This window comes from Sphaerisporangium sp. NPDC049457, assembly GCF_055586705.1.
Window position 1 is genome coordinate 553,292 of the sequence record NZ_JBVJHR010000001.1, and the last position, 115,343, is coordinate 668,634.

Genomic DNA, 115,343 nt, shown 5'->3' on the forward strand with positions numbered 1-115,343 from the left:
GTTGTCGGAACCGATGACGGAGGCGCCGTCCTTGAAGGCCACTTCCCCCTGGGGGGTGAGCGTGCCGGAGACCGGGCTGACCGTGGCGGTGTAGGTGACCGACTGCCCTGTCCTGGTGGGGTTGGCCGAGGTGGACAGGGCCGTGGTGGTCGGCGGGTCGTCCGGGACGGTGACGCGGGTCCTCGGCGTGTCGGTCGGGCCCACCAGGACGACCGTGCCGCCGAGCGAGAACACCCGGCCGAACACGGCGGCCTGGCTGCCGACCTGCGCGGTGCTCACCGCGATGAGGTTGCCGCGGAAGGTGGACAGCGTGCCGAGCGACGCTCCTCCGGTGATCTGCCAGAAGACGTTGTCGGCCTGGGCGCCGTTGATCAGGGCGACGTTGCTGACGTTGGCGGTGTTGAGCGCGCCGGCGCGCAGGATGAAGGTGGCGTCCGGGTCGTCCTGGGCGTCGAGGGTGAGGGTGCCGGTGAGCTGGAAGGAGCCGCCGGTGGGGGTGTAGACCCCCGGGGTCTTGGTCGTGCCGCCGAGTTCGGCGGCCACCGTGACGGCCGGGGTGCGGGCGTCGGCGGCGTTGTAGGCGGCGACCAGGTCGACCTTGGCCGCGGCGGCCGCGGCGTCGGCGGTGTGTATCGTCCCGCTGACGGTGCCGGGCGGGAAGCCGGTCACCGTGCTTCCGGGGCTGACCCCGAGGTCTCCGGTGACGGCGGTGAGGTTGGTGCTGGTCACGGCGCTGCCGGCCAGCACGCCGAACGGGGCGGCGGCGCCCAGGCTGATCGGCGGCTGCGTCGCGGCGGCGGCGGGCGGGGCGTGGACGGCGGCGGCGACCGCCACGGCGAGGGACATCGCCGCGGCGAGACAGGCGCGCAGGACGCGGGAGCGCGCGGACGGGCGTCCGCCGGAGCGCCGGCTGCGGCCGGCATGGGGACGGCGCGCACCGCCGTCCAGAGGGAGGTGGGGATGGCTGCTGCTACGGGGGGATCTTGACATGCGACTCAACTTCTCGACGGTCTCGGCGCCCCGGAGGGCGACCGGTGGTGACGCGTTGAGGCCCGACCTTGACGATCGTCCGCTGGAGGGAGCCCGGATCGTCGTGACGGAGCGGAGAGGGTGGGGGGCTCGCCGCTATTGGGGAATTCGCACGACTTGTGCTGACACTCGCACCTTTATCGGTGCCGGATCCGGGAGAGGGGGGTGATGGAGATCGTGGGGGCCTTGGTAACGCTCTGTGGTGCCGACTTTACGACTCTGAGTCCTTATTGGCAATAGTTCTCCGGTCATTATTCGGCGCGGACGAATTGTCTATATGACGATATAAGTGTATTTATCGTGCTATGCAGAGGGTGATGATGAAAGCGCGCCGGATCTCACCCGGACGGGCGCCGCGAAGGCGCCGCCAATGGCGCGGAGCGGAGCGCACGCCGGGACGGCCGGGGGGACGGCCGCGCGGACGTGAGCGGGAGGAGGGCGACGGCGGGGCCGTCGCTCAGCTTTGTACCTGCTGGATCAGCACGGGCGAGACGCTGGGTGCGAAGTGGACCCACTCCTCGTTCACCGCGGTGCCGTCGCCGACGTAGACGGCGGTGATCTGCCGCGGGCCCGCGGGGAGCGCCGAGGTGGTGAAGGTCGCGACCGCCGAGGTGTTCAGCCTGGCGGAGCCGATGATGACCTGCCCGTCCCTGAACAGCACCGTGCCGGTGGGACGGAACCCCTGGTCGCTTCCCTGCACCGTGGCGGTGAAGGTGACCGGCCGGCCCACCTGAGAGGGGTTCGGCGAGGAGGTCAGCGTCGTGCTGGTGGGCGGGTTGTCCGGCACCATGACGCGGGTGGCGGGTCCCGCCGTCGTGCCGTTGGTCTGCACGACCTGGTTGAGCGCCAGGGTCCGGCCGTACACGACCGCCCCGGTGCTCACCGTGACGGAGTTGCGCGCCAGCACGTTGCCGCGGAAGGTGGACAGGTTGCCCAGGGAGGCCGAGTCGCCCACCTGCCAGATGACGTTGTCGGTGCGCGCCCCGTTGAGCAGGTCGATGTTGCTCACCCGTGCCGTCACCAGCGTCGTCGCCTGGAAGATGAAGACCGCGTCCGGGTCGCCCTGGGCGTCGAGCTTCAGCGTCCCGTTCAGGGTGAACACGCCGCTCGGGGTGTCGTAGACCCCGGCGGTCATCACGGTGTTGTCGCCGAGGACGGGCGGCACGGTCGCGGTCGGCTGCCGGCCGGCGGCGTTGTTGTAGGCCGCGACGGCGGCGGCCTTCTCCCGCCTGGCCTCGCCGTTGTCCCGGTCGATGGTGCCCCTGACCATCCCGGGCGGGAACCCGGTCACGTTGGCGCCGGGGGTCACGTTGACGTCCCCGACGATCAGCGTCCTGTCCGTGCTGGTCACGGCCATCCCCGCCAGCACGGCGCAGTCCGCCGCGTCGCCGAGCAGCACCGGTGGTACGACGACGCGCGGCGTCCGGTGCGTGAACGCGTCCCCGGCGTGCGAGGGCGTGGACGCGGCCCCGGCCGGCGAGGGCGCGGGCAGGAGCAGCGCGGGGAGGGCCGCCAGGGCGGCGGCCACCGGGACGGCGCGCCGAGGCAGCCCCAGAAAGCGGGAAAATTGGGAAATGGGCGAGAAAGAGATATTCGGCATAATATCGTCCACACTTCGGTATCAATACCGCTTGAATCGGTGTCTCGGCTCACTATCGCCGGTCCCTCCGCGACCCGCCGGGCGACACGCCCGCCCCGCCGCCGGATCGGCGTTATAACAAGGACGGCCTTTTACAGTCGTCCCTATGGTTTCCGAAAAGCCGGGGGTCCTGTATGCGTGAGAAACTGGTCGTCATCGGGCAGGGTTATGTGGGCCTGCCACTGGCCATGCGGGCCGTGGAGGCCGGGTTCGACGTCGTGGGCATCGACGTGGACGAATGGCGCGTCAAGCGCCTGAACGCCTTCGAGTCCTACGTCGAGGACATCAGCGGCGATGAGCTGGAGGCCGCGCACCGTTCGGGCCGCTACCTGGCCAGCGCCGACTACGCCGACGCCGCGGGGTTCGACGTCTGTGTGATCACCGTGCCGACGCCGCTGCGGGACGGCGTGCCCGACCTGCGCCACATCGGGTCGGCGGGCGTGGCCATCGCCCCGCTCGTCCGGCCGGGCACCACGGTGATCCTGGAGTCCACCACCTATCCCGGCACCACCGAGGAGCATCTGCGGCCACTGCTGGAGGACGGGTCAGGCCTGCGCACCCCGGAGGACTTCCACCTCGGCTACAGCCCCGAGCGCATCGACCCGGGCAACGAGCTGTGGCGCCTCTCGAACACTCCCAAGGTGGTCTCGGGCATCGACGAGGCGTCCCTGGAGCGCATCCGCGCCTTCTACGGCCGCATCGTCCAGGAGGTCGTGCCGGTGTCCTCCCTGCAGGTCGCCGAGCTGTGCAAACTGCTGGAGAACACCTTCAGGCACGTCAACATCGCGCTGGTCAACGAGCTGTCCATCTTCGCCCAGCAGCTGCGCATCGACGTCTGGGAGGCCATCGACGCCGCCTCGACCAAGCCGTTCGGCTACATGCGGTTCACCCCCGGGCCCGGCGTGGGCGGGCACTGCCTGCCGATCGACCCGTCGTACCTGTCCTGGCGGGTCAAGCGCAGCCTGGGGCACAACTTCCGGTTCGTCGAGCTGGCGAACGACATCAACGACCACATGCCCGACCACGTCGTCCAACGGCTGACCCTCGCGCTGAACCAGCGGTCCAAGCCGATCAAGGGCAGCCGCATCCTCGTGCTGGGGCTGGCCTACAAGAAGAACGCCGGAGACTGCCGCGAGTCGCCCGCCATCGAGGTGACCAAGTCGCTGTGCAAGCTGGGCGCGCGGGTGCGGGTCGCCGACCCGCACGTCGACGCCGTGCTGATGCCGGCGGAGTTCGACATGGTGCGGCTGACCGAGGCCGAGCTGTCGCGGGCGGACGCCGTCGTGGTGCTCACCGACCACGACTGCTTCGACTACGAGATGGTGCGGCGGGCCAGCGCCTTCGTCTTCGACGCGCGCAACCGCTGCCGGGGGGACAACGTCGAGCGGCTGTGATCCCCGGCCAGGGCGGCTCCGGACACCGGGCGGCTCGGGAAACACCGGGCGGCTCCGGGACACCGGGCCGCCCGTACGCCGCCCGTACGCCGCCCGTACGCCGCCCGTACGCCGCCGGGGCCCGGCGGCGTACGCGGCCGGGCGCGTCAGCGGCCCACGCGGCGGGAGAACGCGCCGACCAGGCCGCGCGGGACGTAACGCGCCACCGCGGCGATCACCTTGTATCGCGGGTCGGGCACGCTGACCGGGACGCCGCGGGCGAAGTCGCGCATCGCGGCGTCCACCAGGCGGTCGGCCGACAGCCACAGGTAGCGCGGGATGGCGGAGGTGTCGATCGACGCCCGCTCGTGGAACTCGGTGCGCACGAACCCCGGGCACAGGGCCATCACGCGCACCCGCGGCTCGCGGATCTGCGCGGCCAGCGACTCGCTGAAGTTCACCACCCACGCCTTGGACGCGCTGTAGGTGCCATGGGCGAAGAACGCCGCGACCGAGGCGACGTTGATGACGCCGCCGCGTCCCCGCGCCCGGATGCCGGGCAGGGCGGCCATGGTGAGCCGCAGCACCGCCTCGCAGTGCACGCGCAGCATGACCAGCTCGTCGGCGACCGGAACGTCCTTGGCCGGGCCGGGGTGGGCGAAGCCGGCGTTGTTCACCAGCAGGTCGACGCCCTCCCGCAGCCGCGCCTCGACCGCCGCGATGCCTTCGTCGGTGGCGAGGTCGGCGGCCAGCGTCCGGCAGGACACCCCGTAGCGGCGGTGCAGCTCGGCCGCCGTCGCGGCCAGGCGCTCGTCGTCGCGGGCGACCAGGACCAGGGAGAAGCCGTCGGCGGCGAGCCTGCGGCAGAAGGCGGCGCCGATGCCGGCGGTCGCGCCCGTGATCAGTGCGGTGGGCATGCACGAAGACTAGCGACCGGCGGGCGCGGCGGGTTGGTCACCCGGCGGCAGGAACGCTTCCGCGTCCTGCCGCCGGGGGTCGCGGGGAGGGGGACCCGTCCGCGCGCGGTCAGGGTGAGCCCTACAGCCCGCCCTCGGACATCCCGTGCACGGCCGGGATCGTGCCCAGCCGTCCCTTCTGGAAGTCCTCGAACGCCTGCTGCAGTTCCGCGCGGGTGTTCATGACGAACGGGCCGTAGTGGGCCATGGGCTCACGGATCGGCTGCCCGCCGAGGAGGACGACCTCCAGGTGCGGCGTGTGGGAGTCCTGCTTCTCGTCCGCGCGGACCGTGAGCGAGGAACCGGCGCCGAAGACGGCGGTCTGGCCGAGGTGGACCGGCCGGCGCTCGGCGCCGGCCGCCCCGCGGCCCGCGAGGACGTAGGCGAGGCCGTTGAAGTCCTCACGCCACGGCAGGGTGAGCTCGGCGCCCGGCGCCAGCGTCGCGTGGACCATCGTGATCGGCGTGTGCGTGATGCCGGGACCCTCGTGACCGTCCAGCTCGCCGGCGATGACGCGCAGCAGCGCGCCGCCGTCGGGGGAGGCGAGCAGCTTGACGTTGCCGCCCCGGATGTCCTGGTAGCGGGGCGCCATCATCTTGTCCTTGGCCGGAAGGTTCACCCACAGCTGCAGGCCGTGGAACAGCCCCCCGGACACGACCAGGTGCTCCGGCGGCGCCTCGATGTGCAGCAGGCCGGCTCCGGCCGTCATCCACTGGGTGTCGCCGTTGGTGATGGTGCCGCCGCCGCCGTTGGAGTCCTGGTGGTCGAAGATGCCGTCGAGGATGTAGGTGACGGTCTCGAAGCCGCGGTGCGGATGCCACGGGGTGCCCTTGGCCTCCCCGGGCTGATAGTCCACCTCGCCCATCTGATCCATCATGATGAACGGGTCCAGGTGTCGGTAGTTGATCCCCGCGAACGCCCGGCGGACGGGGAAGCCCTCGCCCTCGAAGCCACTCGGCGCGGTGGTCACGGCCAGCACAGGGCGGGCCACGGCGTCCGCCGGCGCGGCCACACGCGGCAGGGTCAAAGGGTCAGCGGTTACGGCAGGCATGGGAGCCCTTCTTTCTGCGAGCGGCAGGGGAGCCGCCCGGTGCAACGATACTACGCACAACAGATATTGATATTTCAACTATTCCCGAGGGGCTCCGGTGAGAGGTGCGTCACCTCGCATCCTCCCGTGAGCGCCGGCGCGCTTCGCCCACCGTGCGGGCATGTAACAAGTTGAGCTAACTTGCGGCGCGATTTGGTCAAGATTTCCCCAGCCGCTGTAGGGGAGGAGCCTTCAAAAACGGGCACAGTTACCGTGTTGGCCCGCAAAGCGGAGGTATGGCCCCTGTGTACAGAACGCGGGTGGGGTCACGGCTGACCGTGACGGCGGCGATCGCCGTCCTGGTCGGCGCGGCGGCCGGCTGTGGCGGCGCCGATTTCACCTATGTGATGGGCGGCGACGGGCAGAGCTACTTCAAGGTGCCCGGCTCCTGGCGCAAGGTAGACCAGAAGGCCCTCGACGAGAAGGTCTTCGGCGACCTGACCTCCGGGCTCGCGCAGGCCCGCAAGAAACTGTCCTGGACGGTCGCCTACGACGGGTTCACTACTCCGTCGGCCGACCACCTGCTCGCCCCGGCCGCCGTGCCCGACGAGCCCTTCGTCTTCGCCATGGTCTCCAACCTCACCGAGAAGCAGAGGGACGCCGTGTCCCTGGACGTCCTGCGCAACGCGGGAATGCTGCCGGTCGCGATCACCGAGGAGCTGCGCGAGCAGATGGAGGAGGCGCCCGCCTATCCCTTCAAAGGCTTCGAACTCCTCAAAGACGAGGTGCTGCCGACGGCGGACGGTGTGCGTGGCGTGCACGTGGTCTACAACTACAAGGTCCTCGGAGGTCCCGTGCAGACCTTCGACCAGACCGCGTACCTCGCCGCCGACGGCACGCGCGTATCGGTCCTCCTCATCCGCTGCTCGGCCGCGTGCTACCAGGAGCGCGCCGGGGAGCTCGGAAAGATCGCGCAGTCCTTCAAGGTCAAGCGAATGCCCGGGTGACCGGGTGAGGAGCCCCGATGACACACCCCTCCGCCCCTGAGCGACCCACGGGGCTTCGAGCCCCCGACTCGGGCCCCGCCGTCCCGGGCAGGCGCACCATGCCCTTCTGGGACCGGATCAAGTTCCTGCTCGGACTGACACTGGCGTTCTTCGTGCTGGTGTGGCACAACATGGCCGAGTTCGAGGGCATCATGCCGTTCGCCGACGCCGCGCGCGTCACGGTGAACAGCCGCACCGGCTCCATCATCCTCGCCCTCATCGGCGCGGAGGTCCTGCGGCAGGCCCACTTCGTGGTGAGCGAGCGGTCCGCCCGCTACCACCGCTTCTGGACGGTGAAGGTCTTCGGCGGCTTCGAACGGTGGAGCCGCCGCCGGTTCAGCGACTGGAATCGCTACCGCATCGCCCGGGCGCTGAAGTGGCTGTTCTGGGTGGCGATCCTCGCACTGGTGCTCGGCCAGATCCTGGACGTCTCCCCGGCCCTCGCGCTGTTCCAGGCCCCCGCCCTGCTCTGGCAGGTGCTCCCGTACGGGCTGCAGCTCGCCTTCGGGTTCTTCTTCGTCATCGTGCAGTTCATCGGGCTCTTCTGGTTCATGTCCAGGGGCGGCGTCGAGACCTACTTCCCCGACGACATCAAGACGCGCTTCTCCGACGTGTGGGGGCAGGACCACGTCGTCGAGCGCGTCAAGGAGAACATCGTCTTCCTGGAGAAGCCCGACGAGATCGAGGCCAAGGGCGGCTACGTGCCGAGCGGCCTGCTGCTGTGGGGGCCGCCCGGCACCGGCAAGACGCTCATGGCCGAGGCCGTCGCCGGCGAGACCGGCCGGCCGTACGTGTTCGTGGACCCCGGCGCCTTCATCAACATGTTCATGGGCATCGGCATCCTGAAGGTCAAGTCGCTGTTCCGCAAGCTGCGCAAGCTGTCCCTGCGGTACGGCGGCGTGATCGTCTTCTTCGACGAGGCGGACTCCCTCGGACGGCGCGGCGCGCTCGCCCAGCAGGGGCCGCCCGGCTCGACCGGCTTCTCACCCGGGGCGCCGTTCCAGGCCGGCGACTGCCACGGGTTCACCTACCTGTCGGAGCACACCCGCGCCGAGCTGACCCGGCAGGCGCTCGGCCCGTCCCGCGCCGAGGCGCCCGAGCCCGGCCGCGACCGCGTCGTGATGGGCGGCATGGGCATGGGCGGGTCCGGCGACCAGGGCACCCTGCAGGCGCTGCTCACCGAGCTGTCGGGGCTGAAGAAGCCGCGCGGCTTCCTCAACCGCTACGTGCGACGGCTGTTCGGCATGCGGCCCAAGCCGCCGCCCAAATACCGCATCCTCGTCATGATGGCCACCAACATGCCGAACTCGCTCGACGAGGCGCTGCTGCGGCCCGGCCGCATCGACCGCATCTACAAGGTGGGCTACCCCTCCAAGGCCGGCCGCGTGCGCACCTACCAGGGCTACTTCGACAAGGTCCGGCACGAGCTCACCGCCGAGCAGCTCGACAAGCTCGCCACGATCACCCCGTACGCCACGGGCGCCACCATCAAGGACCTGGTCAACGAGTCGCTTATCACCGCGATCCGCCACGGGCGGGAGATCATCACCTGGGCGGACGTCATGACCGCCAAGCGGCTCAAGCAGCTCGGCCCGCCCGAGGACGTCGAGTACATTGAGCGCGAACGCCACGCCGTCGCCGTGCACGAGGCATGCCACGCCGTGACCGCCTACCGCACCCGCCAGCACCTCGAGATCGACCTCGCCACCATCGAGAAGGGCTCGGACTACCTCGGCATGGTGTCCAGCATCAAGCCCGAGGACCAGTTCACCCGCTGGCGCAGCGAGTACGAGGCCGACATCATGGTCTCGCTCGCCTCGCTGGCCGGTGAGCGCATGTTCTTCGGAGAGGACAACTCCTCCGGCGTCTCCGGAGACCTCGAGAGCGCCACCATGGTCACCGGGCTCATGGAGGCGTACTGGGGCATGGGCGTCGGAGTCGCCTCCCTCCCCGCGCTGCAACAGCTCGGCATCCGCGACGGCAAGGCGGCGCAGCGGCCCGGCGGCGGAGGCGGCATCGGCTACACCCAGGAGCCCGGCGGGCGACGTGACCATCTCACCCCCGACATGCTGGCCGAGCGCATCGAGTTCAACCTGGCCAGGCTGCTGAAGAAGACCGAGGACCTGCTCAGGGCCAACCGCCGCGAGATCCTGTGCGTCGCCCACGCGCTGGAACAGCACAAGACCCTCAACGGCGACGACGTGGTCGCCGTCATCGAGGGCACCCGGGGCCCGCTGGTCGACGGCTCGCTGTACGACTCCGGCGAGTTCTACGAGGAGATCGAGGCCTACCACGAGGTGGCCGCCGACGCCCACCGCACGCACAGCCACGTCACCACGCCGCTGCCCCGGCCGCGCGCGGCCGAGCTGCCCGTTCCGGTCATCGCGGGCCAGGTGCTCCCGTACGCCGGCGTGCCGGCGCCCACCCTGGTGCCCCCGCCCTTCGGCTCGGTGACGGGCGGGCCGCTGGAGACGGGCAACGGGTCGGTGCCGGGCGGCGCGCTGGAGACGGGCAACGGGTCGGTCTCGGGAGGTGCGGTGGAGACCGGCAACGGGTCCGCCGCCGGCAACGGAACGGGCGTGTCCGGATCGCCGGACTTCATCCCATGGAAGCCCGACCGTCCTGATCCCGGCCGTTCGCATCCCGGCCGTTCTCGTCTCGTCCCGGAGCCGGCACACCTGCCGGGTTCGCTGCCGCCCCTGCCGACCGGGACGGTGCCGCTCGCCCCCAAGGGCCGGTCCTGGCGTCCCGCGATGATCGCGCTGACCGCCGCCGTGGCGCTGGTGGTCTTCGTGCTCGCCGGGCTGGCGCTGTTCGGCGGCACGTCGGCGATCGGCGTGCAGGCCACGGTCATGCCGTCCGCCAACCTGCTGGCCGGGCTGATCATCCTGGTCGGCGTCCTGCTCATCTGCGGAGGGCTCGCCCTGGTGACGCTCAGGGCGCAGCAGGCGAGACGGGCCAAGGCGGAGGAGGCCAGAGACCGGGCCATCGAACGGGCGCAGCTGCTGGCGGCCGCCATGGAACCCGAGACGGCCATGCGCCTGCTCGGCTACGAAGGGCGCGGCGGCCAGAACGCACCATGACCCGACGGCCACGACGCACCACGACCCGACGGCCACGACGTGCCATGACCCGACGGCCACGGCCCGGGGCCGGTGCGGCTTCCGCCGCCTCCCGCGCCTCGGGCCGCCGGGCTCATGCGCCGCGCGGAGGCCGAGCCCGGCGTCCGCCGATCGGAGCCGCGCTCCGTCACAGGAGGAACTCCAGGTCGGGGATGATCTCGGCGACGTCCATCTGCGCCTTCTGCAGGCGTCCGGAATAGTCCCAGTTCATCGCCTGCCAGCGGGTGAACTGGTCGAGCACCCACTGTCCCGACTGCCGGCTGCCGTTGCCCGACCTGCCGTTGCCGCCGAACGGCAGATGCGCCTCGGCGCCGGAGGTGGAGTTGTTGACGCTGACCATGCCCGCGCCGATGCCCGCCCGGAAGCGGAACGCCGCCGTCGGGTCGGTGGTGTAGATCGACGACGAGAGCCCGTAGCCGGGCCGGTTGGCCAGCTCGATCGCCTCGTCCAGGCTGCCGAACGGGGTGACGCCCACGATCGGCCCGAACGTCTCCTCCATGAACAGGCGGTCGCCCGGGCGCACTCCGTCCACCACCACCGGGTGGTAGTACAGGCCGCCCTTGCCGTCGAAGCCGCCCCGGGGATTGTCCGGGGTGATGCGCCCGGCCGGGCCGGTGACCACCGTGTGGTGCGGCTCGATCCAGCCCAGGTAGTCCTCGTAGCGCTCGGCGAAGCGGCGGTCGAGCATCGGGCCGTACAGCACGTCGCCCGCCGGGTCGCCGACCGTCGCCTTCGCCACGGCCCTCGCGTACCGGCCGACGAACTTCTCGTGCACCGACCGGTGCACCAGCGCCGTCCCCAGAGACGTGCAGCGCTGCCCGGCCGTGCCGAACCCGGAGAACAGCGCCCCCTCCACGGCCAGGTCGAGATCGGCGTCGGGCATGATCACCATGGGGTTCTTGCCGCCCAGCTCCAGGCAGGGCGACTGCAGGTGGCGCCCGCACAGCTCACCGATCTTGCGGCCCACGGCCGTCGACCCGGTGAAGCCGACCTTCTGCACGCTGCCCTCCGCGAGCGCCTGGTCGAGCCCCGCGAAGGTCGCGGCCCCGTCGGCGAACACCAGGTTGAGCACCCCGTCGGGCAGCCCCGCCGCGGCGAACAGGCGGTACAGGGCGTGCGCGGAGGCCGAGGCGTACTCGGCGGGCTTCCACACGACGCTGTTCCCGCACAGCAGCGCCGGGACCAGGTACCAGCTCGGCACCGCCACCGGGAAGTTGCCCGCGGTGATCACCACGGCCGTCCCGACCGGCGTGCGGAAGGTGAACAGGCTCTTGTCCGGCATCTCGGACGGCACCGTCTGGCCGTACAGCCGGCGGCCCTCGCCGAGGAAGAAGTCGCAGGTGTCGACGATCTCGCGGACCTCGCCCAGGGCCTCGGCGTACGGCTTGCCGATCTCGTCGGTGACCAGCCTGGCCAGCGCCTCGGCGTTGGCCTCGACCAGCCGGCCGATGGAGGCGATCACCCGTCCCCTGACCGGCGCGGGCACCCGCGCCCACTCGCGTTGCGCAGCGGAGGCCACGCTGCACGCCCAGGCGAAGGTCGCGGCGTCGGCGAGCCGGACCGTGGCCACGGTCTCGGCCGTCCTCGCCGGGTTGATCGAGTCGTAGGCCGAGGCGTCGGCGTTCTCGGCGGCCTTGCCACCGACGACGGAGACGATCTGCTGGGTCACCGTTGACCTCCTCGCATGGGCGCTTACGTGTCATTCTTCCGCCTGACATGTCATTACCCAACTCGCCCGCCCCGCTCGGAATCGGCGGCAACCTGCTGATCCGATCCGGCGCCTCGATCCGCCGCTTATGTGCGCCGGGTCAGGGCGCGGGCGGGTCACAAGGCCGTGAAGTCGGCGAAGTCGAAGCCGGGAGACACCACGCAGCTCACCAGGACCTCCTCCCGGCCCGCGGGGCGGGCGGCCTGCCACGCGCCGGCCGGCACGAGGGCCTGCGGCACCTGTCCCTTCTCCACGTCGGGGCCGAGCGTCACCTCGTGTTCCGCGCCCGGCCGGTCGCCCGTGCCGCCGAGCACGAGCGTCAGCGGGCCGCCCCTGTGCCAGAACCACACCTCGTCAGAACGGACGGCATGCCAGACGGACTCCTCGCCCGGCTGGAGCAGGAAGTAGATGCCCGTCGCGCTCTGCCGCACCCCGCCGTGACCGGCCGGCTCCACGTCCACGGACGTACGCCACGTCTCGCGGAACCACCCGCCCTCGGGGTGGGGGAGCAGGTCCAGCGCCTCGGCGACCGGCGGGCGCCGCTGCACCGCGACGAACCTCCCAGCGACGTCCCGCCGCAGGAAACGCAGGCGCCCGTCGTCGTCCACGGCCACGACCTGCTCGGGCCCGGCGAGCCTGTCGTTGGCGACGCGTAGGGCCTCGGTGTCGTCGGCCACGGGGAGGGAGGGGCCGTCGGGGTACGCGCCGAGCGTCATGAGCAGCACGCGGCAGATCTTATGCGAACGCCGAGAGCCCGTCCCGTCCCCTCCCGGGTGAGCTCACCGTCGTCCCGAGTGCTCCGCCGTCATGCCTTCGTGGACGCGGGAGACCTCACCGTCGCGCCGGCTTCCCGGCAGGCGAGGCCGCCTCGGTTCTCCCGGCCCCGGCGGCGGCCGCGGGTAGATCCCGCACGCCTGGTACGGCGAGGACGGCGCAGCCGGCGACGGCCTGCCAGATCGCGCCGAAGCCCAGCACGGCGGAGACCCCGACGGCGGAGGCCGCAGGCCCGGCGGCGGCCAGCCCGACGGGGCCGAGGACGAACGCTCCGACGGTGGTGAGGGAGGTGATCCGCGCGAGCACTCCCGCCGGCAGGCGCTCCTGGTTCGTCGTCGCGTACAGCGTGCCGCATACCGCGGAGCCCACGCCCGCGACCAGCGCGGCGCCCGCCACCACCAGCGCCGGCGCTCCGGCGGCGACGGCGCCCGACGGCAGGGCCCAGCCGAAGGTGGCCACCGTCGCCACCAGCAGAGGGCGGCGGACCACGCGGCCGCCCATCATGGCGAGACCGCCCGCGACGGCGCCGCAGCCGTAACACGCCATGATCAGCCCCCATGCCCCCGCGCCGCCCAGCCGCTCATGCGCGACGACCGGCCCGAGCACCAGGAACGGCGCCCACACGAGCATGTTGAACAGCGTGAACTGCAAGGTGGTCACCCACAGCCAGGTGCGGGAACGGAAATGCTCCCATCCTTCCCGCAGGCCCCGTGAACCCGGTCCTCCGCCGGCGACCGCGGGGACGGCTCCGCGGGCGACCGCGCGGGCGGGGATGCGGCCGGGCAGGCGCAGCGACGCGAGCGCGACGGCGCTCACCGCGTAGGTGCCCGCGTCCACCGCGACCACCGCGCCCGGACCCACCAGCGCGACGACGGCCCCGGCGAGCGCGGGCCCGCCGACCGACGCCATCGACTGCGCCAGACCGGCGAGCGCGTTCGCGTCCCGCAGTTTCCCCTCGTACGAGGCGCCGCCGGCCGCGACCTGCGGAACGAGCGCTCCGCGCGCCGGCATGTAGAACGCCTCCCCGGCCCCCCACACCGCGACCAGCACGACGAACGCCCAGAGAGACGGATGCCCCGCGAGCAGCAGAACGGCCAGGACCGCCTGGGTGGCGCAGCGCAGGATGTCGGCGCCCAGCATCACGCGCCGGGCCCCCAGCCGGTCGCCGATCACCCCCGCGAACGGCAGGAGCGCCACCATGGGGACGATGCGGGCGGCCATGACGTACCCGAGATCGGACTGCGTGCCACCGCCGCCGAGCACCGCGAAGGCGAGTGCCAGCGAAGCCATTGACGAACCGAACAGCGAGGTGGCCTCGCCGATGAAGAACAGCCGTAGGTCCCGATGAGCCGGCGCGGCCGGCAGCCGTGGCATTTTCCTCGCGCTCATGGCCCTCACCTTGGGCGTTCGGCATATCGCCTTGCAACGGGTCCACTGAGGAAACCTGAGTCCCTTTACTGCATCAACCATCCGGCCAGGTCTCCGTCGTCGACCATCCGGGTGACCTGGCCCTCAGGCTCACTAGACTCGACGGCGATCGCCCCACCGCCTAGTTTTTTACTGCGATATCGAGAAAGATCCGAAGTGACGACGACCGATGCGCGCAGTGCGGAACTCCGCCCCGCCGCGACCGAGCTCCAGCGCTGCGGAGCGCCCCAGGCCCGAGGTCACCGGCGGCCCCGCGTCCCTGCGCCCGACCAGCGACATGTCCGAGCCGGGATCCGGCGCGGCCGTGCCGGTCAGCGGCGGCCGGCGGCGCCGCTCGGTCGGTTCTTCGGCCGGGCCGCCCGGGTGGCTCTCCGGCCGTGCCGGACGCCGGCCGGCACGGTGACGCCGAGCACGCTGCGGGAAGGGTGATCTGACCGTGCATGCCCCCGACATCGACGCGGCGGTGTCCCCGGAGCCCGTCGAGTACGCGGTGGCGATCGACCACTATCTGGCCACGTTACGGCTCGGAGACGCCTCGCGGCGCGTCTATCGCATCGCGCTGGCCACCTGGGCGTGGCCGCTCGTCGGGAAGACCCCGCCACAGGGCAGAGCGCGGCGCGGCGCGACGCCTCCCATCGTGCCGCTGGCCCTGCTCGACGCGCCCGGCACCGCGCACCGCCTGCGGTCCGCGCTGGACGAGCGCGCCGCGACCGCCGACCCGCGCACCGTGAGCCGCGAGCTTTCGATACTGCGCGGCGCGCTCGCCTGGTGGCGCACGCGCGGCTGGATCCACGGCGATCCGCTACGGGTGGCGGGCGCGCGTCTCCGGCCTCCGGCCATACCGGTCACGCCGCCCTCGGTGCTGACGCCCGCACAGGTGGCGGAGATCTTCGCATTGCAGGCCGACCTGCGCGAGCAGACCTGCTGGCGCCTGCTGTACGAGACCGCCGCCCCCGTCGAGCGCATCCTCGCCCTCAACGTCGACGACCTCGACCTGGGGCGGCGGCGTGCCAGGGGCGTCCCATCGCTGCGCTGGGGTCCGGGCGCGGCCAGGCTCCTGCCGCTGCTCCTGCTCGGCCGCACCAGCGGCCCTCTTCTGCTGACCCGGCGCCGCGCGGCGCCCGGCACGCCCGCCCGCGACCAGTGCCCGGTGACGGGGCGCGGCCGGTTGTCCTACCGCCGGGCGGCCGAGCTGTTCACCGCCGCCACAGGCACGCTCGACCCTTCCGGCCACGGCTGGACGCTCCGCCACCTCCGCTCGGCGGGACTCTCCCACCGGCGCCCGGCCCACTGATCCGCTCCCACCGGCGACGCGCCCACTGATCCCCACCGGCGCCGGGCCGACCGACCCGCCGTCACGTCGCGCGCGGTGCCAGCACGCAGAACTCGTTGCCCTCGGGGTCGGCGAGCACCACCCACGACTGGGCGCCCTGGCCCACGTCGGCCCGCCGGGCGCCCATCGCCAGCAGCCGGTCCACCTCGGCCTGCTGGTCGACCGGCCGGAAGTCCAGGTGCAGCCGGTTCTTACCCTTCTTCTCCTCCGGCACGGGGACGAAGAGGAGGCTCGGCAGGACGTCCGGAGCCAGCCTGATCTCGTACTCGTCATCCGCGTCGTTGACGACGACCCAGCCGAGCGCCTTGGTCCACCACTCAGCGAGCGCGGCCGGGCCGGCCGCGTCGATCACTACTTGCTCCCAGATGAGGCTCATGGTGCTCCCGTACCCGTGAATCGGCGAGTATTCCGGGCCCTGTTCGCGGGCCGGTTTTTTGTCAGAGGCCGTCGCTAGTGTGCCAGTCGTGATCGAACGTTGGAGCCGTGAACAAGTGCTCGCGCTCGCCCCCGACGCCTCTTCCCAGAAGGGCGCGCAGAGCGTCAGCACTCCGGCGAAGTGGTCGGCGGCGGGGGTGATGCCCGACGTGCTCTGGGGTGAGTGCAAGGGCAGCGGCGCCACGCCGTACCGCGCGTGCGTCGACCTCGCTGAACCCGCTTACCGGTGCAGCTGCCCCAGCCGCAAGTTCCCGTGCAAGCACTCGCTCGGCCTGCTCCTTCTGTGGTCCGCCGACGGCGTCCCGTCGGCCGATGCCTCTCCCGACTGGGTCGCCGAGTGGGTGGAGCAGCGCCGCGCCCGCGCCGCCAAGGCCGCGGCCTCTCGCGGTGACGCCTCCCTGTCCGACCCGGCCGGGCCCGGCGGCACCGGCGACCCCGGGCCCGGCGGCACCGGCGACCCCGAGTCCGGTGCGACCGGGAAGTCTGGGTTCGGTGCGGCCGGCGAGCCCGGGGCAGGGGCGGGCGGCGACGCGCGTCCGGGTCGGGAGGCCGCCGGGCGAGGCGCCGGGGCGCACGCCGGCGGGCCGGGTTCCGCCGGCGGCGGCGAGGCCGACCAGCGTGCCGCCCAGCGCGAGGCCCGAGTGGCCGCCGGGCTGTCCGAGCTCGAACGCTGGCTCGCCGACCAGGTCGGCCAAGGCCTCGCCGGCGCGCGGCAGACCGCCTTCGCCCAGTGGGACGAGCTGACCAGGCGGCTGGTCGACGCGCAGGCGCCCGGCGTCGCGGGCGTCGTCTCGCGCCTGTCCCGCGTGCTGGCCGAGGAAGACTGGCCGGCCCGCCTGCTGGGGGAGTACGGCCTGCTCCACCTGCTCGCGGTCGGCTACCGCCGCGCGGCCGAGCTGCCCGCGCCGCTCCGCGACACGATCCGGTCGCGGGTGGGCTTCCTCACCTCCCGAGAGGAGGTCCTCGCGGGTGCCACGCTGCGCGACCACTGGCATGTGCTCGGCTCGCGTGACGAGGAACAAGACCATCTCGTCACCCGCCGCGTCTGGCTCCGCGGGCGTTCCAGCGGCAGGTCCGCCCTGGTGCTGTCGTTCGCCCGGTCCGGGCAGGCGCTGGACGCGTCGCTGGTCACCGGCACCGTCGTCGACGCCGAGCTGGCGTTCTATCCCGGCGCCGCCCCGCTGCGCGCCCTGGTCGCGGTCCGGCACCAGGCGGTCCCGCCCGCGCCTCCGCCGGGCGTCGGTCCGCGTGCGGCCCTGAACGAGCCGGCCGCCGCCCTGGCCGCCGACCCATGGCTGGAGTCCTGGCCGGTCGTGCTGAGCGACGTCATCCCCGCCCGCCGCGCCGACCGCTGGCTCCTGGCCGGCGCCACCCCCGGCACAGACCTCACGGCCGCTCGAAGTTCTGCTCCGGCGGAAGCCGGGCTCGGCGCCGGGGCCGTCGAAGGGGTTCCGTTGCATCCGTCGGCCGGGGTTCCGTGGCGGCTGCTGGCCGTGTCCGGTGGGCACCCGGTGACCGTCGCCGCCGAGTGGACGCCACGCGGGCTGCGCCCGCTCACGACATGGGACGAAGAGGGCCAGGTGGTGGTGCTGTGATCACGGTCGACGAGTGGGAGCGGCTGGTGTCGGCGGCCTTGGTCGGCACCGACCGCCGCCCCGTGCCCGATCTGCTCGGGCAGGCGGCGGCGCACACCGCCGGGGTGCGGGCGGGGCAGCGGCTTCACAGGGGCGAGCCGCTGCCCGTCGCACCCCCCGAGGAGCAGTCACCGGTGCCACGCGCGGCGGGCGAGCGTGTCGCGCGCATCCTCGGCGGGGAGCATCCCCGTCTGCTGCCCGAATGGCTGGAGGCCGCCGCCGCCCGCGGGTACCGCCTGCCGCCGAAGGTCATCCCCTCGGTCCTCGACCAGGGGGCGCGCGACCGCTCTTTGCGTCCCCTCATCGGTGTGCTGGCCGGCGCCAGGGGGCGCTGGCTGGCCTCGCTCAACCCCTCATGGGCGTATCTCCTTGAGGAGGCGTCAGTGCGTCCCGCCGCCCCCGCACCCGGTCCGGTTCCCACGTCCGGTCCGGTTCCCGCGTCCGGCTCCGGGGGACGTCAAGGGCCGGGGGACGGCGCCGGTGCGCCGTCCGACGGGCTCGGCGGAGCCCACGGTGGCGAGAGTCATCCGAGCGCGGACGAGAGCGTCCCGACGCATCCGCTCTGGGAGTTCGGCACCCGGGGCGATCGGCTGGCGTATCTGCGCGAGCTGCGCGCCGCCGACCCCGCCGGCGCCCGCGCGCTCCTCGCACGAGGCTGGCAGACCGAGTCGCCCGAAGACCGGGCCGCGTTCGTCCACGCGATGGCCGAGGGGCTGTCGATGGCCGACGAGCCGTTCCTGGAGGCCGCGCTCGACGATCGGCGGCGCGAGGTCAGAGGCCAGGCGGCCGACCTGCTCACCCGGCTGCCCGATTCACGGCTCGGCCGCAGGATGTCCGAACGGGCCGAGCGGTGCCTTCGGCTGTCCGGTGATCGGCTCGTCGCCGAGCCGCCCGCCGCGTGCGACGCCGCGATGGAACGCGACGGCGTGCGCGCGCGTGCGCCCGGCGGCACCGGTCAGCGCAGCTGGTGGCTGCAGCAGATCGTGGCGCACACCCCGCTCCCCTTCTGGACCGTCCGCTTCGGCCGCACGGCCAAGCAGATCGTCGCGCTCAACACCGGCGACTGGTCCAGAGAGGTCAGGCTCGGCTGGGAACGGGCCGCCGTGCTGCAGAACGACGCCACCTGGGCGCGGGCGCTGTTCGCGGTGGAGCCGCTGACCGACCTGCTGGCCGTCCTGCCTCCCGGCGAGCGCGGCGACAAGGCCGCCGAGCTGGTACGCGACCAGCCCGTCGACGGCCAGCTCATCATGATGCTCGGCGGCGTTCCCGCTCCATGGGGCGCCGCGCTGGCCAAGGCCGTTCTGGAGAAGATCCTCGACACGGTGGAACGCCAGCCGTGGAACCTCGGCGAGCTCGTGCGGCTGGCGGGCGAGCGCATCGACCCGGCCTTCCACACGATCGCGGCGCGGCTGTCCTTGGAGCCGCCCGTCCAAGAGGTCGCCGCCACCCTGCGCTTCCGATTCGACATGCTCGCCGAACTGGCGGCGGGCGGATGATCGTCCGCTTCCGCGACCCCAGAGGCGGCCACGACCGCGCCGACATGGGCCGTCGCGGGCCGACGCCTCCGCGACGCCGGGCTCGCGGTCGCGGCGGCGCCGCCCGTTCTCTGACCGACATCTTCGATCTGGCCGACTACGCGAAAGCGAGCTGAAGCCGATATGACCGTCCTGCGTCCGCACGCGGAAGACCTCTACGCCGAGGAGCTGGCGATCCTCGCCAAGTCCGACGACCGGCCGAGGCCGCCGGGCTGGCGGTTGTCGCCCTGGGCCGTCACCACCTACCTCCTGGGGGACGGCCGCGAGATCTCGCCCAAGTACATCGGGCCGCGCCGCATCGTCGAGGTCGCCGTCGCCACCCTCGCCACCGACCGCGCGCTGCTGCTGCTCGGCGTCCCCGGCACCGCCAAGACCTGGCTGTCCGAACACCTCGCCGCCGCGATCAGCGGCGACTCGACGCTGCTGGTACAGGGAACGGCCGGCACCGCCGAGGAGGCCATCAGATACGGGTGGAACTACGCCCGGCTGCTCGCCGAGGGGCCCTCGCGCGACGCGCTGACTCCGAGCCCCGTGATGCGCGCGATGGCCGAAGGCCGGCTGGCCCGGGTCGAAGAACTCACCCGCATGCCCTCCGACGTGCAGGACGCGCTGATCACCGTCCTGTCCGAGAAGACACTGCCGATCCCCGAGCTCAATCAGGAGGTGCAGGCGGCCCGCGGGTTCAACGTCATAGCCACGGCCAACGACCGCGACCGCGGCGTCAACGAGCTGTCGAGCGCTCTGCGCAGGCGGTTCAACACGGTCGTCCTGCCCGTCCCCGCCACCGCCGAGGAGGAGGTCGACATCGTGTCCCGGCGGGTGGCCCAGCTCGGCCGTTCGCTGGAACTGCCCGCCACGCCGACCGGCCTTGAGGAGATCCGGCGGGTCGTCACGATCTTCCGTGAGCTGCGCTCCGGGGTGACCGCCGACGGGCGTACGACCGTGAAGTCTCCCAGCGGCACCCTCAGCACGGCCGAGGCCATCTCCGTGGTGACCAGCGGCATCGCGCTCGCCGCCCACTTCGGTGACGGGGTGCTCCGCGCGGGGGATGTGGCGGCGGGCATCGTCGGCGCCGTGATCCAGGACCCTGTGTCCGACCGTGTCGTATGGCAGGAGTATCTGGAGACCGTCGTCCGCGAGCGTCCCGAATGGCGCGACTTCTACCGGGCCTGCCGCGATGCCTCCTGAGCGCGACTCCCACGTCACGAGGGCGACCGATCCGGTCACCGGCTCGCGGGCGCGTGGCGCCGGTGGGCGGCGGGCACGGGCCGGGGCGGGGCCGGCCGGTGTGACCGTGCTCGGCATCCGCCACCACGGGCCCGGGTCCGCCAAGGCGGTGCGCGACGAGCTGGCACGGCTGCGCCCCGACATCGTGCTCATCGAAGGACCGCCCGAGGCCGACGGCCTGGTCGCGCTCGCCGCCGACCCCGACATGGAACCGCCGGTGGCCCTGCTGGCGCACGTGCCGGGCGAGCCGGCCAGGGCGGCCTTCTGGCCGTTCGCCGAGTTCTCGCCCGAATGGCAGGCCATCAGGTACGCGGCCCGCGCCGGGATCCCGGCGAGGTTCTGCGACCTGCCCGCCGCGCACGGCCTCGCCGAACACCCCACCCCCGACCCCGCCGACCCCGCCGATCCCACTCCCGCCCCTCAGGACCACATCCCCCCGCCATCCCCGAACCCCGTCCCGAAGTCACCGGACGCCACCTCAGAGCCACCGGACACCGCCCCAGAGCCACCGGACGACACCCCGGGGTCCCGGGACGTCGCTCGCGATTCGCCGGAGGGCACTACGGAGTCCGGGCCGGGAAGCGGTGGTGGGCCGGGGGGCTCCGATGAGCCGGAGGGGCGTGACGGGCGGGAGGCCGTGCGGCGCGACCCGATCGGGGAGCTCGCGAGGGCGGCCGGGTACGACGACCCCGAACGCTGGTGGGAGGACGCCGTCGAGCATCGCGGCGACACCCCGTTCGAGGTGATCGCCGACGCGATGGCGGCGGTCAGAGAGGGATACGTTCCCCACGAGCACGAGGCCCGGCGCGAGGCCTACATGCGCAAGATCATTCGCGGCGCCCTCAAGGAGGGGCACGAGCGCGTCGCCGTGGTCTGCGGAGCCTGGCACGTGCCGGCGCTGCGCGAGCCGGGCCCGGCCGCCCCGGACGACCGCCTCCTGCGCGGGCTGCCCAAGGTCAAGGTGGAGATGACGTGGGTCCCGTGGACGTACGGGCGCCTGGCCTCCTGGAGCGGCTACGGCGCCGGCGTCACCTCGCCCGGCTGGTACGACCACCTGTTCACCGCGCCCGACCGCCCGATCGAGCGGTGGCTCACGGCGGCGGCCCAGGTGCTCCGCGACGAAGACCTGCCGGTCTCCTCGGCCCACGTCATCGAGGCCGTGCGGCTCGCCGAGGGCCTCGCCGTCGTGCGGGGCCGCCCGCTGGCCGGCCTCGGCGAGGTCACCGAGGCGGTCCGGGCGGTGCTCTGCGAGGGCGACGAACTGCCGGTGGAGCTCATCCAGCGGCGCATGGTCGTCGGTGAGCGCCTGGGCGGCGTCCCGGACGACACGCCGATGGTGCCGCTCCAGCGCGACCTGCGCGACCGGCAGCGGCGGCTGAAGCTCAAGCCCGAGGCCCTCGAACACGACCTCGACCTCGACCTGCGCAAACCACTCGATCTCGACCGCAGCCGCCTGCTGCACCGGCTGGGCCTGATCGGCGTCGGCTGGGGCAGGCCTCGCGAAGCGCGCGGCAAGGGCACCTTCCGCGAGTCGTGGACGCTCCAGTGGCGCCCGGAGTTCGACATCGACCTCATCGACGCGGGGGCGTACGGCACCACCGTCCCGGCCGCGGCCACCGCGCGGGTGCGCGAACTGGTCGATCTCGGCTCGGGGCGTACGGCCCGGCACGCCGCGCCCAGCGCGGCCTCCGCCGCGCGGACCGCCACGACCCTGGCCGAGCTCACCGGGGTGGCCGAACGATGCCTGCTCGCCGACCTGCCGGAGGCCCTGCCCGACGTCCTGGCCTCCATCTCGACCCGGGCGGCTCTCGACAGCGACGTCACCCACCTGATGGCCGCGCTGCCCGCGCTGGTGCGCGCCCAGCGCTACGGCGACGTCCGCGGCACCCCGGCCGCCGGTCTGTCGGTCATCGTTGAGTCGCTGCTCGGCCGCATCCGCGCGGGGCTTCCCGCGGCGGTGACCGGGCTGGACGACGACGCGGCCAGAGAGATGCTCGGGCACGTCGACGCCGTCCACGCGTCGGTGGGCCTGCTGGAGTCGCGCAGAGAGGGCTGGCTGGCGACGCTGCGGGGAGTCGCCGAGCGGCGTGACCTCCACGGGCTGATCGCGGGCCGGTTGACGCGCATCCTGCTCGACGCCGGCACGATCCCGGCCGAGGAGGTCGCGCGGCGCATGTCCCGGTCGATGTCGGCCGGCGCCCCGCCCGCGCAGGCGGCGGCGTGGGTCGAGGGGTTCCTCTCGGGCAGCGGTCTGCTGCTCGTCCACGACCCCGGCCTGCTCGCGCTGATCGACGAGTGGCTGACCGGGCTCACCGGCGAGGCGTTCGTCGACGTGCTGCCACTGCTTCGCCGCACGTTCGCCGCGTTCGGCCCGCCTGAGCGCCGCGCCATCGGCGGACGCGTGTCCTCCGGGGAGACGACGAGGGCCACCACGCCCGAGGCCGATCACGACCGCGCCGCCCCCGCCGTGCGCACCGTGCTCTCCATCCTCGGGAGCGCCTGATGGGCCGGCGTGCCGGCCGGGGTGCCACTTCCCTTGGCACTCCGGCCCGTCCCCGCCGACGACCCCAGGCCGTTCGCCTGCGGGCGGCGGGGCGGCCGGCTCGCCGTGGAGCCGAGGTGGGCCGCCGGGATCCAGGGCAGAGGGGGGCCTGCCGCGGAACGGGGTGTTCCGCGGGTGAGGGCGGGCGAGGAGGGGGTGCGGCGAGGAGATGGGGGTCCGCGAGACGGAGAGGCGCGAGGCGGAGGAGTGCCGTCGGTGAAGTGGCTCGGGACGCCATAAGGCGGAGGGGGTGCCATCAGGTGAAGGGCTCGAAGGCGCCTTGGGTGCAGAGGGCGTGAGGGGGGCACTGGGCCGAGGAGGCTCGGGATGTGACGGGGGCGGGCGGCAGGCGTCCGTGGTTGGCGGGTGGAGGGAGATGTCGATGGACGAGCGGTTGCGGCGGTGGCGGTTGGTGCTGGGCGGGGACGCCGACGGCACGGGGCACGCGCTGGGCGGTGAGGACGCGCAGATGGACGCCGCCCTCGCCGCGCTGTACAACGGCGGCCAGGGCTCGGGGCAGGGAGGTCCGGGCGGGGGCGGCGGCGCCCAGCGCGGCGCCGGGCTGGGCGCGTCGGCGCCCCGGGTGGCGCGCTGGCTGGGCGACATCCGCACCTACTTCCCCTCGACGGTCGTGCAGGTGATGCAGAAGGACGCCATCGAACGGCTGAACCTCACCCGCCTGTTGCTCGAACCCGAGATGCTGGAGGCCGTCGAGCCCGACGTGCACCTCGTCGGCACGCTGCTGTCCCTCAACCGCGTCATGCCCGAGACCGCGCGGCGGTCCGCCCGCGCGGTGGTGCGGAAGGTCGTCGAGGACCTCGAACGGCGACTGGCCCAGCGCACCAGGACGGCCATCAGCGGGGCCCTCGACCGGTCGGCCCGCACGCACCGGCCGCGCCGGGTGGCCGACATCGACTGGGACCGTACGATCCGGGCCAACCTCAAGAACTACCTGGCCGACAGGAACACGGTGGTGCCGTCGCGCCTGGTCGGGTACGCCCGCAGGCAGCGCGCGGTGACCCGCGAGGTCACGCTGTGCATCGACCAGAGCGGTTCGATGGCCGCCTCGGTGGTGTACTCCAGCGTCTTCGGCGCGGTGCTGGCGTCGATGCGGTCGCTGCGCACGTCTCTGGTGGTGTTCGACACCAGCGTGGTCGACCTCACCGACCAGCTGCACGACCCGGTCGAGCTGCTGTTCGGCACCCAGCTCGGCGGCGGCACCGACATCAACCGGGCCATCGCCTACTGCCAGGGGCTCATCACCCGTCCGGCGAACTCCATCTTCATCCTCATCAGCGACCTGTACGAGGGTGGGGTGCGCGAGGAGATGCTACGCAGGGTCGCCGCCATGACCGCGGCCGGCGTCCAGGTGATCGTGCTGCTGGCCCTGTCCGACGAAGGCCAGCCGCACTACGACCGCGACAACGCCGAGGCGCTGGCCGCCCTGGGCGTCCCCGCGTTCGCCTGCACGCCCGACGCCTTCCCCGGGCTGATGGCCGCGGCGATCGAACGGCGGGACATCGCCCAGTGGGCCGAACGCACCCTCGCGGTCCGCGCCACATAGCGCGATGTCGGGATAAATCTATAAATGACCAGATATGCGGCGCATGCGTGGTTTGTGGTACACCGGTCGTCGTCGGCCGAGCCGGTGGCGCCGGCCGTGGCCGGTGCGCGCCCGGCCTTCCGGACGGCGTCCGCGGGTGCTCCGGCCGCGATGGCGGCGCGGTCCAGGCGTCCTAGGACGAAAGGCCGGGGCAGATGGCCGATGCGGCGGACGAGACGCATTCCTACGGTGAACAGGTGTCCTTGAAGTTGATCGAATCGCCCGCGGCGTCTCCTCCCGGAGTGTTCAGCCGCCCCTACCGAGGGCTGAGCGCCGGCATCGTCGCCCTCGTCATCCTCATCGCGTTCGAATACCTCGCGGTCGCGACGGCCATGCCGGTGGTGGCCCGCGCCCTGGACGGCCTGACGCTCTACGGGCTCGCCTTCAGCGGGTCGATGGCGGCCGGCGTGATCGCCACCGTCGCCGGCGGCCGGTGGAGCGACGTGCGCGGCCCCGTCGCGCCGCTGTGGACGGGGGTCGGCGCATTCACCGCCGGCCTGCTCATCGCCGGGCTGGCGCCCACGATGCACCTGCTCATCATCGGCCGTTTCGTGCAGGGCGTCGGCGGCGGACTCTTCTCGGTCGCGCTGTACGTCGTCGTGGCGCAGGTCTACCCCGCCGAGATGCACCCCCGGGTGTTCTCCCTGCTGGCGACGGCATGGGTGCTCCCGTCCATCGTCGGCCCGGCCATCACCGGCGCCGTCGTGGAGCACATCGGCTGGCGGTGGGTCTTCCTGGGCATTCCGCTGCTGGTGGCCCCCGCCGCCGCGGTGCTGTGGCGGGGGCTGGCCGGACGGTCGTCGGTCGTCCCGCCGCACGACGAGCCGCGGCCCGAGGCCTCCCGCGCCGGGTTCGGGGCCCGGCTGGCCTGGGGCGGCGTGGTGGCCGCCGGCGCGGCCCTGCTCCAGTACGGCAGCGGCCTCGGCCGCGACGGGTACGTGATGCTCGTGGCGGGCCTCGCCGTCCTCGCCTTCGCGCTCCCGCGGCTGCTGCCCCGCGGCACGATGCGCGCGGCACGCGGCTTCCCGGCGGTGGTGCTCCTGCGCGGCCTGGCCGCCGGGGCGTCGTTCGCCGCCGACGTGTTCGTGCCGCTCATGCTGACGGGCGAGCGAGGACTCAGCCCCACGCTGGCGGGCCTGTTCCTCACCGGGTCGGCGCTGACCTGGTCGCTCGCCTCCTGGATCCAGGGGCGCGGCCGGTACGACCGCACAAGGCTGCTGCGCGTCGGCACCTTCCTGGTCGCCGCCGGCATCGCGGGCACGGCCTCGCTGGTCTTCGACGCCGTCCCGCTGCTCGCGGGCCTGATCGCGTGGCTGGCCGCCGGGTTCGGCATCGGCCTGGTCTACCCGACACTGTCGGTGCTCACGCTGGAACTGTCCGCTCCCGGCGAGGAGGGCAGGAACAGCTCCTCGCTGCAGATCGGCGAGTCGGTCTTCTCGGTCGTCGTCGTCGCCGTCACCGGCGCGGTCTTCGCGGCGTTCGCCACCGCCTGGTGGGTGTATCTGGCCTGCTTGGGACTGATGGTCGCCCAGGCCGCCCTGGGCTTGCCGATCGCCGGCCGGGCCGAGCGTTCAGCCACCCGGTCGACCGGAGGCGGCCTCCCCGCGTGAGGCCTGCGTTTGGAGCGCAACCCCGCAGCGGGCACCATGGAAGGGACAGGTGTTCGATGAGGGGGTTCCATGCCGCGCGTCCGTGAGCTCGAGGTCTTCCGGCTCGTGCTGCCCTATGGCAGACGTCCGGAGAGCATCCTGGTCAAGCTCACCGACTACGGCGGCATGACCGGCTGGGGAGAGGTCGTCCAGCCGGGGGAGACCCGGCCGCTCACGGCGGCCGCTGACGCCGCGCACGAGGCGGCCGCCGGCGAGGCGGCCGACCGTGACCGTGACCGTGACCACGTGCTCGGCAAGACGTGGGCCACGCTGGAGGAGTCGCTGGGTCCCGCGCTCCTCGGCGTCGACTGGGAGCACCCCGACGAACTGGGCACGATCCCGGGCGGCACCGCCGTGGATCTGGCCTGCTGGGACCTGTGGACGCGGATGGAAGGCGTCCCGCTGGCGCACGCGATCGGCGGCAGCCGCACGTCCCTGATGGCGACCGTGCGACTGGCCGCCGAGCGGTCGCTGGAGGCGATGGTCGCCAGGGTGAACCGCCACGTGTGCGCCGGGTACGCGCACGTCACCCTCGACGTCCACCCCGGCTGGGACGTCGAGCCGGTGCGCGCGGTGCGCGCGGCCTACCCCGCCCTGGCGCTCGCCGTCGACGCCCGCGGCGCCTACACCGACACCACGGCCCTTGCGGCGCTGGACTCCTACGGCGTCACCGCCATCGAACGGCCCTTCGGCGGCCCCGGCGCCACCGCCGACCTCGACCTGCACGCCGAGCTGCAAGAACGGGTCACCTCGCTCGTCGCGATCGAGGTGCACTCGGTGGCGGCGCTGGAGGAGGCCATCGCGGCGCGGGCCGGCAGCGCGCTGCTGCTGCGCCCCGCGAAGTTCGGGGCGCTGCGCGCCGTGCGGACGGCGCACGACCTGGCGGTGGGGGCCGGATGGGACATCACCGCCGCCGGCGGGCGCGGCACCGGCCTGGCCCGCGCGGCCACGGTCGCCGTCGCCAGCCTGCCCGGATGCACACTGCCCAGCGACGTGACCGAGCCGCCGCGCAGCGCGCAGATCGTGACGCCGCCGGTCGGCGCCTCCGGCGGCGTCGTCGCCGTCCCGCTGACCCAGCCCGGCCTCGGCCACCTGGTCGACGAAGACCGCGTCCGGCGGCTCGCCAGCGACTCCTTCCGAATCTGACCCCGCCACGCCGACGACTCGCGCCCGCGTCACGGCTGGTGCGGTGTCCGCGAACGTTCGCCGTGCCGGGCCGCCGTAAGCGGCGCCGGTTTCGCCGTACCCGTGACCGGCCGCTTCGGCGCCGGAGAACGCATCCACGGGGGCGAAATCCTCGGCACGGTCGGAGTAGATGGACATCGCTTCGGCGCCGGAGGACGCGTCCACTGGGTGGCGAGATCTCCGCTGCACAGTCAGGGTAAGTGGCCACCGCACCAGTCCGGGCCTCCCCGCAGGCTTGGATGTCGTCACGCCGGCGGCGGCGGGCCTGAGGTCACCTGATCGACTGGTCGTGCCGGAAGATGTCGTGCGGGTCCCATGTGTGCTTGGTCCGGCGCAGGCGCTCGTAGTTGTCGCCGTAGTACAGGCGGTACCACGGCGTCCCCGAGGTGTTCCACTGCGGGCTGCTCAGGTCGCGGTCGGGGTAGTTGATGTAGCACCCGTCCGTGACCGCGTCCGGGTCGACCGCGCCGTCGGCCGCCGCGGGCGCGGGCACGCCGCCGTCGGCGTGGTAGACCCGGCGGTACAGCTCGCGGATCCAGCGTTCGTGGACGGCGTCCTCCGCCGGGTCGGTCCAGTACGTCTGGTACTGGAGCTTCATGATGGAGTCGCGTTGCGCCACGGCGGTCTCGTGCGCGCCCACCGCGTTGATCGCGCATCCGTAGGTGTCGACCTGGATCAGCGCCTCGGGGTTGGCGTAGGCGGTGTTGTCGTAGCCGTCGTCGCCGGGGACCTCGGTGCCGTCGCGCGCGCCGGACAGGAAGTTCCACATGACCTCGACGTGCTCGTCTGGGAACGGTTTGCGCATGTACGCCGACTTGTACTTACCGCGCCGGTTGGCGCCCGAGCCGTTGAGCGTCTGTGTCGCCTGGATCCAGGGCATCAGCCGCGGCTCGTCGTGCATGCCGTCCATCCGCGGATGCTCGCCGGTCTCCACGTCCAGGGTGGCCCGGGGAACGTCCAGGCCGTCCTCGACCTGGGCGAGGAAGGCGTCCAGGCGGTCGCGGCCCGCCGCGGGGTTGGTGGCCTCCACCTGCGTGATGAGCCCGATCTTGCCGGCCGCCCGGTGGGTGAGCTTGAGGATCGAGAAGAGACCGGCGTACTCGCTGCCGGGCCGGCTGTTCTCGGCGCAGAACCGCCCGAAGTTCCTGACAAGCCTGGCGAAGCGGTCGTAGGTCATGTCCTCCCAGTCCCAGCCGACGGCGCTGAGCCAGACGTTGATCGGCGGCCGGGGCAGGTCCTTGAACCAGTAACGGGTGATCACCCCGAAGTTGCCGCCGCCGCCCCCGGTGTGCGCCCACCACAGGTCGTGCAGGTCGCCGTCGTCGTCCCTGCGGGCGATCACCGCCTGCGCCTGGTAGTCGCCGAGCGGTTCGCGGCGCACCACGACGACCTCCACGGCGTACAGGTAGTCGACGGTGAGGCCGTGGCGGCGCGACAGCAGCCCGTAGCCGCCGCCGCAGACATGGCCCCCCGCGCCGACCGAGTAGCACGACCCGGCGGGCAGGGTGCGGCCGGACTCGCGGTACAGCCGGGCGTAGTTGTGCCAGTTCGTCGTCCCGGCCTCCACGCAGTACGCCCCCATGGCGGGGTCGTGGCGGACGCCGTCCATGCCGCCCATGTCGATGATCACCTGGACGTCGCCGCCGGCCACGAAGTTCTCGTAGCAGTGGCCGCCCGAGCGGACGGTGACCCGCGTGCGGCCGCTGTTCAGCGCCTCGTTCAGGGCGCCGATCACCTCGGCGGTGGACCGCACGACCTTGACATAGTCGGGACGTGCGGTCCAGCGCTGGTTGAACCCCTGGCACAGCGCGCCGTACCTGTCGTCGACGCCGGTGACGGTGATGCCCGAACTGGCTTCCGCGTTGGACACTGCGCTCTCCTTGTCAGGATTGTCGGCGTTGCCGGCGGGACGCTCGGGGATGGAGGCGCCCATGCCCGTGTGCGGGCTCAGGTGGCCCGGCGTGGCGGCGCGGGGCTGTGCGACCTCCGCCGCCGGAAGAGTGGCGGGCTGCCGGAACAACGCTCGTAACAGGCCACCCGGGGCGCGGATGAGGGAACGGGAAGGACGCATCGTCGCAGAGGGCTCTCAGCACGACCGCGTCACGGGGGGCGGACACACGAGAAAGACTTACCGTAGTCATGCGGCTACTTCATGTGATCGAGGTGTCGCCGTTATCGAACCGTGACCTGGCGCGGGCGGCGCGCCGTCCCTGTGGCCAGGGCGTCAGGCGCCGCAGATGCCCTGTTCCGCGTGCTTGCCGGGCGAGCCGGCGCGTGTGGCGGACGCCGATGGGGACGGGGTGCCCGCCGCCCCGCGAGAGGCGGTCGCCGCAGGGGACGACGTCGCGGCGGCCGAGGCCGAAAGGGAGAGCCTCGCGGCGGCCGAGTCGCGTATCGCCTCGGCGCTCCGCGCGCGGATCAGCGCCCAGTCGGGGTCGGCGGTGCTGATCAGGGGCGGTACGAACTGCACCCCGGTGACCCGGGCGCCGCGCACCTTGACGGCCAGCGGCACCAAATGCTCCAGCATCGGACGCGGGATGTCGGTGCGGAACATGCCCTTCGACGCCCGGGCCAGCTGGTTGAACCTGACCAGCACGGTCGCCGGGTCGGCCTGGTGGAGCAGGGCGTCCAGCACGCACCGCTGGCGTCCCATGCGCGTGTAGTCGTCGCTGAAGGTGCGCGACCGGGCGAACCACATGGCGTCCGCGCCGGGCAGCCTGCGGGTGCCGGCCTTGACCAGGCCCTCGTTGTACTTGCCGAACACCACGTCGGTCGGGACGGTCAGCGTCAGGCCGCCGAGCGCGTCGATGATCTTGGCCAGCCCCCACATGTTGACCAGGGCGTACCAGTCGATGTCCAGGCCCAGGGTGTAGCCGATGGTCTGCTTGAGCGTCTCGGGGCCCATGCCGCGGCGGCCGCCGAACAGCTCAGGGTGGGTCTCGGCGTACTCCCACACCGCGAACAGCAGGTCCTCGCGCGAGCCGTCGGGGTTGGCGGGAAGGCGGAACCCGGCCGGGAACCTGCGCCGCATGGGGCTGCCGGGAGGGAAGCGCACCTTCTCCAGGTTGCGCGGCAGGCTCAGGAGCACGGTGTCACCGGTGCGGACGTCCACGCTGGCCACGTTGAGGCTGTCGGTGCGCACGCCGACCCGGTCGGGCTGCCAGTCGCCGCCGAGGAGCAGGACGTTCACCCGCGTCCTGCCCGCCCACGGGTCGGCGGGCGGCGCGCCCGGGCTGGGCGCGGCCGCCGCCGCGGTGGCCGGGGCGTCGAACACCGTGTCCAGCGTCTCTCCCGACACCATGGCGTACTGGGCGACGACCACGAACGGGATCGCCACGGTCACCGCGAGCGTCCCGGCGAGGACGCCGGAGACCACCTGCCCGGCCCGCGGCAGCTCGCCCGGCCGCAGGATCACGTACGAGCGGACCAGCAGGGCGAACCAGCCGAGCGCCGCGACCAGCGCGATGGCGACGATGGCGCGCAGCCACGCGGGGTCGAGCAGGCGGCCCGCCAAGCCCGCGTCCGCCGTGAGCGCGACGGCCCCGAGCGCCGCGAGCAGGACACCGTACGCGCACAGCAGCAGCGCCCCGGTACGGCGGCGCCCGGCGCGCAGATGCGCCGCGCCCGGCAACAGGGCCGACAGGGCCGTCCACCCGATGACCGCGGCCGTCTCCCGTGGCTTGATCTTCTCCGGCAACGCTCATCCCCTTCGATCAAGGGGGCAATCTAACCGCCGCAGCCGACACGGACGTGAACGCGCCGGGAACACCCGTCGAGTTGTACAGGTACGCGAAGAAAGAGACACCCAACCAACCGGCTGGCACACGCACCACCACCAGAAAGCCCCGAGCGGCCACCTAAAGCGGCAACCGCCCACCTGCCCCGCGCTGCTCCCTCCCGTCCCCGCTTCTTCTCGTCCCGCTTCCTCCGGTGGGCTTTCTCATCGGCGCCGCGTCGGCGGGATGATGGACGGTGGTTGTCGGCGCCGTCTTACGGCGGGGACCCGGCGGGCCTCTCCCGTCATCGCATCAGGGATGGCGAGCGGCTACCAGGGGATGCCGAACAGGCCGTAGTACGCTGCGGTGATCATGAGCATGGCGGTGCCGCCGAGTACGGCGGCGAGCGCGAAACGCTGCCAGCGTCCCGGCTCCCAGCCGTCCCGCAGGGCGGTGACGACGGCGGCGACCGTCGTGACCTCCTGCACCATCATGAGGATCGCCAGCACCCGGACCACGAGCCACCCCGAGAGCACGGCAGGCCACGCCCCCGCCTGGTTCACCGAGAACAGCACGATCAGCGTGATGAACGCCATCACGGCGGCGAGCAGGCCCACGCCCGTCCAGGCCATGCGGCGCAGGCGACGGCGGATCCCCGGCCACAACTCAGGGCGGGACGCGATGGCGTCCCGGCCGCGCAGCCGTACGACCATCTCGGTGACCGGCGCGGCGACGTAACCAACGGCGGTCAGCGTCAGCGCGAAGCCCAGGATGGCGCCGCGCGCGTACCACGGGGCCGTGGGCACGTCGGCCGCGACGTACCGCTGCACGGGGGTGGCGCCCGCGATCTGCGCCCCGGCCGGCGGCCGCGTCGTGCCGGGCAGCCCGAGCACCCAGTTGGCCAGCGTCTCCAGGTATCCGTGGGCGAACGGCCCGCCGTTCACCCTCATCGCGTGGTCGGCGCCGCCCAGGAAGCGGATGGTGTAGCCCGAGTTGCGCGCGTCCTGCAGCGCGGCGGTGAGCTTCTGGGTGCTCTCCACGAACGGGATCGACGGGTCCATCGTGCCGTACAGCGCCAGCATCGGCTGCGTCACCCGCCGCAGCACCGGCACGCTGTCATAGCGCAGGAAGTCGAAGCCGACGCCGCCCATCGCCTTGGTCAGCAGCTCGCGGACCCCGGCGGGCGCGTGCAGGCGTTCGAGCTGCTCGTTCAGCGCCCACGCGACCTGCCGCATCGGTGACACGACGGGGGCGGACACCATCACGGTGAAGGCGACGTCCATGCTCTTGGCCGCCGCGATGGGGATCACCCAGGTGCCCTCGCTGACGCCCCACAGGCCCGTGCGGCCCGGGTCGACGTCGGCGCGCTGCCGCAGGACCTCGATCATGTGGAGGGCGTCGTCGGCGAGCAGGGTGAAGTCGCGGTGGCGGAAGTCGTACCCGACCGTCCGCTTGTCGTAGGTGAGCGTCACCACTCCGGCCCGCGCCAGCCAGGTGGCCTGCGTCGTGAACTCGCCCCGGTCGCCAGAGCCCGAGCCCTGGACGAAGACCAGCGCGGGATGGCGTCCGGGAGTGCGCGGCGACCTGATCGTCGCCGTGAGCGTGGTGCCCTGCGTGGGCACCGAGATGTCCTTGACGTCGATGGGGCCGTCGTGCGGGACCGCGCCGTACTCGGCGGCGGGCTGCGCCGGCAGGGCCTGGAGGCCCGCGCTCTGGCTCAGCCGGGGCGGGTCGAAGGACGGAGGGGACAGCACGTAGCCCACCGTGGCCAGGACCCCGAGCAGGACCCCGACCGCCACGCTCAACCGGCTCCGGACGCTCACGCCACCTCCTCCTCAAGGCGGCTCGTCGTCGGACCGTGCACCGTGGCCGACTTCACAGGCGGGCCTGCCCTGGTGCGCATGTCCTCTATACGAGGGCGTTCCGCCCTTAATATGACCTCCGATCATCAGGTTAAGTCACGCGGATGGAACGATGGTGCTTGAGGGGCCACCTTTGTCGGTGAGACCTGTTAGCTTCCTGCGACATGCGTGTGCTGCACACCTCCGACTGGCATCTGGGCCGGGCCTTCCACCGCGAAAGCCTGCTTGAGGCCCAGGCCGCCTTCGTCGACCACCTGGTGGAGACGATCAGGTCGGAGCGCGTCGACGTGGTGGTGGTCGCCGGCGACGTGTACGATCGCGCGCTTCCTTCCGTCGACGCGGTGGCGCTGTGCAACGAGACGCTGCGCCGGCTCGTCGCCGAGAACGTCCGCACCATCCTGATCAGCGGCAACCACGACTCCGCGCGCAGGCTCGGCTTCGGCGCCGACCTGATCGACGCGGCCGGCGTGCACCTGCGCACCGACCCCGCCCGCGTCGCCGAGCCGGTCGTCATCGACGGCGTCGCCTTCTACGCCATCCCCTACCTCGAACCCGAGGTCGTCCGCGCGCCGTGGGAGCTGGCCGAGCGCAGCCACTCGGCCGCCATCGAGCACGCCATGGCGTTGATCCGCGACGACCTGGCCGGGCGCGGCACCCGGTCGCTCGTGCTCGCCCACGCCTTCGTCACCGGCGGTCAGGGCAGCGACAGCGAGCGCGACATCAGCGTCGGCGGCGTCGCGCACGTGCCGGTCACCGCCTTCGACGGCGTCGACTACGTCGCCCTGGGCCACCTGCACGGCCGGCAGCGCATGAGCGAGTCCGTCCGCTACTCCGGGTCGCCGATCGCGTACTCGTTCTCCGAGGCCGCGCACGTCAAAGGGTCCTGGCTCGTCGACATCGGGCCCGGCGGCCTCGGCGCCGCCGAGTTCGTGCCCGCCCCGGTGCCGCGCCCGATCGCCCGCGTCAGCGGCCGGCTCGCCGATCTGCTCACCTCAGAGCGGTGGGCGCGGTTCGAGGGCCATTGGCTGCAGGTCACCCTCACCGACCCGGTGCGGCCCAAGAGCGCGATGGAGAGCCTGCGGCGGCGCTTCCCGCACACGCTGGCCCTCGCCTTCGAGCCCGAGACCACCGCGCAGGCCGCCCCCCGCGCGGCCCGTCTCTCCGGCCGCCCCGAGATCGAGGTCGCGCTCGACTTCATCCGCGAGGTGCGCGGCGAGCCGGCCGACGACGACGAGACGCGGCTGCTGCGCGAGGCCGTCGAAGCCTGCCGAGCCAAGGAGGCTCTCGCGTGAGGCCCCATTCCCCGTCCGTCCACCGCCGCCGCGCCACACGCCGTGGCGGCGAGGCGCACCCCCGCACGGCGGAAAGGGGGTGCCGCCGATGAGGCTGCACCGGCTGCGGCTGAGCGCCTTCGGCTCCTTCCCCGGCGAGGAGGAGGTCGACTTCGACGCCCTCGGCGAGGCGGGCCTGTTCCTCGTGCACGGCCCGACGGGCGCGGGGAAGACCACCGTGCTCGACGCCGTGTGCTACGCGCTGTACGGCCAGGTGCCCGGCCAGCGCAACAGCGCCCGGCGCCTGCGCTGTGACCACGCTCCCGCCGATCGCGGGCCTAAGGTCGTTCTGGACGTCACCCTGCGCGGCAGGCGCTTCCGCCTCACCCGCTCGCCGGTCTGGCAACGCCCGAAGCTCCGCGGCGAGGGCCTGATCGAAGAGAAGGCGAAGGTCCTGCTCGAGGAGGTTCTCCCGTCCGGCGAGCGCGTCTTCCTGTCCAGCCGCGCCGACGAGACCGGCGAACTGGTGGGCGGGCTGCTCGGCATGAACGCCGACCAGTTCTGCCAGGTCGCGATGCTGCCTCAGGGAGATTTCGCCCGTTTCCTGCGCGCGGACGGCGAAGAGCGGCGCAAGCTGCTCGAAAAGCTGTTCTCCGTCAAGATCTTCAGCGATGTCGAGCGGTGGCTGGCCGACCACCGCACCGCCGCAGGGCACGAACGCCAAGAGTCACGCCAGCGCGTCGACTCCGTCATCGACCAGATGCGCGGCGCCGCCGGTCCCGCCCTCCTGGCCCCCGCAGACGCCCCCACCACCGACACCACTCCCACGACGCTCGCCCCGGACGCCGCGGAACGACCGCTGGAGTGGGCGCAGGCGCTGCTCGCCGTGGCGCGGGAAGCCTACGAGACCGAGACTCGAACCCAGGTGGCGAGCGAGGCGGCGCTGCGGTCGGCGCGCGCCGAGATCGAGGCGGCCCGCGAGCTGGCCCAGCGGCAGCGCGCCCACGCCGAGGCGCTGGCACGCCGCGACGCCCTCGACCGCACCGCCGACGAGCGTTCCGACCTTGAGTCCATCCTCGCCGAGGCGGCTCGCGCGGACGCTGTGCTGCCCCTCGTCCAGCAGGCCGAGCAGCGCGCCGAGGCCGCCGCCAAGGCCGAAGGCCTGGCCGCGGACGCCGTGGCCCGTGCCCTCCCGCTCACCGGCAGACTATCCGCCGCCCACGCCCTCGATCCCAGCGCACCACACCCGCTCAACCAGTTCGAGTCCGCCTCGCGTGACGGCGGCGTACCGCACGTGCCGGAGTCTTCCGGCGTCCGGGTGCGGGACGCGTCGGGCGTGTCGCGCCTGGGTGAGCCGGTCAGTCCCGAATGGCTGGCCGAGTTGGCCCAGGCCCGCCGTGACGAGATCGTGCGGCTGGAGCAGCTCCGGCCTGAAGAGACGCGCTTGGCGGGCCTGCGCGAGCAGCTCGCCGCGTCCGGAAAGCGCCTCGCGGTGCTCGCGGCACAGGAGGCCGAGACCGCCGAACGGCTCGCGACGCTGCCCGAGCTGCGCCGGCAGACCGGCGAGCGCCTCGCGCAGGCGCGCCTTGCGGCTTCCGGGCTCCCCGGGGCCCGCGCCGCCGTGTCCGCCGCGACCCGCGACCTCGAGGCCGTCCGCCGCCGGGACGCCTTGGCCGAGCGGCTCGCCGCCGCCGCGCGCGACCTGCTGAGCGCCCTCGCCGCCCTCCCCGCTGACCTTCGCGTCTCATCACCGTCCGAACCCTCCGACCCCATGAGAATGGCCGAGTCCGCGGCGCGGGTGGGCGAGGGTGCGGGTGACGCGGCGCCGGTGGAGGCGGGCGTGCATCTCGCGTCCGGCGGGCTTGCCGATGTGCGGCTCGGCGCGGCGCCGTCGGCGGGGGAGTCGGTGGTCCTCGGGCCTGATCCCCTCGCGGAGGTGGCGCGAGGGGTGGCGTCCGGGGGACGGTTCGCGTCCAGCGCGGCGCGGGTGCGGCAGGTCGCGCGGGAGGTCCACGACCGGCTCGCCGCGCTCGAACGGGCGCATCGCGACGAGCTGGCGGGACTGGAGCTTCGCCGCGCCGAGGAGGCACGGTTCACCGAGGTCCGCGCCAAGCTGCGAACCCTGGACGACCGGCTCGCCGAGCTGGCCGAGCGCGAGGCCGCCCTGTCCGCGGCCCGCGCCGAGCTTCCCGCCCGCTTGGAGGACGTCCTCGGACGGCTCGCGACGGTGCGGGCCGAGGCCGCGCTGATCCCGGGCGCCGCGGCGGCCTGTCAGGCCGCCGCCGTCCTGCTGGAGCAGGCGTCGCGTCGTGACGCGCTCACGGCCGAGCTCGAAGCCGCCGAAGGCGAACGGCGCCGGGCAACCGACGAGGCCCAAGAGGTGCGCGACCGGCTCCAGGCCATCAGGCAGGCCCGCATCGACGGCATGGCGGCAGAGCTGGCCCGCGGCCTGGTGCCCGGCGAGCCCTGCACGGTGTGCGGCTCCGCCGACCACCCCGCGCCCGCGTCCCCCGCGCTGCCCACCCCGACGGTGGACGACGAGCAGGCGGCCCAGACGCTGTCCGACGCCGCTCAGGAGGCGCGCCAGGCCGCCGAGGGCGCGGTCGCGGTGCTGTCCGCCCAGCTGCAGGACGCGACGCTTCGTGCCGAGGGCCTGTCGGCGGAGGCGGCGCGGGCCGCGCGTGACGAGGCCGAGGCCGAGCTGGCCCGTCTCCATCTGCTCGCCGAGCAGCTCCCCGGCATCGAGACGCGGGCCGGTTCCCTCCAGGACGAACTCGACGCCGCCACGAGCCAAGCGCGCGACCTCGATGTCCTGATCGCCGAGCAGCGCGCCCACCAGGCCGGGCTGCGCCAGGAGCTCGGCCACCTGACCGAGGTCCTGGACGCGGCGCGCGGAGGCGACGACACGGTGAGCGCTCGTCGTGCCCGGGTCACCGGCGAGACCGACCTGCTGGTCGTCGCCGTCCAGGCCGCCACTCGCGTGGGCGAGACCGCCGACGCTTACACCGAGGCGCGCGCCGCCGTCCTCCGCGCCGCCGAGGACAAGCCCGCCACGGCGGGCGCCACCAACCCGCCTGACGTCGAGGATGAGCAGGTCGCGGCGCGGGCGGTCGTTTGGCGTGACGCTCGGGATGAGCTGACGGCGGCGCGGGCCGAGGAGGCGTTGCGCGAGGCCGAGGACGCGCTGGCCAGGCTGCGGGAGGCCGCCGAGGGCGAGGCCGCGCTCGTGGAGGCGGTGGGCCGCATCGAGGCCGAGATCGCCGAGTTGAGCGAGACGGCGACGCGCGTCGGCCTGGAGATCGCCGCCGAGCGCGCCGCCGAGACGAACACCGCCGCCGACGCCGCACGGCTCACAGAGCGGCTGGCCGAGGCCAGAGGCGAGGACGCCACGCTCGCCGCGCGGCTCGAACGGCTCCACGACGAGGCCGAACTGCTGCGGGACGCCGTCGAAACCGCGCGGCTCGCCCTGGCCGAGAGCGCGGAACGGGACGCCGCCGTGGCCAGGGCCGAGAGCGCCGCGGCGAAGGCCGGCTTCGCCGGCCTGGCGGACGTGCGGGCCGCCACCCGTCCGGCGGCGGCGCGCGATTCCATGACCGAGCGACTGCGGGCGCTGGACGCCGAGCGCGCCGCCGTGGTCAAGGTGCTGGCCGACCCCGCGCTGGCGGCCGCGGCCGCCGTGCCCGCGCCCGACCTGCCCGTCCTCGCCGAAGGCCACGACCGGGCCGAACGCGAGCACGCCGTGCGCACCTCCGCCCGCGATCAGGCCAAGGGACGGTACGACGAGCTGCTGGCGCTCACCGGGAGGCTGGAGGCGGCGCTGGCCGACTGGCGGCCCGCGGAGGACCGCTACCGCCTGGCCAAGCGCCTCGCCGAGCTGGCCGTCGGCACCTCCTCCGACAACAGGCACGACATGCGTCTGTCGTCGTACGTCCTGGGGGAGCGGCTGCGCCAGGTCGTGGACGCCGCCAACGAGCGGCTCGACCACATGTCCGGCGGTCGCTACAGCCTGCTGTACGACGTGCGCAAGTCGGCCGCGGACCGCAAACGGTCCGGCGGCGGGCTCGGGCTGCGCGTCCTCGACGGCTGGACCGGCGCCGACCGCGACCCCGTGACGCTGTCCGGCGGCGAGGCGTTCATGACCTCGCTGGCGCTCGCCCTCGCGCTGGCCGACGTGGTGACCGCCGAGGCGGGCGGCGTGGAGCTCGGCACGCTCTTCATCGACGAGGGCTTCGGCACGCTGGACGACGAGACGCTCGACGGCGTCCTCGACATCTTGGACGAACTGCGCGACGGCGGCCGGGCGGTCGGCATCGTCAGCCACGTCGCGGAGCTGCGGGCCCGCGTGCCCGCGCAGCTCAAGGTGACCAAGCAACGGTTCGGCTCCACCCTCGCCGTCGCCGTCCCGGCCTGAACCACCCCGGCACACCGGAGCCGCCGCCGCCCCCAAGCCCCGCCCCGATGAGACCCGGCAGATTCCGCATCGCACCGCGCTGCGGGTGGGTCTCGTCGGTCGCCACACTCTGCGGCGCGTGTGTCGCCGGTCGGCTGATCTGTGGTGTGGTGAGCGCCGGCCCGCTTCACCTGGCGGTGCGGGTGGGTGGGTGGTGGGTCAGGTGGCGTTGAGGAGGTCGAGTACTGCTCTGGGGGTCAGCAGGTAGGCGCCGATGATCAGGGCCGCGCCGGAGACGAGCAGGAAGAGGAAGACGAAGAACCCGCCGGGGAACGGGGTCAGCCGTGCGAGCTGGTCGGCGTCGGAGTCGGGCGCGCGGCCTCGGCGGCGTTTGCGGCGCAGCTCCAGGATCGGCCGGACGCCGCCGATGAGCAGGAACCACGCCGCGAGCTGCGCGCCCACCGTCTGGATGTCGGAGGAGGCGAACCAGGACAGCGCGAACACCGCTCCGCCGATCGTGAGGAGCGACACCACCCCGAAGACGTTGCGGATCATCAGCAGCATGCAGGCGAGCAGCAGGAGGATCGTCCAGAGCAGGATCGTGATGTACCCGAGGGCGGTGAGCCAGGCTGCGCCCAGCCCGAGCAGCGACGGGGCGACGTACCCGGCGGCCGCCGTGAAGATCATGCCCGGTCCGGTGGGGCGTCCTCGGGTCAGGGTGACGCCGGAGGTGTCGGAGTGCAGACGGATGCCCTGGAGCTTGCGCCGGGTGAGCAGCGCCACGAGCGCGTGCCCTCCCTCGTGCGCGACCGTGATCAGGCCTCTGGAGATGTGCCATGACGTGGGATAGACGACCACACCCAGGGCGACGAGCGCTGCCAGCGCGGTGATCCACATGGGCGGGTCCGGCTGCGCGGTGGTCAGCCTTGCCCAGAGACCGCTGAGCGTCTGCAGGGTCCACCTCCATCGGTTGCGCCGCCGGACGGTGCCGTGGGCGAGAGCACGCGGACATAGCCTCGCATGCCCGATGACACGCCATGTCCCGTGACCGACTAGAACAAGATTCGGTTAGGGGAAGTCGTGCCCTCGTGCCTGCTTTCTGCTGCGGTTCGAGGAGTTCGTGGTGTGGCGCCGAGGGGGGTCCGGCGGCCCGAGGCCGATGAGCGAGTCCTCAAGGCGTGAGGAGGGTGAGCGGTCCTCGGCGCATCGGTCGCGTGCTCCGGCGTGGTTCGGGCTCGGTGAAGTCCGGGTGCCGGTGGTATGCCGGTGACGGGATCGGCGTTCCGTCAAATGCGCTCTAAGCTGGGAGAGTGCACAACTCCCGTACACCGGCATCGCGACCCGCGGACCACCAGAAGGTGATCCGCGGGTTCTTCGATGCCTTCGGGCGAGGTGACACCGACGCCCTCGGACGGTGTTACCACCCGGATATCAGCTTCGGTGATCCTGTCTTCCTCGAACTGGAAGGCCGGGCCCTCGTCGTGGGCATGTGGAGCATGCTGCTCGCGTCGGTGACAGATCTTCAGGTGTCGGCGTGGGACATCACGGCCGACGAGCATTCGGGCGGCGCTCGATGGTCGGCCGGCTACGTCCTGCGGCGCAACGGCAGACGGGTCGTCAACCAGGTCCAGGCGCAGTTCCGGTTCGAGGACGGGCTGATCGTGCGCCACCACGACGACTTCGACTTCCGCGACTGGTCGACGCTGGCGCTGGGGAGGCCGACCGGCATGCTGGTCGGCTGGACTCCGGCTCTGCGCCGCAGGATCCGCGACCAGGCGCGCCACCGGCTCGACGAGTACCTGCGAAGTGGGTCTCCCATATCGGGCTAAGGTCTGACACGGGCGGGTCCATCAGGTTGCATGTTCGTGACCGCCCCCGATCATCAGGGGAGGTGTCGATGTCGGATCGTCGTGTGCGCGGACTGAGGGACTTGATGCGCGCGCCGGTCGTGCGAGGTGGCGATCACGAGGTCGCCCCTGAGCATTCGATGGACCCCCGCCCGCAGGAGACCGATTCCCCGGCCACGCGGCACAGCGTGATCGACAACGCGATCTATGTCGACGGCAGGCGCGTCGACAGTCCGCCGTCGCTGGCCGAGGCGGTGGCCGCCCTGCGGTCCCGGCACGGCAGCATGGCCTGGATCGGCCTGTACCGTCCGGCGGAGTCCGAGATACTCAAGGTGGCCGGCGAGTTCGGGCTGCACGAACTCGCCGTCGAGGACGCCATCGTCGCCCACCAGCGGCCCAAGGCCGACCGGTACGGCGACACGCTGTTCCTGGTGCTGCGGGCCGCGCAGTACCTCGACTCGCCGGAGAAGGTGGAGTTCGGCGAGCTGCACGTCTTCGTCGGCCGTGACTTCGTGCTCACCGTGCGCCACAGCGAGGCCCCCGACCTGAGCCAGGTCCGGCGCAGGATGGAGAACGACCCCGACCTGCTGCGCCAGGGGCCGCAGGCGGTGCTGTACGCCATCCTGGACGCGGTGGTCGACGGTTACGCGCCGGTCGTGGCGGGCCTGCAGAAGGACATCGACGAGATCGAGGTGCAGGTCTTCGGCGGCGACCCGGCGGCGCCGCGGCGCATCTACGCCCTCTCGCGCGAGGTCATCGAGTTCCAGCGGGCGACCCGGCCGCTGCTGGAGATGCTGAGCAACCTGATCGCCGGCTCGCCGAAGTACGGCGTCGACGGCGAGCTGCAGCGCTATCTGCGCGACGTGGCCGACCACGCGATCACCGTGGTCGAGCGGGTGGACAACTTCCGCCAGATGCTCCAGGACATCCTCATCGTGAACTCCACGCTGGTCAGCCAGGCGCAGAACGAGGAGATGAAGAACGTCACCCAGGCCAGCTACGCCCAGAGCGAGGAGGTCAAGAAGATCTCCTCCTGGGCGGCCATCCTCTTCGCGCCCACCCTGGTCGGCACCATCTACGGCATGAACTTCACCCACATGCCCGAGCTCGGCTGGGCGTACGGCTATCCGTTCGCGGTCGCCCTCATGGCCGCGGTCTGCGTCACCCTCTATCTGATCTTCAAACGCCGCGACTGGCTCTGACCCGCCGACTGCGGAAGTCCGGTCCGCCGGGCGTGGCCCCGATCCGTCGCCCGGGGATTCGCTCCGCCGGACGCGGTCCCGGTCCGCCGGCAGAGGTCCGCGGGGCGTGGTCCGGTGGGCGGGGCGGGCGTTCCAGGTTTGATCCGCCGCGGTGCGATCGGGCGGCGGGATGAGACGCCCATTCCGGGTAGGTCCTCGCGTATGGAGGATCGTCTGCTGGAACTGCACGCCGTCGCGATGGACGAGTTCGGCCTGCGGGTGGGGATGGTCGCCGGCGACATGTGGGACGCTCCGACCCCGTGTTCGGAGTGGACCGTCCGCGATCTGGTGAACCACCTGCTGGTCGAGCAACTGTGGGTGCCGCCGCTGCTGGCGGGGGAGACGGTCGGCGGCGTCGGCGACCGCTTCGCCGGCGACCGGCTCGGCGACGACCCGGTGGCCCGCTGGACGGTGGCCGCCGTCGCCGCGCAGCGCGCGCTGGCCGAGCCGGGGGCGCTCGACCGGGACGTCCACCTGTCGTACGGGACGGTGAGCGCCCGGCACTACTGCATGGAGATGACCGCCGACCTCGCCGTCCACGCCTGGGACCTGGCCCGCGCCCTGCACGCCGACGACCACGTCGACCCGGGGCTGATGAGCGCGGCCTACGACCACCTGCTGCCGATGAAGGACACGCTGGCCGCCAGCGGCCTGTTCGGCGAGCCCGTGCCGGTGCCGGGGGACGCCGACGCGCAGACCCGCACCCTCGCCCTCACCGGCCGCCGCCCCTAGAGCACGCCGACCTTAGAAGACGCCGACCTCGAACACGCCGCCCCTCAGAGGGCGCCGCCGTCAGCCGAGGAGTTTGCGGGCGGCTTCCTCGATGTCGGACTCCGACAGCAGCACGTGGGCGGCCGCGTCGCCGAGCGGGACGAAGCTGTCCCTTGAGGTCACCCGGGCGACCCGGCCGGTGTAGCCGCTGTCGGCCAGCGCGGCGAGCACCCCTTCCGACACGCCTCCCGAGGCGCGGGTCTCGTCGGCGATCAGCACCCTGCCGGTCAGGTCGGCCGCGCGCAGCAGGTCGTCCACGGGCAGCGGCGACAGCCACCGCAGGTCGAGCACCCGGCAGCCGTACCCCTCGGCGGTGAGCCGGATCGCGGCCCGCAGGCTCATGCGCACCCCGTTGCCGAAGGTCACGATGGTGATGTCCCTGCCGTCGCCGTAGGAGCGGCCGCGGCCGATCGGCACGTGGGTCTCGGGCCACCGCGACGGCGGGACGTAGGGCGCGAGCCAACCATTGTCGCCCTCGTCCATCAGGTCGCGGGTGTTGTACAGGGCGATCGGCTCCAGGAACACCGACACCTCGCCGTCGGCCGCGGCGGCGGCGACGCAGGTGCGCAGCATCGCCGCGGCGTCGTCGGGCCGGGCGGGCGAGGCGACGACGAGGCCCGGGATGTCGCGCAGCGCCGCCACGGAGTCGTCGTTGTGGAAGTGGCCGCCGAACCCCTTCTGGTACGCGTACCCGGGCACGCGGACGACCATCGGGTTGCGGTAGGCGCCCTTGGAGAAGAACCGCAGCGTGGCCGCCTCGCCGCGGAGCTGGTCGAGCGCGTTGTGCAGGTACGCCAGGTACTGGATCTCGGGGATGGGCAGCAGCCCGGAGGCCGCCGAGCCGAGGGCCAGCCCGAGGATGGACTGCTCGTCGAGAAGGGTGTCGAAGACCCGTCCGGCGCCGAAGCGCTTGAGCAGCCCCCGCGTCACCCCGTACACCCCGCCCTTGCGGGCGACGTCCTCGCCGAACAGCATGATCTCGGGATGGGCGCCCATCAGGTCGGCGAGGGTGCGGTTGATGGACTGGGCGAGCGTCAGCGGCCCCTCGCGCTCTGGCGGGGTGTCGCCGAACAGCGGGCCGCGGTCGGCCGCCCGCCGCGCCGCCAGCGTCGCCACCTGGGCGGGGTGGCGGGGCGCGAGCGGCTCCATCACCTCGCGCGCGGACCCCAGCCTCGGCCGGCGGGTGCACTCAAGGGCGAGCTTCAGTACGTGCTCGCGCAGGGACTCGTAGCGTCCGGTCACCTCGTCGGGCGTGGTCAGCCCGGCCTCCACCAGCATCTTGGCCGTGGCGACCAGCGGATCGCGGCCCAGGTCGGCGGCGATCTCGCGCGGCGCGCGGTACGCCGACTCCACGTCGGAGCCGGCGTGCCCCATCAGGCGCACGGTGCGAAGGTGCAGGAACGCCGGCGATCGGCGGGTGCGCACGTGCTCGACGGCCTGCCTGGCCGCGTCGTACGCCTCGGCCAGGTCGCAGCCGTCGGCGCGGAAACTCGGGATCAGCGGGTGGCCGGCGGCCTGGACCCACCCCTCGGGGGTGCGCACGCTGATGCCGATGCCGTTGTCCTCGCAGACGAACAGGATGGGCAGCGGCAACCCCTGGTAGGCGCAGTACGCGGCGGTGTTGAACCCGGTCAGCGCGCTCGCGTGGTTGACCGAGGCGTCGCCGAAGCTGCACACCGCGATCGAGCCGGCCGGCCAGGGCGAGCCGGGGACGCCGAGCTTGCGGGCCCGCTCGATGGCGAAGGCCACGCCGACCGCCCGGGGCAGATGGCTGGCGATCGTCGAGGTCTGCGGGATGATAGCGAGGTCGGGGTGGCCGAAGACCTTGTGGCGCCCGCCGGCGATGGGCTCCTCGGCCGCGGCGGTGAGCCCGAGCAGCACGTCCCGCAGCCCTTCCTCGGCGAGGCGGCCGGCCTGCGCCGACCTGGTGAGGTAGAACGCCCCCGAGCGGTAGTGCAGCAGCGCGGGGTCGGTGGCGCGCAGAACCGCCGCCGGCGCGGCGTTGCCCTCGTGCCCGGCCGAGCCGATGGTGTAGAAGCCCTCGCCCTGCTCGCGGAGCCAGCGGGCGGCGATGTCGAGCAGTCTGCTGGCGAGCTGGATCTCGAACAGGTCGCGGCACAGGACGCCCGTCAGCGACGTGCCGGCCCGCACGGGCAGGCCCGGATCTCGTCGGTCGCCCGGGATCATCGCGGCGACCGACTCGAGGAAGTGCGTCTCTACTGTGTCGCGGGCCACAAGGCCGATTATGTCGCCACGAACCGCGTCGCGTCCCGTGGCTTGCCGAGACCGTCTCATCATCGGTCCGCACCAGGAGATTTGACTGCGATCAATGACCGTTTGTCAGATCCCCCAACCACTGTCGCCCCCTGGCCGTCCTATCTGACAAAGGAATGACGTGGCACCCTCAAGCCGCGTTAAGGCAACGGGAAGGATGGATCCCCCGTGTTACAACGCATCCGCGCCATCGTCGTGGCGATGGCGATGGGCGCCGGAGCCCTCGCTCTGGTGGCCACGCCGGCGACGGCCGTGGTACAGGCGGCGCCCACCGTCTCCTCGGTGGACGTCAGCCCCGACACGGTCCGCGTCTACGACAGGGACGGCAAGGCCGTCACCTTCAGCTTCCTGGTCGACGGCGCCACCACCGGTGGCTTCACGCTGAAGCGGCCCGACGGGTCGACCGTCGACGTCGAGGCCAAGAAGGTCGGCGACACCGACGGCAAGCAGAAGTGGCAGGGCACCCGCACGTTCACCCGGTCGGACGCCGACGGCGAGTGGAACGTCACCGCCAAGGCGACCAGTGTGGTCGGCACCGGGACGGCGAGCAAGGCCTTCCAGGTCAAGCAGATCTGGCGCACCCACATCTCGGGCTTCCGGGTCGGTCCCGACCCGGTCGACGAGGGTGACCGGCTCGCGGCGCGCGGCCGCCTGACGGTGGAGCGCGCGAGCGACTGGGACGGCTACCGTGGCAAGCGCGTCACGCTGCTGTTCAAGGCCGACGGCGCGCACCGCTGGAAGGCCGTCGGGCACGACTGGACCGACCGCGGTGGCCGGTTCTGGATCGGCGCCAAGGCCGTGGAGTCCGGCTGGTTCCGCGCGGTCTTCACCGGCGCCTCCGGCGTGCGCGGGACGGCCAGCCGCTCCGAGCACGTCAAGGTGCGCGAGGTCTTCAAGCCCGCCGCCACCCGCATCGTCAAGTACAACGCCTATCCCGAGCCCGTGAAGTACGGCAAGTACGTCAAGCAGACGGGCAAGCTGCAGGTCTGGGACGGCCACCGCTGGGCCGCCTACGACCACGTGAAGGTCGCGCTGTACTTCAAGCGGGCCGGTCACAGCAAGTGGGAGTACGTCAAGACGGCCGGCACCAACGGCGCCGGGGCCTTCTACACCAAGGTCAAGGCGTGGCACTCCGGCTACTGGAAGATCAAGTTCAAGGGGAGCCACGACACCAAGGCCTCCAGCAGCAAGAGCGACTACGTGAAGGTCAAGAAGTAGCGCACGACATGATCACCGCGAGGTGACGGCGGCCCGGGAGCCTGGCGCTCCCGGGCCGTCCGCGTCCGGCGCCCTGGCCGGGCGGGACCGGCGGGACCGGCGGGACCGTCTCCGCTGGACGGTCGCGTCAGCCGGAGCGGCGGACGTCAGCCGGAGCCGCGCACGTCAGTCGGTGCGGCGGAACTGGACGATGGCGACGCCGAGCAGCGCGACGCCCATCAGCGCCACGATCGCGAGTTCGACGCCGGTCGTGACCCGCCAGCCGAACCAGTGGACGCCCGGGTTGAGCGCCGCGACGGCCTGCGGCCCGACGTCCAGATGGGTGAAGACGGCGTGGCGCATCGGGTCGACGACGTACGTCAACGGGTTGACCTTGGTGAGCAGGGCCAGCCACGCAGGCAGGTTGGCCAGCGGGAACATCGCGCCGGACAGGAAGATCATGGGCATGATCGCCATCTGCATGATCCCGAAGAACGACTGCATGTTCTTCATCCGGGCCGCCAGGCTCACGCCGAACGCGGTGATGGTGAACGAGGCGAGGAACATCTCGCCGAGCAGCGTGAGGATCAGCGAGGGTGAGTAGGGGACGTGCACCAGGCCCCCCAGGGCCAGGATGATGACGCCCTGCCCGGTCGCCACGATGCCGCCGCCCAGGCACTTGCCGATCACGATGGACGCCCGGCCGACCGGGGCGACCAGCATCTCGCGCAGGAACCCGAACTCGCGGTCCCACACGATCGAGCCCGCGGAGAACATCGCCGTCGTGATCACCGTCATGGCGATCACGCCCGGGTAGATGAACGTGCGGAAGTCGACGCCCTGCCCGGGGCCGCGGGAGACCAGCGTGCTCAGGCCGGTGCCCATCACGAACAGCCACAGCGCGGGCTGGACCAGCGTGGACACCATGCGGGTGCGGTCGTTGACGAACCGCAGCATCTCACGGTGCAGCACGATCTTGATCGCCCGCAGGTCGTGCCGCAGGCTGCGCCCGGGGACGTGCACCCGGACCACTCCGGGCGCGGTGACGCCTGTGGTCATCGCCTTACCTCCTCGCCATCGCGCGCATCCACGCCGAAGCGCCGCTCTCGCCCTCGGCGTCGCGGATCGTGGAGCCGGTGTAGTTCATGAAGACGTCGTCGAGCGACGGCCGGGACACGTTGACCGACTGGATCGGCACGCCCAGCTCGGCGAACAGCCGGGGCACGAACGCCTCGCCGGAGGGGACGGCGAAGGTGACCACGCCCTCCCGCAGGGCGGCCTCCAGCTCGAAGCGCTCCTTGAGCGCGGCGATCGCGCGCTGGTCGTCGGCGGTGTGGATCTGGACGCGGTCCTTGCCGACGCTCGCCTTGAGCGCCTCGGGGGAGTCGACCACGACGATCTCGCCGTGGTCGATGATCGCGATGCGGTCGCAGTACTCCGCCTCGTCCATGTAGTGCGTCGTCATGAAGATCGTGATGTCCTCGGTGCGCCGGAGCCTGTTGATGTAGCCCCAGATGGCCGAGCGGGTCTGCGGGTCGAGGCCGACGGTCGGCTCGTCCAGGAACAGCACCCTGGGGGAGTGCAGCAGCCCGCGGGCGATCTCCAGTCGGCGCTTCATGCCGCCGGAGAAGGTGTTCACCTTGGCGTCCTTGCGGTCCCAGAGCGCCACCATCTCCATGACCTGCCGGATGCGCTCGCCGACCGCCTCCCTCGGCACCCCGTACAGCTCGGCGTGGAAGCGCAGGTTCTGCTCGGCGGTGAGGTAGCCGTCCAGCGTCGGGTCCTGGAAGACCAGCCCGATGTTGCGCCGGACCTCGTCGCGCTCCTTGGCCACGTCGTGCCCGGCCACGGACGCGTGGCCGCCGGTCGGCCGGGTGAGCGTGCAGAGCATGCTGATCGTGGTGGTCTTGCCGGCGCCGTTCGGGCCGAGGAAGCCGAACACCTCTCCGGGACGGACCTCGAAGTCGATGCCCTTCACCGCCTCGAAGTCGCCGTAGCTCTTGCGCAGCCCCCGTACGGCGACGGCGGGCGCCTCGCTTGTCGTCATCGTTGCCGTTCCTCCTCGTCACCGTCGTCGGCGAGGATCGCGAAGACGGACCGTCTGGTGGTCTTGAGCAGTTCGCGCGCGGCCCGCACCTGCCCGGGGCTGGCGACCTGGGTGAGCTGGCCGAAGGCCTCGCCGAGCTGCCCCCACAGCATCCGCAGCTCCATCATGTCCTCGGGCAGCGTGCGGGCGACCTGCGACCAGGGGTCGCCGGGCACGCGGGCGTCGACGTGCCGGCGGCCCGCCTCGGTGAGGACGTAGGTGCGGCTGCCGCCGGACTCCTCGCCGGTGACCAGCCCCTCGTCCTCGAGTTGCTGGAGGGCCGGGTACACCGAACCGGGGCTCGGCCGCCAGAGGCCCTGGCTGCGGTGCTGGATCTCCTGGATCATCTGGTAGCCGTTGCGGGCGCCCTCGCTGAGCAGGGACAGCAGGGCCGCCCGAACTTCCCCGCGCCGCACCCGGGGCGGGAAGTGCGGCCCCCGCGGCGGGCCCGGTGACGGCGGGCCCGGTGGCGTTCCGGGCGGCGGGCCCGGTGGCCCGGCGAAGTTCGAAGCGTCCATCTCACCGATCTTCCAACTATCGAGATACGTTGACGATATATCTAGATAGTTGGCAGAACAACCCCCAAGTCAGGACATGGGGGAAGAGTGCGGCGCACCCTGGAGGGCGGTCGTCGGGGAAGGGAGCGGGAAAGAAGTGCGTAGTTAGCGGTCGTTAACCGGCGGCTCGCGCCGCCCCCGGCCCCTCGGTGAGGCCGGCCAGGTCGGCGAGGGCGGCGCGGGCCATGCGGTGCAGGAGGGCGGCCATGGCGTCGCGGGGCAGTTCGCCCGCGCTGTGCGGGGTGGAGTTCAGCAGGCCGAAGACCGCGTGCGTCGCGGCGCGCAGCCGCGGCGGCGGCACGTGCGGGTACAGCTCGCTCAGCACCGTCACCCACTCCTCGACGTACAGCCGCTGCAGCCGCCTGACCTGCCGCCGGGCCGGCTCGGGGACGTTGCCGAGCTCACGGTCGTGCACGGTGATCAGCGCCGGGTGGTCGAGCGCGAAGTCGATCTGGCCGGTGAGCAGCGCGTCCAGGGCTGCTCGCCCGTCGGCGGCCCGGGTGGCGCGTTCCACCGCCGAGGTGCGCAGCCGGTCGCTGATGTCCAGCAGCATCTCGGCGAGCAGGGACTCCTTGCCGCTGAAGTGGCGGTAGAGCGCCGGCCCCGAGATGCCGACCGCCCCGCCGATCTCTTCGATCGACACCCCGTGGAAGCCGCGGGCGGCGAACAGCCCCGCCGCCGCGTCCAGGATTTCCCTGCGGCGGGAGCCCGGAACGCGGTTAGGACTCCGCACAACGGTCATGAACCGCAATAGTAGACGAATCTGTTAATGATGACTAACATCCGAGGCGGTGTTAGCGGACGTTAACCCGAGGGAGGTGCGTGCGACCATGGCCCCTGTGCTCCGGACGACGGTCGGCCCGGGCGGCGAGGAGTTCAAGCGCAACGCGGAGGTCAACGAGCGCCTGGCCGCTGAGCTGCGCGAGCGCCTGGCCGTCGCGGCCCTGGGCGGTCCCGAGCGCTCCCGCGCCCGGCACGTCGAGCGCGGCAAACTGCTGCCGCGCGACCGCGTCGGCACGCTGCTGGACCCCGGCTCCCGCTTCCTGGAGCTGTCCCCGCTGGCCGCCACCGGGCTGTACGGGGACGAGGCGCCCGCCGCGGGCATCATCACCGGCGTCGGCCGGGTCTCCGGCAGGGAATGCGTGATCGTCGCCAACGACGCCACCGTCAAGGGCGGCACCTACTACCCGATCACCGTCAAGAAGCACCTGCGCGCCCAGGAGGTCGCCCTCCACAACCACCTGCCGTGCGTCTACCTCGTCGACTCCGGCGGCGCGTTCCTGCCGCTGCAGGACGAGGTGTTCCCCGACCGCGAGCACTTCGGCCGCATCTTCTACAACCAGGCGACCATGTCCCGGCGCGGCATCCCGCAGATCGCCGCCGTCCTCGGCTCCTGCACCGCCGGCGGCGCGTACGTGCCGGCCATGAGCGACGAGGCCGTCATCGTGCGCGGCCAGGGCACGATCTTCCTCGGCGGCCCGCCGCTGGTGAAGGCCGCCACCGGCGAGGAGGTCACCGCCGAGGAGCTCGGCGGCGGCGACGTGCACGCCCGGGTCAGCGGGGTCACCGACCACCTCGCCGACGACGACGCCCACGCGCTCGCCATCGTCCGCGACATCGTCGCCACCCTCCGCCCGGCCGGCCCCGCCGCCTGGGAGCGCGCCCGGCCCGAAGAGCCGCTGCACGACCCGCGCGACCTGTACGGCATCGTGCCCGCCGACACCCGCACCCCCTACGACGTCCGCGAGGTGATCGCCCGGGTCGTCGACGGCAGCCGGTTCCTTCCGTTCAAGGCCGAGTACGGCCCCACGCTGGTCACCGGCTTCGCCCACGTCCACGGCCACCCGGTCGGCATCGTCGCCAACAACGGCATCCTGTTCGCCGAGTCGGCGCTCAAGGGCGCCCACTTCATCGAACTGTGCGACCAGCGCGCCATCCCCCTGGTGTTCCTGCAGAACATCAGCGGGTTCATGGTGGGCAGGGCCTACGAGCACGGCGGCATCGCCAAGCACGGCGCCAAGATGGTCACCGCCGTCTCCTGCGCCCGGGTGCCGAAGTTCACCGTGGTCATCGGCGGGTCGTTCGGCGCGGGCAACTACGCGATGGCCGGGCGCGCCTACTCGCCGCGCTTCCTGTGGATGTGGCCGAACGCCCGCATCTCGGTCATGGGCGGCGAGCAGGCGGCCAACGTGCTCGCGACGGTGCGTCCCGGCGACCCGGACGGCGAGGCGGAGTTCAAGCGCGCCATCCGCGAACGGTACGAGGAGCAGGGAAACCCCTACTACTCCACCGCCCGGCTGTGGGACGACGGCGTGATCGACCCGGTCGACACCCGCACCGTCCTCGGGCTGGCCCTGTCGGCGGCGGCCGGCGCCCCCCTCGACCCCATCGGCTACGGCGTCTTCCGGATGTGACCATGCCCTCAACGCCCTCCATGCCCTCGATGCCCTCGATGTTCGACACCGTTCTGGTCGCCAACCGCGGCGAGATCGCGCTGCGCGTCATCAGGACGCTGCGACGGCTCGGCGTCCGATCCGTCGCCGTCCACAGCGACGCCGACGCCGGCGCGCCGCACGTCCGGGCCGCCGACGCCGCGGTCCGGCTGCCGTCGGGCTACCTCGCCGTCGACGACGTCGTCGCGGCGGCGAAGCTCACCGGCGCGCAGGCCGTCCACCCCGGCTACGGGTTCCTCGCCGAGAGCACCGCGTTCGCCCGGCGGTGCGCCGAGGAGGGCGTGGTCTTCGTCGGCCCGCCCGCCGAGGCCGTCGAGGCGATGGGCGACAAGATCCGGGCCAAGGCCACCGTGGCCGCCGCCGGGGTGCCCGTCGTCCCCGGCGGCGCCGAGCCGGACGACCTGGTGGCGGCCGCCGCGCGCATCGGCTTCCCCGTGCTGGTCAAGCCGTCGGCGGGGGGCGGCGGCAAGGGCATGCTGGTGGCCCGCTCGGCCGGGGAGCTGCCGCAGGCGATCGAGTCGGCCCGCCGCACGGCCGCCGCCGCGTTCGGCGACGCCACCCTGCTCGTCGAGCGCTACATCGCGGGCCCCCGGCACATCGAGATCCAGGTGCTCGCCGACGCGCACGGCAACGTGATCCACCTCGGCGAGCGCGAGTGCAGCCTGCAACGCCGCCACCAGAAGATCGTCGAGGAGGCGCCCTCCCCGCTGCTGGACGAGGAGACGCGGCACAGGATGGGCGAGGACGCCGTGCGGGCCGCCCGCTCGGTCGGCTACGTCGGCGCCGGGACCGTCGAGTTCATCGTCGCCGGCGACGAGCCGGGGCACCCCGCCTACTTCATCGAGATGAACACCCGGCTCCAGGTGGAGCACCCGGTCACCGAGCTGGTCACCGGCCTGGACCTGGTAGAGCTGCAACTGCGGGTCGCCGCCGGCGAGCCGCTGCCGCTGGCCCAGCACGAGGTGCGGATGCGCGGCCACGCCGTCGAGGCCCGCGTCTACGCCGAGGACCCCGCGCGGGACTTCCTGCCCACCGGCGGGCGGGTCCTCGCCCTGGCCGAGCCGGGCGGCCTCCCGGACGTGCGGGTGGACTCCGGCCTCGCGGCCGGCGCCGTCGTCGGCAGCGACTACGACCCGATGCTGTCCAAGATCATCGCTTGGGCGCCGGACCGGGCGAGCGCGCTGCGGCGGCTCGACTCGGCGCTGAGCGCCACCACCGTCCTCGGGGTGACGACCAACATCGCCTTCCTGCGCGCGCTGCTCGCCGACCCCGACGTCGCGGCGGGCCGGCTGAGCACCGGCCTGATCGACCAGCGGCTCGGCACGCTGCTCGCCGCCGCCCGCGGCCCCGGCGGCGCCGTGCCCGCCGAGGTGTGGGCCGTGGCCGCCCTGGTGCTGCACGACCGGCTCGCCGGGCGCGCCGGCGACGACCCGTGGGAGGTGCCGGACGGCTGGCGCGTCGGCGAACCCGCCTGGACGACCTGGCTGCCGGCGACGCGCGGCGAGAGCGCCGAGGTGCGGGTGCGCGGCCTGCCCGGCCGCGGGTGCGAGGTCGCCGTCGGCGACGGCCCCGCCGTCCCGGCGCGGCTCGCGTGGGACGGCGACGCCGTCCAGGTGAGCATGGACGGCCTGACCCGGCGCTTCGCCTGCGCCCTCGACGGCGGCGCCGTCTGGCTCGGCCGGGACGGCCGGACCTGGGCGATCACCCCGCACGAGGCGGGGGAGCGCGGCGCGCGCGCCGGCGCGGGCGGCCCGGGCGACGGAGTGGTGCGCAGTCCCATGCCGGGCACCGTGCTGCTGGTCAAGGTCGTCCCCGGCGAGCAGGTCACCGAAGGGCAGCCGCTGCTGATCGTCGAGGCGATGAAGATGGAGCACACCGTCACCGCCCCCGCGGACGGGGTCGTCGAAGAACTCGCCGTGCGCGTCGGCCAGCCTGTCGACATGGACGCCGTGCTCGCCGTCGTGCGTCCCGCGCCCGCGGACTCCCCGGCCGGTGAGGAAGGATCATGATGCTCGCACCGTTCCAGGCGCCGATGGAGGGCCTGCCCCGCCGGGTGACGATCTACGAGGTCGGGCCCAGGGACGGCCTGCAGAACGAGAAGGCCGTCCTGCCCGCCGAGGTCAAGGCCGAGTTCGTCGCGCGGCTCGCGCGGGCGGGGCTGACCACCATCGAGGCCACCAGCTTCGTCCACCCCAAGTGGGTGCCCCAACTGGCCGACGCCGAGGAACTGCTCCGGCGTGTCCAGCGCGCCCCCGGGGTGCGCTACCCCGTGCTGGTCCCCAACGAGCGCGGCCTGGACCGGGCCCTCGGGCTCGGCGTCACCGACATCGCGATCTTCGGCAGCGCGACGGAGAGCTTCGCCCAGCGCAACCTCAACCGCAGCGTCGACGGCTCCCTCGCGATGTTCGCCCCGGTGGTGGAACGCGCCCGCGCCAACGGGCTGGCCGTCCGGGCGTACCTTTCCATGTGCTTCGGCGACCCCTGGGAAGGGCCGGTGCCGATCGAGCAGGTGGTGCGGCACGGCAGGCGGCTGCTCGACCTGGGCTGCGCGCAGCTCTCCCTCGGCGACACCATCGGCGTGGGCACCCCCGGGCACGTCACCGCCCTCCTGCGCGCCTTCGCCGACGCCGGCGTCGGCGCCGAGCGGCTCGCCGTGCACTTCCACGACACCTACGGCCAGGCCTTGGCCAACACCCTGGCCGCGTTGCGCGCGGGGGTCACCGTCGTGGACGCCTCGGCGGGTGGCATCGGCGGCTGCCCGTACGCCAAGAGCGCCACCGGCAACCTCGCCACCGAGGACCTGGTCTGGATGCTGTCCGGCCTCGGCGTCGAGACCGGCGTCGACCTCGCCTCGCTGGTGGAGACCAGCGTGTGGCTCGCGGCGGAGCTGGGCCGCCCGAGCCCGTCCCGAGTCGTCCAGGCCCTGGCCGCGGAACTCCGCGAGAACCGCGAGAACCGCGAGAACCGCGAGAACCGCGAGAGCCCCGCGAGCCGCGAGAGCCGCGACCCCGCCGGACCGGCGGAGATCGCCGGGCTCGCGGCCGCGACGGAAGAGTCCCTGGCGAAGCAGGCCGCCACACCCGCGGCCGAGCACGCGTCCGAGCCGGCCGCGGGGAGACCCTCCGCGTCCCCGGCCGCTGAAGAGGAGTGAGGAACATGCACCGGCTCACCGACGAGTACGAGGCGCTGCGCAAGAGCGTCGAGGAGTTCTCCCGGGACGTGGTCGCGCCCGTCATCGCCGACTACTACGAGCGCTGCGCCTTCCCGTACGACATCGTCGCCCAGATGGGACGCATGGGACTGTTCGGCCTGCCGATCCCCGAGGAGTACGGCGGCATGGGCGGTGACTACTTCGCCCTGTGCCTGGCGCTGGAAGAGCTGGCCCGCGTCGACTCGTCGGTGGCCATCACCCTGGAGGCCGCGGTCTCCCTGGGCGCCATGCCGATCCACCGGTTCGGGACCGACGCGCAGAAGCAGGAGTGGCTGCCCCGGCTGAGCTCGGGCGAGACGCTCGGCGCCTTCGGCCTGACCGAACCCGGCGGCGGCTCCGACGTGCCGGGCGGCATGCGCACGACGGCAGCGCTGGACGGAGGCGAGTGGGTGATCAACGGCTCGAAGGCGTTCATCACCAACTCGGGGACCGACATCACCGGGTTCGTCGCCGTCGCGGCGATCACCGGCCGCCGCGACCGGCCCGACGGCGCCGGGCGCGCCACCCCTGAGATCAGCACCGTCATCGTCCCCGCGGGCACGCCCGGGTTCACGGTGTCCGAGAAGTACTCCAAGGTCGGCTGGTCGGCCTCCGACACCCGGGAGCTGTCGTTCACCGACTGCCGGGTGCCCGAGGCGAACCTGCTCGGCGAGCGGGGCCGGGGATACGCACAGTTCCTGCAGACCCTGGACGAGGGCCGCGTCGCCATCGCCGCGCTGTCGGTGGGCCTGGCGCAGGGCTGCGTCGACGAGTGCCTGCGCTACGTGCGGGAACGCCGCGCCTTCGGCCAGGAGATCGGGCGCTACCAGGCCATCCAGTTCAAGGTCGCCGACATGGAGGTGCGCGCGCACACCGCCCGCCTGGCCTACTACCACGCCGCCGAGAAGATGCTGGCCGGCGAGCCGTTCAAGAAGGAGGCCGCCATCGCCAAGCTGGTCGGCTCCAACGCGGCCATGGACAACGCGCGCGACGCGACCCAGATCTTCGGCGGGTACGGCTTCATGAACGAGTTCCCGGTCGGCCGGTTCTACCGCGACGCCAAGATCCTGGAGATCGGCGAGGGCACGAGCGAGGTCCAGCGCATGCTGATCGCCCGCCACCTCGGCATGCCCGCATAGGCCGCGCGGCGCGGGGGAAAGGCATGCCCGGCGCTAGGCTTCCATTCCCGTGACCTGCGCTATCGTGCAAACAGGGGGCGTCCGGGGGAGGTGTCCGGCGGGCTCGCCGAGCCGGTCGCGTCGCCGCGTGCCCCCATCGCCGGCCCCTGCCGCGAGAGAGGTGTCCGTCCCGATGTCCACGGCCAGTGAAGTGATGGTTCGGCTGACTGAGGCCTACAACAGCCACGATGTCGGGGCGATCACACGGTGCTACGCACCCCGGGCGGTCACCGTCGCGCCCGGCGGCATCGCCGAGGGACAGGACGAGATCTACTCCTACTACGCCGACTGGATCGGCGCCTTCCCCGACTCGGTCGTGACCCCCTCCCTGCTGGTCACGGCGGGCGACACCACCATCTTGGAGTTCATGGTCACCGGCACGCACAAGGGACCGCTGATCATGGCGGCGGGCGAGGTGGCGGAGGCGACCGGCCGGCCCATCGCCATCCGGTGCTGCTCGGTGTGCACGGTCGAGGACGGCGCCGTGGCCAGCCACCGGCTGTACTTCGACCAACTGGAACTGGCCGCGCAACTCGGCTACGCCATGCCGAGCCAGGACCGAACATTCTGACCGGCCCCTGGTCTCCTCCTATCGCCATGGCCAGGACCGGACGTTCCGTCCCGTCTCCGGTCCCCTCCCGCCATGGCCAAGATGGGACATTCCGCCCCGTCTCCGGCCCTTCTCCAGCCATGTCCGGACAGAGGACGTTCTGGCTGGCCTCGAATCTCCTTACGCGCCGGGCTCGGACGCTCGGACCGTCCCGCCGGACGTCGGGAGATGGCCGGTCGCGGTCTCACCTGCCGGGCAGCCGAATGGACGAACCCGCCACCGACTGCCTAAAGTCCTTTTCATGACTTCTGATGATCTCCTGGTGCGAAGGGCTGATAAGAAGGACATCGAGGAGATCTTCGGGCTCACTCGGGAATTCGCGCTGTCCTTCCGTCCTCAGCGGTCGGCGTTCGACGCGGCCTTCCCCCGCCTGCTGGAGAACCCGGACGCGTTGCTTCTGGTCGTCACGGTCGGCGGCGTGGTCCGCGGGTACCTTCTCGGCTTCGTCCACCTCACCCTGTTCGCCAACGGCCACGTCGCCTGGGTGGAGGAGGCGATGACCCAGCACGGTTTCCGCCGGCGCGGGCTCGGCCGTGCCCTGCTGGAGGAGTTCGAGACCTGGGCGCGATCGCGTGACGCCGGGTACATCGCGCTCGCCACCCGGCGCGCGCCGGAGTTCTACCAGGCCCTGGAGTACGAGTCCGCCGGCACCTACTATCGCAAGGTCCTCAAGGCCGACCGCCCGGCCTGACCCGCGCCCGTCCTCGATCGGGGGATCACGGTGAGCGGTGATCACAGTGATCGGGGGATCGCGGTGATCGTCGAGCGAGGATCACGGTGATCGGGAACGCGGTCACGGCCGCCGGCCCGGTCGAACATCGTCCGCCCGGAGAGCGCCCCGGGCGGGTGGCCGCCCGCGCGTCCAAGGGACGCGCGGGCGCCTGCGTCATGAGGTGAGCTGGGCGTCCAGGCGGTAGCCGTCCACCGTGACGTACACCGCGTCGCCCGGCCGGGCGTTCAGCCGCATCAGCACCGGCTGGAGCGAGTCGAACACCGGCTGGCGGTCGCGCCAGACCAGCACCACGGCGTTCTCTCCCGGCCCGGTCACCGACAGCAGCGTGCCCGGGCGCATGCCGAGCTGCGTCGCGTACCCCTCGGGCACGGGCACCGGCTCGCCGCGCAGGTGCTCGCTGGTCACATCGATGCGCTGCCAGCGGCGCGGGTCGGAGGACGGGCTGTGCTGCGGCGCCTGCGTGGCCGCCCGCGGCTCCGGCACCAGGTGCGGACGGGGCGGGCCGGACAGCGCCGTCAGCGCGGCCAGGGCCGTCTGGGCGTCGGGCAGGTTGTCGGCCACCGAGGGGATCGGCAGGCCGCCGCGCATCTGGTGGCCGTTCGCCCCCGGCGTGCGGCGGGGGAGCGGCGCGAACCCGTTCGTCGCCGTGGCCGCCGGCTCCGGCGCCCGCGTCATGGCCTTGGGCAGCGCTTCGATCCACGCCTGCGCGGAGTGCGCGCGGATGCCGACCTGGGCCAGCAGCTCGACGGCGTCCTCGCCGGAGGTCTTGTCGCCGAGCATCTGCGCCGTCCGCTCACGGAGCCGGGTGAGGTCGCCGACCACCAGCCAGCCGTCCTGCAGGCGGCGGTCGGGCATGAGCGCGACCAGCACCCGCCACAGGGGCGTGCCCAGCGAGGGCACCTGGATCGGATGCGCGGGATCGGCCCCGATCAGCTGGTCCTCGGTGGCGGCGACGCCGAGCCACTCGGTGAGCCGGAACAGGTGCCCGGTCACCGCCGTGGACTCCGGCGAGCGCAGCCACTGCAGCACGCGCTCCTCGGCGGCGCGCTGGGCCTGCGAGAGCACGTCCCGGTCCACGTGCAGCTCGTGGGCGAGCGTACGGAGGCTGATCGGCTGCTCGGCGAACAGCCGCTCTATGGCGACGGCCCGCTCCAGGGGCGTCCACTCACGGAACACCGCGTCGACCAGCCGGACGAGCGGGTTGTCCGACACCGGCGGCGGGGGAGGCGTCACGGGCGCGGGAGGCGCAGGGGGCGCGGGCGTCTCGGGGTACGGCGCCGCCGCGCGCGGCGCGCCGTTCACCGCCGGCTGCGGCCCGGTGGGCTGCGCCGGGTACGGCCCGGTGGGCCGGCCGGGGAACGGACCCGCGGGCGGGCCCTGCTGCGGCCCGGCGGGCCGGCCCTGCGGCCCCGGCTGCGGCCCGGTGTGCTGCGTGGGGTACGGCCCGGACGGCTGCCCCGGCTGCGGAATGCCCGGCTGGGGCATGCCCGGCTGCGGGACGCCCTGCTGGGGCAGGGGCATGCCCGGACGGCCGGGAGGGACCGCGCCGGGCTGTACGGGATGAGGACCGGTGCGCTGGGCGGGCTGCGCCGCCGCCGGCGCTCCGGCGGCCGTCACGGTGGACGGCGGCACCTGCGGGGAAATGGCGGGGACCCGGCCGAGAACCTCGCGGAAGAGCGCGGTGATGATCACTTCGGGGGAGGCGGGGCCCGTGGGCAGGCGAAGGTCGGCGGGGCTGAGCCTGCGCAGGCGCTGGATCCCGCCCATGCCGCTGATGGCCGAACGCGCGGGCTCCGGCCACCCGGGCAGGCCGGGGTCGACCGCGTGGACCTGCAGGGCCGGAAGCACGTCCATCAGCGCCAGGTGATCCCAGCGGCTGACGGCCAGCCGGGAAAGGCGGTCGCAGAGCCACTCGATGCCGGTCGTGCCGAGGGCACGGCTGAGGGCGACCGACGCCCACCAGCCCCCAGGCAGCCGGGGATCGGCGAGCACTTCGGCGATCTGCTGAGGCCGGCTCCACCGGAGAGCCGGAACGAGATCACTCAGGCAGATCATTGAATCGGCGTCCATCGGCTGACCGCATCCTCCCGAGTGTGACGCATGTTGCTAATGGTGCAGCTTACGCCGGAGGCTATCAATTAGCGCCATCAAGGGAGAACATAGCGGCTCGCATGCTGCCCGCGTGCGCACACAGTTCTAGCCCTCAGCGCGCACCGCCTCCGTGAGCGCCCGCCGCCGACGCCATGGCCGCGGTCCCGGCGGTCCGGCGGCGCGCCGGAGTCCGGGCGCGGAGACAAGCGGTCGCCGGGGCTGACCTGCGCGAACATCCCGGGGTCCGGACGCGGCCCGTTCGGCTCCCGGCTCAGGACCCGGGTCGCCGGGGGTGGGGACGGGTCCCCGCCGTCCACCCCCGACGTCCCGGACGACGCCGCTCACAGCTGACATGACAATTCATCAGGAACCCGTCAAACCCCCACAACCCACACAACCGCACCGGACAGCAGGGTGGCGAGATCCGGCGCCCAGAGAGCGACGGCAGGACGGGCGCCCCCGAGGGCCGCCGACGCGACCGTGAAGCCGTGCGGACCGGGCGCGGAAGGCGGTGGTCAGCCGGTCGAACCGAGCGCGGGATGCGGGCTCAGCGCGTCGGGTCGGGCGCGGGGGTGCGGGGGCAGCGCATCAGGTCGGACGCGGGCTGCGGAGGTCAGTGCGTCGAGTCGGGCGCGGAGTGCGGGGTCAGCGCGTCGGGTCGGGCGTCGGGTGCGGGGCGTGCCGGGGGGCGGCCGCCTAGACGGGTGACGGCGGCGGCGCCGGCCCGGCAGCCGGCCTCCAGGGCGGTCTCAGGGGACTCGCCCGCCAGCAGGGCGGTCAGGAAACCGGCCGCGAACGCGTCCCCGGCCCCCGTCGAATCCACGACTCCTCCCGCACCGGCCCCCGCTGAGAGGTGAGCGGGCGCCGCGCGGTGGACGACCCGTCCGGCGACGGCCAGGATCGCCCCGGACGCGCCGAGCTTCACCGCCGCCGTTCCGTAGCGGCCGCTGAGCTCCGCCGCCGCGGCCTCGAAGCCGCCTTCGGCTTCGGACGGTTCGTTCCGGCCGGTCAGCAGGAGGGCCTCGTCGCGGTTGGGGATGATCAGCGTGGCGGCGGCGGTCTCGTCGAGGAAGCGCCCGACGCCGAAGGCGTGGAGCGGTCCGGTCGACGCCGGGTCCACGCTGATCGGCACGCCGCGGCCGCGCGCGGCCCGTACGGCCCGGCGCACCAGTTCCAGCCCCGGCGCGGCGAACAGCGTGTACCCCGAGATGTGCAGGCGTCCGACGCCGTCCAGCAGGTCGTCATCCCAGTCGGCGGGCCCGATGTGCCCGCCCGCGCCCCGGTTGGTGAGCATGGACCGCTCCCCGCTCGCGTCCACCATGGCGATCACGACCGCCGTGGGACGCGCGAGGTCGACCCACGCGTGCGGCCGTACGCCGGCCGCACGCAGTTCGGAGATGTGCCACTGGCCGGTGTCGTAGCCCACCCGGGTCAGGATCCGCGCGTCCGCGCCGAGGTGGGCGGCCCAGGACGCGGTGTTGGCGCCCGAGCCGCCCGGGCGGACGGCGATGTCGGCCGGGGTGTCGGTGCCGGTGGCCACCGGCGCCCGGTGCAGGGCGACGACATCGGTGACGGCGTCCCCGATGACGAGCAGGCCCGCCACTCAGCCCTCCGCCGCCGGAGAAGCCGCGGAGCCGGCGGGGGCGGCGGCCGAGGAGCCGGCGGTGGCGGTGGCGTTCGACAGGGCGGTGGCGATGCGGCCGGCCAGGCGGGTGTTGCCGCGCACGGCGGCCAGGTTCGCCTCCAGGGATGCCCCCTCGGTGCCGCGGACCAGGAAGTCGAGCAGGAACGGGGTGATCGCCTGGCCGGTGACGCCCTCGCGCTCGGCCGCCGCCAGGGCGTCGGCCAGTACGCGGTCGTGCAGTTCAGGGTCGAGCTGCTCGCCTGCGGGAACCGGGTTGGCGACGATCAGGGCCGACTCGGGACCGCCCAGCCGGTCCTGCGCCCGGATGACGGCCGCGGCCTGCTCGGGGGTCTCCAGCCGCCAGTCCACCGGCAGGCCCGAGGTGTGCAGGTAGAACCCGGGGAAGAAGTCGGTGCGGTACCCGGCCACGCCGACGCCGCGCGTCTCCAGCCGCTGCAGGGTGGCCGGCACGTCCAGGATGGACTTCACGCCCGCGCAGACGACGGCGATCCGGGTCTTGGCCAGCATGTCGAGGTCGGCGGACTCGTCCTGGTCGGTCGTCCAGCCGCGGTGCACGCCGCCGAGGCCGCCGGTCGCGAACACCCGGATGCCCGCGCGCGCCGCGAGGAACGCCGTGGCCGAGACGGTCGTCGCGCCGCTCGCGCCGAGCGCGGCGGCCAGGGCCAGGTCGCGGAACCCCAGCTTGCGCAGGCCAGGTTCGGTGGCGACCCGTTCCAGCATGTCCTCGTCCAGGCCCACCCGGGCGACCCCGTCGAGCACGGCGATGGTCGCCGGTACGGCTCCCGCCTCCCTGACCAGCTGCTCCAGCTCCACCGCGACCTGGAAGTTGCGGGGCTGCGGCAGGCCGTGCGAGATGATCGTGGTCTCGAGCGCCACGACGGGGGCTCCCGTCGCGAGTGCCGCGGCGACCTCCTCGGAAGTCTGGATGATCGCCTCTCCGGTGCCCGTCGTCCGCATGCTCGCCCTCGGTCCTCTCCGTCTGTACGCTCTGGAATCTCCAGGAGAAATGTTCCCCTGATGCGCTGTCTCACCGTACTGTCCCGGTTAGGAGCCTTTGTCATGCACCGGTCGCATTACGACGCCGTCATCGTGGGTGGGGGACACAACGGCCTGGTGGCGGCCGCCTACCTGGCGCGGGCGGGCCGCCGCGTGCTGGTGCTGGAGCGGCTGCCGTACGTGGGCGGGCTCGCGGTGTCCGCGCGGGCGTTCCCCGGGGTGGACGCCCGCCTCTCCCGATACTCCTACCTGGTCAGCCTGCTGCCCGGCAGGATCGTCGCCGACCTCGGCCTGCGCCTGGACCTGCGGCGGCGCCGCTTCGCCTCCTACACTCCCGTCGGCGGGACCGGGCTGCTGGTGGACAACGCCGACGCGGGCCGCACCGCCGCCTCGTTCGAGCGGGTGACCGGCGGCACCGCCGACCACGAGCAGTGGACCCGCTTCTACCGGATGACGGCGGACGTCGCCCGGCGCGTGGCCCCGACCCTGCTGGAGCCGCTCCGCGACCGCGCCGCCATACGCGAGGTCGTCGGGGACGCGGAAGCCTGGGACGATCTGTTCGAACGGCCGATCGGCGAGGTGGCCGCCGAGCGGTTCTGCGACGAGGTGGTGCGGGGCGTGGTGCTGACCGACGCGCTGATCGGCACCTTCGCCGACCCGGCGGCCGACCTGCTCGCCAACCGCTGCTTCCTGTACCACGTGATCGGCGACGGGACGGGCGACTGGAACGTGCCGGTCGGCGGCATGGGAGCGGTCAGCGGCGCGCTCGCCGACGCGGCCCGGCGCGCCGGCGCCGACCTCCGCACCGGGACGGAGGTGCTGGCGATCGACCCTGACGGGAGCGGTCCGGCCCCCGCCGGACGGGGGCGCGCCGAGGTCGCCTTCCGGGACGCCGAGGGGGCCGAGCACGCGGTGACCGGCGAGCATGTGCTGGTCAACGCGCCGCCCGCCGTCCTGGCCCGGCTGCTCGGCGAGGCGCCGGGCGAGCCGCCCGAGGGCGCCCAGCTCAAGGTGAACATGGTGCTGTCCCGGCTGCCGCGGCTGAAGGACGGCGCGGTCGACCCGGCGGAGGCGTTCGCGGGCACGTTCCACATCAACGAGAGCCGCGACCAGCTCGCCCGGGCGCACGAGCAGGCGTCGGCCGGGATGATCCCGGAGGTGCCGCCGGCGGAGGTGTACTGCCACTCGCTGACCGATCCCTCCATCCTCGGGCCGTCGCTGCGGGAGTCCGGCGCCCAGACGATGACGCTGTTCGGGCTGCACATGCCCGCCCGGCTCTTCCGCGAAGACCCGGACGGGGCGCGGAACGCGGCGCTGGCCGCCACTCTCGCCTCCCTCGACTCCGTCCTCGCCGAACCCCTGGAGGACTGCCTGCTCCGCGCGCCCGACGGCTCCCCGTGCGTCGAGGCGAAGACGCCCGTGGACCTGGAGAACGAGGCGGGGCTGCCCGGCGGGCACATCTTCCACCGGGACCTGGCCTGGCCCTTCGCCGAGGACGCCGCCGACGCCGGCCGGTGGGGGGTGGAGACGCCGCACGAGCGCGTCCTGCTGTGCGGCGCGGGCGCCCGCCGCGGCGGCGGCGTCAGCGGCATCCCGGGCCACAACGCCGCCATGGCCGTCCTGTACTCCGGCGCCTGATGCGGGGACGGGAGGCGGAGTAGGATCTGGGCCGTGCGGGGTGGGGAGAGAACACGTGGCAGCCGGGCCGACCAGGCCGATCAACGCAGGGCCGAGCTGTTGGAGGCCGCCCGCCGGGTGGTGCTCGAACGGGGCATCTCCAGCACCCGCGTCGCCGACATCGCCAAGGCGACGAACGTCAGCGGCGGCCTGATCCACTATCACTTCGCCACCAAGGACGACCTGATCACCGCGATGCTGCGCGCCACCATCGACGGCGAGGTCGCCAGGCTCGCAGAGCTGGTGCGGGGCGCGGGCACGGCCGTGGGCCGCCTCGACCAGGTGCTGCGGTTCTACATCCCGCAGTCGCGCACCGACCAGAGCTGGCTGCTGTGGATCGACGCGTTCGCGGCCGGCCTGCGCGAGGCGGTCGTGCGCGACAACCTGCTGGAGCTTGAGGCGGCCTGGATCGGCGCGGTCGAGCAGGTGATCCAGGCGGGCGTCGACACCGGCGAGTTCGCCTGCGACGACCCGCGCGGCGCCGCCGAACGCCTCGACGGCATGCTCGACGGCCTGATCATCCGCTACACGCTCCACCCGTCGGTGCTCTCGCGGGCGCGGCTGCTGGAGCACGCCCGCGTCGCCGCGGCCCGCGAGGTCGGCCTGTCCCGCTCGGCCTTCCCCGCGTCCTGACGGCGTGCCGGACGCCGAGAGGCGCGCGCGGGAACGACGGCGAGGCCGGTCAGGCGGGGAGGGCCGCCAGGAGGTAGGCGAGACGGGCGGCGGCGTTGTCGATGTCGTCGGTGGTGCCGAGGCGGTATCCCCACGAGGTGAGGAAGACGCCCTGCGGGCTGCACGTGACGACCTCCGCCAGCGTGTCGCTGAAGCGGTTGCGCACCCGTACCCGGGGCGGCATGTCGCCGAGGATCTGCACCGACAGGTCGATGTGCAGGCGGGTGGCGGAGGCGAACCGTTCGAGGGCGGACATGGTGTCCAGCACGCGCGCCTCACCTCCCCATCAGCCCTGAGGAGGCCAGGATTGCATGATCTTGCCGGGCGAGGCAAGCAATTGTGCGGTTCAGGAGGCCGATTGTTTGGCGAACTCGACAAGGACCCGCACGATCACCTCCCGCGCGTCCTCCCGGAACGCCGCGACCTCGCACAACTCCTCGAACGCGTTCGCGTAGAAGGCCACATGCTCGGGGTCGCGCAGCAGCAGGTCTTTGGTGCGCGTCGGGACGCCCACCATGGAGTCGCTGTAGATCCAGAAGCCGTTGAGCAGGGCCGACGGGAGCTGCGCCTCGAACGGGATCACGCCGAACTCGACGTTCGGCAGGGTGGTGACGGCGAGGAGCCGGTCGAGCTGGCCGCGCATCACGTCGTCGGGCGCGAGCCGGTAGCGCAGCGCGGCCTCCGGCATCACGAAGCGGAACCGCCTGCTCGGGTCGTACAGGATCTCCTGCCTGCGCATGCGCACCCGGATGGCGGCGTCGATGTCGTCGGAGCCGCTGTAGACCCGGTGGACCTTGGTGAAGATGTTGCGCGCGTACTCGGCCGTCTGCAGCAGGCCGATCACCACGCCGGGCTCGAACACCCGGAACAGGTTTACGCGGGCCTCAAGGTCGCGGACGTCCTCCTGCAGGCCGGCCAGCCCGCTTTTGTGCCGCTGGCGCCAGGAGTCGTGCCGGTCGCCGAGCGCGACCGCCTGGGTCACCAGGTCCGCGAGGACGTCCGGCGCGGCCTCGACGGCCTGGCACCACACCATGACGTCGTCCTCGGTGGCGCTCTGCCGGGCGTTCTCGATGCGGGACACCTTGGAGGGCTGCCAGTTCAGCCGGGCCGCGAGGTCCTTGCCGGAGAGCTGGGCCGCCTCTCGCAACTGGCGTAGCCGGGTGCCGAGGTCCATCCGCGCCTGCTGAAAGCCGCTCACGCTCACCTCCCGTCGGCGACAGACTCGCACGAGGGTAGACCGACCGGCGCGATCATGCCATAGGGATCTCCCTATTCGCGATCAGCGGTGCATTTCGCGGGGTCAGCGGCCCCGAGCACCCGGCGGGCGATGTCCACGAGCAGCTCGCGGGGCACCTCGACGGCCGACTCGCCGTCGAGCACGTGACGCAGATCGGCGTACGCCTCGGCGTCGGTGACCGTGAGCCCCTGGACGACGATCGTGCCGCGGTCGGTCTCGTACAGCGAAGGGCAGGCGCCCGCCTCCGAGGTGGAGCCGAGAAAACGCAGACGCATGACCGACCGTCCTTCCCCCTGCGCGAGCCCTGCCTGGCCGCAATTGCGCGCAATTGTAGAGGCAACGTACCGCTTCTGTCCCCTATGTCCATCGAAGCGCCCGCAGGGCCCGGCTGCCGGTCACATGCCCGGCTGGTCAGTCGCCGGTTACGCCGTCCAGCATCTCCCGGAGGATGTCGATGTGTCCGTTGTGTCGGGCGGTCTCCTCCACCAGGTGGTGCAGGATCCACCGCAGGGAGACGTGCGTCCCGTCCCGCACCGGCGTCTTGGCGAGCGTGTCGAGGGCGAGCGGGGCCAGCAGCTGCCGATAGCGCGCGCACTGCTCCTCGTACTCCGCCAGGAGCCGGGCCAGGGGGATGTCGAGGCCGATGCGCATCTCGCGGTCGGGGTCCTCGTCCGTCCAGGGCCCGTGGTCCTCCTCGCCCAGCAGCCGCACCTGGATCCAGGAGTACTCGACCCAGCGCAGGTGGCTCACCAGCCCGCTGATCGTCATCAGCGGCGAGCCGGGCAGGAGCGACCTGCGCGCGTCCTCCTCGGAGAGCCCTTCGCACTTGGCGTGCACGGTGGCGCGGGTGTAGTCGAGAAAGGTGTCCAGCGTGGCCCGCTCGTTCCATGAAGTGGGCATGTCCGTACGTTGTTTCATGAATGCGCAGCATCCCGGACGTAAGCACCGTTTGTCGACCAAATTACCGCCCGCGGCCCGCTTCAGCCGAACGTGCACTTCGGGGCGTCAGGCCTGCTCGGTCTCCGGCCCGGTCTCAGGCTCGGCCTTACTGGGTCTCCGGCTTCGTCTCCGGAGCCGCGCCTTCGTCCGGCTCGGGGATCCAGGCGGCCGGGCGCTTCTCCATGAAGGCGCGGATGCCCTCCTGCCCCTCGGCCGAGGTGAAACGCCGGGCGGACAGTTCCGCCATCTGCCGCATCCCCTCGTCCACCGAAAGGGCCGGCACGTCGCGCACGAGCTGCTTGGTGATCGCCAGGGCCTCCGGGCCGCCGCGCAGCAGCATGCCGGCGTAGTGGGCGACCGTCGCGTCGAGCTCTTCGGCGGGCACCGCCCGGGTGAGCAGGCCGATCTCGGCCGCGCGCGCGGCGCCGAACACCTCGCCGGTGAGGAAGTACTCGGCGGCGGCGCGCGGCTCGACCCGGTGCAGCACGGTGACCGAGATCATGGCGGGCACCACGCCGAGCCGCACCTCGCTGAACGCGAACGTCGCGGAGTCGGGGGCGATGGCGAAGTCGCAGGCCGCCACCAGGCCGAGGCCGCCCGCGCGGGCGGTGCCGTTCAGCCGGCAGATCACCGGCTTGGGGCTGCCCCAGATCAAACTCATGATCCCCGGGAACGAGGCGGTCACGGGCGCGTCGTGCGGCTGCGCCTCGCGGGCGGGCGCCTGCTCCTTCAGGTCGGCGCCCGAGCAGAACACCGGGCCCGCGCCGGTGAGCACGATGACCCGCACGCCGGCGTCGGCGATGGCGCGGTGCAGCGCGCGCTCCAGCTCGCCGAGCAGGCGGATCGACAGCGCGTTGCGGTTGCCCGGCGAGTCGAGCGTGACGGTCGCGACGCCGCCGCGGACCTCCTCACGGACCAGCGTGGTCATCGGCGCTCCTCCGTACCGGCGGCGGTGGCCGTGTCGTCGATGACGGCGAGCACGGCGCCGGCCTCGACCTGGCGGCCGGGCGCCACGTTGAGCGCGGACACGACGCCCGCCGCCGGGGCGGAGATCCGATGCTCCATCTTCATCGCCTCCAGGATGAGGATCGGCTGCCCCTCGTCGACCTTCGCGCCCGGGGTGACCTCGATGCGCAGAACCGTACCCGGCATCGGGGCGAGCAGTGAGCCCGGGGCCAGGCGCGTCACGGGCTCCGGCAGCCTCGGCAGGGGCGCCAGCCGCACCGAGCCCAGCGGCGCGTCCACGTGCACCGCGTCGGCGTACCGGGCGACGGCGAAGCGGCTCACCACCCCCGCGACCTCCAGGACGACCTCCTCGGGCGTGGCCGAGAGCAGCTCCACGTCCGCGAAGCCCTCGGCCGCCAGGCCGTCGCGGGTCAGCCGGTAGGCGACCTCCACGCGGCCGTCCGGCCCGTCGAAGGCCGCGCGCTGCGGCTGGGACGGCACGTTGCGCCAGCCGCTCGGCAGACCGCCCAGCACCGGCGCCGCGGCGCGGTTGGCGGCGGCCGTCGCCAGCGCCGCGGCGAGCGCGAGCAGCCGCACGACGGTGGACGGCCGCCCGGGCGGGGAGGCGAGGTCGTGCTCGTCCAGGAAGCCGGTGTGGGTGTCGCCGGCCAGGAACGCCTCGTGCCGCAGCACGCGCACGAGCAGGTCGCGGTTGGTGGTGAGGCCGTGGACGCGGGCGCGGGCCAGCGCGGTCGCGAGCCGCCGCGCCGCCGACGCCCGGTCGGGCCCGTGAGCGATCACCTTGGCGAGCATCGGGTCGTAGGCCACGCCGATCGGCGACCCGCTCTCCACTCCCGAGTCCAGCCGCAGGTATCCGCCCGCGGCGTCCGGCGGCGCCGCGAAGCGGGCGTCCACGCCGGGGATCTCGAACAGGTGCAGGACGCCGTGCTGCGGGCGCCAGTCGTGCGCCGGGTCCTCGGCGTACAGGCGGACCTCGATCGCGTGGCCCGACGGCTCGGGCGGCGCGTCCGGCAGCCGCGCGCCCTCGGCGACCTCCAGTTGCAGGCGCACCAGGTCGACCCCGTACACGCACTCGGTCACCGGGTGCTCGACCTGGAGCCGCGTGTTCATCTCCAGGAACGCGACCGTGCCGCCCGCGACGAGGAACTCCACCGTCCCCGCGCCGACGTACCCGATCGCGCGGGCGGCGCTGACCGCGGCGTCCAGCAGCACGGCGCGCACCTCAGGGTCAAGACCTGGGGAGGGGGTCTCCTCGACGACCTTCTGGTGCCTGCGCTGGATGGAGCACTCGCGCTCGCCGAGCGTCCACACGGTGCCGTGCGCGTCGGCGAGCACCTGCACCTCGACGTGCCGGGCGTTCTCCAGCAGCGGCTCGACGAACACGGTGCCGTCGCCGAACGCGGCCAGCGCCTCGCGGCCGGCGGCCTCGACGGCCTCCGCCAGCGCGTCGGGGTCGCGTACGACGCGCATGCCGCGCCCGCCGCCGCCCGCCGAGGCCTTGACCAGCACCGGGAAGACCGGTTCGCCGCCGTCCGCCTCATGCGGGGACGGCAGGACCGGGACGCCGGCCTGGGCCATCAGGCGTTTGGCCCCGATCTTGGAACCCATCGCGGCGATGGCGTCCGGGCCGGGCCCGACCCAGGTGAGCCCGGCGTCGAGCACGGCCCGCGCGAACCCGGCGTTCTCCGACAGGAACCCGTAGCCCGGATGGACGGTGTCCGCGCCCGCCCTCAGCGCCGCCTCGACGATCGCCGCCGCGTCCAGGTAGGTCTCGGCGGGCCGGGCGCCGGGCAGCCGGACCGCCTGGTCGGCCTCGGCGACGTGCGGGGAGGCGGCGTCGTCGCCCGCGAACACCGCCACCGTCTCGATGCCCAGCTCGCGGCAGGTGCGGAAGATCCGGCGGGCGATCTCCGCGCGGTTGGCCACCAGCAGTCGTCTGATCATCAGCTCACATCCGGAAGACGCCGTAACCGGCCGGTGCGGGGTCGGGCGCGCCGGCGATGGCCGACAGGCACAGACCGAGGACGGTGCGGGTGTCGCGCGGGTCGATGACCCCGTCGTCGTAGAGCCGGCCGGACAGGAAGAACGGCAGCGACTCCGACTCGATCTGGGCCTCGACCATCTGGCGCATCGCCGCGTCGGCCTCCTCGTCGTACGCCTGGCCGCGCGCCTCGGCCGAGGCCCGCCCGACGATCGACAGCACTCCGGCGAGCTGTGCCGGGCCCATGACGGCCGACTTGGCGCTCGGCCAGGAGAACAGGAAGCGAGGGTCGTAGGCCCGCCCGCACATGCCGTAGTTGCCGGCGCCGTAGGAGGCGCCCATGACGACGGTGAGGTGCGGCACGGTCGAGTTGGACACCGCGTTGATCATCATCGCGCCGTGCTTGATGATGCCGCCCTGCTCGTACTCCTTGCCGACCATGTAGCCGGTGGTGTTCTGCAGGAAGAGCAGCGGGGTGCGCGACTGGTTCGCGAGCTGGATGAACTGGGCGGCCTTCTGGGCCTCCTCGCTGAACAGCACGCCGCGGGCGTTGGCCAGCACGCCGATCGGATGCCCGTGCAGGGTTGCCCAGCCGGTCACCAGGCTCGCGCCGTACAGGGGCTTGAACTCGTCGAACTCGCTGGCGTCGACGACGCGGGCGATGACCTCGCGCGGGTCGAAGGGGATCTTGAGGTCTTCCGGGACGATGCCGAGCAGCTCGTCCTCGGCGTGCAGCGGAGGGCGGACCGCGCCGGGCGCGGCGCCGCTGGGCTTGCGCCGGTTGAGCCGGGCGACGATGCGGCGGCCGGCGCGCAGCGCGTCGTGCTCGTCGGCGGCCAGGTGGTCGGCGAGCCCGGAGACGCGGGCGTGCATCTCGGCGCCGCCCAGCGACTCGTCGTCGGACTCCTCCCCCGTCGCCATCTTCACCAGCGGGGGGCCGCCGAGGAAGACCTTGGCGCGTTCCTTGACCATGACCACGTGGTCGCTCATGCCCGGGACGTACGCGCCGCCGGCCGTCGAGTTGCCGAACACCAGCGCGATGGTGGGGACGCCGGCCGCCGACAGGCGGGTCAGGTCGCGGAAGATCCGGCCGCCCGGGATGAAGATCTCTTTCTGCGTCGGCAGGTCGGCGCCGCCGGACTCGACCAGGTTGACCAGCGGCAGCCGGTTCTCCAGCGCGACGTCCATCGCCCGCAGCGTCTTGCGCAGCGTCCAGGGGTTGGAGGTGCCGCCCCGCACGGTCGGGTCGCTGGCGACGATCACGCACTCGACGCCCTCGACCACCCCGATGCCGGTGACCACGCTGGCCCCGACGGGGAAGTCGGTGCCCCAGGCGGCCAGCGGCGACAGCTCCAGGAACGGCGAGTCGGGGTCCACCAGCAGTTCGACGCGCTCGCGGGCGAGCAGCTTGCCGCGCCGGTGGTGCCGTTCGACGTACTTGGGCCCGCCGCCCGCGACGGCCTTGGCCTGCTCGGCGGAGAGCTCGCCGAGCTTGGCGAGCATGGCCGCGCGCCTGGCCTGGTAGTCGGCGCTCGCGGAGTCGAGCCGGCCGCCGATCACGCCCATCCGCCACTCCCTCCGCCTCGTCGCCGCCTCGCCCGGTGCGGCGGGCGTCCCTGACCTGGAACGCCGCACCCGGCGCCCGGGCGGGAGGCCGTACTGGTGCCTGGGCTCAGAACGTAGTACACCGGCCCGCCGCCCGCGGTGGGCGGGTCGATCTTCACGGCGTCAGCCGCAGTGGGACCAGCCGCTCTTCCACGTCGCGCCGCCGTAGGTGCCGCCCCAGATGACGCAGACCTGCTTGGCGGCCACCCGGACAGGGCCCGCGTACGCGGTGTAGGAGCCGGTCGCGCCGACCGTGGCGCCCCCCTTGGCCTGCAGCAGCACGGCCATCTTGATCTTCTGCGGGACGACGTACTTCGACATCGTCACCACGCAGTTCTTCCCCGCCGTGCCGTTGTAGAGCAGGTACACGGTGGCCGAGCCGAGCGAGTGCGAGTCGATGACCTTGTAGCCCGAGCCGCAGATGCCGGCCGCCGTGTACGGGTTCGGCTTGGGCGTGGCGGAGGCGCTCGGCTTGGGCGAGGAGGGCTTGATGGTCGGCGTGGGGGAGGGCTTCCTGCTCGGCGAGGCCGACGGCTTGGCCGTGGGCGTCGCCTTCGGGGTCGGCGTCCGCGTGGGCCTGGCCGACGGGGACGGCGAGCGCCGGGGGCTCGCCGACGGCGGCGTGGGCAGGTCGCTCGCGCCGGCCCTGGCCTGCGCGGTGGCCCGGCGGGTGCGGGCCGGCGTCGCGGGCGGCGGCTCCGAGGGGGACTCCACCTGTCCGACCGTCGCGTCCACGGTGGGTTCGGCGCCGGCCGTGGCCTGGCCGGTCGCGGCGCGGTCGGCGGCGGTTCCGCCCGAGGTGGCGCCCGACTGGGCGAGCACGACGGTGCCCGCGGTCACGACGGCGGCGGCCAGCCCGGAGGCGATCGCGAGCGCCACCGTCCGCCCGCCGCGCGGAGCGGCGCCGTGCGCGGCGGCCGCCGGCCGTCCGGCGCCGTGGGTGGTGGCCTGCTGCCGTCCGGCGCCGTGCGGCCCCGGCCCGCCGCCGAGAGGGTGGTGACCCGCCGCCGGTACGGGCGCGCCGCCGGGGCCGCCGCCCGGCGTGTGCCGGGTGGGATCGCCCTGGCCGGCCGGCGGGGGCATGGTGACGGGGGAGGGGCGGCCCATGAGGTGGGTGACCAGGTCCTCGGCCGAGGGCCGCCGGGCCGGGTCCTTGTCCAGGCAGGCGGCGACCAGCGGGCGCAGCGTGCCCTCCAGCGCGGTCAGGTCCGGCTCCTCGTTGAGGATGCGGTTGATCACGGCGGGGATGGAGTCTGACCCGAAGGCGGGGCGTCCCGTGGCGGCGAAGACGATCGTCACGCCCCAGGCGAACACGTCGACGGCCGGGGTGACCGCCGCGCCCGCCAGCTGTTCGGGGGCCAGGTAGGACGGCGTGCCCAGGGTGTCGCCGGTGGCGGTCGCGCCCGGGGTGTCCAGCGCCCGCGCGATGCCGAAGTCGATGACGACCGGGCCCTCCGGCCCCATCAGCACGTTGGCGGGCTTGAGGTCGCGGTGCAGGATGCCGGCCCGGTGGATGGCCGACAGCGCGGTGGCCGTGGCGATCGCCAGGCGGTCCAGCGCGGCCCCACGGCGCGGCCCCTCCCGGTCGACGAGCTGGCGCAGCGACGGGCCCGGGACGAACTCGCTGACGATGTAGGGCTGGTTGCCGGCCAGGTCGGCGTGCAGGACCGAGGCGGTGCAGAACCGCGCCACCCGCTGCGCCACCGACACCTCGCGCAGGAAGCGCGAGCGCGCCTCGGCGTCCCCCGACAGCCGGGCGTGCAGCAGCTTGATCGCCACGGACTCGCCCGTGGCGGTGCGGCCGAGGTAGACGACGCCCTGCCCGCCCTCGCCCAGCCGGCCGACGATCTCGAAGGCGCCGAGCCGGCGCGGGTCCTCGTCCGTGAGCCCCTGTGCCACCCCAGACCCCCGATGAAAAGCGATATGTCAGCACTTCGCGTGATGAACGGTACCAGTGGGGCCGGAGGTGAAGGGGCCGGTCAGATCGCTTTGCCGGGGTTGAGGATGTCGAGCGGGTCGAGAAGCCGCTTGATGCCGAGCTGGACCTCGGTCACCAGCGGCCCGCTCTCAAGGCCGAGCCAGCGGCGCTTGAGCAGGCCGACGCCGTGCTCGCCGGTCAGCGTGCCGCCCAGCTCCAGGGCCGCGCGGAAGACCTCGTCGGCCGCGGCCCAGACGTTCGGCGGCGGCTCGTGCAGGCCGCGGTCGAAGATGAACACCGGGTGCAGGTTGCCGTCGCCGGCGTGCGCCACCGTGCAGATGCGCGCGTCGTGGCGGGCTGCGGCCGCCTCGATGAGGGTGATCATCTCGGGGAGCGCCGAACGGGGCACGCAGACGTCCTCCACCAGGCAGGCGCCCAGCCGCTCCTTGGCGCTGTAGGCGAGCCGGCGCAGGCCGATCAGCTCCTCGGTCTCCTCGGGCGTGGAGGACACCGCGACGAAGCCGGCGCCGTTCTGCGCGCACAGGCGTTCCATCTCGGCGGCGTCGCCGGGCAGGCTCCCGTCGGCCTGGGCGATCAGCATGGCCCGCACACCGGGCTCCAGGCCGATGTTCTTCCAGTCGTCGATCGCCTCCAGGGTGCCCCGGTCCATCAGTTCGAGCAGCAGCGGCTGGCATCCGGCGGCGACGATGGCGGCGACGGCGTCCCCGGCGGCGCGCGGCGAGGGGAACTCGGCGGCGATGGTGACCGGCGGCACGGACGGCGCGCGGCGCAGCCGCAGCGTCGCGGCGGTGATCACGCCGAGCGTGCCCTCGGAGCCGACGAACAGCCCGGTGAGGTCGTAGCCCGTGACGCCCTTGATCGTGCGGCGGCCGGTGTTCAGCACCCTGCCGTCGGCCAGCACGACCTCCAGGCCGAGCGTGGAGTCGCGGGTGACGCCGTACCGCACACAGCGCAGCCCGCCGGCGTTGGTCGCCAGGTTGCCGCCGATGGTGGAGATCTCGTACGAGGAGGGGTCGGGGGCGTACATCAGGCCGTGCGCCCTGGCGGCGCGGTCGAGGTCGGCGGTGATGACGCCCGGTTCGACGACGGCGAACTCGTCGGCGGGGGACAGCTCGCGGATGGCGGTCATGCGGGCCAGCGAGAGCATCACGCAGCCCTCGACGGCGGTCGCCCCGCCCGCGAGGCCGGTGCCCGCCCCCCGGGGCACCACGGGGACGCGGTGCTCGCTCGCCCAGCGCATGGTGGCCACCACGTCGTCGCGCGTCTGCGCCGCCACGGCGCACAGCGGCTTGCCGGGCTCCAGGAACGTCTGGTCGCGGGCGTAGGAACCGGCCACGTCGGGGTCGGTCAGGACCCGGCCGGAGGGCAGCGCGTCGATGAGTGCGTCAACGGGGTTCACGCTTGCGACTGTACGTTCTCCCGCCGCGCGTGCCGAGCCGGCCCGGAATCCGGTCGAGGCCGCGGACGGGGCACGTGGCGAAAGAGGCGAAGCGGTGCGCACCTGGGGTGGAACGGAGGCCCGGACGCCCGGAAACCGCGACGGGACAGGGGCGGAACCCTCGGAAACCGCAATCGGATCGGACTCGCCAGGATGACGATTTCGCAACATCCGTAGTCGGCTTTACTACTCCTTTACCTTTTCGTCTAACGTCCGCTTTGCCGATTCTGGGGCGTTCCATGGGAGTCGCCACAGATCTCCATCGTTGGCGTGTCCATCCCAGGCGCGCCTTGACGTCGCCCGGATACCCCGGGCGGAGGAGGAAACCTCGTTGTCACGCAGAGTCAGGCGTCTCGCCGCGGTGCTGCCCGTCCTCGGACTGGCGGCTGCGGGCCTCGCGGTCACGGGTGCCGCGGCACCGGGTGACACCACGGTCGCCAAGTACCAGCCCAGCGCGAGCGACTATTACATCAACTACGCGCCCCCGAGGGTCCAGAGCGACACCGCGTCGAAGGCCGACGAGAAGGTGGACACCGGCGCGAACAAGCGGCGCGGCCACGCGCCCACCGCCGAGGAGATCGACCACAAGTTCTCGCTGGGCAACCCTGTCGCGGCGCGCGAACTCACCAAGCGCGAGCGCACGGCCGTCCGCACGGGCAAGAACCCCTTCGAGTTCCTGTACAAGAAGGCCAAGGTCACCCAGCAGGCCAAGCTGCTCACGCTTCTGGTCGAGTTCAACGAGAACGCGAACGACGACTTCTCGGGCTTCCAGCACCCCAAGAGCACCGACGAGCCGGACGTGTGCGTCACCGACCCGCCCGGCACCAAGCTCAACGGGCCGCTGCACAACAACATCCCGAACCCCGCCACCGCGGCCGGCGGCGGCAAGGACAACAACTCCATGTGGGTGCCGGACTTCAACAACGCCCACTACAACAACATGCTCTACAGCAGCAAGGGCATCACCAAGCGGGTCCGCACGGACCTGAAGGACCCTCGCGACGGCAAGCCGGGCATCGACATCGCCGGCTACACCATGAAGAACATGTACGAGGAGATGTCCAAGGGCGCCTACACCGTCACCGGTGAGGCCCTCGGCTGGATCAAGGTCCCGCACTCCGAGGCCTGGTACGGCGCCGGCCACTGCGGCGCGGCCATCCAGGACAGCTCCGGCCACCCGGACAACCCGCGCGGCACCGCCCAGATGGGCGTCGACGCCGTCAACATCCTGGCCCAGCAGAACCCGAACTTCCCGTGGGCCGACTACGACAAGGAAGACACCGCCGACGCCGACGGCGACGGCAACTACGCCGAACCGGACGGCGTGATCGACCACCTGGTGCTGGTGCACGCGGGTGAGGACAAGTCCGGCGGCGGCGGCGCGCAGGGCACCTACGCGATCTGGGCGCACTCCAGCGCCATCCCCGGCGGCTACACCATCCCCGGCACCGGGATCAAGATCTCCAACTACATCGTGCAGCCGGAGGACTCCGGCGTCGGCGTGTTCGCCCACGAGTACGGCCACGACCTTGGCCTGCCCGACCTGTACGACGCCACCGGCGCCGGCGACAGCGACGTGGAGTTCTGGGACCTGATGTCCACCGGCTCCCACTCCGGCCCGATCTTCCAGTCGATGCCGACCCACATGGGACTGTGGGACAAGTGGGTGCTGGGCTGGGCGAACCCGAAGGTCCTCAACCCCGGTGACGGCACCAAGCTCGTGACCATCGGCCAGACCTCGCGCACGCCGAAGCTCACCGAGGACGGCGTCCGCATCAACCTGCCCGACAAGGACGTCACCCTCACCACCCCGCACAGCGGCGCCAAGGTGTGGTGGTCCAGCAACGACCAGGACTGGGCCGACGTCCGGATCACCCGCGACATCGCCGTCCCGGCCGGTTCCGACAGCAAGTTCTGGTTCTGGAACGACTACACCATCGAGCAGGACTGGGACTACGGCTTCGTCGAGGTCTCGACCGACGGCGGCGCCACCTGGTCCGAGCAGAAGATCTACGGCGAGGACGGCGCGCTCGTCTCCACCGATGACGGCTACGCCGACCCCAACAGCCGCATGAAGGACTACGGCAACAAGAAGTACGGCCTGACCGGCGAGTCCGCCGGCTGGCAGCACTACTACGCCGACCTCGCGCCGTTCGCCGGGCAGAACGTCAAGCTGCGCCTGCGCTACGCCACCGACGCGGCGGCCAACGAGCGCGGCTGGTTCGTCGACGACCTGTCGGTCACCAGCGGCGGCTCCACCGTGTGGAGCGACGACGTCGAGCAGGGCGCCAACGGCTGGACCGCCACCGTCGGCACCTTCGTCGACACCACCGGCACCGGCTGGACCCAGCACTCCGGCGCGCTCAAGAGCGCCCAGTACTACCTGGCCGAGTGGCGCAACCTCGACGGCTTCGACAAGGGCCTGAGCTACACCTACGACACCACCTGGAACCGCGACGGCGCCTGGCGGGTCGAGAAGGTCCCCTACAACGCTCCGGGCATGCTGCTCTGGCTGCGCGACACCTCGCTCGGCTACAACAACGCTGCGTCCAACATCTGGTCGCTGCCGTCGGCCGGCGCGAAGGGCCAGCTCCTGCTGGTCGACTCGCACTTCGACCCGCTGCGCCGCACCGGCGAGGCAGCCGCGGCCGACGCGAGCGTCCTGAAGAACATCCCCTCCCGCCCGCAGGCGTCCAACGCGGCGTTCGGCTTCACCAAGACGTACTCCTTCCAGGAGTGCCTGGAGAAGCAGCCCTTCGTCGCGGTCTGCACCAAGTTCAAGCCGCAGGACCCGATCAAGGCGTTCACCGACGCCAAGACCTGGTACCCGGGCCTTGAGTACCGCGAGGACGGCCTGTACTACCGCCTCCGTGACGCTTCGACGGTCGTCCCCTCCAAGGGCAACCAGCCGTACTCGCTGCGCGTCGTCAACCCCGACGGCACGCCGGCGACCGAGCTGTACGGCGAGGACGTCAACGGCTTCACCCTCGGCTCCGGCAACCCGGGTGACGAGGGCAAGCAGCTCGGCGTCCAGATGAAGCTGATCACGCCGCTGCCGGGCAACCTCGCGGTGATCGCTCAGTTCACCCCGCCGAAGAAGTAAGCAAACCGAACGGCTGGACGGCCGGCGTCCCCTCTCCCCGCAGCACCGGGGAGGGGCCGCCGGCCGGGCGGACACCCCGCCCGGCCCCCACGGGCCGGCGGGCCGCCATCGCGGGACGGACGCGGCTCGGCCGCGTCCGTCCCGTTCGTTTTCCCCGCACGCATAGCATGTCCCGGACGGGAACTACGGGACGGGAGATCGGTGAGCGAGCAGCGGACCAAGGCGGAGCACACCAAGGCCATCCGCGATCTGCGCAGAGCGGTGCTGGTGGTCAACACGCGGTCCCGGCGGGGGCGCCACCGCTACTTCGAGGCGCTGCGCCTGCTGCACGCCGACGGCTTCCGGCCGCTGCGCACCTACGCCGTCATGGACCCCTCCCGCCTGCCGCGGATCCTCCACGAGGCCCTGGACCTCCAGCCCGACCTCCTCGTGGTCGGCGGCGGCGACGGCACCCTCAGCTCGGCGGTCAAGCACGTCGCCCACCGCGACGTGGCGCTCGGCGTGCTCCCGCTGGGCACCACCAACAACTTCGCCCGCAGCCTCGGCCTCCCGCTCGACCTCGCCATGGCGGTCAAGGTGTTCAGCCGCGGCAAGGTCGCCGACATCGACCTCGGCATGGCCGGCGACCAGCCCTTCGCCAACCTGGCCAGCTTCGGGGTGTCGGTCGAGGTGGCGGGCACGGTCAAGCCGTGGCTCAAACGCGCCCTCGGCCGCGCGGCCTACCCGCTCACCGCGCTGACCGTCCTGCCCAGGCACGAGCCCTTCCGCGCGTACATCACCGTGGAGGGCCGCCGCCACGAGCTGCTGACCCACCAGCTCAACATCGCCAACGGCCGCTACCACGGCGGCTGGCAGATCGCCCGCGACATCAGCATCGACAACCGCCGCCTGGTGGCCTACCAGCTCGGCTCGGGCAAGCGGCTGCGGCTGCTCGCCGAGACCCTGGTGCGCGCCGCCGGCGGCCGCTGGCGCAGCCTGGCGGGCGGCCCGTTCGTCACCGGCACCGAGATGCTGCTGGAGACCGACCCCCCGATGGCCGCCGACGTGGACGGCGAGGTCCTCCTGCGCACCCCGATCACCATCAAGACCATCCCCAACGGCCTACGCGTAATGGTCCCCCCGAGCTTCATCGACACCTGATCGTCCCGGCCACCTCACGCCCAAGCGAAACTCTGGGCGACGCCGTTCACCCACTACGCGTCGCCGTGCCGGTGACGGGCGTAATCGCAGGGCTCAGAGTGCGTCCAGGGCGCTGGGGCGGCCGGGGTGGGGGCGGGCGGCCAGTGAGGCGGACATTCGGGCGACCGCGTCGGCGATGAGCTCGGGCGGGGTGGCGAAGTTGAACCGGGCGAAGCCCTTGCCCGGGGCGCCGAACTTCAGGCCCGAGTACAGCGCCACCGCGCCGCGGCGCAAAAGCCACTCCGCCGGGTCGTCGCCGAGCCCGAGCGCGCGCAGGTCCAGCCACGCCAGATAGGTCGCCTGCGGCGGCTGGTACCCCACCCCAGGCAGCCGCTCGGCGAGCAGGTCGCCCAGCAGCGCGCGGTTGGCGGTGAGCCCGGCCATCAGCGACTCCAGCCACGGCTCGCCCGCGGTGAAGGCCGCCTCCGAGGCGATCACGCCGAACATGCCGGAGCTCTCGCTGACCTCGGCGTCGATGGCGGCCACGTCCCGGTGCGCCTGCGGGCCGGGCACGGCCAGCGCGGCCTTCAGCCCGGCGAGGTTCCACGCCTTGGAGGCCGACACCAGCGCGATCGACCGGGCCGCGGCCGGGGCGTCCAGCGACGGGAACGGCACGTGCCGCGCGCCCGCGTACACCAGCGGGGCGTGGATCTCGTCGGCCACCACGCGCACCCCGTACCGGTCGGCGAGGGCGGCGACGGCGAGCAGCTCCTCCTCGGTGAGCACCAGCCCGGTGGGGTTGTGCGGGTTGCACAGCAGGAAGGCCGCCGCCCCGGCGGCGAAGTCGCGTTCGAGCGCCGCTAGGTCCAGCCGGTAGCCGTCCGGGCCGAACGCGAGCGGGCTCTGGACGACCTGCCGCCCGATGCGCGGCAGCCAGTAGAAGTACGGCGGGTAGGCGGGGGTGTTGATCACCACCCGGTCTCCCGGCTTGGTGACCAGGTGCAGCACCTCCACGATGCCCGCCATCACGTCCGGCACCAGGCGGATCGCCCCCGGGTCGACGCGCCAGCCGAAGCGGCGGGCGGCGAACCCGGCGAACGCCTCCGGCAGGCCGCCCGCCACGGCGTACCCGGTGTCGCCGTGGGCGAGCGCCCGGGTCAGCGCGGCGGCGATCGGCTCGGCGAGCGGAGTGTCCATCTCCGCCACCCACACCGGCAGCACCTCCGGCGGGTACTCCCGCCACTTGGCGCTATGACGTCCGCGCAGCTCGTCGAGGCTGTACGCGGAGAGGGGCCCGCCGGGGCCATGGCCGGTGCCGCTGCCGGTGTCGCTGCCGCTCAAGGTCGTCCTTTCGGGAGGGAGCGCCAGGCTCCTCCCCACGATTGGGAAATTCATCCGTCATCGAGGTGATAGCACATGATTCGTACCCGTGTGGTGCGGTGATCGGCCATTTTCTATCCGATCGGGTGATGTGCCCGCCCGCGCGGCGGCCGACCATGGTGAACGACGCCGGCGGCCCGCGGGCCGCATCGGAGGAAGGGGGCCGGTCATGGAGCAGCGGCTACCGGATCTGCCGCGCGGCGAGTGGCGCGAGTTCTTCGACGCGATGACCCGCGACTACGAGGGCGTGGAGGTCACCGTCGAACTGGTCAGCGGAGAGCTCGGCGACCTGGTCGAGGCCGAGCGCTCGCCGCTGGCCTACCTGGAGTACGACCCGAAGGACGACCAGTTCGCGGTGGGCCTGGGCGGGCCCGGCGGCGACATGGTGACCCGGCACGCCGTCGACCACCCCACGCGGATCATGGCCGACACCGTGCAGCACGGCACGGTGCGCGCCTTCGACGTCGTCGACGCGGAAGGCGGGCAGACGATCGTCACCCTGCACCGGCCCAGGCTCGCCCCGAAGGCCCCCGCCTGAGCTACGCTCGCGGCCGTAGGCGTGCTGGAATGGCCGGGACCGGCCCCCTGCGAGATCGGACGCCTGCATGGACTTCGAGCTGAACGACGATCAGCGCCTGTTCCGGCGAACCCTGCGCGAGTTCGTGGACAAGGAGATCGTCCCCGTCGCCGCCGAATGGGAGCGGGAGGGACGCTACCCGGAGGAGATCGTCGAAGGGTTCCGGCGGCTCGGCCTGTTCGGCGTCACCATCCCGGAGGAGTATGGCGGCCTCGACCTCGACCGGGTGTCCTTCGCGCTGGTCTTCGAGGAGATCGCCCGGGGGTGGATGGGCGTGGCCGGCATCCTCGGCTCCCACTCGCTGTCGACCTGGATGATCGCACGGCACGGCACGGAGGAGCAGCGGGCGGCCTACCTGCCCGACCTCGCCACCGGCGCGCGCCGCACCGGCGTCGCCCTCACCGAGCCCGGCGCCGGCACCGACCTGCAGGGCATCCAGACCCGCGCCGTCCTCGACGGCGGCGAGTACGTCGTCCACGGCACCAAGACCTGGATCACCAACGCCCGGCACGCCGACCCGCTGCCCGTCCTGGTGAAGACCTCCGACGCCTCTCCGGCGCACAAGGGAATGTCGGTGCTGCTGGTGGACGCCGACCGCGGGTTCACCGTCAGCCGCGACCTGCCCAAGCTCGGCTACAAGGGCACCGAGACCTGCGAGGTCGTCTTCGACGGCGTCAGGGTGCCCGCCTCGGCCCTGCTGGGCGGAGTCGAGGGGCGAGGCATGCAGCAGGTGCTGTCGGCGCTGGAGCTCGGGCGCCTCAACATCGCCGCCCGCGCGGTCGGGGTGTCCCAATGCGCCTACGAGGCGGCGCTGAACTACGCCAGGGAACGCGAGGCGTTCGGGCGGCCCATCGGCGACTTCCAGGCCATCCAGCTCAAGCTCGCCGACATGGCCACCGACATCCAGGCGGCCCGGCTGCTCACCTACTGGGCGGCCACCCGCTCGGAGGCGTGCGCGGTGAACGCCGAGGCGGCGATGGCCAAGTACTTCGCCTCCGAGGTCGCGCTGCGTGCCACCATGGAGTCCATGCGCATCCACGGCGGCTACGGCTATTCCCAGGAGTTCGTGGTCGAGCGCCTGTACCGCGACGCACCGCTGATGGCGATCGGCGAGGGCACCAACGACGTCCAGCGCATGGTCATCGCCCGCGCCCTGCTGTCCGACACCGCCAAGGTCGGCTGGTGACGCCCCCCACCACCCCTGGGGCCGCCGGGGACTGCCTGTTCTGCCGGATCGCCAAGGGAGAACTCCCCGCCCACCTCGTACTCGCCGACGAGGTCGCCGTCGCCTTCCTCGACGCCCGCCCGGTGTTCAAGGGCCACGTACTCGTCATCCCGCGCGACCACGTCGAGACCCTCGCCGACCTGCCGGGGGAGGCCCTCGGCCCGTACTTCGCCCGCGTCCAGGCGGTGTCCCTCGCCGTGGAGAAGGGCCTCGGCGCGGCGGGCAGCTTCGTGGCGATGAACAACCGCATCAGCCAGAGCGTCCCCCACCTGCACACCCACGTCGTCCCCCGCCACAAGAAGGACGGCCTGCGCGGCTTCTTCTGGCCCAGAGTCAAATACGAAGACGACACCGAAGCCGCCACCTACGCCGAGCGGATCCGCAAAGCCCTCGACCTCACCCCATAGTGAGATCGGGACCGCGAAAATGGCTGTGCCCCGGCTGCGTGCGATGCAGAGGCAGGTCCGGGGCTTATGCGCTTGACGCTAGCACACGTGCATCCAGAAAGGCGGACGAGTTGATCACGCTGAGGCCCTGCGACTACGCAGGGCCGGCCTCGCCCAACTGCTCGGCCAGCCGTTCCAGGCCGCCCCTGATGAGCTTGCCGTACCCGTCGTCGGCGAGCGCGTCCATCCCGGCCCGGGCCTGCTGGAGGTGCTCACGGGCGCGGTCGAGATCGCCCAGTTTGCGATAGCACTCACTCAGGTTCAGGTGCAGGGACGGATACAGGCCCGCCACCGAAAGCGGCACCCCGGCCTGCGCCACCTGCTCATCGGTGACCCGATCGGCGGCGGCGAGCGCCCGCAGATCCCACATCAGCTCCTGGTGCACGTCGTCCTGCACGTCGGCCATCGAGTGGGCGAGGACGCAAACATGCAGTGGCTCGCCCTGCTCGCCGCCGATGTCATCCCAGATCTGCGCGAACAGGTCGCGTGCGGCGTCACGCTGACCTTGGCCGTGATGCAGGTCCACCCCTTGGCCGATCCGGGTCATCGTCGGGTCGGCGGTCATCAGCGTCTCCTCTAGCGTCGCGGGCAACCGCAATCAGCCTACTCGCCTGACCTGACTCAACGATCTTCATCCGCCAGGCTCAGGCCCTATAAGGGGCGGCGTACGCGGAGCGGTACATGAACGAAATGAAGGGCTACCGTGCGATGGCCCTTCGCACCGAACAACGCGAGCGCATCCACCAGGGCACCGTCGACGTCGCCTCGATCAGGATCCGGCTCCGTGACCCGGTTCGATGACGGCACTCCCTGGACGGTAGAGAAGTGATCGTCGATGAGTGCGAGGAGGAGAAGTCGTGGATGTGTATGAAGCCGTGGACAGTCGCCGGGCTGTGCGGGCGTTCAGCGGTGAGCCCGTGCCCAAGGAAGTACTCGAACGAGTGCTCACCGCGGCGACGCGGGCTCCATCGAGCGGGAACCTCCAGCCGTGGCATCTGTACGTTGTGACCGGTGAGCCCTTGGTTGAGCTGAAGAAGCACGCGACGGCCAGGGCACTGGCAGGAGACCCGGGCGATGAGCGGGAGTATCCGATGTACCCGGCGGAACTGACCTCGCCGTATCTGGACCGCTTCTCCGCCGCTGCCGCCCAGCGGTACGAAGCGCTGGGGATCGAGCGCGACGACCCCGACAGGCCCATGAAGATCGCCGCCTTGAACGTGGCGGCGTTCGGGGCGCCGGTCGTACTGTTCTGCTACCTCGACCGCACGATGGGGCCCGGGCAGTGGGCGGACGCGGGGATGTACCTGCAGACGGTCATGCTGTTGCTGAGGGCGGAAGGGCTGCACAGCTGTCCCCAGGTGATGTGGACGATGTATCGCAAGACCGTCAGCCGCATAGTCGGAGCCGATGACGGGCTCACGCTGTTCTGCGGTGTCTCGGTGGGGTTCGAGAAGGAGGGCGTGCCCCGGCTGCGTACCGAGCGCGCGGAAATGACGGAGACAGTGACCTTCATCGGAGCGTGACCGTATCCCACACCCGCACCTGCACCCTGCGTGGCACCCGGGGCAGTGCCCGAATGCGCCATCAGCCAAAGGGGCTGCGGCCTACCTGCTGGCTTAGGCCGTCGACAAGGTCTCGGGCATACTCCTCGCGGACCTCACGGGCGACGGCGTGGGCGGCCTCAGAACAGGAGCAGCGCATCGCCGGTCGCGTCGGCTCTCCCGTTGAGCGGCAGCCCTGCCACCTGGTGGAGGTGAGCGACGGTGAGGACGGATCCTCCAGGGAGCCGGCAGACCAGCGCGCGCCACCGAGACCCGGGGTGGGTGACGCGGTCGGCGAGCTTCTGCGCGCGGGAAGGCCAGCCCATGTCAGCAGTGTCCCCCTACTGGGCGCCGGCTTCGGCTTGCATGAGTCCGGCGAAGGAGAGTCGGCGGCGCCGACCCTCCTCAAGCGCGGAAGCGGGCGGTACTTCGTCCTGAGAACCCACGACCGGCAGCCGCCCTGTCACCTGCCGATCGGGGGGATGCCCAGGGAGACGAGTTCCTCGTCTAGGGTGCGGATGTGTTTGTTCGTCGCCCATGGTTGGAGGCGGGCGCGGGTTTGGCGGACGGTGTCGGTGAGACGGCCAGAGCTGTGGCCTACGGTGATCCGGGCCGCCTGGCGGATCTTCTCGGTCGCGGCCGGTATCTCTCGCTTGACGATGAGGGCGTCGGCGTACTCCAGTAGGGTTCTGCCGCGCGCGGGTTTACGCATCCTCGCTGCCAAGGCCCGTTCGGCCGTGCGGATCGCATCGTCCGGACGTCCCCAGGCGATCATGCAGGCCGCCGTGTGCCTCTCGACGCCCGCTGCCGTCCACCAGTAGAGATACGAGGGGTCGGCTTCGTTTCTCGGTCGTTCGGCCAGATGGCGCGACTGGACCAGCGCGTTTTCGCTGTCGCGAGCATTGCCGTTCGCGGCGAGGATTCGCGCGAGGTCCACGGCGTGTACCGATCGGAGCAGGGTGCTCGGGCTTTGTCGCGCCCAACCTTGTGCGGCGTAGATGTGGTCGAGAGCTTCGCCGGTTCGGCTCTGGAATCGCGACATGTTGGCGAGGCAGGTGTGGAGGTAGGCGATGAGGGTGGGGTCGCGGATCTGGTGGGCTGCGGTGAGGCCCTCTTGGTAGCGGTGGCGGGCTCCAGTGTGGTCCAGGAGATCGTGGTGGAGCCAGCCGGCGAGTTGGCTGAGGTCGGCGTAGGCGCGGATGAGGCGGTCGCGCAGGCCGGGGAGCAGGGACTCACGATGGAGCAGGTCGGCGACGAGGGTGCGCTGGCCTTCCACGACGGGCAGGACCTTGGCCGGGCCGAACTCGTCGTCCAGGCGGCGGCAGCGGGCGGTGAGCTTCTCGATCAGTTCCACGGTGGCGGCGTCCACCCGGGTCGAGGAGCGGATCGCGGTGGCGAGCCGGTCCTTCTCCGGCGGGGACAGGTGGCGTAGCAGCACCAGGGCGGGGGCGCCGCCGAGTGCCAGGGCCAGTTCGAAGAGCAGATCGCGGCGCTTCACGTCGGCCTCCTCGGCTGTGAGGGCACGCAGTAGCGCGGCGCAATCCTGGAAGCCGGGAACCGGGGCCGCCGGGCGTGCCGCTTCCACTTCCTGCTTCATGGTGACATGCCCAGGAACGGAGGCCGGGACGGCAGAGGGCCGCTGGGCGGTATGGGACGAACGGTGGTCGGTGCGATCGATGAGGTCGCGGTCGCGCGCGCTATAGGAGGCGTAGACCTGGTCGCTGACCAGACGACGGGCGGCGGTCCGGTAGACGTGCGCGAACAGGGCGATGGTGCGGGCTGTCGGGCGCATGCCGCGCTGCGGCCAGTGCTCGAACTCGTACAGCCGTGACTCGCGCAGCGCGGCGGTGCCCGCCGGGTCGAGGTCGTTGTACCGCGCGGCGGCCTCGGCGGCGGTCAGCCCGTAGGCGTAGCGGTACAGGCGCAGCGGGCTGACGTCCTGACAGACCAAGAACACGTCGGCGATCTGGTCGAAGGTGTAGCCCATGGCGCGCAGCGCCTCGCCTACGGACGGCGGGGTGGGCCGGGTGGCCCGGAAAGAAACAGCCCGAGCGGGGCGAGGCCCATTCTGGCGGACGGGGTGGGCCGTTTGGCGCATGGAGTGGGGGTTCGGGCGATGGGTGGGCTCGTAGGGGTGGGATGCGCGGGTAGGCTGCGGCGGCGTGGAACCGCTGCTGGCCGTCCCGGTGCTTCTTGTGCTCGTCGTGGTGCCGGCGGTGGTGCTGTGGCGGGTGCTGCGCGGCCGGCGCGAGCTCGGCACCAGCCCCGCCGAGCGCGCCACCTTCGAGACCCTGCACACCGCGTCCCTGGCCGCCCCGCCGCTGCGCGCCGGGCTGACCGCCGCCGGGGCGCTCAAGGCGTCCCGCTATCTGCGCGAGCTGCTCGGCTCGCCCGCCATCGCCATCACCAACGGCGAGGAGCTGCTGGTCTACGACGGCGCGGGGGAGCACCACGCCAAGAACGCCTTCGCGCACGCCGCCGCGACCCTGCGCGACGGCCGCATCCAGGTGCTCGGCCCCGACGTCGTCTGGTGCCTGTCGCCTGAGTGCCCGGTGCGGTACGCCGTCGTCGTCCCGCTCACCACCGACGACCGGGTGGTCGGCTCGCTGGCGGCCTACGGCGACCATGCCAGCGCCGGGCTGGTCAGGGCGACCGGGGAGGTCGCCGCCTGGGTGGACTCCCAGCTTGAGCTGGCCGAGCTCGACCGCTCGCGCACGCTGCTCATGGAGGCCGAGGTGCGGGCGCTGCGCGCGCAGATCTCCCCGCACTTCATCTACAACTCCCTGACCACCATCGCCTCGTTCGTGCGCACCGACCCCGAACGGGCCAGGGAGCTGCTGCTGGACTTCGCCGACTTCACCCGCTACTCCTTCCGCAGGCACGGCGAGTTCACCACGCTGGCCGAGGAACTGCGCTCCATCGACCGCTACCTCACCCTTGAGCGGGCCCGTTTCGGCGACCAGCTCCGCGTCACGCTGCGCATCGCGCCGGAGGTGCTGCCCGTGGCCGTGCCGTTCCTGTGCCTGCAGCCCCTGGTGGAGAACGCGCTGCGGCACGGGCTCGAAAGCAAGGACGGCGTCGGGCGCATCGCCATCACCGCCGAGGACGCCGGGGCCGAGTGCCTGATCAGCGTGGAGGACGACGGCATCGGCATGGACCCCGAGCGGCTGCGGCGCATACTGTCCGGCGACCCCGACGAGCGGTCGGGGACGGGCGGCGTCGGGCTGGCCAACGTCGACGAGCGGCTGCGCCAGGTGTACGGCGACGAGTACGGCCTGGTCGTCGAGACCGCCGTGGGGGCCGGGGCCAAGGTGAGCGTCCGCCTGCCCAAATACCGGCCGGGCGTCTCCGTATAGTTATCAGCCCTCCGCCCCTGAGCCGTTGACTTCCCCTGTCCGATTCACCACTCTCTAGGAGGATGAGGAGCAAGCCTCACCAGGTCGGCCCCCGGTTCCGCGGCCCCTGGGCGAGACGGGTCGGGTGGCGGTGAAGTGACGGGTCTGCGCGTTCTGGCGGTGGACGACGAGCAGCCGGCGCTGGAGGACCTGGCCTACCTGCTGCGCGCCGACCCCCGCATCGGCGAGGTCGCGATGGCGCGCGACGGCGCCTCCGCCCTGAAGATGCTCGACCGGGCCATGGCCGACGGCCGGCCGGTCGAGGCGGTCTTCCTGGACATTCGCATGCGCGGCCTGGACGGCGTCGTGCTCGGCCGCCTGCTGGCCCAGTTCGCCCGGCCGCCCCGGGTCGTGTTCGTCACCGCCTACGAAGAGCACGCGGTGGACGCCTTCGAGATCAAGGCCGAGGACTACCTGCTCAAACCGGTCCGCCCCGAGCGGCTCGCCGAGGCCATCCGCAGGGTCTGCGCCAGCGTCCCGGGCGGCCCGGGAGCCGCGGACGAGGCGGGTCGTCCGGCGTCCGACGGCGACACCATCCCGGTCGAGCTGGCCGGGGTCACCCGCTTCGTCGCCAGCACCGACGTCCGCTACGTCGAGGCCCAGGGCGACTACGCGCGCCTGCACACCGCCACCGGCAGCCACCTGGTGCGCATCCCGCTGGCGGCGCTGGAGGAGCGCTGGGCCGGCGCCGGGTTCATCCGCGTGCACCGCAGCCACCTGGTCGCGGTCAAGCACATCGACGAACTGCACATCGACTCCGGCCGCTGCATGGTGCGCATCGGCGACACCGAGATCCCGGTCAGCCGCCGCCACACCCGCGAGCTCCGCGACCTGCTCGTCCGCCGCGCCAGGAAGGGCCGCGCCGAGTGAACGCGGACGACGCCGCCGGGCCCGTCCGGGGGGAGCGCCACCCGCGCGACGCCCGTGCCGAGAAGGCCGCGCGCGGCGACGGGCCGGACGGCGGGCGGCGGCGTAACGCGCCGAAGGCACCCGACCGTCCCCGCCGCGAGGTGGTCACCAGCCCGCGCACGACCGCCGCCCGCCGGCCCCGCCACCCGGTCACCGTGGAGATCGACGAGCAGACCAGCCTCGGCGAGGTCTACATGCGCTCGCTGGTGCGCACCCAGTTGCGGCTGGCGCTGTTCGTCTGCACGGTGCTGTCCTGCGTGATCGGCGGTCTTCCGCTGGTGTTCCTGCTGGCCCCGGGCCTGCGCGAGGTGCGCCTGCTCGGGCTGCCGCTGCCGTGGCTGGTGCTCGCCGGGCTCATCTACCCGGCGTTCGTCGCCGGGGCGTGGCTGTACGTGCGCCAGGCGGAGCGCAACGAGCGTCACTTCGCCGACCTGGTCGAACGCCAGTGACCGGGCGGCGGTGGTGAACGCCGGGCTCGGCGTGGCGGCGGTGGTCGTGGTCCTGGTGGCGACCGTCCTCATCGGCGCCTTCGGGCTTCGCCTGTCGCGCACCACCTCCGACTTCTACGTCGCCTCACGCACCGTCTCGCCCCTGTGGAACGCCTCGGCGATCGGCGGGGAGTACCTCTCGGCGGCGTCCTTCCTCGGCATCGCCGGGCTGATCCTCGCCTACGGGGCCGACATGCTGTGGCTGCCGGTCGGCTGGACCGGCGGCTACCTGGTGCTGCTCGTCCTTGTGTCGGCGCCGCTGCGCCGGTCGGGCGCCTACACGCTGCCCGACTTCGCCGAGGCCCGGCTGGAGTCGATGGCCGTGCGCCGCATGGCGAGCGTCCTTGTGGTGCTGATCGGCTGGCTGTACCTGATGCCGCAGTTCCAGAGCGCGGGCCTGGTCCTGCGCACGATCACCGGCGGGCCGGCCTGGGTGGGCGGCCTGCTCGTGGCCGTCGTCGTCGCGGTCAACGTGCTGTCCGGCGGCATGCGCTCGATCACCTTCGTCCAGGCGTTCCAGTACTGGCTGAAACTGACCGCCCTGGCCCTGCCGGTGTTCTTCCTGCTGTTCGCCTGGTACGGGCACGACAGGCCGGCGCCGTACGGCGACGCGCCGCCGGCCTTCACCGAGCCGGTCACCGTCGCCGTCGGCGTCGACGTCACCATCAGCGTGGAACGGCCGGTCGAGGTCACGGCGAAGGGCCGCGTCGACGGCCGCGTCCGGCACGGAGAGCGGATCACCCTGGCGCGCGGCCCGCACACGGTCACCGCCGACACCACGCTCGGGTTCCCCGCGGGCGCGCCCGTGCCGCACGCCGAGAACGTGCCCGTCCTCACCGACCACGAGTGGGCGCTGCCGCTGCACGGCCGCGAGCACCCTCTGTACGCGACCTACTCGCTCATCCTGGCGACCTTCCTCGGCACCATGGGCCTGCCGCACGTCCTGGTGCGGTTCTACACCAACCCCGACGGGCGGGCCGCCCGGCGCACGACCCTGGTCGTACTGAGCCTGCTCGGGGCGTTCTACCTGCTGCCAGCCATCTACGGCATGCTCGGCCGCCTGTACACCCCCGAACTGCTGATGACCGGCCGCACCGACGCCGTCGTGCTCACCCTGCCCGGCCGCCTGGTCGGCGGCACGGCCGGCGAGCTGCTTGGCGCGTTGGTCACCGCCGGGGCGTTCGCCGCGTTCCTGTCGACTTCCTCCGGTCTCGCCGTGTCGGTGGCCGGCGTCATCGGGCAGGACATCCTGCGCGGGGGAGTGCCGTCGTTCCGGGCCGCGACGCTGCTGGCGGTGGCGGTGCCGTTCGGGCTCGCGACCGCCGCGCGCTCCCTGGCAGTCGCCGACGTGGTGGGCCTGGCGTTCGCGGTGGCGGCGTCCTCCTTCTGCCCGCTGCTCGTGCTCGGCATCTGGTGGCGGCGGCTGAGCGCCGCGGGGGCGATGTCCGGCCTGCTCATCGGAGGCGGCCTGGCCAGCGCCGCCGTGATCGCGGTCATCACCGGCGGACCGTACACCGGCTGGACGGGGGCGCTGCTCGCCCAGCCGGCGGCCTGGACGGTGCCGATCTCGTTCGTCGTGATGATCGTCGTCTCGCTCCTCACTCCGCGGAGCGTCCCGCGCGGGGTGGCCCGCACGATGGTCCGGCTGCACACGCCCGAGACGCTCAACGTCAACCGCGGCGACTGGCGGCCCCGCTCCACCTGAGCCGGCCTCGGTTCACCTGAGACGGCTGCGCGCCACTTGAAACGGCCCCGCTCCGACTGAGACGACGGCCCCGCTTCACCCTGAGACGGTCCGCCGCACCTGCGACGGCTCGGTCGCGGTGAGAAAGGGCGGTGACCATTCGTCGCAGGGATCGGGCCTTTGGGCGCAGGAGCGTGCCAGATGAGCGATCCTTCGGGTCGGCTTGGCGACCGCCTCGCCCGTACCTCTGCGCAGCGGCCGGTGTCCCCTTCTACGGTATGGCGTGATTCAGATCACAACGTGGGAGGTCGCGTGACCACTCGACAAGACGAGTCGTCCGAATACGAACAGGTACAGGCCAGTACCGACTTCCAGGAGCTGCGCCGGCGCTTCCGCAACTGGGTGTTCCCGGTGACCCTCGGCTTCCTTGCCTGGTATCTGCTCTACGTGGTCCTGTCCGGCTGGGCGCGCGGGTTCATGGGCACCAAGGTCTTCGGGAACGTCAACATCGCGCTGATCTTCGGCATTCTGCAGTTCGTGTCGACGTTCCTGATCGCGTGGGCGTACGCCCGGCATGCCGACAAGAAGCTCGACCCGTTGTCCGGCAAGCTGCGCGCTGAGATGGAGTCCGCGTCCAATGAGTGACCACGCACTATCGATCACATTGTTCGTCCTGTTCGTCGCCGCGACGCTCGGCATCACGTTCTGGGCGAGCCGCAACACCAAGACCGCCACCGACTACTACGCGGGCGGTCGGTCGTTCAGCGGAGTGCAGAACGGCCTGGCCATCGGCGGCGACTACATGTCCGCCGCCTCCTTCCTCGGCATCGCGGGCATCATCGCGCTGTCGGGGTACGACGGGTTCCTGTACTCGATCGGGTTCCTCGTCGCGTGGCTGGTGGCGCTGCTGCTCGTCGCCGAGCTGATGCGCAACTCCGGCAAGTTCACGATGGCCGACGTGCTGGCCTTCCGGATGAGCCCGCGCCCGGTGCGCACGGCCGCCGGCGTGTCGACGATCACGGTCAGCATCTTCTACCTGCTCGCCCAGATGGTCGGCGCGGGCGCGCTGGTCGGCCTGCTGTTCGGCATCACCTCGGACGCCGGCAAGATCGGCACGATCGTGATCGTCGGCCTGCTGATGATCATCTACGTGGTCGTCGGCGGCATGAAGGGCACCACCTGGGTGCAGATCGTCAAGGCCGTGCTGCTGATGACGGGCGCCGCCCTGGTGACGCTGCTGGTGCTCGGCCACTTCGGGTTCAACCTGTCGAGCCTGCTCGGCACCGCCGCCGGCCAGAGCGGCAAGGGCGACGCGTTCCTCAACCCGGGCCTGAAGTACGGCGTCGAGGCCAAGGGCCTGGTCGGCAAGCTCGACCTGATCAGCCTCGGGCTCGCGCTGGTGCTCGGCACCGCGGGCCTGCCGCACATCCTGATCCGCTTCTACACCGTGCCGACCGCCAGGGACGCCCGCAAGTCGGTCCTGTGGGGCATCGGCATCATCGGCGTGTTCTACCTGCTCACCCTCGTGCTCGGCTTCGGCGCGGCCGCGCTGGTCGGCAGCAAGGCCATCGCCGACCAGAACAAGGCGGGCAACACGGCGGCTCCCCAGCTCGCGCAGAAGGTCGGCCAGCTGATCTTCGGCGACGTCGGCGGCACGATCCTGCTGGCGATCATCGCCGCGGTGGCGTTCGCGACGATCCTCGCCGTGGTGGCGGGCCTTACGCTGGCGTCCTCCTCCAGCTTCGCCCACGACCTGTACGCGCACGTCTTCAAGCGGGGCACCGCCACGGAGGATCAGGAGATCAAGGTCGCCCGCATCGCCGCGTTCGCCATCGGCGCGGTGTCGATCGTCCTCAGCATCTTCGCGCAGAACCTGAACGTGGCGTTCCTCGTCGCACTGGCGTTCGCGGTCGCCGCCTCGGGCAACCTGCCGGCGATCCTGTACAGCCTGTTCTGGAAGCGGTTCAACACCGCCGGCGCGGTGTCGGCCATCTACGGCGGCCTCGCCTCCGCCGTGCTCCTGGTGATCTTCTCGCCGGTGGTGTCCGGCACGCCGACGGCGCTGTTCCCCGACGCCGCCTTCAACTGGTTCCCGCTGGACAACCCCGGCCTGGTCTCGATCCCGATCGGCTTCCTCGCCGGTTACATCGGGACGGTGCTCAGCAAGGAGTACAACGCGGGCAAGTACGCCGAGATCGAGGTGCGGTCGCTCACCGGCGCCGGCGCCGAGAAGGCGACCGGCCACTGATAACCCTCCGGGGAGCGCCTCCGGACGTCTCCCCGGAGAGCGCTGGGGACGTCCTCCCTCAGCCGCCCGGCCGCGGGTCCACCCCCCCCTCGGATCCCGGCCGGGCCCTGCGAGCGTCCCCCCACGTCACGCACACCCGGCCGCTACCGCCGACCGGCCGCCCGCCTCAGGGGATGACCGTCACCGGGTGCTGTACCACGCCGTCGAAGTGGTAGCCCAGCATGTTGAACCGGGCCCGCGCGGGCTGGGTGGCCCCGGTCTCGTCGACCGCTCTGGCCATCAGGACGTACGCCCCGGGCCGCCTCGGCGCCCAGGCCAGGTGCCAGGGAGCCCACGCCCGCGCCAGCCGGGGGCCTCGGGTCTCGGCGGGCGTCCAACTGAGGCCGCCGTCCACGCTGACCTCGACCCGGACGATGTGCCCGCCGCCCGACCACGAGCGGCCGTGCAGGATGTGCTGCCGCCCGGCCCGCAGCGTGGCACCCCACGGCAGCTCGAAGGCGCTCTTGACCCCCTGCGGGCCCAGCGGGGCGCCGCCGGTGGGATGCCCGGGTCCGAACATCCGGTAGAAGCGGGTGGTCCACGGCGACGACAGGGGAGCGGTGGAGACCTCGATGTCGCCGAGCCACTTGATCGAGGCGACGCCGCTCCAGCCGGGCACCACCAGGCGGGCGGGGAACCCGTGGTCGGGCGGCAGCGGCCTGCCGTTCATCTCGTAGGCCACCAGAACGTCCGACAGCGCCTTGCCGATGGGCAGCGGCCGGCGCACGTGCCCGTGGTCGACGCCGTCCTCGACGTACACCGGGTCGAGGCCGCGCGGCATGACGTCGACGGCGTCGGCGCTCACCCCGGCCAGGTCCAGCAGCGTCGCCAGCGGCACGCCCCGCCAGCGCGCGACGCCGATGGCGCCGAGCCGCCACGGGATGCCGGACATGCGCTGGTCCTGCTGGACGTCGAAGAACGCCCGCCCGTTGCCGGCGCACTCGATGGCGACGTCGGCGGTCGCCGAGGGCAGCGCCAGCAGGTCCTCGTACGTCAGGTCGCGCGGGCGGCGCAGCCCGTTCCCGTGCAGGCGCAGCCGCCAGGCGCGGGCGTCGATGAGCGGGGTGGAGGTGTGGTTGCGGACGAAGAAGCGGTCGGTGGGGGTGTGGTAGCCCTGGCCGCGCATGGACTCCCAGCGCATCTCGGCGCCGGTGTCGTAGGTGATGAACAAATCGGGCGGCAGCGGCTTGACGATGGTGGCGGGCGCCACCTCGGGCGCCACCTCGGGCGGGGCCGTCGCGGGGGCGGAGGCCGGGCTCAGGGGCGCCTGAGCGGAGGTCCCGGCGGACGCCGGGCGCATCGGGGGAACGAGCCCGGCGCCTGTCCTGGGTCTCGGCCCGGGTCTGGTCCTCGTGGCTTCGCCGGTCCGGTCATCGAGTTCCATGGGGCAACCCCCGTCCGGTCAAACTTATACCAATTCCCTACCAAGAAACCATGTTATATGCCTAGTCTACTCCGCCCGCCCCTCCAGCGGGAGCCCTTCACCCTGAGAGCCCTTCACCCGGCCCCCATGGGGGATCCCGGCCGCGCGGGAGTCGCGGCCCTTCAGGAAACGCCGGCGTTCAGCGGCGGCCGAGGAAGTCCAGCAGGCGGTCCAGCGGCCAGGTGTTGATGACGTCGTCGCCGGTCAGCCACGCCCGCTGCGCGATGCCGACGCCGAACCGCAGGTTGTCCATGTGCGGCACGGCGTGCGCGTCGCTGTCGATGGAGAACCGCACCCCGTGGTGACGCGCCAGCCGCACCAGGTCGGACGGCAGGTCGGCCCGGTCGGGATAGGCGTCGATCTCCAGAGCCGTCCCCGTGCGCGCCGCCGCCGCGAAGACGGTCTCCCAGTCGGCGTCCACCGGAGCGCGCTTGCCGATCTTGCGGGTGGTGGGATGGCCGATGACGTGCACGTGCGGGTTCTCGCAGGCGGCGACGAACCGGCGGGTCATCTCCTCGCGCGACTGGGTGAAGTGCGAATGTACCGAGGCGACACAGATGTCGAACCCTTCCAGCACCTCGGCCGGCCAGTCGACGGTGCCGTCCGGCGCGATGTTCAGCTCGGTGCCGTGCAGCAGGCGCATGCCCGGATACTCGTCCTGGAGCCGGCGCAGCCGCCCGCGCTGCTCCAGCATCTTGTCCAGCGTCATGCGCTGCATGAACAGGTTCGGCGCGTGGTCGGTCACCGCGTAGTACGCGTACCCGCGCCCGGCCGCGGCCCCGACCATCTCCTCCAGGGTCGCGATGCCGTCGGTGAGGTCGGTGTGGGTGTGCAGGTCGCCCTTGAGGTCCTCCAGCGTGACGAGCTCGGGCAGCGCGCCGCGCAGGGCCGCCTCGACCTCGCCGCCGTCCTCGCGCAGCGGCGGAGGCACCCACTGCATGCCGAGGGCCGCGTAGACGTCCTCCTCGGTCTCGCCGGCGATCACCCTCTCGCCCTCGAACAGGCCGTACTCCGACAGCTTCCAGCCGCGCTTCACGCACATCTCGCGCAGCCGCACGTTGTGCTCCTTGGAGCCGGTGAAGTACTGCATCGCCGCGCCCCACGACTCGGCCGGCACCAGGCGCAGGTCAACCTGGACGCCCTGCGCGGTGCGCACCGAGGTCTTCAGCGCGCCGCTCGCGATGACCTCCGTCACGTACGGCTGCGCCTTGAAGCCGGCCATCAGCGACTCGGGGCCGACGGCCAGGATGTCGATGTCGCCCACGGTCTCCTTCATCCGGCGCAGCGACCCGGCGTAGGAGATCTTCTCGGCGGCCGACAGCGAGGCGATGACCCGTTCGGCCAGGTCCATCGCGACGCCGATGTGCACCCGCTCACCCGCCCGCTGGAGCTGCTCGATGCCCTTGAGCAGGTTCTCCTCGGTCTTCGCGCCGAACCCGCGCAGGCCCGCGAGTCTGCCCTCGCCGATCGCCTCCGCCAGCGACTCGGGGGAGTCGATGCCCAGCTCGCGGTAGAGGAACACCGCCTTCTTCGGCCCGAGCGAGGCGATGCGCGTCAGCGCGCGCACCCCCTCGGGCACCTCCACGCGCAGGGCGTCGAGCTGGCGGAAACTGCCCCGCTGCAGGAACTCCTCGACCTTCTTGGCGATCGCCTCGCCGACGCCGGGCACCTCGCGGACGTTCACCCGCGAGATGTCGGCGGGATGGCCGGCGATCGCCTTGGCGGCCTTCTGGTAGCTGCGCACCCGGAAGGCGTCGCCGCCGGTCATCGCGAAGAGATCGGCATACTCCTCAAGCGCCGCCGCAGCGTCGTCGTTCGCCCGCCCCATGGGGGCCAGCTTACGGACCCCGGCCCCCCTTCCGCCTCCCAGGGGCCGTCAGTGGATCACCGGGCGGGTGACGTACGGCTCGGCGAGGTAGGCGAGTTCCTTGTCGGTCAGCGCCAGTTCCACCGCGGCGATGGCGTCGTCCACGTGGTGGTTCTTGGTCGCGCCGACGATGGGGGCGCTCACGCCGGGCTGGGCGAGCAGCCATGCCAGCGCCACCTGGGCCGGGGGGACGTCCCGCGCGGTGGCCGTCTCGGCGACCCGGGCCAGTACGGCGGCGTCGCCGGGGCCGCCGTACAGCTGCTCGATGCGCCCGTCGACGCCCGAGCGGGTCGTCCGCTCCTGGCGCGCGTCCGCCCGTGCCAGCAGCCCCCGGGCCAGAGGGCTCCACGGGATCAGCCCGACGCCCTGGTCCAGGCACAGCGGGATCATTTCCCGCTCTTCCTCACGATAGAGAAGGTTGTAGTGGTTCTGCATCGATGCGAACTTCGTCCAGCCGTGCGTCTCCGCGACGTGCTGCGCCTTGGCGAACTGCCAGGCGAACATGCTGGAGGCGCCGATGTAGCGCACCTTGCCGGCGCGGACGACGTCGTGCAGCGCCTCCATGGTCTCCTCGATCGGAGTGTGGTCGTCCCACCGGTGGATCTGGTACAGGTCGACGTAGTCGGTGCCGAGGCGCCGCAGCGACGCATCGATGCCGTCCATGATGTGCTTGCGCGACAGCCCGCCGTCGTTGGCGGCCTCGCTCATCGGGAAGAACACCTTGGTGGCCAGCACGTAGTCCTCGCGGCGGGGGAAGATCTTGCGCAGCAGGCTGCCGGTGACCTCCTCGCTGGCGCCGGAGGAGTAGACGTCGGCGGTGTCGAAGAACGTCACGCCCGCCTCCGCGGCCCTGCGCACGAGCGGCTCGGCGTGCTCCTCGTCGAGCACCCAGTCCTGCCATCTGGCGGGGTCGCCATAGCTCATCATGCCAAGACAGATGCGCGAAACCTTCATCCCGGTCGAGCCGAGCCTGACGTAGTCCATTCTGTGCCTCCTTTTGTCACATCTCATCACGAAACGCCTTCGCCCCTCGCTCGCGCCGGTTCTCCGCGCCGCCGTGGCCGCCGCATGCGGGTCTCCTGGCGGCGGCGCAGGAGGGTGCGACGCTGAGGGCGGGTGAGCGGGCGATCGCTACCATGGCGTGGTGATCGTGCCGGGAGAAGGCAGGAGGGCGCCATGGTGAGCGAAAGCGAACCCACCGCGGGAGGGCACGGGCGTGTACCGTCGCCCGCGACCCCGGCGCCCGCCGAGTCCGCCGAGCCCGCCGTGTCCGTCACATCCGTCACATCCGCCACGTCGGCCGAGTCCGCCGCGTCCCCTGCATCCCCTGCATCCCGTGCGTCTTCAGTGTCCTCCGGTTTCGGGCTGGGGCTGCATCACGTCCAGCTCGCGCTGCCGCCGGGGGAGGAGGAGGCGTGCCGGCGGTTCTACGTGGACGTGCTCGGCATGACGGAGGTGGCCAAGCCGCCGGAGCTCGCCGCCCGGGGCGGGCTGTGGGTGCGCGCGGACGCGCTGGAGATCCACCTCGGCGTCGAGCAGGACTTCCGCCCGGCGCGCAAGGCCCACCCCGGCATCCTGGTCGCCGACCTGGACGCCCTCGCCGAACGGCTGACCGCCCGCGGCGTCCAGATCACCTGGGACGACGCCTTCCCCGGCCACCGCCGCTTCTACGCCGCCGACTGCCACCAGAACCGACTGGAATTCCTCGGCCCCCGCGAGGACTTCTGACCCGCGAACCCTGCCACGCCGGGCGGAACACCGTCTTACAGGGCGTCGTGGGTCGTCTCAGAGGGTGGGGTGGATCTCGCCTACTGGGCGGCCGCCGCCGAGGACGGGGACGGTGGTGAAGGACTCGGCTCCGGTGATGTCGGCGCCGAGTTCCGCCAGGGCGGCCAGGGCGATGGCCGAGGTCGCGCGCGGGCCGCCGTCGATCACCTTGACGGCCACCGCGTGCCCGTCAGGGGTGGCGGCCACCAGCACGCCCTCCGCGCCGCCCTTGACGACGCTGCCCGGCAGCGCCCGCATCAGCTCGGTGTTGACGTGCCCGGTCCCCCCGACGAATTCGGGGAACGCGCGCATGGCGTCGGCCACCGCGCGCTCAGGGGTGTCCTTCGGGGCGACGGCGAGCGCCCGCACCGCGCGTGCCAGGCCGGTGAGGGACAGCGCGAACAGCGGGGCGCCGCAGCCGTCCACCGCCGTGTGCGGGCTCTTCTCGCCGGACAGCCGCTGGACGGCCGACTTCACCCGCCGCTGCAGGGGATGGGAGGCGGTCAGGTAGGAGGCGGTGTCCCAGCCGGCGGCGGCGCAGGCCATCAGCATCGCCGCGTGCTTGCCCGAGCAGTTCATGCGCACCCGGGCGCGGTCCTCGCCGGCTCTGACCATGGCGTGCCGGGTGGCCTCGTCCTCCGGCCAGTCGGGCGGGCAGCCGAGCGCCGAGGCGTCGAGACCGGCCTCCGCCAGCATCGTGTGGACGAGGCGGGCGTGGAAGTCCTCGCCCGTGTGGCTGCCGGCGGCGATCGCCAGGCGCGACCCGTACAGAGCCGCGCCGGAGTCCAGGCACGCCAGCGCCTGGAAGGGCTTGGCCGAGGAGCGGGGCAGCATCGGCTCGTCGGCGGCGCCGCGCGCGAACGCCAGGGTCCCGTCAGGGGCCAGGGCGGCGACGCTGCCGAAATGGACGCTCTCCGTGAAGCCGGACCTGACGACCTCCGCCAGACGCGCGTACATGCGGGTGCCTTTCTGAAGATGGAGCAGGGATGCGGGGGGCGGACGGTCAGGCGTGGAGGGCGGCCTCCGGGGCCGCGGGCGGCGCCGGCCGGTCGGCCGCGGCGGCGCGGCGGGCGGCGCCGGCCTGGCGTGCCTCCAGCGTGCGGGCCAGCTTGGACAGCGACGCGTTCACGACCAGGTACACCAGCGCCACGACGATGTAGGTCTGGATCAGCAGGTGGTTGTAGTTGGCCAGGACCTTGCCGCTGTACAGCAGTTCGGCGTAGCTGACGACGAAGCCCAGCGAGGTGTCCTTGAGCAGTCCCACCGACTGGCTGACGATGGACGGCAGCACCCGCCGGGCGGCCTGGGGCAGCACGATGAGGCGCATGGTCTGCCCGCGCGTCAGCCCGACGGACAGGCCCGCCTCGCTCTGGCCGCGCGCGACCGACAGGATGCCGGCCCGGAAGATCTCGGCGAACGCCGCCGCGTTGGACACCGACAGCGGGACGACGAGCTTCCAGAACAGCGGAAGGTCCAGCCCGTACTTCGGCAGCGCGAACAGCACCACGTAGACCAGCAGCAGCGCCGGGATCGTCCGGACGACCTCGACGTAGGCGCCCGCCGCCCACCGCGCCGGGCGGCGCGGCGACACCCGGCCGAGCGCGAGCAGCAGCCCGCCGGCCATGGCCAGCGCGGCGGAGACCACGGCCGCAAGGACGGTCGACCACAGTCCGCCGAGCAGGTAGCGCCACATGGGCCAGGTGGCGTACGGCTGCCAGCGTGCCGCGTCGAGTTGCCCGTTGGCGGCGAACTGGCGGACGGCCAGCGCGCCCAGCGCCAGAAGCGCGAGCGCGGTGACGACGGTGGCGACGCGGGTGCGCCGCCGGGCGCGCGGCCCCGGCTCGTCGAACAGCAGGCGGGCGCCGCTCACCGGTGCACCGCCAGCCTGCGCTCCAGCACGCCGGTGACGAATCCGACCAGCGACGACAACAGCATGTACGCCACTCCGGCCCCCACGAAGATCGGTATCGGCTGGGCCTCGATCAGGTTGACCCGGTTGGCGGCGGCGGTCAGCTCCACCACGCCGACGGCCGCCGCCAGCGAGGTGTTCATCGTGAGCATGATGAAGATGTTGCCGAGCGGCTGGACGACCGTGCCGAGCGCCTGGGGGAGCACCACGTGGCGCAGCGACCCGGCGAAGCCCAGCCCGAGCGCCCTGGCCGCCTCGCCCTGCCCGGCGGGCACCGCGTTGATCCCCGACCGCAGCGCCTCGGCGATGTACGCGGCCTGGTAGAGGGAGATCACCACCACGGCCGTGGTGAACAGCCCGGCCTGGACGCCGATCTCCGGCAGCCCGAAGACTGCCAGGATCAGCAGCACCAGCAGCGGGATGTTCTGGAGCGTCTCAACGTAGACCGTCCCCGCCGCGCGTAGCACCGGGACCGGGCTGACGCGCGCGGTGGCGACGAGCACCCCGGCGACGGACGCGCCCGCGAACGCCAGCAGCGTGAGCTGCAGGGTGACGAGCAGACCGTCCCACAGCGCCGGGAGGTTGCCGGACAGGGCGTCCATCGACCAGGGCCGCCTAGGAGCCGGGGACCGAGCCGATGGCGGGCGGCGCCGGCGCCTCGCCCTGCACGACCGTGCCGATGGAGTTCTTCCACGCCTGCTGCCACAGGCCGGCGTCCTGGATCTTCTTCAGCCAGTCGTTGACGAACTTCTTCATCTGGTCGTCGCCGTGCTTGAGGCCGATGCCGTACGGGTCGGTCGTGAACGGCTCGCCGACGACCTGCACTTCGGGGTCGCTCTTGCCGTCGGCGACCAGCAGCGACTGGTCCTGGACGTAGGCGACGCCGCGGTCCTGCTTGAGGGCCTGGAGGCACTCGGGGTCGCTGCCGAAGGTGACGATCTTCGCGTTCGGGGCGAGCTTCTTGATGGCGGGGATGGCCGGGGTGTTGGCGCCGGCGATGACCGTCTTGCCGTCGAGGTCCTCGGGCTTGGCGATGCCGGTGGTGCCCTTCTTCACCGCGATCGCCAGGCCGGAGGTGTAGTACGGCCCGGCGAAGGCGACCTGCTCGGCCCGCTCAGGGGTGATCGTGTAGGTCTGGAAGACCACGTCCACGGTGCCGTTGGACAGCAGCGCCTCGCGGGTCTCCGACGCCGAGTTGACGATCTTGACGCTCGGCTTGCCGATGATGTACTTGGCGAGCATCTTGCCCAGGTCGGCGTCGAAGCCCTCGACCTGGCCGGTCACCGGGTTCTGCTGCGAGAGCAGCGGCGCGTCCAGCGACCCGCCGACGAGCAGCTCGCCGCGCTGCTTGATCTTGTCCATCGTGGAGCCGGCCGGAATTTCGGCGGCCGTCGCGACCGGGGCCGAGGCGTAGGGGTCGGCGGCCTGGGTGCCGGAGTCGCCCGCCGGGGCGGGAGGCACGGCGGACGAGCCGTCGCTTCCCGAGCAGGCCGCCATGGCTCCTGCCAGCGTCAACACGGTCATGGCGGCCAGCGCCGCGCGGCGCGGGCGGGAGAGTGCTGGAGCGTTTCCGCGCAGCTCGATCATCACTTACCATCCGACTTCATTCGGAATCGAATTTTGAACGGACGATAGAGGCCGATGTCGGACAAAGTCAATTGATTGCCGCACTAAGTCACACCGTGGTATGCATCTCCTGTGTCAGGCAAAGGGGAGCTACTCCGTCTCGTCGCGCTGGGCCACGCCGCGTCTCGCGCCGACCTCGCCCGGCATTCCGGCCTTGCCCCGTCCAGCGTTTCGCTGCGGGTGGAGGAGCTCATCGACGCCGGCCTGCTCCAGGAGGAGGGCGCCGGGATGTCCACCGGCGGCCGGCGGCCCAGGCGCCTGAAACTCGCCCCCGAGGCCGGGCTGCTCGCCGTCGCCGACCTCGGCAGCCACCACGCCCGGCTCGGCCTGGTCGACCTGGCCGGCACCCCGCTCGCCGTCGTCGAGCACGCCTGCGACATAGGAGCCGGGGCGGCCGCCACCCTCGACTGGCTCACCGCCCGGCTGGAGGAACTGGTCGCGGCCACCGGCGGCGGGCTGCCGGTGCGGGGCGTCGGCGTCGGGGTTCCCGGCCCGGTCGACCCGGTGGACGGCACGGTGATCTCCCCTTCGCGCATGCCCGGCTGGAACGAGTACCCCGTCGGCGCGCACATGGCCGAGCGGTTCGACGTCCCGGTCCTGGTGGAGAACGACGCCAACCTGATGGCCGCCGGCGAGCACCTGGCCTGGCCCGGCTGCCAGAACCTGATGGTGCTCAAGGTGGGCACCGGCATCGGCTGCGGCATCGTCGCCGACGGCCGGCTGCATCGCGGGCGCGGCGCGGCCGGCGACATCAGCCACGTCCGCGTGCGCGCCGACCGCTCGGTGATGTGCTCCTGCGGGCACTCCGACTGCCTGGAGGCCTACGCCAGCGGCGCCGCGCTGATGGCCGCCCTGGCCGAGCAGGGCATCGAGGTGGACCACCCCGCGCGCATCGCCCGGCTCGCGTCCGACGGCGTCCCCCAGGCCACCAACCTCGTGCGCGGCGCCGGGCGGCTCATCGGGGACGTGCTCACCGCCCTGGTGAACTTCTTCAACCCCGACGCGGTGGTGATCGGGGGCAGCCTGTCGGCGGCCGAGCAGCTGATCGCCGCAATCAGGGGCGCGGTCTACGAGCGCTGCCTCCCGCTGGCCACCCGCGACCTGAAGATCGACGTCACCCGCGCCGGGCCGAACGCCGCCATCCTCGGCGCGGGCTCGCTGCTGCGCGACGTGGTGCTCGCGGGCGAGTGGGTCGAGGAGGCCGCCGCCCGGCCCTGACCTCGGCTCAGGGCCCCGGCGCACCGCGGGCGCGCGGGCTCCGGGCCCTGGCGCGCGAGCCGGGGGACGCTAGATCCAGTCCTTCTTGCGGAAGACGACGTAGAGGATCCACGACACCGAGATGATCAGCAGGGTGGACGTCCAGAAGCCGTCCGCGCGGGAGAACCCGGGAAAGGGGATGTTCTGCCCGTAGAAGCCGGTGATCAGCGTGGGCACGGCGATGATCGCCGCCCAGCTCGTCACCCGCTTCATGATGTCGTTCATGCGGTAGCCCTGCAGGTTCAGGTGGGTCTCGTAGACGTTGCCCACCAGCTCGCGCAGCGACTCGGTCCATTCGGAGATCCGCAGCACGTGGTCGTACACGTCCTGGTAGTAGGGCGTCATCTCGGCCCCGACCACGCCGAGGTCGCGCCGCAGCAGGCCGTTGACCACCTCCTGCATCGGCAGCACGACGCGCCGGAACCGCACGGTGGTGCGCCGCAGGTCGAACATGCGCCGCTGTATGCCCCGGTCGTTGCCGGGCCGTTCGGTGAACAGCTCGTCCTCCAGCGCCTCCACCCGGTCGTCCAGGGCCTCGGCGACCTCGAAGTGGCCGTCCACGACGTAGTCCAGCAGGGCGTGCAGCAGGAAGGACACCCCGTGCGCGGCCATACGGGGACCGGCGTCCCAGCGCGCCACGACCGCGTCGATGTCGCACGTGTCGTCCGCGCGCACGGTGACCAGGGCGTTCTCGGTCACGAAGATCGAGAGGCCGGACAGGTGCAGCCCCCTGGCCCCTTTGCCCAGCCGGACGGCGTACAGCGTCAGAAGCAGGTGGGTGTCGTAGACGCTCAGCTTGGGCCGCTGGTGGGGGTGCAGGACGTCGTCGACGGCGAGCTGGTGCAGCCCGAGCTCCTGCCGGACGATGTCGAGCTTCTCGGGCGTGGGGGAGAGCAGGTCGAACCAGACCGTGGCCGAGGGGTCCGCGAGATGCTCGGAGACCTCGGCGTAGGGAAAACCCTCTGCCACGAGGACACCGTTGCGGTACAGGCGGGTGCGCACCATGTCCGCCACACTAGACCCGCGTGCCGGTCAGGACCGGCGCAGGCCCGCCCGCAGCGCGATCACCACGAGGGCGAGCCCGGCGAGGATCTGCCCGCCGAGCACGATGCGGTTGACGTCGAGGGCCGGCTCCCAGGACAGCTCGCCGTTCCTGATGACGTACGCGCCGACCGGGCGGGCGATCGCGCCTCCGCCCCCTCCCGTGCCGCCGGTCACCTGGCCCTTCACATCACCGCGCCCGAAACCGCCGCCGGCGCGCACCGAGACGGCCGGGATGACGGTGACCCCGTCCTTCTCGTAGGGCTGTCCGTACACCCGCTGCGCCCCGGAAAGGTGCTCGAAGAACTCCCGCAGTTCCATGCCCGCCTCCGTGATCGTGATGCTCTGGGGTCATCATGCCGCAGTACGCCGAGCCCGGACCCGGTCCTGTCGGTCCGTCCGGATAGAAAGGGACCTGTGAACGAGCACGAGAACGCCGGCGGCGTCCGCCCAGTGCCCGAAGCGCTCGGGGACGACGCCTTCGCCCGCGCGTACGAGATCCGCAGGCCGGGGCCGGACGACGCGCCGGCCGTCTACCAGGTGGTGTCGGCCTGCGACACCGAGGTCCTGGGTCATCCCGACATGACCCCCGACGACGTCGCCGACGTGCTGGCCGACCCCGCGATGGACCTCGCCCGCGACGCCTGGCTGGTCCACCGGCGCGGCGGCGACGGCGGCGACGGCGGCCCGGTGGGCTGGGCGTACGCCGTCCGCCAAGGGGAGGGCGGCGCCGTCGAGATCGAGGTCTGCTCCCGCGACTCGAGGGTGACGGCCTGGCTGTGGGACACCGTCCTCGGGCGGGCCAGGCAGATCGCCGCCGCACACGGCGGGGACGGCCGGGCGGTGGCGGAGGTCGCGGTCTACCGGGAGGACGAGGCCAAGCGGGCCCTGGCCGCCGCCCACGGCTTCACGCCCGCGACGAGCTTCCACCGGCTGCGCGCCGACCACACCGGGGCCGACCCGGGATCCCTGCCCGGCGTGACCGTCCGCCCGGCGGCCGGCTCCGAGGAGCTGATGCGCGCGGCGCACCGCATCCACCAGGAGGGTTTCGCGGGGCATTTCGGGTTCGTCCCCAAGCGGTACGACCGGTGGAAGCACGACTTCGAGGCCTCCGCCACCCACGACTGGTCCCAGCTCCTGCTGGCAGAGGTGGACGGCGCGCCGGCGGCGATGCTGCTCGGGTCCGACATGTTCGCCGCCGACGAGAACTGCGGGTACGTGCGCATCCTGTCGGTGCTCCCCGAGTTCCGCGGCCGGGGGCTCGGCCGCCTGCTGCTCAAGCACGCCTTCGCCCACGACGCGCGCCGGGGGAGGGTCGGCACCTACCTCCACGTGGACGCGGGCAACACCACCCCGGCGCTCGACCTGTACCTCTCGGCCGGCATGCGCCCCGTCCTGGCCATCGACGTCTGGCGCCGCCCTCTGTAGCGGCTCAGCCGCGCTGCCGTGTACCGCAGCCCCTGGCGAGGGTTCAGGGCCGCCCGTCCGGTTCGCCTTGATCCCGTAGGGAGACGTCAGCTTGCCGTGCAGGTGACGGGCGTCGGACCCGTGACAGTGCCGCCGGACCAGCCGATCGGGAATCGCACCGTCACCACATTGCCCGGCGGCAGTAGGCCGTTCTGGGTGTAGGTCACCGTGGATCCCGGCACGTGGTAGCCGTTCAACTGCAGGTAGGTCAGCCCGTTGGGGACCTGGAAGACGACGGTCCACGTGGTGATGGGCAACGTACCCGTGTTGCGCACCGTCAGTTCGCCGAAGGGGGCCGCCGTCATCTGGAGAAAGAACTTGACCGTCGCTTCGCAGGAGCGTGTACCCGACGGCGACGGGCTGGGTGTCGGCGACGGCGAGGGACTGGGCGTTGGCGAGGGGCTGGGTGACGGCGAGGGGCTGGGTGTCGGTGTCGGTGTCGGTGAGGGGCTGGGCGTCGGCGAGGGGCACGGTGAAGGACTGGGCGATGGGGAGACGCTGGGAGACGCCGACGGGCTCGGTGTCGGAGTCGGTGTCGGTGAGGGGCTGGGCGTTGGTGAGGGGCTAGGTGAAGGGGTGGGCGAGGGAGAGACGCTGGGGGACGCTGACGGGCTCGGTGTGGGTGTGGGGGTGGGTGTCGGTGTCGGTGTGGGTGTCGGTGTCGGGCTGGGCGAGGGGGAGACGCACGGCGAGGAGTCGCCCGGCGACGAGGGCGACGGGCTGGCCGATGGGGAGCCCCCCGGGCCGGATGGTGAGGGCGACGGGCCGGATGGGCCGACGGGCGGGATCCGGATGATCATGTCGTCGCTGGGGCCCGGCGTCCCCCTGCCGTCGCGGTTGCTCGTCGCCACCCAGAGCCAGCCGTCCGGACCGACCGCCACGGTGCGCAGCCGGCCCAGCATTCCTTGCAACACGGCCACCGGAGTGCCCACCTTGTCGCCGCCGCTGACCGGCACCGCCCACAGACGCTTGCCGGCGAGGGCCGCGGCGAACAGAGTGCCGTTGGCGTACGCCAGGCCGCTGGGGGACGCGTCGCTGTCGTTCCAGGTCACCAGGGGGTTCGCGTAGGCCGTGAGGCCGCACATGCCCTCGCAGGCGGGCCAGCCGTAGTTGTGCCCCGGCCGGATGTAGTTGATCTCGTCTGTGGAGTTCTGACCGAATTCCGTGGCGTACAGCAGGCCGGCCGCGTCCCAGGCGAGCCCCTGAACATTGCTGTGGCCGTAGCTGTAGACCGGTGAGCCGGAGTACGGGTTGTCCGCGGGAACCGCGCCGTCGCGGGTGATGCGCAGGATCTTGCCGCCGAGGTTCGAGCTCTGGGCGTTCCCGGGGTAGCCCGCGTCGCCCGTGGCCACGTACAGCATGCCGTCTGGGCCGAACGCGATGCGCCCGCCGTTGCGGAACTGGCCCCGGGGCATGCCGGGGAGGATCACCTGCTGGGTGTACGGAGCGCTGAGCCGGAACCGGACCACCCGGTTGTCGGAGGCGGAGCTGATGTACGCGTAGACCCACTGGTCCTGCGCGAACGTGGGGGAGAGGGCGATGCCGAGCAGGCCCCCGTCACCTGCGGGATACGTGTTCGGAACCGTGGCCACCTGTACGGGCGCATACCCGGGACGCACCCGCGCGATGGTCGCGGTGTCACGTTCGGAGACGAGGGCGCTGCCGTCGGGGAGGAAGGCCATGCCCCAGGGCACCCGCAGCCCCCAACTGGCGATCTGTGCCCGGCTGAAGTCGAACCCGCCCGTCCCCGCGCCCGCGGCGGCCGGCCGGGTCACGACGAGCGCCGTGGCGGCGATCATGGCGCAAAGGACGATGGAGAGTGCCGAGTACAGGTGCTTGGGCATCACACACGCTCCGAGGAGGGACGGAGGCTACCGGCTCCTCCCATCGAAAGCGCCGGCCGTGCCCGGGGCAATCATCGGGCGGGCACCCGCTCGCCGAGCTGCGCATACGCCGCCGGCCGCGCCCCGGGACGCGAAACTTTCACCACCCGGCACGAGGCGCCGCAGACCGGCGGGCGTCCTCCGGCTCGACCCGCCGATGGTCAGCTGCGCAGGTAGGAGGCGCCGTTGAGGTCGATGATGGCGCCGCTCGCCCACTCGGCCGACGGCGAGGCCAGGTACAGCACGGCCGCGGCGATCTCCTCGGGCCGGGCCACCCGGCCGAACGGGCTCTGACCGCGGATCGCGTCGCCGCGGGGGGCCTTCAGGTGCTCGTTGATCATGTCGGTCTCGACGAAGCCGGGCGCGACCGTCCCCACGGTGATGCCGTGCGGGGCGAGCGCGACGGCGAGCGACTGGCCGAGCGCGTTCATGCCCGCCTTGCTCGCCGCGTACGCCGGAGCCTGCGGCTCGCCGCGGAAGGCGCCCCGCGAGGACACGTTGACGACGCGCCCCCCGGACGGCATGTGCGGCACGGCGCACCAGGTGGCGTTGGCCGCGCCCAGCAGGTTGATCGACAGCGTGCGCCGCCAGGCCTCCTGCCACTCCTCGTAGGAGACCTCGGTGAGCGGGTGGTGGAAGTAGACGCCGGCGTTGTTGACCAGCACGTCGATGCCGCCCAGCCCGTCCGCGGCCTCGTCCACCATGCGCCGCACCTGCTCGGGGTCGGCGATGTCGGCCTGGACGACGAGGTGCCCGTCGCCCGGCAGCTCGGCCCGCGTCCGCTCGGCCTGATCGGCCGAATCCCGGTGGTGGACGGCGAGGCGGTCCCCCTCACCCGCGAGCGCCACCGCCACCGCCCGCCCGATCCCCCGCGACCCCCCGGTGACCAGAACCCCTCTACCACTCACCCACAGCACGCTAGCAACCCACGCGCGCCGCCTCACGGCCGGGCGGGCGGCCGCGTCCCGCGTCTCCCGCCGGGGGGCGCCCCGGCGGGGTGGCGGTTCGTCCGGCGCGGCGTGCCACGGCAGTGGCGAGTGTCGGGTCTGTCCCGCTTTATCCGATCGTGACTTGACGGTGCGTGTGTCCGGCGGGTTACATGGCCCCACTCCAGTAAACGTTTTCAGTCGTTCTTCCGCGAGCCGCTGTAAACGTTTACTTTTCCCCCTGGACCGAGGTGACACGTGAGTGACGGGCCGACCATCACGACCATCGCCCAGCGCGCCGGCGTGTCCATCGCCTCGGTGTCGCGCGTGCTCAACGGCCTGCCCACCAAGGCCGAGACCGAGCGGCGGGTGATGAGCGCCGCCCGCGAGCTCGGGTACGTGCCGAACTCGGTGGCCAGGTCGCTGAAGTCCCGGCGCAGCAACCAGCTCGGCTTCGCCATGGCCGACATCGGCAACCCGGTCTACCTGGCGATGATCCGCGAGATCCAGCCGATGCTGAAGACGGCCGGCTACCGGCTCGTCCTGCACTCCACCAACGCCGACACCGGCGACGAGGTCGACGTGCTGCGCGGCCTCGGCGAGCGGTACGTCGACGGCCTCATCATGATCCCGCTGCGGGTGACCGGAGAACACCTGAAGATGTTCGCCGCCGCCCGCGCGCCCGTCGTCGTCATCGGCTCGGTCCCCGAGGGCACACCGGTCGACAACGTGCGCACCGACTCCCGCGAGGGCGTCCGGCTGGCCGTCGAGCACCTCCACGGGCTCGGCCGCCGGCGCATCGGCTTCGTCAACGGCCCGCTGGACACCGTCCCCGGCGCCGCCCGCGCGGCGGCCTACGCCGAGGCGGTGCGCGCACTCGGGCTGCCGCACGACACCGGCCTCGTCGAGGTCGGCGACTTCTACCGCCACGACGGCGCCCGAGCCACCGCCCGCCTGCTCGAACGCACGCCGGACCTGGACGCGCTGTTGTGCGCCAACGACCTGATCGCGCTCGGCGCACTGGACGTCCTGCGCCGCGAAGGGCGGCGGGTGCCGGAGGACGTCGCCGTGGCCGGCATGGACGACACCGACCTGGCGACGCTCGCCTGGCCCCCGCTGACCAGCGTGTCGCTGGGCTCGGCCGAACGCGGCCGGGCCGCCGCCGAACTGCTGCTCGACCGGCTGTCGAACGGGGCGCGCGAGCCGCGCGTGGTCACCGTCGAGCCCCGGCTGGTCGTCCGCGCCTCCACCGCCGAGGGGCGGGCGCTGTGACCCTGACCGCACGCAGGACCGGCGGGCCCGCGACGGGCCGGCGCGCGGACGGCGGCGGCGCCGGGTGGCGGCGGCGCGAGACGCTCGCACTGATGCTGCCCGCGCTCGTGCCGGTCCTCGTCTTCAGCGTCGGACCGCTGCTCTACGGCGTCTTCCTCGCCTTCACCGACGCCCGCTCAGGGCGCAACTCGGTGACCTCCTTCGTGGGACTGGCCAACTTCGGCGAACTGCTCGCCGACGCCGACTTCTGGGAGTCGTTCCGCATCGGCCTGATCTGGGCCGTCTCTGTGACCGTGCTGCAGTTCGCCGCCTCGCTCGGGCTGGCGCTGCTGCTCAACGAGAACCTGCGGTTCCGGTCGTTCGCCCGGGTGCTCGCGCTGGTGCCCTGGGCCATGCCCCCGGTCGTCATCGGCCTGATGTGGCGGCTGGTCTACCACCCCAACGCCGGCATACTCAACAGCGTCCTCCAGCAGTCGGGTCTTCTCGACCACAACGTCGACTGGCTCAACGACTTCTCCGTCGCGCTGCCCGCGGTGATCGTCGTCGGCGTCTGGACCGGCATGCCGCAGACCACCGTGGTGCTGCTCGCCGGACTGCAGAACGTTCCCAAGGAACTGCACGAGGCCGGCCACATGGACGGCGCCTCCACCTTGCGCCGCTTCTGGAGCATCACCCTGCCCCAGCTGCGCCCGATCATCGTGACCATCACCTCGCTGGACTTCGTCTGGAACATCAACCAGTTCGGCCTTGTGTACGTGCTCACCCAGGGCGGCCCCGGCGGGCAGACCCGGCTGCCGATGCTGTTCGCCTACGAGGAGGCGTTCCGCTACGGCTTCTTCGGCTACGCCGCCACGCTCGGCGTCGCCTTCGTCATCGTCGTGCTGGCCCTGCTGAGCCTGTACATCGGCCGGCAGATGCGGGAGGCGGACTAGAGATGCGCAGGCCCCTGCAGTACCTCGCCCTGCTGGCCTACATGGTCTTCCTGGCGTTCCCGCTGGTCTGGCTGCTGTCCACGGCGCTGAAGACCTCCAGGGAGATGGCGAACCTCACCCCGACGTGGATACCCCGTCATCCCGTGCTCGCGAACTTCGCCGACGCCTTCACCGAGCAGGACATCGCCGGCAGCGCGCTGCGCAGCCTCGCCGTCGCCGTCGCCACCTCGGCGCTGACGATCGTGCTGGCGCTGCCCGCGGCGTACGCCATGGCCCGCCACCGCTCGCTGGTCAACCGGCTCGCCGTGGGATGGGTGCTGGTCAGCCAGGTCTTCCCGTTCATCCTGATCATCATCCCGCTGTTCATGGTGCTCCGGAGCCTGGACCTGGTGAACACCCTGCCCGGCCTCACCATCGTGCACGTCACCTTCGTGCTGCCGTTCGCGCTGTGGATGCTCCAGGGCTACGTGCGCGCGGTGCCGCGCGAGCTGGAGGAGGCCGCGGCCGTCGACGGCGCCGGACGCGTGCGCGCCATCATCCGCGTCGTCGCGCCGCTGCTGGCCCCCGGCGTGGTGGCCACCGCGCTGTTCGCGTTCATCTCCTCCTGGAACGAGTTCCTGTTCGCGCTGGTCGTCCTCAAGGACCCCGGCGTGGCCACGCTGCCCCTGACCCTGGTGAAGTTCACCGGCGCGGAAGGGGTGGTGCGCCTCGGCCCGCTGGCGGCGGCCTCGCTGCTCGCCACGATCCCGAGCCTGGCGTTCTTCGCGATCATCCAGCGGCGGCTGAGATCCGGCCTCATGGCCGGCGCCGTGAAGGGATGACCGGCGATCTCCCGGCCGAGCCGAGCCCGTGCGAGGCGGAGCCCGCAGCCATGACACCCCCTGATAGGAGAAGTCCCTTGCGTACCAGAACCGCACTCGCGGCGGCCGCGGCCGCGATCGTCGCGCTGACGGCCGCCTGCTCATCGGGCGGCGGCGCCGGCGGCGCCGGCACGGCGGGCGGCGGCGACGCCGCCGCGCCGGTGAACCTGAAGTTCCTCAGCCTCGCCTGGCAGAAGGAGTCCATCGCCGCCAACAAGCAGATCGTCGACGAGTGGAACCAGGCCAACCCGAACACCAAGGTCGAGTACGTCCAGGGAAGCTGGGACAACGTCAACGACCAGCTCGTCACCTCCTTCGAGGGCGGCGACCCGCCGGACGTCATCCACGACGACTCCCCGGCGCTGGCGGGTTTCGCCTCGCGCGGCTACCTGCTCGACCTGACCGGCAAGCTGCCGTCCGACCTCAAGAACGACATCCCGCAGCCCGCCTGGGACACCGTCACCTTCGGCGACGGCAAGGGCGGCCAGGGCGTGTACGGCGTGCCGTTCCTGCAGGAGTCGCAGGTCCTCATCGGCAACAAGAAGCTGCTCGACGCCGCCAAGGTGCGCGTCCCCACCTCCGACGCCCCATGGACGTGGGACGAGTTCGCCGAGATCAGCAAGAAGCTCACCAAGGGCGGGAACTTCGGCGTCGCCTGGCCGCTGAAGTCCCCGGTCAACAAGGTGCTCAACCTGGCGCTCAACTTCGGCGGCACCTTCTTCCAGGTGGACGGCGCCAAGGCCACCGTCAAGGTCGGCCCCGAGGAGCGCGAGGTCATGCAGCGCATCCACGACCAGCTCTACAAGGACAAGTCGGCCGACCCCTCCGCGCTCGGCATGGGCACCGCCGACCCGCTGCCCGGCTTCTACGCCGGCAAGTACGCCCTGCTGCCCGCCGGCGTCTACCTGCGCCAGCAGGTGGCCGAGCAGGCGCCCGAGGACTTCGAGTGGATCACCATCCCGCCGCTCAAGGGCGTCACCGCCGAGCAGGGCGCCACCTCCCAGACGCTCTCCGTCGCCGCCGACAGCAAGCACTCCGACCAGGCGACGAAGTTCATCTCCTACTTCCTGAACAGCGCCAACCAGGCGAAGCTCGCCAAGGGCGACTGGCTGCTCCCCACCAGCGTCAAGGCGGCGAGCGACCCGTCCATGACCACCAAGGAGAACGGCTGGGACGTCGCCACCGCCTCGGCCAAGAACCTCGTCGTCGCGCCGTATCTGAAGGTCAACGGCTTCGACGAGTGGAAGAGCAAGGTGGCGACCCCGACCCTGCAGCAGTACTTCGCCGACAAGATCACACTCGACGAGGCGGCCAAGACCCTCGTCGAGGAGGGCGACAAGGTGCTGGAGCGCTACAGCAGATGAGCCTGACCCGCGCCCGGGGGTGCCTGCTCGGCCTGGCGGCCGGCGACGCCCTCGGGCGGCCCGCCGAGAACCTCGCCCCTGAGGAGATCGCCCGCCGCTACAGCCGGTTGACCGAGATCGAGCCGGGCAAGGGCGGCACCGACGACACCGAGTACACCATCTTCGCCGCGTCGCTGCTCTGCAGGTATGGCGCGGCGATGACCCCGGGCGACGTGGCAAGGGAGTACCGCGAGCAGATCATCCCGGCCATCGACGGGCCGATGCGCGGCGCAGGGTTCTCCGAACTCGGCGCCGTCCAGGCCCTGCGGCGCGGCCTCGCGCCGCCGATGTCGGGCATGTGGCACCGGCACGGCTGGTCCGACGGCCTGGCCATGCGCGCCGCGCCGTACGGCGTCTTCGCGGCCGGCGACCCCGCCGAGGCGGCCCGGCTGGTGGCGGTGGACGGCGTGGTGAGCAACAGCGGCGAGGGCGTGTACGGCGGGCAGGCGGTCGCCGCCGCGGTGGCCGTCGCGATGACCGGCGCCCGGCCGGGAGAGGTCGTCGAGGCGGGGATCGCCGCGGTCCCCGAGGACTCCTGGACATCCCGCAACCTGCGCTCCGCGGTGGCCGCCGTCGCCGCCGGGTCGGTGGAGCGGCTGTACGCCGCCGTCGTCGTGCGCCACTACCCGTGGACCGACCTGGCCCCCGAGGCCGTCGCCCTCGCCTTCGCCGGCTACCTCATGGGCGCCGGCGAGGTCGAGGAGTCGGTGGTGTGCGCCGCCAACCTCGGCAGGGACGCCGACACCACCGCGGCCATCGCCGGCGCCCTCGCGGGAGCAGGGGGCGGCGAGGCCGCCGTCCCCGCCAGATGGGCCCGCGAGATCGGCCCCGCCACCGGCCGCTGCCTGCCGGTCGTCGCCGGCCGTCACGTCCTCGACGCCGCCACCGAACTGTTCACCGCGGCGCATCGGATCGGATCCGCAGGATAAAGCGGATAAAGGGAGAGACATGCCATCGGGGGACAGGACAAGGGATGCGGACGGCCCGTTCGCGGACGGGCCGGGCGGCGCGGGAGGGCGCGAGAGCCCTCATGACCGCCAGACCGACAGGACCGACAGAACCGACAGAACCGACAGAACCAAGAGGAGCGACAGGACCGACAGGACCGACAGGGTCGCGGGGGCCTTCATCGGGCTGGCGATCGGGGACGCCGTGGGGTGGCCGGCGGCGCGGCACCGGTCGGCGCTGCTCGCGCCGTGGACCAGGCGGCTGGAACGGGAGCTGGACGCCTTCGCCGAGGAGCACCGCCTCACCACCCTCCCCGTGCCGTTCGCGCTGAACCAGCCCGTCGAGCCGCTGGCCGCCGGCCCGTCCGACGACGCCGAATGGCTCGCCTGGACCGCGCTGACCATCCACCAGGACCGCGCCCAGGCGTTCGGCGCGCTCGCCGGGCGCACCGACCTGCGGGTGCGCATCTCGGTGCGCTCGGCCCTGGACAACCTGGCCGCCGGCAAGCCGCCTCCGGCCAGCGGCCACGACAACCCGCACCACTTCGACGACGCGGCCGCCGTCCGCGCCGTGGCCTTCGCCGCGGCCGTGCCCGCCCGCCGCATCGGAGCCGCGGGCGTCTCGGACGCCGTCTCGGGCTCCGCAGAAACGGACGCGGGGCCGGCCGCGCCCGTCCTCGCCGATCTGCGGGACGTCGTGCGGGCCGACGCCTGTGTCACCAACTCCGGGGACGGCGTCCTCGGCGCCGTCGCGATGGCCGCCGCCGTCGCCGTGCTCGTCGCGGGCGGGACGATGGGCGCGGCCGTCGAGGCGGCGCTCGCCGAGCTCCCCGAGGACACCGCCATCGGCCACGCGGCCAGGACCGCGCTCGCGGCGGCCCGCCGCGCGGGCGACCCGTTCGCAGCCGTCCCCGCCCTCGACGCCGCGCTGGTCGACCACGTCTACAGCTACGGCGTCGCCGCGGCGCAGACCGTCCCCGTCGCGCTCGCGCTCGCGGAGGCGTCCGGCGGCTCGTTCGGCGCCGCCGTCTCCGCCGCCGCCTGCCTGCCCTCGCTCGCCGACTCCGCCCCGGCCCTCACCGGCGCGCTCACCGGCGCCTTCGCCGGGCTCGGCGCGCTGCCGGCAGGCTGGTGCGCCGCGGCGCGCACGCTCACCGGCTGCGGCCTCCCCGAGCTGGCCGGGACCGATCTCATCGACATCGCTGGAGGACTGGCATGACGCCGCTCGAGGACCTGCTGACCGACAAGGCCGTCGGATGCGTGACGGGCGCGGCGGTCGGCGACGCCATCGGCGGCGCCACAGAGGGCTGGACGCCCGCGCAGATCCAGGAACGCTACGACGGGTACGTGACGGGCATCGTCCCGCCGTACTTCGAGGACTGGCGCAACGCGCGCCCCATCGCGCCGTACCACAAGGGCGACGGCCACGTCACCGACGACACCCTCATGACCCACGCCCTCATCCGCGTGTACGAGAAGGCCGGCGGGCACCTGGACGCCTACGCCGCCGCTGAGCACCTGGTGCCGGAGATGATGGGCGAGAAGCGCTGGATCCCCGAGCTGGAGGCCGAGGCCCTGCCCCTGCAACGGGTGTTCCTCGCCGAGAAATGGCTGGTCCTGCGCCTGCACTACGGCCACGTCGACCCGCGCGAGGCCGGCGTGGGCAACATCGTCAACTGCGGCGCCGCCATGTACATGGCACCGGTCGGCGTCGTCAACGCGGCCAACCCCGACGGCGCGTACGCCGAGGCCATCGACCTCGCCGGAGCCCACCAGTCCAGCTACGGCAGGGAGGCCGCCGGAGTCCTGGCCGCCGCGGTCGCCGAGGCGATGCGGCCCGGCGCGACCGCCGACTCGGTCGTCGCCACCTGCCTGCGGCTAGCCCGCGACGGCACGCGCGCCGCGATCGACGCCGTCTGCGAGCGGGCCCGCGACCTCGACCACTGGGAGGGGGCGTTCGAAGCGCTGCGCGAGGCCGTCAAACCGTACGACACGGTAGCCGACACCTACCGCGACCAGGGCCTGGGAGCGCGGCGGCCGAGCCGGGTGCACAGCATCGAGGAACTGCCCCTGGCGCTCGCCTTCCTGGTCATCGCCAAGGGCGACTACCGCGACACCGTGCTCGGCGGCGTCAACTACGGGCGCGACGCCGACTCGATCGCCAGCATGGGCGGCGCGATCGCCGGAGCGCTCGCCGGAGCCAAGGCGGTGCCCGCCGAATGGCTGGACCCGGTGTCCGCGGCCAGCAGGATGGACCTGGCCGCCCCGGGGCGCGCCATCGCCGAGGTCGCCCGCCGCGTCCACGTCGCCGACCTGGCCGCCCGCCGCGCCCACGAAGCCGCCTTCACCGCCCTCACCTGGGACACGACCCCCGGAACCGACTCATGACCGAGCCTTTGGACCGTCCGCTTCGGTTGACCTGGGTGCAGCCTGAGGACCTGGTGGGACATGAGTTGCGGCAGGCCGCCGAGGACGGGCGCGGCGCGGACGTCGCCGCGATCGCGGACCGCTGGCACGCCGCCGGCGGGCACGACGCGCCGCCGCGCGCCGGCGCCCGGCCCGAGCCGCCCACACCCGAGATGCGCGCGCTGGCGGTGGAACTGCTCGACGAGCTGGCGGCCATCCCTTCCCCGCTTCCCGAGCCGGCCGACCTCGCCGGCATCCGCGCGGCCGCTTCCGCCTGGGCGGGGCCCGGCGCTCCTGACAGTGCGGCCACCCCTGCCTGCGCGGGGTCCGGCGCTCCGCAGCGTCCGGACGCCCGCCCCGATGAGCTGGGCGAGCGCCTGCTGGGGGCGTGGC

Annotated in this window: 92 protein-coding genes (2 of these 92 running past the window's edge); 48 read left to right on the forward strand and 44 right to left on the reverse strand. The window is 72.6% G+C overall.

The window, feature by feature from the left end:
• Positions 1–846, reverse strand: partial view of a DUF4082 domain-containing protein gene (locus ACZ6QO_RS02300; RefSeq protein WP_465846825.1) — the start only. It extends 1,119 nt beyond the left edge of the window; only the first 846 of its 1,965 coding nucleotides appear in the window; its start codon is at positions 844–846; the stop codon falls past the left edge of the window.
• Between the two features lie 640 nt (positions 847–1,486).
• Positions 1,487–2,557, reverse strand: coding sequence for an ice-binding family protein (locus ACZ6QO_RS02305; RefSeq protein WP_465846827.1), 1,071 nt, complete (start codon positions 2,555–2,557; stop codon positions 1,487–1,489).
• Positions 2,558–2,802: 245 nt separating this feature from the next.
• Between ACZ6QO_RS02305 and ACZ6QO_RS02310 the strand changes: the two genes are divergently transcribed.
• The gene (locus ACZ6QO_RS02310; RefSeq protein WP_465846829.1) at positions 2,803–4,062 is read left to right on the forward strand and encodes a nucleotide sugar dehydrogenase; all 1,260 of its coding nucleotides are present in this window, start codon (positions 2,803–2,805) and stop codon (positions 4,060–4,062) included.
• Positions 4,063–4,208: 146 nt separating this feature from the next.
• On the opposite strand, the gene ACZ6QO_RS02315 is transcribed toward ACZ6QO_RS02310, so the two are convergent.
• Complete coding sequence (locus tag ACZ6QO_RS02315) at positions 4,209–4,958, reverse strand: SDR family NAD(P)-dependent oxidoreductase (RefSeq protein ID WP_465846831.1); 750 nt, start codon at positions 4,956–4,958, stop codon at positions 4,209–4,211.
• A 121-nt stretch (positions 4,959–5,079) separates the two neighbouring features.
• Positions 5,080–6,009, reverse strand: a complete 930-nt coding sequence (locus tag ACZ6QO_RS02320) for a pirin family protein (RefSeq protein WP_465846833.1) — start codon at positions 6,007–6,009, stop codon at positions 5,080–5,082.
• A 323-nt stretch (positions 6,010–6,332) separates the two neighbouring features.
• Between ACZ6QO_RS02320 and ACZ6QO_RS02325 the strand changes: the two genes are divergently transcribed.
• A complete protein-coding gene (locus ACZ6QO_RS02325; protein WP_465846835.1) occupies positions 6,333–7,034 on the forward strand; it encodes a hypothetical protein in 702 nt (233 codons plus the stop codon).
• Positions 7,035–7,051: 17 nt separating this feature from the next.
• Positions 7,052–10,156 (forward strand): AAA family ATPase, encoded by a 3,105-nt coding sequence (locus tag ACZ6QO_RS02330; RefSeq protein ID WP_465846836.1) that lies wholly within the window; start codon positions 7,052–7,054, stop codon positions 10,154–10,156.
• A 166-nt stretch (positions 10,157–10,322) separates the two neighbouring features.
• On the opposite strand, the gene ACZ6QO_RS02335 is transcribed toward ACZ6QO_RS02330, so the two are convergent.
• From ACZ6QO_RS02335 to ACZ6QO_RS02345, 3 genes are all read right to left on the reverse strand, one after another.
• Entirely contained in the window at positions 10,323–11,864 is a 1,542-nt protein-coding gene (locus tag ACZ6QO_RS02335) for an aldehyde dehydrogenase family protein (protein ID WP_465846838.1), read from the reverse strand.
• 155 nt (positions 11,865–12,019) lie between these two features.
• Positions 12,020–12,619: a cupin domain-containing protein gene (locus ACZ6QO_RS02340; protein ID WP_465847234.1), complete on the reverse strand. Its 600-nt coding sequence runs from the start codon at positions 12,617–12,619 to the stop codon at positions 12,020–12,022.
• A gap of 115 nt (positions 12,620–12,734) precedes the next feature.
• Positions 12,735–14,066, reverse strand: a complete 1,332-nt coding sequence (locus tag ACZ6QO_RS02345; protein WP_465846839.1) for an MFS transporter — start codon at positions 14,064–14,066, stop codon at positions 12,735–12,737.
• A gap of 475 nt (positions 14,067–14,541) precedes the next feature.
• On the opposite strand from ACZ6QO_RS02345, the gene ACZ6QO_RS02350 reads away from it, so the two are divergent.
• Positions 14,542–15,399, forward strand: a complete 858-nt coding sequence (locus ACZ6QO_RS02350) for a site-specific recombinase (protein ID WP_465846841.1) — start codon at positions 14,542–14,544, stop codon at positions 15,397–15,399.
• 61 nt (positions 15,400–15,460) lie between these two features.
• On the opposite strand, the gene ACZ6QO_RS02355 is transcribed toward ACZ6QO_RS02350, so the two are convergent.
• On the reverse strand, positions 15,461–15,814 hold the full coding sequence (locus ACZ6QO_RS02355; protein ID WP_465846843.1) for a VOC family protein: 354 nt from the start codon (positions 15,812–15,814) through the stop codon (positions 15,461–15,463).
• Positions 15,815–15,902: 88 nt separating this feature from the next.
• Between ACZ6QO_RS02355 and ACZ6QO_RS02360 the strand changes: the two genes are divergently transcribed.
• The 7 genes from ACZ6QO_RS02360 to ACZ6QO_RS02390 all read left to right on the forward strand — a co-directional run bounded on the left by ACZ6QO_RS02360 (position 15,903) and on the right by ACZ6QO_RS02390 (position 27,209).
• The gene (locus ACZ6QO_RS02360) at positions 15,903–17,468 is read left to right on the forward strand and encodes an SWIM zinc finger family protein (protein WP_465846844.1); all 1,566 of its coding nucleotides are present in this window, start codon (positions 15,903–15,905) and stop codon (positions 17,466–17,468) included.
• A complete protein-coding gene (locus ACZ6QO_RS02365; RefSeq protein WP_465846846.1) occupies positions 17,465–19,003 on the forward strand; it encodes a DUF5691 domain-containing protein in 1,539 nt (512 codons plus the stop codon). Before ACZ6QO_RS02360 ends, ACZ6QO_RS02365 begins: the two co-directional genes overlap by 4 nt.
• A 162-nt stretch (positions 19,004–19,165) precedes the next feature.
• The gene (locus ACZ6QO_RS02370) at positions 19,166–20,230 is read left to right on the forward strand and encodes an ATP-binding protein (RefSeq protein WP_465846847.1); all 1,065 of its coding nucleotides are present in this window, start codon (positions 19,166–19,168) and stop codon (positions 20,228–20,230) included.
• Complete coding sequence (locus ACZ6QO_RS02375; RefSeq protein ID WP_465846849.1) at positions 20,220–22,772, forward strand: DUF5682 family protein; 2,553 nt, start codon at positions 20,220–20,222, stop codon at positions 22,770–22,772. The genes ACZ6QO_RS02370 and ACZ6QO_RS02375 overlap by 11 nt, the downstream gene beginning before the upstream one ends.
• Positions 22,773–23,193: 421 nt before the next feature.
• Complete coding sequence (locus ACZ6QO_RS02380; RefSeq protein ID WP_465846851.1) at positions 23,194–24,375, forward strand: VWA domain-containing protein; 1,182 nt, start codon at positions 23,194–23,196, stop codon at positions 24,373–24,375.
• Between the two features lie 236 nt (positions 24,376–24,611).
• Positions 24,612–26,024, forward strand: a complete 1,413-nt coding sequence (locus ACZ6QO_RS02385) for an MFS transporter (protein ID WP_465846852.1) — start codon at positions 24,612–24,614, stop codon at positions 26,022–26,024.
• Positions 26,025–26,093: 69 nt separating this feature from the next.
• On the forward strand, positions 26,094–27,209 hold the full coding sequence (locus tag ACZ6QO_RS02390; RefSeq protein ID WP_465846854.1) for an enolase C-terminal domain-like protein: 1,116 nt from the start codon (positions 26,094–26,096) through the stop codon (positions 27,207–27,209).
• Positions 27,210–27,519: 310 nt separating this feature from the next.
• Here ACZ6QO_RS02390 and ACZ6QO_RS02395 read toward each other — a convergent pair whose 3' ends face one another.
• The 3 genes from ACZ6QO_RS02395 to ACZ6QO_RS02405 form a co-directional block, all read right to left on the reverse strand.
• The gene (locus ACZ6QO_RS02395; protein ID WP_465846856.1) at positions 27,520–29,118 is read right to left on the reverse strand and encodes an FAD-binding oxidoreductase; all 1,599 of its coding nucleotides are present in this window, start codon (positions 29,116–29,118) and stop codon (positions 27,520–27,522) included.
• A gap of 354 nt (positions 29,119–29,472) precedes the next feature.
• On the reverse strand, positions 29,473–30,945 hold the full coding sequence (locus ACZ6QO_RS02400) for an LCP family protein (protein ID WP_465846857.1): 1,473 nt from the start codon (positions 30,943–30,945) through the stop codon (positions 29,473–29,475).
• 348 nt (positions 30,946–31,293) lie between these two features.
• On the reverse strand, positions 31,294–32,787 hold the full coding sequence (locus ACZ6QO_RS02405; RefSeq protein ID WP_465846858.1) for an alpha/beta hydrolase family protein: 1,494 nt from the start codon (positions 32,785–32,787) through the stop codon (positions 31,294–31,296).
• A gap of 203 nt (positions 32,788–32,990) precedes the next feature.
• On the opposite strand from ACZ6QO_RS02405, the gene ACZ6QO_RS02410 reads away from it, so the two are divergent.
• On the forward strand, positions 32,991–34,118 hold the full coding sequence (locus tag ACZ6QO_RS02410) for an exonuclease SbcCD subunit D (protein WP_465846860.1): 1,128 nt from the start codon (positions 32,991–32,993) through the stop codon (positions 34,116–34,118).
• A gap of 88 nt (positions 34,119–34,206) precedes the next feature.
• Positions 34,207–38,508, forward strand: coding sequence for an AAA family ATPase (locus ACZ6QO_RS02415; RefSeq protein ID WP_465846862.1), 4,302 nt, complete (start codon positions 34,207–34,209; stop codon positions 38,506–38,508).
• Between the two features lie 198 nt (positions 38,509–38,706).
• Here the strand turns inward: ACZ6QO_RS02415 and ACZ6QO_RS02420 are convergent, their stop codons facing one another.
• Complete coding sequence (locus ACZ6QO_RS02420; RefSeq protein WP_465846864.1) at positions 38,707–39,384, reverse strand: M50 family metallopeptidase; 678 nt, start codon at positions 39,382–39,384, stop codon at positions 38,707–38,709.
• A gap of 461 nt (positions 39,385–39,845) precedes the next feature.
• On the opposite strand from ACZ6QO_RS02420, the gene ACZ6QO_RS02425 reads away from it, so the two are divergent.
• The 3 genes from ACZ6QO_RS02425 to ACZ6QO_RS02435 all read left to right on the forward strand — a co-directional run bounded on the left by ACZ6QO_RS02425 (position 39,846) and on the right by ACZ6QO_RS02435 (position 42,307).
• The gene (locus ACZ6QO_RS02425; RefSeq protein WP_465846865.1) at positions 39,846–40,316 is read left to right on the forward strand and encodes a nuclear transport factor 2 family protein; all 471 of its coding nucleotides are present in this window, start codon (positions 39,846–39,848) and stop codon (positions 40,314–40,316) included.
• Positions 40,317–40,384: 68 nt separating this feature from the next.
• The gene (locus tag ACZ6QO_RS02430; protein ID WP_465846867.1) at positions 40,385–41,536 is read left to right on the forward strand and encodes a magnesium and cobalt transport protein CorA; all 1,152 of its coding nucleotides are present in this window, start codon (positions 40,385–40,387) and stop codon (positions 41,534–41,536) included.
• Between the two features lie 201 nt (positions 41,537–41,737).
• Positions 41,738–42,307: a TIGR03086 family metal-binding protein gene (locus ACZ6QO_RS02435; protein ID WP_465846869.1), complete on the forward strand. Its 570-nt coding sequence runs from the start codon at positions 41,738–41,740 to the stop codon at positions 42,305–42,307.
• Between the two features lie 60 nt (positions 42,308–42,367).
• On the opposite strand, the gene ACZ6QO_RS02440 is transcribed toward ACZ6QO_RS02435, so the two are convergent.
• Complete coding sequence (locus ACZ6QO_RS02440; protein ID WP_465846871.1) at positions 42,368–44,581, reverse strand: thiamine pyrophosphate-dependent enzyme; 2,214 nt, start codon at positions 44,579–44,581, stop codon at positions 42,368–42,370.
• Between the two features lie 207 nt (positions 44,582–44,788).
• On the opposite strand from ACZ6QO_RS02440, the gene ACZ6QO_RS02445 reads away from it, so the two are divergent.
• On the forward strand, positions 44,789–45,838 hold the full coding sequence (locus tag ACZ6QO_RS02445; RefSeq protein ID WP_465846873.1) for a hypothetical protein: 1,050 nt from the start codon (positions 44,789–44,791) through the stop codon (positions 45,836–45,838).
• Between the two features lie 165 nt (positions 45,839–46,003).
• Here ACZ6QO_RS02445 and ACZ6QO_RS02450 read toward each other — a convergent pair whose 3' ends face one another.
• The 4 genes from ACZ6QO_RS02450 to ACZ6QO_RS02465 form a co-directional block, all read right to left on the reverse strand.
• Entirely contained in the window at positions 46,004–46,876 is an 873-nt protein-coding gene (locus tag ACZ6QO_RS02450) for an ABC transporter permease (protein ID WP_465846875.1), read from the reverse strand.
• Between the two features lie 4 nt (positions 46,877–46,880).
• Positions 46,881–47,864 (reverse strand): ATP-binding cassette domain-containing protein, encoded by a 984-nt coding sequence (locus tag ACZ6QO_RS02455; RefSeq protein WP_465846877.1) that lies wholly within the window; start codon positions 47,862–47,864, stop codon positions 46,881–46,883.
• Entirely contained in the window at positions 47,861–48,421 is a 561-nt protein-coding gene (locus ACZ6QO_RS02460; RefSeq protein ID WP_465846879.1) for a PadR family transcriptional regulator, read from the reverse strand. The genes ACZ6QO_RS02455 and ACZ6QO_RS02460 overlap by 4 nt, the downstream gene beginning before the upstream one ends.
• A gap of 154 nt (positions 48,422–48,575) precedes the next feature.
• A complete protein-coding gene (locus ACZ6QO_RS02465; RefSeq protein ID WP_465846881.1) occupies positions 48,576–49,202 on the reverse strand; it encodes an SACE_7040 family transcriptional regulator in 627 nt (208 codons plus the stop codon).
• Positions 49,203–49,290: 88 nt separating this feature from the next.
• Between ACZ6QO_RS02465 and ACZ6QO_RS02470 the strand changes: the two genes are divergently transcribed.
• The 6 genes from ACZ6QO_RS02470 (at position 49,291) to ACZ6QO_RS02495 (ending at position 56,582) form a co-directional block, all read left to right on the forward strand.
• The gene (locus ACZ6QO_RS02470) at positions 49,291–50,874 is read left to right on the forward strand and encodes a carboxyl transferase domain-containing protein (protein WP_465846883.1); all 1,584 of its coding nucleotides are present in this window, start codon (positions 49,291–49,293) and stop codon (positions 50,872–50,874) included.
• A 38-nt stretch (positions 50,875–50,912) separates the two neighbouring features.
• Positions 50,913–52,922, forward strand: a complete 2,010-nt coding sequence (locus ACZ6QO_RS02475; protein ID WP_465846885.1) for an acetyl/propionyl/methylcrotonyl-CoA carboxylase subunit alpha — start codon at positions 50,913–50,915, stop codon at positions 52,920–52,922.
• Positions 52,919–54,064 (forward strand): hydroxymethylglutaryl-CoA lyase, encoded by a 1,146-nt coding sequence (locus ACZ6QO_RS02480; RefSeq protein ID WP_465846886.1) that lies wholly within the window; start codon positions 52,919–52,921, stop codon positions 54,062–54,064. The genes ACZ6QO_RS02475 and ACZ6QO_RS02480 overlap by 4 nt, the downstream gene beginning before the upstream one ends.
• Before the next feature lie 5 nt (positions 54,065–54,069).
• On the forward strand, positions 54,070–55,242 hold the full coding sequence (locus tag ACZ6QO_RS02485) for an acyl-CoA dehydrogenase family protein (protein WP_465846888.1): 1,173 nt from the start codon (positions 54,070–54,072) through the stop codon (positions 55,240–55,242).
• A gap of 193 nt (positions 55,243–55,435) precedes the next feature.
• Positions 55,436–55,852, forward strand: coding sequence for an ester cyclase (locus tag ACZ6QO_RS02490; RefSeq protein WP_465846889.1), 417 nt, complete (start codon positions 55,436–55,438; stop codon positions 55,850–55,852).
• Positions 55,853–56,153: 301 nt separating this feature from the next.
• Positions 56,154–56,582, forward strand: a complete 429-nt coding sequence (locus ACZ6QO_RS02495; RefSeq protein WP_465846891.1) for a GNAT family N-acetyltransferase — start codon at positions 56,154–56,156, stop codon at positions 56,580–56,582.
• 195 nt (positions 56,583–56,777) lie between these two features.
• Here the strand turns inward: ACZ6QO_RS02495 and ACZ6QO_RS02500 are convergent, their stop codons facing one another.
• The 3 genes from ACZ6QO_RS02500 to ACZ6QO_RS02510 form a co-directional block, all read right to left on the reverse strand.
• Positions 56,778–58,694 (reverse strand): hypothetical protein, encoded by a 1,917-nt coding sequence (locus ACZ6QO_RS02500; RefSeq protein WP_465846893.1) that lies wholly within the window; start codon positions 58,692–58,694, stop codon positions 56,778–56,780.
• A 634-nt stretch (positions 58,695–59,328) separates the two neighbouring features.
• Positions 59,329–60,318 (reverse strand): carbohydrate kinase family protein, encoded by a 990-nt coding sequence (locus tag ACZ6QO_RS02505; protein WP_465846894.1) that lies wholly within the window; start codon positions 60,316–60,318, stop codon positions 59,329–59,331.
• On the reverse strand, positions 60,319–61,317 hold the full coding sequence (locus tag ACZ6QO_RS02510; RefSeq protein WP_465846896.1) for a pseudouridine-5'-phosphate glycosidase: 999 nt from the start codon (positions 61,315–61,317) through the stop codon (positions 60,319–60,321).
• A gap of 102 nt (positions 61,318–61,419) precedes the next feature.
• Here ACZ6QO_RS02510 and ACZ6QO_RS02515 point away from each other — a divergent pair, with 102 nt between their 5' ends.
• Both ACZ6QO_RS02515 and ACZ6QO_RS02520 read left to right on the forward strand, forming a co-directional pair.
• A complete protein-coding gene (locus ACZ6QO_RS02515; RefSeq protein ID WP_465846897.1) occupies positions 61,420–62,994 on the forward strand; it encodes a phytoene desaturase family protein in 1,575 nt (524 codons plus the stop codon).
• 33 nt (positions 62,995–63,027) lie between these two features.
• Entirely contained in the window at positions 63,028–63,666 is a 639-nt protein-coding gene (locus ACZ6QO_RS02520; protein WP_465846898.1) for a TetR/AcrR family transcriptional regulator, read from the forward strand.
• Between the two features lie 49 nt (positions 63,667–63,715).
• On the opposite strand, the gene ACZ6QO_RS02525 is transcribed toward ACZ6QO_RS02520, so the two are convergent.
• The 9 genes from ACZ6QO_RS02525 to ACZ6QO_RS02565 all read right to left on the reverse strand — a co-directional run bounded on the left by ACZ6QO_RS02525 (position 63,716) and on the right by ACZ6QO_RS02565 (position 73,771).
• On the reverse strand, positions 63,716–63,973 hold the full coding sequence (locus ACZ6QO_RS02525; RefSeq protein ID WP_465846900.1) for a hypothetical protein: 258 nt from the start codon (positions 63,971–63,973) through the stop codon (positions 63,716–63,718).
• A 78-nt stretch (positions 63,974–64,051) separates the two neighbouring features.
• A complete protein-coding gene (locus ACZ6QO_RS02530; protein WP_465846901.1) occupies positions 64,052–64,903 on the reverse strand; it encodes a helix-turn-helix domain-containing protein in 852 nt (283 codons plus the stop codon).
• A gap of 71 nt (positions 64,904–64,974) precedes the next feature.
• Positions 64,975–65,217 carry a hypothetical protein gene (locus ACZ6QO_RS02535; RefSeq protein ID WP_465846902.1) on the reverse strand — a complete coding sequence of 81 codons (243 nt, stop codon included), beginning with the start codon at positions 65,215–65,217 and terminating at the stop codon, positions 64,975–64,977.
• Positions 65,218–65,353: 136 nt separating this feature from the next.
• The gene (locus ACZ6QO_RS02540; protein WP_465846903.1) at positions 65,354–65,842 is read right to left on the reverse strand and encodes a DinB family protein; all 489 of its coding nucleotides are present in this window, start codon (positions 65,840–65,842) and stop codon (positions 65,354–65,356) included.
• Between the two features lie 145 nt (positions 65,843–65,987).
• Positions 65,988–66,809, reverse strand: coding sequence for an enoyl-CoA hydratase-related protein (locus tag ACZ6QO_RS02545; protein ID WP_465846905.1), 822 nt, complete (start codon positions 66,807–66,809; stop codon positions 65,988–65,990).
• Positions 66,806–68,791, reverse strand: coding sequence for an acetyl/propionyl/methylcrotonyl-CoA carboxylase subunit alpha (locus ACZ6QO_RS02550; protein ID WP_465846907.1), 1,986 nt, complete (start codon positions 68,789–68,791; stop codon positions 66,806–66,808). The genes ACZ6QO_RS02545 and ACZ6QO_RS02550 overlap by 4 nt, the downstream gene beginning before the upstream one ends.
• A gap of 4 nt (positions 68,792–68,795) precedes the next feature.
• Positions 68,796–70,394 carry an acyl-CoA carboxylase subunit beta gene (locus tag ACZ6QO_RS02555; RefSeq protein ID WP_465846909.1) on the reverse strand — a complete coding sequence of 533 codons (1,599 nt, stop codon included), beginning with the start codon at positions 70,392–70,394 and terminating at the stop codon, positions 68,796–68,798.
• A 162-nt stretch (positions 70,395–70,556) separates the two neighbouring features.
• Positions 70,557–72,332 carry a serine/threonine-protein kinase gene (locus tag ACZ6QO_RS02560; RefSeq protein ID WP_465846911.1) on the reverse strand — a complete coding sequence of 592 codons (1,776 nt, stop codon included), beginning with the start codon at positions 72,330–72,332 and terminating at the stop codon, positions 70,557–70,559.
• Between the two features lie 80 nt (positions 72,333–72,412).
• Positions 72,413–73,771: an FAD-binding oxidoreductase gene (locus ACZ6QO_RS02565; protein ID WP_465846913.1), complete on the reverse strand. Its 1,359-nt coding sequence runs from the start codon at positions 73,769–73,771 to the stop codon at positions 72,413–72,415.
• Between the two features lie 370 nt (positions 73,772–74,141).
• Here ACZ6QO_RS02565 and ACZ6QO_RS02570 point away from each other — a divergent pair, with 370 nt between their 5' ends.
• Together ACZ6QO_RS02570 and ACZ6QO_RS02575 are read left to right on the forward strand one after the other, a co-directional pair.
• Positions 74,142–76,913, forward strand: coding sequence for an immune inhibitor A domain-containing protein (locus ACZ6QO_RS02570; RefSeq protein WP_465846915.1), 2,772 nt, complete (start codon positions 74,142–74,144; stop codon positions 76,911–76,913).
• 201 nt (positions 76,914–77,114) lie between these two features.
• Positions 77,115–78,053 (forward strand): diacylglycerol/lipid kinase family protein, encoded by a 939-nt coding sequence (locus ACZ6QO_RS02575; RefSeq protein ID WP_465846917.1) that lies wholly within the window; start codon positions 77,115–77,117, stop codon positions 78,051–78,053.
• 93 nt (positions 78,054–78,146) lie between these two features.
• Here ACZ6QO_RS02575 and ACZ6QO_RS02580 read toward each other — a convergent pair whose 3' ends face one another.
• On the reverse strand, positions 78,147–79,373 hold the full coding sequence (locus tag ACZ6QO_RS02580) for a MalY/PatB family protein (protein ID WP_465846919.1): 1,227 nt from the start codon (positions 79,371–79,373) through the stop codon (positions 78,147–78,149).
• 208 nt (positions 79,374–79,581) lie between these two features.
• Here ACZ6QO_RS02580 and ACZ6QO_RS02585 point away from each other — a divergent pair, with 208 nt between their 5' ends.
• The 3 genes from ACZ6QO_RS02585 (at position 79,582) to ACZ6QO_RS02595 (ending at position 81,621) form a co-directional block, all read left to right on the forward strand.
• Positions 79,582–79,950, forward strand: coding sequence for a DUF5335 family protein (locus ACZ6QO_RS02585; RefSeq protein WP_465846921.1), 369 nt, complete (start codon positions 79,582–79,584; stop codon positions 79,948–79,950).
• A gap of 67 nt (positions 79,951–80,017) precedes the next feature.
• Positions 80,018–81,175: an acyl-CoA dehydrogenase family protein gene (locus tag ACZ6QO_RS02590; protein WP_465846923.1), complete on the forward strand. Its 1,158-nt coding sequence runs from the start codon at positions 80,018–80,020 to the stop codon at positions 81,173–81,175.
• Positions 81,172–81,621, forward strand: coding sequence for an HIT family protein (locus ACZ6QO_RS02595; RefSeq protein WP_465846925.1), 450 nt, complete (start codon positions 81,172–81,174; stop codon positions 81,619–81,621). Before ACZ6QO_RS02590 ends, ACZ6QO_RS02595 begins: the two co-directional genes overlap by 4 nt.
• A gap of 133 nt (positions 81,622–81,754) precedes the next feature.
• On the opposite strand, the gene ACZ6QO_RS02600 is transcribed toward ACZ6QO_RS02595, so the two are convergent.
• Complete coding sequence (locus ACZ6QO_RS02600) at positions 81,755–82,252, reverse strand: hypothetical protein (RefSeq protein WP_465846927.1); 498 nt, start codon at positions 82,250–82,252, stop codon at positions 81,755–81,757.
• 265 nt (positions 82,253–82,517) lie between these two features.
• On the opposite strand from ACZ6QO_RS02600, the gene ACZ6QO_RS02605 reads away from it, so the two are divergent.
• Positions 82,518–83,183, forward strand: a complete 666-nt coding sequence (locus tag ACZ6QO_RS02605; RefSeq protein WP_465846928.1) for a nitroreductase family protein — start codon at positions 82,518–82,520, stop codon at positions 83,181–83,183.
• A 158-nt stretch (positions 83,184–83,341) separates the two neighbouring features.
• Here ACZ6QO_RS02605 and ACZ6QO_RS02610 read toward each other — a convergent pair whose 3' ends face one another.
• Entirely contained in the window at positions 83,342–83,527 is a 186-nt protein-coding gene (locus ACZ6QO_RS02610) for a hypothetical protein (RefSeq protein ID WP_465846930.1), read from the reverse strand.
• Positions 83,528–83,664: 137 nt separating this feature from the next.
• Positions 83,665–85,188, reverse strand: coding sequence for a hypothetical protein (locus ACZ6QO_RS02615; RefSeq protein ID WP_465846932.1), 1,524 nt, complete (start codon positions 85,186–85,188; stop codon positions 83,665–83,667).
• A 175-nt stretch (positions 85,189–85,363) separates the two neighbouring features.
• Here ACZ6QO_RS02615 and ACZ6QO_RS02620 point away from each other — a divergent pair, with 175 nt between their 5' ends.
• The 6 genes from ACZ6QO_RS02620 (at position 85,364) to ACZ6QO_RS02645 (ending at position 91,925) form a co-directional block, all read left to right on the forward strand.
• Positions 85,364–86,557 carry a sensor histidine kinase gene (locus tag ACZ6QO_RS02620; RefSeq protein WP_465846934.1) on the forward strand — a complete coding sequence of 398 codons (1,194 nt, stop codon included), beginning with the start codon at positions 85,364–85,366 and terminating at the stop codon, positions 86,555–86,557.
• A gap of 135 nt (positions 86,558–86,692) precedes the next feature.
• Complete coding sequence (locus ACZ6QO_RS02625; RefSeq protein WP_465846936.1) at positions 86,693–87,466, forward strand: LytR/AlgR family response regulator transcription factor; 774 nt, start codon at positions 86,693–86,695, stop codon at positions 87,464–87,466.
• Complete coding sequence (locus ACZ6QO_RS02630; RefSeq protein ID WP_465846937.1) at positions 87,463–87,954, forward strand: hypothetical protein; 492 nt, start codon at positions 87,463–87,465, stop codon at positions 87,952–87,954. Before ACZ6QO_RS02625 ends, ACZ6QO_RS02630 begins: the two co-directional genes overlap by 4 nt.
• Before the next feature lie 13 nt (positions 87,955–87,967).
• Complete coding sequence (locus ACZ6QO_RS02635; protein WP_465846939.1) at positions 87,968–89,698, forward strand: sodium/solute symporter; 1,731 nt, start codon at positions 87,968–87,970, stop codon at positions 89,696–89,698.
• A gap of 291 nt (positions 89,699–89,989) precedes the next feature.
• A complete protein-coding gene (locus ACZ6QO_RS02640; protein ID WP_465846940.1) occupies positions 89,990–90,322 on the forward strand; it encodes a DUF485 domain-containing protein in 333 nt (110 codons plus the stop codon).
• The gene (locus tag ACZ6QO_RS02645; protein WP_465846942.1) at positions 90,315–91,925 is read left to right on the forward strand and encodes a solute symporter family protein; all 1,611 of its coding nucleotides are present in this window, start codon (positions 90,315–90,317) and stop codon (positions 91,923–91,925) included. Before ACZ6QO_RS02640 ends, ACZ6QO_RS02645 begins: the two co-directional genes overlap by 8 nt.
• Positions 91,926–92,091: 166 nt before the next feature.
• On the opposite strand, the gene ACZ6QO_RS02650 is transcribed toward ACZ6QO_RS02645, so the two are convergent.
• The 3 genes from ACZ6QO_RS02650 to ACZ6QO_RS02660 all read right to left on the reverse strand — a co-directional run bounded on the left by ACZ6QO_RS02650 (position 92,092) and on the right by ACZ6QO_RS02660 (position 96,238).
• Positions 92,092–93,264: a sulfite oxidase gene (locus ACZ6QO_RS02650; RefSeq protein ID WP_465846944.1), complete on the reverse strand. Its 1,173-nt coding sequence runs from the start codon at positions 93,262–93,264 to the stop codon at positions 92,092–92,094.
• Between the two features lie 262 nt (positions 93,265–93,526).
• Positions 93,527–95,215 (reverse strand): DNA polymerase/3'-5' exonuclease PolX, encoded by a 1,689-nt coding sequence (gene polX, locus ACZ6QO_RS02655; RefSeq protein WP_465846945.1) that lies wholly within the window; start codon positions 95,213–95,215, stop codon positions 93,527–93,529.
• Between the two features lie 48 nt (positions 95,216–95,263).
• Complete coding sequence (locus ACZ6QO_RS02660; RefSeq protein WP_465846947.1) at positions 95,264–96,238, reverse strand: aldo/keto reductase; 975 nt, start codon at positions 96,236–96,238, stop codon at positions 95,264–95,266.
• A gap of 363 nt (positions 96,239–96,601) precedes the next feature.
• On the opposite strand from ACZ6QO_RS02660, the gene ACZ6QO_RS02665 reads away from it, so the two are divergent.
• The gene (locus tag ACZ6QO_RS02665) at positions 96,602–96,982 is read left to right on the forward strand and encodes a VOC family protein (protein ID WP_465846949.1); all 381 of its coding nucleotides are present in this window, start codon (positions 96,602–96,604) and stop codon (positions 96,980–96,982) included.
• 57 nt (positions 96,983–97,039) lie between these two features.
• Here the strand turns inward: ACZ6QO_RS02665 and ACZ6QO_RS02670 are convergent, their stop codons facing one another.
• Genes ACZ6QO_RS02670 through ACZ6QO_RS02685 form a run of 4 tightly spaced genes read right to left on the reverse strand, consistent with a single transcriptional unit; the run spans position 97,040 to position 100,517 of the window.
• Positions 97,040–97,978, reverse strand: coding sequence for an asparaginase (locus tag ACZ6QO_RS02670; RefSeq protein WP_465846951.1), 939 nt, complete (start codon positions 97,976–97,978; stop codon positions 97,040–97,042).
• Positions 97,979–98,024: 46 nt separating this feature from the next.
• Entirely contained in the window at positions 98,025–98,891 is an 867-nt protein-coding gene (locus ACZ6QO_RS02675; RefSeq protein WP_465846953.1) for an amino acid ABC transporter permease, read from the reverse strand.
• Positions 98,888–99,532, reverse strand: coding sequence for an amino acid ABC transporter permease (locus ACZ6QO_RS02680; RefSeq protein WP_465846954.1), 645 nt, complete (start codon positions 99,530–99,532; stop codon positions 98,888–98,890). The genes ACZ6QO_RS02675 and ACZ6QO_RS02680 overlap by 4 nt, the downstream gene beginning before the upstream one ends.
• Positions 99,533–99,545: 13 nt before the next feature.
• Positions 99,546–100,517, reverse strand: coding sequence for a glutamate ABC transporter substrate-binding protein (locus tag ACZ6QO_RS02685; RefSeq protein ID WP_465846955.1), 972 nt, complete (start codon positions 100,515–100,517; stop codon positions 99,546–99,548).
• A 111-nt stretch (positions 100,518–100,628) separates the two neighbouring features.
• On the opposite strand from ACZ6QO_RS02685, the gene ACZ6QO_RS02690 reads away from it, so the two are divergent.
• On the forward strand, positions 100,629–101,774 hold the full coding sequence (locus ACZ6QO_RS02690) for an ROK family transcriptional regulator (RefSeq protein ID WP_465846957.1): 1,146 nt from the start codon (positions 100,629–100,631) through the stop codon (positions 101,772–101,774).
• 69 nt (positions 101,775–101,843) lie between these two features.
• Here the strand turns inward: ACZ6QO_RS02690 and ACZ6QO_RS02695 are convergent, their stop codons facing one another.
• The gene (locus ACZ6QO_RS02695; protein ID WP_465846958.1) at positions 101,844–102,818 is read right to left on the reverse strand and encodes a magnesium transporter CorA family protein; all 975 of its coding nucleotides are present in this window, start codon (positions 102,816–102,818) and stop codon (positions 101,844–101,846) included.
• Between the two features lie 27 nt (positions 102,819–102,845).
• On the reverse strand, positions 102,846–103,175 hold the full coding sequence (locus ACZ6QO_RS02700; protein ID WP_465846960.1) for a spore germination protein GerW family protein: 330 nt from the start codon (positions 103,173–103,175) through the stop codon (positions 102,846–102,848).
• 96 nt (positions 103,176–103,271) lie between these two features.
• Between ACZ6QO_RS02700 and ACZ6QO_RS02705 the strand changes: the two genes are divergently transcribed.
• The gene (locus tag ACZ6QO_RS02705; protein WP_465846962.1) at positions 103,272–104,282 is read left to right on the forward strand and encodes a GNAT family N-acetyltransferase; all 1,011 of its coding nucleotides are present in this window, start codon (positions 103,272–103,274) and stop codon (positions 104,280–104,282) included.
• Positions 104,283–104,368: 86 nt separating this feature from the next.
• Here ACZ6QO_RS02705 and ACZ6QO_RS02710 read toward each other — a convergent pair whose 3' ends face one another.
• Together ACZ6QO_RS02710 and ACZ6QO_RS02715 are read right to left on the reverse strand one after the other, a co-directional pair.
• On the reverse strand, positions 104,369–106,165 hold the full coding sequence (locus ACZ6QO_RS02710) for a PQQ-dependent sugar dehydrogenase (protein WP_465846964.1): 1,797 nt from the start codon (positions 106,163–106,165) through the stop codon (positions 104,369–104,371).
• A 200-nt stretch (positions 106,166–106,365) separates the two neighbouring features.
• A complete protein-coding gene (locus ACZ6QO_RS02715) occupies positions 106,366–107,112 on the reverse strand; it encodes an SDR family NAD(P)-dependent oxidoreductase (protein WP_465846965.1) in 747 nt (248 codons plus the stop codon).
• A 276-nt stretch (positions 107,113–107,388) separates the two neighbouring features.
• Between ACZ6QO_RS02715 and ACZ6QO_RS02720 the strand changes: the two genes are divergently transcribed.
• The 8 genes from ACZ6QO_RS02720 to ACZ6QO_RS02755 all read left to right on the forward strand — a co-directional run.
• Positions 107,389–108,402, forward strand: coding sequence for a LacI family DNA-binding transcriptional regulator (locus ACZ6QO_RS02720; RefSeq protein ID WP_465846967.1), 1,014 nt, complete (start codon positions 107,389–107,391; stop codon positions 108,400–108,402).
• Entirely contained in the window at positions 108,399–109,334 is a 936-nt protein-coding gene (locus ACZ6QO_RS02725; protein WP_465846968.1) for a carbohydrate ABC transporter permease, read from the forward strand. The genes ACZ6QO_RS02720 and ACZ6QO_RS02725 overlap by 4 nt, the downstream gene beginning before the upstream one ends.
• 2 nt (positions 109,335–109,336) lie before the next feature.
• Positions 109,337–110,155, forward strand: coding sequence for a carbohydrate ABC transporter permease (locus ACZ6QO_RS02730; RefSeq protein ID WP_465846969.1), 819 nt, complete (start codon positions 109,337–109,339; stop codon positions 110,153–110,155).
• Positions 110,156–110,232: 77 nt separating this feature from the next.
• Positions 110,233–111,558 carry an ABC transporter substrate-binding protein gene (locus ACZ6QO_RS02735; RefSeq protein WP_465846970.1) on the forward strand — a complete coding sequence of 442 codons (1,326 nt, stop codon included), beginning with the start codon at positions 110,233–110,235 and terminating at the stop codon, positions 111,556–111,558.
• Complete coding sequence (locus ACZ6QO_RS02740; protein ID WP_465846972.1) at positions 111,555–112,526, forward strand: ADP-ribosylglycohydrolase family protein; 972 nt, start codon at positions 111,555–111,557, stop codon at positions 112,524–112,526. Before ACZ6QO_RS02735 ends, ACZ6QO_RS02740 begins: the two co-directional genes overlap by 4 nt.
• 19 nt (positions 112,527–112,545) lie before the next feature.
• Complete coding sequence (locus ACZ6QO_RS02745; RefSeq protein ID WP_465846974.1) at positions 112,546–113,763, forward strand: ADP-ribosylglycohydrolase family protein; 1,218 nt, start codon at positions 112,546–112,548, stop codon at positions 113,761–113,763.
• Positions 113,760–114,932, forward strand: coding sequence for an ADP-ribosylglycohydrolase family protein (locus ACZ6QO_RS02750; RefSeq protein WP_465846976.1), 1,173 nt, complete (start codon positions 113,760–113,762; stop codon positions 114,930–114,932). The genes ACZ6QO_RS02745 and ACZ6QO_RS02750 overlap by 4 nt, the downstream gene beginning before the upstream one ends.
• Positions 114,929–115,343 carry the beginning of an ADP-ribosylglycohydrolase family protein gene (locus ACZ6QO_RS02755; protein ID WP_465846978.1) on the forward strand. The gene runs 1,028 nt beyond the window's last position, so the window shows 415 of its 1,443 coding nt (coding positions 1–415); the start codon lies at positions 114,929–114,931; its stop codon lies off the right edge, out of view. The genes ACZ6QO_RS02750 and ACZ6QO_RS02755 overlap by 4 nt, the downstream gene beginning before the upstream one ends.

Bases quoted from the DNA above. Each gene is read 5' to 3' on its own strand.
- ACZ6QO_RS02310 (WP_465846829.1), top strand. From the start codon at position 2,803: ATGCGTGAGAAACTGGTCGTCATCGGGCAGGGTTATGTGGGCCTGCCA.
- ACZ6QO_RS02315 (WP_465846831.1), bottom strand. From the start codon at position 4,958: ATGCCCACCGCACTGATCACGGGCGCGACCGCCGGCATCGGCGCCGCC.
- ACZ6QO_RS02330 (WP_465846836.1), top strand. From the start codon at position 7,052: ATGACACACCCCTCCGCCCCTGAGCGACCCACGGGGCTTCGAGCCCCC.
- ACZ6QO_RS02340 (WP_465847234.1), bottom strand. From the start codon at position 12,619: ATGACGCTCGGCGCGTACCCCGACGGCCCCTCCCTCCCCGTGGCCGAC.
- ACZ6QO_RS02345 (WP_465846839.1), bottom strand. From the start codon at position 14,066: ATGAGCGCGAGGAAAATGCCACGGCTGCCGGCCGCGCCGGCTCATCGG.
- ACZ6QO_RS02355 (WP_465846843.1), bottom strand. From the start codon at position 15,814: ATGAGCCTCATCTGGGAGCAAGTAGTGATCGACGCGGCCGGCCCGGCC.
- ACZ6QO_RS02370 (WP_465846847.1), top strand. From the start codon at position 19,166: ATGACCGTCCTGCGTCCGCACGCGGAAGACCTCTACGCCGAGGAGCTG.
- ACZ6QO_RS02375 (WP_465846849.1), top strand. From the start codon at position 20,220: ATGCCTCCTGAGCGCGACTCCCACGTCACGAGGGCGACCGATCCGGTC.
- ACZ6QO_RS02380 (WP_465846851.1), top strand. From the start codon at position 23,194: ATGGACGAGCGGTTGCGGCGGTGGCGGTTGGTGCTGGGCGGGGACGCC.
- ACZ6QO_RS02390 (WP_465846854.1), top strand. From the start codon at position 26,094: ATGCCGCGCGTCCGTGAGCTCGAGGTCTTCCGGCTCGTGCTGCCCTAT.
- ACZ6QO_RS02410 (WP_465846860.1), top strand. From the start codon at position 32,991: ATGCGTGTGCTGCACACCTCCGACTGGCATCTGGGCCGGGCCTTCCAC.
- ACZ6QO_RS02415 (WP_465846862.1), top strand. From the start codon at position 34,207: ATGAGGCTGCACCGGCTGCGGCTGAGCGCCTTCGGCTCCTTCCCCGGC.
- ACZ6QO_RS02420 (WP_465846864.1), bottom strand. From the start codon at position 39,384: ATGTGGATCACCGCGCTGGCAGCGCTCGTCGCCCTGGGTGTGGTCGTC.
- ACZ6QO_RS02430 (WP_465846867.1), top strand. From the start codon at position 40,385: ATGTCGGATCGTCGTGTGCGCGGACTGAGGGACTTGATGCGCGCGCCG.
- ACZ6QO_RS02435 (WP_465846869.1), top strand. From the start codon at position 41,738: ATGGAGGATCGTCTGCTGGAACTGCACGCCGTCGCGATGGACGAGTTC.
- ACZ6QO_RS02450 (WP_465846875.1), bottom strand. From the start codon at position 46,876: ATGACCACAGGCGTCACCGCGCCCGGAGTGGTCCGGGTGCACGTCCCC.
- ACZ6QO_RS02455 (WP_465846877.1), bottom strand. From the start codon at position 47,864: ATGACGACAAGCGAGGCGCCCGCCGTCGCCGTACGGGGGCTGCGCAAG.
- ACZ6QO_RS02460 (WP_465846879.1), bottom strand. From the start codon at position 48,421: ATGGACGCTTCGAACTTCGCCGGGCCACCGGGCCCGCCGCCCGGAACG.
- ACZ6QO_RS02465 (WP_465846881.1), bottom strand. From the start codon at position 49,202: ATGACCGTTGTGCGGAGTCCTAACCGCGTTCCGGGCTCCCGCCGCAGG.
- ACZ6QO_RS02470 (WP_465846883.1), top strand. From the start codon at position 49,291: ATGGCCCCTGTGCTCCGGACGACGGTCGGCCCGGGCGGCGAGGAGTTC.
- ACZ6QO_RS02475 (WP_465846885.1), top strand. From the start codon at position 50,913: ATGTTCGACACCGTTCTGGTCGCCAACCGCGGCGAGATCGCGCTGCGC.
- ACZ6QO_RS02480 (WP_465846886.1), top strand. From the start codon at position 52,919: ATGATGCTCGCACCGTTCCAGGCGCCGATGGAGGGCCTGCCCCGCCGG.
- ACZ6QO_RS02485 (WP_465846888.1), top strand. From the start codon at position 54,070: ATGCACCGGCTCACCGACGAGTACGAGGCGCTGCGCAAGAGCGTCGAG.
- ACZ6QO_RS02490 (WP_465846889.1), top strand. From the start codon at position 55,436: ATGGTTCGGCTGACTGAGGCCTACAACAGCCACGATGTCGGGGCGATC.
- ACZ6QO_RS02500 (WP_465846893.1), bottom strand. From the start codon at position 58,694: ATGGACGCCGATTCAATGATCTGCCTGAGTGATCTCGTTCCGGCTCTC.
- ACZ6QO_RS02510 (WP_465846896.1), bottom strand. From the start codon at position 61,317: ATGCGGACGACGGGCACCGGAGAGGCGATCATCCAGACTTCCGAGGAG.
- ACZ6QO_RS02515 (WP_465846897.1), top strand. From the start codon at position 61,420: ATGCACCGGTCGCATTACGACGCCGTCATCGTGGGTGGGGGACACAAC.
- ACZ6QO_RS02535 (WP_465846902.1), bottom strand. From the start codon at position 65,217: ATGCGTCTGCGTTTTCTCGGCTCCACCTCGGAGGCGGGCGCCTGCCCT.
- ACZ6QO_RS02540 (WP_465846903.1), bottom strand. From the start codon at position 65,842: ATGCCCACTTCATGGAACGAGCGGGCCACGCTGGACACCTTTCTCGAC.
- ACZ6QO_RS02545 (WP_465846905.1), bottom strand. From the start codon at position 66,809: ATGACCACGCTGGTCCGTGAGGAGGTCCGCGGCGGCGTCGCGACCGTC.
- ACZ6QO_RS02550 (WP_465846907.1), bottom strand. From the start codon at position 68,791: ATGATCAGACGACTGCTGGTGGCCAACCGCGCGGAGATCGCCCGCCGG.
- ACZ6QO_RS02555 (WP_465846909.1), bottom strand. From the start codon at position 70,394: ATGGGCGTGATCGGCGGCCGGCTCGACTCCGCGAGCGCCGACTACCAG.
- ACZ6QO_RS02585 (WP_465846921.1), top strand. From the start codon at position 79,582: ATGGAGCAGCGGCTACCGGATCTGCCGCGCGGCGAGTGGCGCGAGTTC.
- ACZ6QO_RS02590 (WP_465846923.1), top strand. From the start codon at position 80,018: ATGGACTTCGAGCTGAACGACGATCAGCGCCTGTTCCGGCGAACCCTG.
- ACZ6QO_RS02610 (WP_465846930.1), bottom strand. From the start codon at position 83,527: ATGGGCTGGCCTTCCCGCGCGCAGAAGCTCGCCGACCGCGTCACCCAC.
- ACZ6QO_RS02615 (WP_465846932.1), bottom strand. From the start codon at position 85,188: ATGGGCTACACCTTCGACCAGATCGCCGACGTGTTCTTGGTCTGTCAG.
- ACZ6QO_RS02645 (WP_465846942.1), top strand. From the start codon at position 90,315: ATGAGTGACCACGCACTATCGATCACATTGTTCGTCCTGTTCGTCGCC.
- ACZ6QO_RS02650 (WP_465846944.1), bottom strand. From the start codon at position 93,264: ATGCGCCCGGCGTCCGCCGGGACCTCCGCTCAGGCGCCCCTGAGCCCG.
- polX (WP_465846945.1), bottom strand. From the start codon at position 95,215: ATGGGGCGGGCGAACGACGACGCTGCGGCGGCGCTTGAGGAGTATGCC.
- ACZ6QO_RS02660 (WP_465846947.1), bottom strand. From the start codon at position 96,238: ATGGACTACGTCAGGCTCGGCTCGACCGGGATGAAGGTTTCGCGCATC.
- ACZ6QO_RS02670 (WP_465846951.1), bottom strand. From the start codon at position 97,978: ATGTACGCGCGTCTGGCGGAGGTCGTCAGGTCCGGCTTCACGGAGAGC.
- ACZ6QO_RS02680 (WP_465846954.1), bottom strand. From the start codon at position 99,532: ATGGACGCCCTGTCCGGCAACCTCCCGGCGCTGTGGGACGGTCTGCTC.
- ACZ6QO_RS02685 (WP_465846955.1), bottom strand. From the start codon at position 100,517: ATGATCGAGCTGCGCGGAAACGCTCCAGCACTCTCCCGCCCGCGCCGC.
- ACZ6QO_RS02695 (WP_465846958.1), bottom strand. From the start codon at position 102,818: ATGGTGCGCACCCGCCTGTACCGCAACGGTGTCCTCGTGGCAGAGGGT.
- ACZ6QO_RS02700 (WP_465846960.1), bottom strand. From the start codon at position 103,175: ATGGAACTGCGGGAGTTCTTCGAGCACCTTTCCGGGGCGCAGCGGGTG.
- ACZ6QO_RS02710 (WP_465846964.1), bottom strand. From the start codon at position 106,165: ATGCCCAAGCACCTGTACTCGGCACTCTCCATCGTCCTTTGCGCCATG.
- ACZ6QO_RS02730 (WP_465846969.1), top strand. From the start codon at position 109,337: ATGCGCAGGCCCCTGCAGTACCTCGCCCTGCTGGCCTACATGGTCTTC.
- ACZ6QO_RS02740 (WP_465846972.1), top strand. From the start codon at position 111,555: ATGAGCCTGACCCGCGCCCGGGGGTGCCTGCTCGGCCTGGCGGCCGGC.
- ACZ6QO_RS02745 (WP_465846974.1), top strand. From the start codon at position 112,546: ATGCCATCGGGGGACAGGACAAGGGATGCGGACGGCCCGTTCGCGGAC.
- ACZ6QO_RS02750 (WP_465846976.1), top strand. From the start codon at position 113,760: ATGACGCCGCTCGAGGACCTGCTGACCGACAAGGCCGTCGGATGCGTG.